Source organism: Methanobacterium alcaliphilum, from assembly GCF_023227715.1.
In the GTDB taxonomy this organism is placed as follows: Archaea; Methanobacteriota; Methanobacteria; order Methanobacteriales; family Methanobacteriaceae; genus Methanobacterium_E; species Methanobacterium_E alcaliphilum.
Window position 1 is genome coordinate 1 of the sequence record NZ_JALKIF010000003.1, and the last position, 115,343, is coordinate 115,343.

The window sequence follows — 115,343 nt, forward strand, 5'->3', positions numbered from 1 at the left end:
AAATGAGGCAGCTATTCTGCAATCTTTATTTTTTTAATAAAATACAGGATTTTATCATAAATACAATAATATTAATAATCTTTGATTGAATAGATTTAAAAAATCTAGTAATTATGACTAAACCAAACCACTAATTAAATTTTAGTATGTAAAACAAAAGATTTAAAACCAATTAATTGAATTATTAAAAAAGCTGATACTTAAAAATAATATCATTCAAATATGGATAAAAATTGATTATAAAGTTTCAATTTTAGGGTGTAACCTTATTGTGAGGATTTATTAATGAAAGGAAAAACCATACTCTTATTAATACTATTATTATTTGGTTCTTATTTAGTTTTAGTTAATGGGATGAGCCAATACGATCCTGCAGGAAGAGCAGGCTTTGTAAAACTAAAAAATCCAGATATGTATAAAGGTAACCCACATTCAGAACTCGTAGCAAGCTATACAAAAAAACAGGGTTCTAATACAGCGCTTGTCGTGCACACTGCAGGACATACTTCAGGATATCCCTGTTATCATGAAGGTGATGTTTACATTCTGGAACTTGGATTTATCGATAAAGAAAGAGGGTATCAACCGTACTTAGACATTGGGGATATTGTCAATGGATTCCTATTTGGTTTGTCAGAGGATAGATACAATTATGTGTCCGATGGCATTGTTTTTAACAACCTGGATGATGCTTTAAATTATCTAGACAAAAAAGCAAAACAAAATGGTCAAGTCGGAAAAAGAGTTCTATTTTATCACGGCACAGTAAGAGGTGGAACCCCTATCATAAATCAGGGCTGCGGATTTCCATTATATTATCTACTTTTAAGCCACGAATATGGTAGAATTGGTGCTTATTATTATTTAATCACAGGAGCTATCTTCCCTTATCTTAACAACCCTTATAAAAATTTCGAGTTAATGCATGCATCTGATCTTCAGTACTACTACAACAACAATTTGCTTAATTACAATACCAATGGAAATGATTAATGAGTTACTAATGTTATTCAAAAATCCAGTTGAGTTTTAAATAACTCCATTAACTTTTCAATACTATTTTTTACTTCTTTTGAAATATCTGCAACCATATTCATTTCTTTAGGTTGAATACCAATTAATATGATTTTCATATCACTTTCAATAGTAGATTGTAAATATTTAATTAAAAATGAAAGTGGCATGGCATGAGTAGATATATTGTAATTAGCAATTTCATCAGTCCCAATAATCCGAATATATCCTGGAAATTCGCTCATTTCTACAGCATCAATTAGTATTAAATGAGTAGGATCTTTTTTACGAATAGTCCCTGTGAAATTTTCAGGCACAACACCGCCGTCAATTATAGATACTTTGTTGTTCCCTTGAAAAATAACAGATAATTTTTTTGCCAAAAAAGGGCCTAAACCATCATCACCCCTTAACTCATTGCCAATTGTTAAGATAACTACTTTTTTTCTATTTTTAAGAAAATCTTTTAATTTTTGTTCTAATGGTATCTAAACCACCACCCATAGTATAAGAAAGATTAATTTTAATTTCATCTCCTTCATCCAGATATAATTCACCTATAGGTATAAAAAGAGGAGGGTTAAGCATGGGTGTAGGTCCACAAATAATATCTGGAGTAAGAAGCGTGAAGGTAGTAATTTTTATAGCATTCACCATCCCCTGGATATTTACAGTCAATTCTAAGTCTATGTTTACCTTTTCATTTATCTCCCTATTAAAATTAATTTTATTGTAAACAATCAAGGGGCCCTTCACTTGATAATCTAGAAATTCAGGTGTGTCCACATCTTGATAAGAAAGTCTAGGTGATTTCATAAATACCAGTTCTGCTCCATTTATAACACCACAGGGAATAATATCCCCATTATCTTTAAGGTATTTTAAAGCTTTATTTAAAACCGGGACCTGTTCTTCGTCAATTAAAGCCGTATCTAGCATTTCACAAATTATTAAATCGGCTTTTTCTGTGAATTTATACTCTAAAACATCAGTATTTATTACTTGAATATGAGGAAATTGTTCAAGATTTTTTTGGGCGCAGGTTGATGATTTAAAATTTTTTTCAAATGCAAAAATAAAATTAGAATGGGGTGCTGCAAAAAAAGAAAGTATTCCACTCCCAGCACCTATATCATATACTAAACCCCTGCTTTTTGAAATTATTGCTTCATGAAAAGCAGATAATCTATCATAATCTTTTAATAAGTGATTATGATAGGGGGTAACTATGAATTTCATTTATAAATTTTTAAAAAATTATTGATAGTTGAACATGAATCAACTTTTTAATCGTGGTCAAGGTGTTGTCCTGTAGCAGTACTGGTTAATCGAACGTGTTCTACACCTTTTAACCGCATCATTTTCTCAGTTAAATTTCTGATGTGTCCTACATCTCCTTTTACTACAACAACTTCTAAACAGTATTTATCAGTCATATGAACATGCATTACTGCATTGATAAAGTCCCGATATTCGTGTTGAATATCAGCCAGATCTTCCATAACTCCGGTGTAGTGATGGTCGTATATTACTGCAATAATACCAATCCTTTCACCTTCCATTTCATTCATCCATTGATATCTGACTATATAATCTTTAAGTGCATCTCGTATACCTTTTGATCGGGATTGATAACCTCTATCTTTTAATACTTCATCAAACTCGTTTAGCAGCTTTTTGGGTAGTGACATACTAATTCTCATCATAATGTTCCTCCATAGATTATTATAATATTAATCTTTCATAATATTTATAGTTTTTTTCTAGGACAATATTGTTCTCCGAAAACAACTAATTAATATTAATGAGACTATTTAATCACAATATAAATAATTTACTATCAAAAAATAGGATATTTCAAATCACTAGATATCCATCCATCAATAAAAAATATGAGATATGCCTGTGAAATAATTATTTAAATAAATAATCATCCAATATGTCTATTCCACAGTAAATAGATTATTAAAAAGCATAACAAGCGTACTAAAACAAATTCATCATATTATTAATTAATTTTAATAATTAAAATGTGGCTGGCATGAAAAAAGCTAAAATATAAAAGGTTCATTAAATACTAATTAAATTATAGAGGGGATAAAATGAAGGTTAAAGAAGCTATGAACCACGAAGTTATTACTATAAGTCCTTACACCCTACCATTAGAAGCATTTGAAAAGATGTATAAACATGGAGTCAGAAGACTTTTTGTCCTGGATGAAGATGAAAATCCCCTGGGCGTAGTATCTTATACTGACCTTATAGGAGTTTTAGGAACTATAAAACCCGGCCCACAAGAAACTGAAGGAGTTACCATAGCAGATATTATGGTAGAAGATGTTATTTCAATATCTGCAGATGACTCTATTGAGGACGCTGCTAATCTAATGCTCCGTGCAGACATATCAGGGCTTTTAGTGCTTGAAAATGAAGAACCCCGTGGCGTTATAACTAAAACTGACATTTGCAGATTAGTTGCAGCTGAGTTGTTAGTGCCTACAGACTAAATAATCTTTTTCAATCCATTATATTTTTTTATTTTGAATTTATAAAAATAATATTTATAGTATTTAATATTTTTTTAAAACATCTAAATACGGTGCCAAGATGATTACCATCACTAAAAAGGAAAATAAGGTTTATAAACAAATCAAATATTTACAATTAGAATATGATGAAGGAATATCTGAAAATATTCTAAAAATGGATCTGGACTTAACCGAACACGACTTCAAAGAAGTATTAGAAGATTTAGAGAGAAAAAAACTTATTATCAAAATCAGTGGTAAACTCAAAGCTTTAACCTCTAAAAAAGAAATTTCAGTGGTAGGCACCAGAAAAGAAGTGAAAACAGCAGAACTCGACCAGATGGAAGTTGAAGCTCTTAATATTATTAAAACTCTTCAAGACGAAAATAATCTAGTATCTCGATATCAATTAGAAGGTAATCTTCTCTATGGAACTCTTAAAGTAAGTACTTTCAGAATGTACCATATTCTGGTATCATTAGAAAATAAAGGACTTTTAAAAAAAATATCTCATAATAATGGAGAATATTTTGAAGTTTTAAATCAGATTTAATCTTATATCTGCCTATTTTTATTAATTATATAATTAAAAAGAAAAAAGAATTTTTTGTGATTAATCAATCAGTTAAATCGACACCTTGAGTTATTGGCAGCTTTCTTAACCATCCAATATCACTCTTATATAACATACGAATATCTTTTATTCCCAATCGAATCATAGCAAGTCTTTCAATACCTAAACCAAAAGCTGCGACAGGAGTTTCAACACCAAGAGGTTCTAAAACTTCTGGACGGAACATTCCAGCGCCACCAAGCTCGATCCAACTTTCCTTTTCTGGAAGATATATTTCACACTCAGTAGATAGATAAGTATAAGGGAAGTATGCCGGTCTAAATCTTACCTCGAAGCCTAATTTTTTGTAAAATTCTTTTAAAATTCCCAGTAAGTTTCTAAAATTGACTTCATCACCAGCAACAATACCCTCCACTTGATGGAATTCAGGTAAGTGTTTATAAGTAATGGTTTCTCTTCTAAATACTCTTCCCACAGAAAACATTTTCAGTGGTGGCTGGTTTTCAGATAAAAATCTAGCTGATACACCAGTAGTGTGAGTTCTAAGCACGGATTGGCGAGCGACATCTTCATCCCATATATAGCCCCATCCTTCAGAGCCTGTTTTACCACCATTTTCATGGGCTTGACCTACCTTAGTTACTAAGTCAGTTTCGGGAAGTTTTGTGTGTTGTGGATTTTTGATATAGAAAGTATCTTGCATTTCACGAGCAGCATGATCTTGAGGTTGAAACAAGCAATCGAAGTTCCAAAAAGCAGACTCTAAAATTGGCCCTCTTGATTCTGTAAATCCTAAATTAAGAAAAATATCCCTGATTTCTTCGACTATACGTCTTAATGGATGCATTTTACCGGGATAAAATTCAGGGTATTCTGCCTGAATATCGTATCCTCTATATTGAAGACTTTTCCATTCCCCTGTTTTTAATTGGGAATGAGTTAATTGAGTTGCAGCATCTACAAGATCTATCCCTACTTCTAATATTTCCATACCTTTTTCAGTTATCACCAGAGTATGTTGGGTGGTTTTTTTAACATCAATTAATCCTTTTCTTTTTACTAAAAGATCATAGCCTCTTTGAACTAGTTTAGATGGGTTAAAAAGCATCATTTTTTGAGTTTCAAGGAGCTTATCCAGTAAAAGCTCATCATCCTCGCCTTTTCCAATAGCTTTTTTACCATCTTCAGTAATTTTTACAGTACCTTTATCAATAACAGCCCATCTTTTTTTCATCAACCATCCAATGGCAATTTTAGATTCAGATTTATCTAGGCTGGCTTTTTTGGTTATTTCACCCATTGGCAGCGCATCATTTTCACTTAATACTTTAAGCATCCTTCGCTCAGGTAGTCCTTGCTCAGCATATAATTTACCAACACTGCTTAAGCTGATAACTTCATCCACTTTTTTATCAACGGTTATCAGGCCCTTAGATTCCAGTGAGCCCGCAGCACTCATTACTGCTTTAATATCCATTTTTTGAGATTCAACAACCTCCTCTGGAGATAACCTAGACCCCAATTGTTCAAAGGCATTTAGGACTTTTTTTTCGTAAATGTGTAACTCGTCAATGATTCTGTTAATATCTTTTGTCATTGTTCCACTCCAATGATTTTGTGATTAATTAAATGTAATCAGTATCAATATCATTCTATTTTAGATATTCATCAAGCAACGACACCATTATGGAAGAAGCAGTTAAATCTGCCGTGGTTCCAGGATTCAATTTATTTTTCATCATTATCTGATCAAAGTTTTCCAGTGCCAATTGCCCCTCTTCACTTAATATTCCACCTTTATCTAATATATTATTGGCTTTTCTTGAAACTTCCTGTGCTTTCTCAAGCCCATATTTTCGAGAAATTAAAGTATCTGGAAAATTGGACAATATTGTTAAAAAAACACTTACTGTGGCTGAATTAATCCCATGGTCAATTTTAGTTTTTTTAAATAGGGGAAATCCAGTTTCAAAGGTTACTGGCATTTTAGTGGTTAATTCTTTCGCCAATAAGTCCCATTCAGCAGATATTTCTAATATTTTAAACATGTTTATATCTTTTTCAAGAATATCCTTGTGAGAATCATCATTGGTAACATCTAAATCATCTCGCTCACCCATACCCCCTGCATCAGCTAGAGCAATAGCTTTATAAAGATCAACTGTGTCTTGAGATGTAGTGTTGAGCATTATTTGATGAACATTTTCCCTGACTTCTGTTATATTACTGCTCATACCTGCAGCAGCACACAAAGGAGTAAGAAGCATTATAATTCCCAGATTAGTGTTGTTGGCCACCCATTTGTTAGTTTCTTCTACTGCTATTAATATTAATTTGCCTATTTTTATTTTATGAAAATCTTCTTCTAAATTATATTTTTTACCCATTTTAGCAGTTTTGCGCATGGTATCTCCAATAACAACCCCACTTAGCAGAAAGTCTTCAAAAACCATGTCATCAAAATCCTGAGTACGGTGCACATTTCCGGGTTTTGGGTGCCCACTTACTTCTAAAACTGAGGCAATTTGCGCTGCTTTGGCTATATATTTAGGATCCATGTAAATCATACCTGATTATTTTATATTTATAATTATAATTCTTGAAAATGATTGAATAGAAATATTATACAACATAGAGTATATTTCATGATTTGAATTAATAGTCTATGAATTAGAAAATATGAAATTATTTAAAGATTATTTTTAAAACATTTCCAAAAAATCTGGAGCAAAATGGGAAATAATTAAATCAGCCCCTGCTCTTTTAATAGAAAGTAAAGATTCAAAAATAGCATCTTCTGTCAAATAACCCGCATCTATACCTGCCTTAAGCATGGAATATTCTCCACTAACATTGTATGCAGCTGTAGGAACTTTAAATTCTTCTTTAATGGCTTTGATAATATCTAAATAAGCAAGAGCTGGTTTTACCATTAATATATCTGCGCCTTCCATTAAATCAAGTTCTGCTTCCCTTAGTGCTTCTACTGCATTAGCTGGATCCATTTGGTATGTTTTTCTATCTCCAAATGAGGGAGCAGAACATGCTGCATCTCTAAATGGGGCATAAAATGCAGACGCATATTTAGCTGCATAAGATAAAATAATAGTATCATCAAACCCATTCAAATCCAACATTTCCCGTATAGCTTCAACTCTACCATCCATCATATCAGAGGGAGCCACTACATCTGCTCCTGCCTCAGCATGACTTACTGCTGTAAGGGCCAGATGTTCCAAAGTTTCATCATTTAAAATTTCCCCATTTTCTACAATTCCACAATGGCCATGTTGTGTATATTGACAAAGACATACATCAGTCATTACAACCAGGTCCGTTTCGTCTTTAAGGCGTGTTACTGCTTGCTGGACAATCCCTCTACTATCATAGGCAGATGATCCTATGTCATCTTTTTTATCCGGTAATCCAAATAATAGAATCGATTTTAAACCTTTTTCTTCTAAGGTTTTTGCCGCATTTACGGCATCTTCCAAGGAATATCTATTCTGGCCAGGCATAGTAGAAATAGCTTCAATTTTACCTGCTTTTAATTCTTCTTTAACAAACATGGGATAAATGAAGTTTTCTTGTGTGAGGCGTGTTTCTCTTAGAATATTTCTAATTTGAGGATTTTTTCTCATCCTGCGCATTCTAGTAATAGGAAATTCCATTTTAGATCACCTGTAATTTGATAGTGGTAATGTTCTTTTTTTGGTTTTTTTATGTATTTAGTATTATGGTGTCTTTTGAATTTTTGAATTAAATATGAATCAAGATAACATATCTTATCTTAGAGCGAGGATTTGTGATGAAATTTGAATTAAATAGTTAATTTTGATATTATAAAGAATATTTTAGTTTATTGCAAATAATATAAAGTTTAAGGTATTAATTAAGTACATTTAAAAAAAATAGTGGCAATCTGTACTTTAATAATAGTAATAAGTATCATTGGATCTTATTTGGCCATATAATCAAATAATAAAAGCAAATAATTTATTCCCGGAAAAATGAACCAACTATTAAATAAATCAGATTTAGATACAAAATCTAATGAAGCACGATTAACTACGACCAATGCCTATACAAAGGGCCCAAATGTCAAGTTGGAGTAAACATCCCTCATAGAGAAATACGATGAATCTTGTTGGTTTCCATAATAATTAATATTCATTTTTTATTTTAATATTATGGATTTTAAATTATCATTCACACCATAAGGTTTTTTTTGATAGTGTCTTTTTGCATGTTCAACAATGAGAGCATGGTATTCCTGAAAAATTGAGATATCAAATGGCAAATTAGATTCAAAGAGTTCTTTAACATCCCCATATTTAGCATTTGATTCAATCAACCCCAAATAATGAAATATTCTCTTAGTATAAGCGTCTACAACAAATTCTGGTTGTTTATATGCATAAAGTAAAATTGAGTCGGCAGTTTCATTACCTACTCCTTTAACCTGTAAAATTTCTTTTCTATTGGGGATATCTCCCTCCAATGACAAGAAAAACTTGGAGATTTCCTTGATATAAGATGCTTTTTGATTTAAAAAACCTGCACAACGAATAGATTTCTTTAGGATTACTTCATCCATACTGAGTATTTTTTGAGGGTCAATAGCATTTAAGGCATCTAAATTTAAAATTGCTTGTTCCGCAGATGTCCAGGCTGTGTTTTGAGTTAAAATAGCCCCTAAAATTATCTCAAATATTTGATTTTCATTTTCGGGTAAATCATAATTTCCAGGGTGATATCCTCTGATTGAACCCTTTTTTGTAGGGTTTTCACCATCATGTTTTATAAGAGGCCACCAACCCTGTGGGCCGTAAAGAGAAAATAATCGTTGGTATATTCCAAATATATGTTCTTTTTTTTTAGATTGTGACATTTTATCAGCAAATTATAATTTTTAATTATCATACCTTTAAAGACTAATCAATTATATATTATTCAATCAAATATTAATTACTGTATATAACATTATTTAATCTGATTTAAAATTATGAAAAGGAATAATATGATAAGGAAATGCAGGAACTGTACTTTGAAAAGTTGGAACCCTATATTTTTAGAAAGTATGGTTAAAAATGCTAATAATCCGCTCATTGCCCTCAATTTAAGAGATATCTTTCCTAACCCTTACACTATTCAAGATGGAATACAGTGGATCCAAATTGCGCAAAAAGAAAAACCAAAACTTAATTTTGCCATAACAATTGATAATGAAGCCATTGGAGGAATAGGTTTTATTTTAGGTCAGGATATTGAAAAAATATCTGCAGAGATTGGATACTGGTTAGGGGAAAAGTATTGGGGAAAAGGAATCACCTCTTCTGCAGTAAAAAGTATGGTCGAATATGGTTTTAATGAGTTAAAACTTAAAAGAATATTCGCCAAGCCTTTTGAAAATAATATTGCATCAAGAAAAGTTCTTGAAAAAAATAGATTTCAATTAGAGGGTATATTGAAAAATAGCGTGATTAAAAAAGATAAACTATGTAACCAGGCATTATATGCAATAACACGGGATTGAGAACGATTCAGTTTCTCAACTTTTTATATGAATATATTAATAAAATCAAGTTTTAATATTAAAATTAGATTAGATAATTAACTTGCATCATAATAATTAGTAAAAAATATAATAAAATTTTTAAATGGATGTGAACTCATGGCAGGAAATACCACCGGCAAAATGTTCGCTGTCACTACCTTTGGTTCAAGCCACGGGCGAGCCCTAGGGGCTGTGGTAGATGGATGTCCAGCAGGACTGGAACTAAGTCAAGAAGATATTCAAATAGAACTAAACAAACGAAAACCTGGAACCAGTGAACTTACTACTGCCCGGGGAGAATCAGACCAAGTCGAAATATTGTCTGGAATCTTTGAAGGAAAAACTGATGGTACACCAATTGCAGCTATAGTTTATAATAAAGATGCAGATTCTTCAGCTTATGATAATATAAAGAACAAACCTCGACCCGGCCATGGCGATTACTGCTGGATAAGTCGTTATGGGCATTACGATCACCGGGGAGGTGGGCGTGGAAGTGGTAGAAACACTATAGGGCATGTTATTGGTGGTGCGGTTGCTAAAAAACTTTTAAATCAATTAAATATTAAAATAATGGCCCATGTAACCAAAGTGGGTAAAATAAAAGCCAATAAAGTTAATATTAATTTAATTGAAGAATATTCACAAAAAAATGCCGTTAAATGTGCTGATCCCGATGCTGCTAAAAAAATGGAAGAGAGAATACTGGAAGCAAAATCTAAAGGTGATTCTGTGGGAGGTATTGTGGAAACCATAGTTCTTGGGGCACCTGCCGGACTGGGAGAACCTGTATTTGATAAACTTGATGGGGACCTATCTAGAGCTTTAATGAATATTGGTTCAGTTAAAGGTGTAGAAATAGGATTTGGATTTGAAGTTGCTGAATCAACAGGTTATGGTATAAATGATGAATTTTATATGGAAAAAGACCAAATAAAGACCACTACCAATACTTCAGGAGGTATTCTTGGCGGTATGTCCAATGGTATGCCAATAATGATACGCATGGCCGTAAAACCAACTCCATCGATTTCGATGGTTCAAAAGACTGTTGATTTAACCAAGATGGAAGATGCCAAAATCCAGATAAAAGGTCGCCACGACCCATGCATATGTCCAAGAGTGGTTCCTGTTGCTGAATCTGCTGTTGCCATGGTAATAGTAGATCATTTAATTAGAAGTGGGTTTATTAATCCGCTTAAATTATAAAATTTATTTTTAAAACAAGACCATGATTAATACTGCAAGGAATAATGAAATTCCACCCAAGATGCTTAAATTCTTAAAAGAATTAAGTAAATCCCTCATTGCTGCAGGAAGCTCAGTTACCGATACTGAAGATATATTGGAAAACATTGCTAATGCCCATGGTGTACCCGTTGAGGTTTCAGTGTTTCCCACCATGCTTCTTTTGAAATTAGGGGATGAAGATTCTTCAACCATCACCATAGCAGTGCAATCACCAGGAATACTGCCCCTTAATCAGGTTTCGGAGATTTACAGATTAATCCATCAGGTTGAAAATCACGAAGTTTCTTTTGAAGAAGCTCTGCTTAAGTTACAGCAAATAAGAGCAAGTAAACATCATTTTGGGAAAGTGGGAATTATATTTGGTTATTTTCTGCTATCTTTAGGATTAGGCCTATTAATACAACCCAGTTATCAGCAATTAATGGTTTGTAGTATTTTTAGCATAATTGTAGGACTTTTAATTTTAGTCAGTCAGAACAATCCTCGCTTATCCATGGTTATGCCCGTGATTGCTGCTTTTATTGTTTCTTCACTTTTATTTTTCATGATAAAACAAGGAATTATAACGGGAAATTTCAGCCTTTTAATTCCATCTTTAATTTATTTCCTTCCAGGAGTCACCCTTACCACCGGGATATATGAACTAGCCCGAGGAGAACTGGTATCTGGATCCAGTAGAGTAATTTATGGAACTATAATCCTTTTTCTTTTAATATTTGGATTAATTATGGGGGTTCAAATAAATGGGTTTCCTCAGCAAGAATTCTTATTAGCCCAAAGTACTTCAGCCTTAGAATACACTGCACCATATTTAGGAGTTTTAATATTTGGCATTGGTATGTACTTGTTCCTTTCAGTCTATAAAAAAGATTTTTTATGGATTTTACTTGTATTGTACGTGGCTTTAATTGGGCAGCAACTAGGAAACATGCTGGCAGGAGGACTTCTAGGGGGATTTTTAGGAGCATTATTCATGACCATTTCCGCAAAAACTATAGAATCCCATGACCATACTCCTCATTTTGTGACATTATATCCTGCATTTTGGTTTTTAGCTCCGGGCTCAATTGGTTTTATTGGTTTAGCAGATTTTATTGGGCAAAATTATCTAACTTCTGTTGCCGAGATATCATTATTTGTAATGACCATTATTGCTATTGCTTTGGGACTATTAGTCGGTGCAATTATGACAGAACCCCTCCAAAAAAGAATGAAAAAAATTCCAGTGTAACCATTAAAAAAAAAAAATGGTTAATCAATACGGGAAATAACTAAAATCAAACCAACTCAGTTTTAACATTATTTGTACAGAGTAGTGTTCACATTTATAGGAATGCAAAATAATTAAAAAAGCTTTTTTTGAAAATAATCTCATTAAACGCCATTATTATCTAATAAGATCAAAAAATATTTTAAGCCTCGAGCGGGAATTGAACCCGCGACCTCGGGATTACGAATCCCGCGCTCTACCTACTAAGCTATCGAGGCAAAGAAATCATGGAAAATATACAATACGATAATACTTAATTTACAATTACTAGTATTTAAGTTGTGATAGGGATGATTACTTTTTTAGTAGTCATCTAACCTCTGCTGTTGACCCATCACCTGATCTAAGTTTATATGCATACCGTCCCTAGCAGCTAAAACCTTAACTCCAGTTTCTTCTTGAATACGTTCTGCTTCTCTTTCAGGATTGTTGATAATCATTTTCATCCCCAAGTGAGTCATAATAGCTAATTTTGGGGAAACTTCTGCAATTAGTTTGCTGAAATCATCACTACACATATGTCCTGGAATTCTTTCATCCCTTGGTCTAATGACACTTGCTACCAATATATCAGCAGACCTATGATATTTGTGCAACTTTTCAAAGTATTCGGTATCTGCAGTGTAAGAAATAGTGATATCTTTTAACTGGAACTGAAACCCTACTGCTGTAGGATCCCCATGAATTGTTTTAGTTCCTTTAACCTTCATATCACCGAACTTTTTAATTTTATTAGCCCCTAAAGTAGTAACCTCCGGTTTGCTCTTGTGATAATCCGAGATACACGGACCCCACTGTTTAAATCCTTCAATAACACTGAGACTGCCTACGACTATTCCTTTTCTGCGAGTCATACCTTTAGTCATTGCTTCAATAAGTACTTCAGCATCTGTATAATGATCCGTATGAGAATGAGATACAAAAACTCCACTTAATTTTCGTGGGTCTCGTCCAAACTGGTATGATCGAATTAAAGCCCCAGGCCCAGGGTCAATATGCAAATTTTTACCATCGATATCATCGATTCTAAATCCGCCCGTCATCCTCTTCTGGGTAATGGTAGCGAAAGCGTCCACCACCACTTCCTAAGAAAGTTAAATCCATTTATTCACCTTAGTTATTTTCTAAATAAATATTGTAATGAATATATATAATATCGTTATCCTAAATTAATTAATCAGTTTTGCATAAAATAACATCACATCTTAATGCCGATTTATTGCGTTTTAAGCCTAGAGTTTCATTTTCTATTGTTACTTTATCTCCAATTTCAACATCATCAGGAGTATCCGTGAACATTAAAACTTTTTCCCCAGGTTTTGCAAGAGGTTTCCATTTTGTATCATAAGCCTGAACACCACTTTTAAGAACTATTTCCAGATGATTACCATCTATTTCAACTACTCTACCCACTTCCCCCTCATTGAGGATTTTAGAAGCTAATTTGATAGTGTGTGCCTTTTCAAGTAGATCATTTTGGAGTTTTTCTCTCCATTTTTGGAGGAGTTTTACGTCACGTACTACAGTTTCTCTCAATAATTCCTGAGCTTCTCTTTTGTCCAATTTTGGGTGTTTAATAAACATATCATGATCCGAGCTTACTGATGGAGTTTCCTCAGCAACTTCTGCAAGGACCTCCTCAAAAATTTCCCCTATGGCCTTTAAACTTGTTTTAGTTTTCCAGTGTTTTTTTATGATCTTATTTGCTATATCTTTGGTGATCTTATTTCCAAAAACAACGATTGAACTTTCTCCTTTTTCCATTTTAGATATATTAGACCCAGTGATCTCTATTATTTGATAACCATTAGTTGTACCATAAATACGTCTTCTTTTGGTTTCAAAAGGGCTTTTAAAGCTGACTTCCCCCACCACAACATCACCTAAACTGCGAACTTTACAAGCATTATCCGTGATTTTAAGAGTTATGCCTAATTCAGATGCTCGTTTTTTAAGTTCCTCGTCTGATTTAATTGTTCCGGAATAAAGTTCACTTTCAAGTTCCTCTCTTTTAGTTTTATCCCCAAAGTAACCAATTCTTCGTTTATCTCCTGCAACAACACAACCTTTCTGACCAATATAAGACATTATTAAACTCATGTAAACACCCATATTATTGTGACAATGCAATCATTTTTTTGACTAAAACCGTATTAAAGATATAATATTCAGATTTATACTATGTTCTCTAAAAGTTCAAACAACTATAAAATAATTTACTACTTTTTCTGTAAATTCTAACTCAAATAAATTTTTTCTGATTTTATTCGAATTATGATTGAAAGATACAGACTTAATAAATAAACTTTAAATTATTTTTAATAATTATTTAAAAATAATCACATAAATTTTACAATAATGATAAACAAATTAATATTAGAATAAAAATTATTTTCTGAAAATTTCAGCTCAATACGAATAAATAAAATATCACGGTTGTAGAGTAAAATGTCTTCAACAGATAAGCCAAAAAAAGAAAAATATTCAAATGAGTTAATCTATGAGAAAAGTCCTTATCTATTACAGCATGCGCATAACCCTGTGGATTGGAACCCCTGGGGTGACAAAGCTTTTGTAAAAGCTGAAAAACAAAATAAACCTATTTTTTTATCCATTGGTTATTCTACTTGCCATTGGTGCCATGTAATGGCCCATGAATCATTTGAAGACCCGGAAATAGGTGCCAAAATCAATGAAGTGTTTATTCCTGTGAAAGTGGATCGTGAAGAACGTCCCGACATTGATAATATCTACATGAATGTTTGTCAGATGATGACCGGCGGAGGCGGATGGCCATTAACCATATTATTAACACCAAAGGGTAAACCATTCTTTGCAGGGACTTATTTTCCCCCAGAAGGACAATATGGGAGTGTGGGGCTTAAAGAAATCGTCACAAAAGTAAAAGAATTATGGGAAAAAAATCCGCAGGAAGCCCTAGAATCTGCAGATAAAATTGTAAATGTTTTAGAAAATATTTCCCAACCCGCTCCTAGAGAAGAATTAAATAAAAATATTTTTAAAGAGACTTATAACTCTTTAAAAGAAGGTTTCGATATTAAATATGGTGGATTTGGAATGATACAAAAATTCCCCTCACCACATAACCTTCTTTTTTTAATGAGATATTGGAAAAGAGAATCTGAAGAAAATGCACTGGAAATGGCTCTGAAAACTCTAGACAATATGAGATATGGAGGCATATACGACCACATAGGATTTGGATTTCATCGATATGCAGTTGATCCACAATGGTTGGTTCCACATTTTGAAAAAATGTTGTATGATCAAGCCATGATATCCATAGCATATTTAGAAGCATACCAAATAACAGGAAACACTATTTATAAAGAAAGCGCAGAGGAAATATTTGAATATGTTTTAAGAGATATGCAATCTCCAGAAGGTGGTTTTTATTCAGCTGAAGATGCAGATAGTGAAGGTGAAGAAGGAAAATTTTACCTCTGGAGTGAAGATGAAATAAAAAGTGTTTTAGACCAACAAGCAGATTTGATAATTGAATTATTTAATATAAAACACGATGGAAACTTTAAAGAAGAATCGACGGGCATGAAGATGGGAAAAAATATTTTTCATTTGAAACCGGACAATGATTTTTTAGTAAATTTTTCCAAAAAAGTCGGATCCGATGATGAATTACATCAGAAAATAAAAAAATCTAGGGAAAAACTATTTAATGCTCGGAAAAAAAGAATACATCCCCATAAAGACGATAAAATTCTAACTGATTGGAACGGGCTTATGATCGCGGCATTAGCTAAGGGCAGCAGAACTTTGTGGAATAAAAAATATGTTCTGGCTGCTGAAAAAGCTGCAGATTTTATTATAAAAAAACTTTATAATGGTAATAAATTGCTTCACCGCTATCGGGACCATGATGCCGCATTTGATGGTAATTTAGATGATTATTCTTTTTTTATATGGGGATTATTAGAACTTTATCAGACTACATTTAAAAATAAATATTTAAATCTAGCTTTTAAACTGAATAATATTTTACTAAAAGAATTTTTAGATAAAAAAAAGGGAGGTTTATTTTTTACTCCCTATGAATCAGAAAGAATCCTTATTAGAAAAAAAGAAAGTTATGATAGTGCCCTGCCTTCGGGAAATTCAGTTCATATGTTAAATCTCCTCAAAATGGCTCAAATTTCTAAAAATAAAGAAATTAAAAATATTGCCACTAATATAGTCCCCCATTTCTCCCCTAAGATAAAAAGATCCCCATTGGCCCATGTAAATTTAATGAATGCTCTTGATTTTGAATGGGGGCCATCATATGAATTAGTCATTGTTCCTTCTAATTTAGATGAAGATATAAACTCATCATATCTATTTGAATCTAATAATGAATTAAGTAAATTGCTTAAAAAAATAGGGGAGAAATTTATTCCAAATATTACCATACTCATTAATAATCAAAAAACTGAGGATTGGCCTTTTGCTATTTCAGATACTTTTAAAAACAAGACTGTGATCAACGAAAAGACAACATATTATCTTTGCTCTTTAAAAGAATGCAAAGCACCAACCAACGATATCAATGATATTATCAATTATTTGGATTAGTTTAATAAACAATTAAAATCTGCGATTAAAAAAATATTACTCAGAACTAATCTGAGGAGTTTATATGGTGAAAAAGAAACATGATCCAATAAATAGGTTAAAATTGGCTAAAAATAAAGAAAAAAATTATAAAAAACATAGCAATCATCATAATGGACATTCACCACCATTAATTAAAACTAAGTCAGTATCTTCTAAAATTAATCCAGAACATACGGTACAAACAGAAACACAAAACAATACCGAAAATAAAAAAGGCCATCTAAAATCAAATCATACAACACATGAACATTCTTCAAGTCATGGAAATCATCACGATGAAATGTTAGCTGATTTTAAAAAACGTTTCATTGTGTGTATAATTTTAACCATACCCATATTTTTTTTAACACACATGGTGCAGGATTTTCTGGGTTTAACTTCATTTAAATTTTATGGGGACGAATTTGTTTTATTTTTATTATCATCCATTATATTCTTTTATGGAGGTTATCCATTTTTTAAAGGTTTTTTTAATGAAATGAAAAATTTCAATCCGGGAATGATGACATTAATAACAGTAGCAATTACTACCGCCTACATATACAGTTTAGCGGTGATTTCAGGACTTATGGGGATGATTTTCTTTTTAGAACTAGTAACCCTTATTGATATTATGCTTTTTGGTCATTGGATCGAAATGAGATCAATTAGAGGTGCTTCCAAGTCTCTCGAAAAATTAGTGAAACTTTTACCAGCTAAAGCTCATCTGATTAGTAAGCAAGGCAAAATTAATGATGTGAGTTTATCTGCTTTAAAAAAGCATGACCATGTACTTATTAAACCTGGAGAAAAGATACCATCTGATGGTGAAGTAATGAATGGATCAAGTGCAGTTAATGAATCGTTGCTTACTGGAGAATCCAAATTTATAAAAAAAACTGTAGGTGACGAAGTTATTGGAGGTTCAATTAATGGGCATGGTTCTTTAACAGTCGAAGTGAAAAAAATGGGTGATGAATCATTTTTAGCCCAAGTAATCAATTTAGTGAATCAAGCACAGGAAGGAAAAACTAAAACCCAAGATTTAGCAAATCGGGCCGCCATGTGGCTTACTATTATTGCGCTTTTAGGAGGGGCAATAACTGTTATATTCTGGTTTGTTATAGCTAAAATGGACTTTGCATTCTCTTTAGAACGTAGCGTGACAGTGATGGTGACTACCTGCCCCCATGCATTGGGTTTAGCCATACCATTAGTAATAGCTGTTTCAACAGTTATTTCCGCCAGAAATGGGTTGTTAATACGCAGCAGAAATGCCTTCGAGGGTGCTAAAGACATAAATGCCGCGGTATTAGATAAAACCGGGACTCTTACTCATGGAGAATTGGGAGTAAGTGAAGTAATTTCTCTAGATGACAGCATCAGTGAAGAAGATATTTTAAGGTATGCAGCATCTGTTGAAGTTGAATCGGAGCATCCAATTTCTAAAGGTATAATATCTGCTGCGAAATATACTATGCCTCTTAAAAATTTTCACTCAATTCCAGGGAAAGGTATTTCTGGTTTGGTAAATGGGCATGAAATTAAGGTGATGAGCTACAGATATTTAGAAGAAGCGGAGATTAATCTTGAAAATAATATTATGTCTAAATTATTCCTACAGGGTAAAACCGTCGTATTTGTTCTTTTTAACGATGAATTAAAAGGTTGCATTGCTCTGGCAGATATAATACGAAAAGAATCAAAACAACTCATAAAAGAACTCAAAAAAAGAAAAATTAAATGTATGATGATAACTGGAGATAACGAATCTGTTGCAAAATGGGTTGCTGGTGAAATAGACCTCGATGAATATTTTGCTGAAATACTACCTCATGAAAAAGTCGAAAAAATAAAAAGAATTCAATCCAGAGGCCTAAATGTGGCTATGGTTGGTGATGGTGTAAATGATGCACCTGCATTGGCCCAGGCAGATGTGGGGATCGCTATTGGGGCGGGCACAGATGTGGCTATGGAAACTGCAGATATAGTCCTAATTAGAAGTAATCCTCTTGATGTGATCACCATACTGGATCTGGCATCTGCAACTTACCGAAAAATGTATGAAAATTTAATATGGGCTACAGCATACAATATTTTTGCTATTCCACTTGCAGCGGGAGTATTTTACAGCCAAGGGATTTTATTAAGCCCCGCCTTAGGTGCAATATTAATGTCCCTGAGTACTGTTATTGTTGCTTTAAATGCCCAAATCTTCCGATTTAAAACATTTAAGATATCAAATTCATTTAAGAATTAGGAATATGTAAAATTAAAATTATTGATATTCTATTTAGATGTTAATGAAAGTTATATTATCTATGACGACAATATAATATTTGTAAAAATATGCTTAGGTGTATTTACAATGAAAAAAACAATAGAAAATTTAACCAAGGCATTTATTGGAGAAAGCCAAGCTCGTAACCGATATACTTTTTATGCTAAAGCAGCAAAGAAAGAAGGTTTTGAGCAGATATCAGAGATATTCCTTTTGACTGCAGATAACGAAAGGGAACATGCCAAGTGGCTATTCCGAATGATCCAAGAGCTAAAAGCAGAAACTGATGAAAAATTAGAAGATCTCACTGTTGAAGCAGAAGCTCCTCTGATTTTAGGTACCACTGACGAAAATCTGATTGCTGCTATAGGGGGAGAGCATTTTGAATACAGCGAAATGTATCCTGAATTTGCAAAAACTGCTGAAGAAGAAGGTTATCCTAAAATCGCGGAGCGTTTAATGGCCATTGCTAAGGCAGAAGAACATCACGAAGCCAGATACATGCAGCTACTTAAATTAGTTGAAACAGACACTGTATTCCAGAAAACTAAGGATATATCTTGGATTTGTCGAAAATGCGGTTATGTTCATGAAGGAAAAACTCCTCCAGAAGAGTGCCCTGCTTGTGATCATCCCACAGCTTACTACCAAGTATTATGTGATGACTATTAATTAAAGTAGAATACATCACATACAATTTTAATTTTTTTAAGGCAAAATGGAGAAAGGAATATGACCAAACTCAACCAGATTTATCGGTGCAATATCTGTGGAAATATAGTGGAAATCATTAATGTGGGAGTAGGAGAGTTGGTTTGCTGTAATCAGCCTATGGAACTATTAGTTGAAAGGCAGACAGATGTTGGTCCTGAAAAACATATACCTCTTATTGAAAAAACTGATAAAGGAATTATAGTAAAAGTAGGAGATGTTCCACACCCCATGGAAGAAGAACATTACATTCATTTAATAGAGGTTTTAATAGATGGAAAAGTTTACCGACAATTTTTAAACCCCGGTGATGTTCCAGAAGCCGAGTTTGAAATAGATAGCAGCACAATATCTAATTTAAAAGCTAGAGAATACTGTAATATCCACGGATTGTGGCATTCTTAATTAAATCTTTTTTTTAATTTAGAAAATTTATCTTTTTTGCCAATTCAAATTATAATAATTTCAAATCATTGTTTATCTTTTATTAACATGGAATTAAAATATCCAATATTTATTAATTAAAAGAGTAAATATTTAAAATGGTTAGAGATTCAAAACTAATTATTAAATTTTTAAATTAATTAAGAATTAATTTAACTTATTAAGAATATTAAATTTAAAATTAATCACTTACAGCACATAAGAAGTGGAATTATGAAAACTAAGTTCGCAGTTCTAACAACACTACTACTAATTACATTTGTCTGTGGTTGTACTCAATCTGATGTGAGCAATATTGAAAAATTAACTCCTCAAATTAATGATCATCTTACAGAAGGAGATAAATATTTCAATCAATCCGCGAGAGCGCTTAATGATTTTAAAATGAATTCCACTATTGAAAAATGTGATAGAGCATCTTCAGAATATAATTCAGCACGATCACTGACATCTGAAGCATTATCATATGCGCAAAGTTCTAAAGAAAATGTTTATATTCAGTATTTGCAGTTAGTGATTTCAGAAATAGACGCTAAATTAAATGGCACATCTGAACTAAGAACAGCAGCCCAATTATTTAATGATGGTGAAAATGAAACCGCTAATGAAAAAGTAAGTAATGCAAATCAAATAATGTTGGATGCAAAAAACTTTGAAACCCAACGACAAACATTAGTAAAACAGAACCCAGATAAATTTAAATAAATGTATTATTTTTACTTAATTATTGGTTATATCCGCAATTATACAATATAATCGATTATCAAGGAAATTAAAAGATATTTTACAATAACGAGGAATAAAATGAATAAAGCATGCATAAAATGTAAAGGAAAAGGTTACAAGATTCAAAGTTATAAAGAATGTGATTCTTGTCACGGTTCTGGCTATCAATCGACAGCCGATGTAAAAACCCATTTCAAGGGAGTTTCTAATAATGCCCGGCAAAGATTTGACCTTGAAGAAGATCACGATGTACCCTGTGAGATTTGTAAAGGTAAAGGAGAAGTTGAAGTAAGAGATACTTGTTCTGTTTGTGATGGTAAAGGAGAGATAAATGTTTGTAAAGAATGTGGTACCATGATCCCAGGGAACGCCGATTACTGTGAAAAATGTCAAAATAAAAAGGAAATTGTATATATATTACATCCTGCCTGTGAAATGGATGATTTAGAAGTGGGTTCCACATATAAAGGTAGAATCACCCGTGTTGAAAAATATGGTGTTTTTGTAAGTTTAAATAGTCAGGTTTGGGGATTAATGCGTACTGGATCTCCAGATCATAATGTTGGAGACGACATATTTGTTAGAGTAACTGAAATAAAACCACAACGTGGTGAAGTTGATTTGGGTCCTGCTAATATAAAAGGAGCATACGATCTGATTAAACTGAAAAAGAATCTGGCCCGTACTAAAATTGGGGATATAACCAATAAAACTATTGGAAATACTGTGCGAATCGTAGGAGAAGTTATTCAAATACAGCAAACTTCTGGTCCAACTATATTTACAATCTCAGATGAAACCAGCACTACCTGGGCAGCAGCATTTGATGAACCAGGTGTAAGAGTATATCCGGATATTCAAGTGGGTCACATTGTAGAAGTAATGGGTGAAGTGAACCAGCATAGTGGTAAAATACAGATTGAATCTGAATCTGTTGAAAGACTTATTGGAAATGAAGCCACTGAAGCTCGAAAATTAATTGATGATGCTATAAATGAAAGAGCCGAACCAGAGAATACGGATTTACTGATTGAAAGTGAAACCCTTAAAAAATTAAGACCAAAAATGAAAGAAGCCGCTCATGCTATTAGACGAGCTGTTTTTGATGGCCGATCAATTTTGGTAAGGCACCACGCAGATGCAGATGGTATTTGTGCGGGAGTTGCTATGGAAAAAGCAGTTATCCCCCTGTTAAAAGAGCTTAATCATAATACTGATGCAGAATGGCATTATTTTAAAAGAGCCCCAAGTAAAGCTCCGTTTTATGAATTAGAAGATGTGGTAAAAGATTTATCTTTCGCTCTCGAGGATTTAGAAAGACATGGACAAAAACTACCATTAATTGTCCTTTTAGATAATGGATCTACTGAAGAAGATATTCTGGCATTGATGAAAGCTAAAATCTATGATATTGAAATAGTGGTTATTGACCACCACTTCCCTGGAGAAGTCATTGACGGTGAGGTAAAAGTAGATGAATACGTTGATGTTCATGTTAACCCGTATTTAGTGGGAGGAGACTCCCAAATTACTGCAGGAGCATTATCTGTTGAAGTTGCTAAAATGGTAAACCCTGAAGTAAAAGATAAAGTTATTCATTTCCCAGGAATTGCAGCCGTTGGTGATCATGCCCGTTCACATGAAGTGGAACAATATATTGAACTGGCAAAGACCAAAGGGTATGGAAGAGATGATCTGGATAAAGTTGCAGCATGTATTGACTTTGAAGCTTTTTTCCTCAGATTCATGAATGGTAGAGGTATAATTGACACCATATTAGGTTTAGGTAGTCGTGATAAGCATACCAAGCTGATTGATGCTCTCTATAAAGAACTACAAAAAAGAGTTGATACACAACTTAGGGCTGCACTGCCCAATCTAAAATCACAGGATTTAGCAAATGGTGTTCTCTTTAATGTACTGGATGTGGAAAAATATGCTCACAAATTCACCTTCCCTGCTCCTGGAAAAACATGTGGGTATGTACATGATGCCATGGTACAAAAACATGGCGAAGATCGTCCCATTATAACCTTATCTTATGGGCCTGATTTTGGAGTTATTAGGGCTACAGATGCCGTTAATGAGATGTTTGGATTTAATTTAAATGAAATTGTATGGAAGTTGGCAAATGCTATTCCTGAAGCAGGAATAGATGGTGGAGGCCACGAATGTGCAGGTTCTTTAAAATTTATTGAAGGATTATCCAAAGAAGTTTTAGAAGCCTTTGCTCAAGAAGTAGCTGATTTAAAAGAGTAAATATTTTACTCTTCTAAACTTAATTTTCTATTTTTAAAATATTTATTTAAATTCTACATTTTTTGCAGATTTTCTATTCTTCAACTTTTAAAGCTTTTTCACCATATAAACTAACTGCAAATGACCCCAGAGGTGCTGTAAACAGTATGGCAATTACAGCTATAGCTAAAATCAGCTGCCCTGATGCAACCCCTACAGAAAGTGGAATGGCACCAATAGCTGCTTGTACTGTGGCCTTTGGAATATAGGCCATTATACAAAATAATTTTTCCTGATTATTTAGATTGGTACCCATCAATGAAACATAAACTCCTACACTACGGGCCATCAAGCCAATGCAAATAATGGTTAACCCCACCACCACAAATGAAGCTGCTAAATAAATATTAACCTGAGCTCCTACTAATACAAAGAGCAATATTTCAGCGAATATCCAGATTTTACTGAATTTTTCAGAGAGTTGATTACCTACTTTAGGCATTTTTTCAAGAATAATAAAACCAATTACCATTACACCCACTAAAGCAGCCACAGGAATATAACTATTTAAATAGTCACCTATGTTCTTTAATAAAATGGCAGAGGCTAAAACAATTAATGTCTTCTCACTTGCACGTATTTCAAAGCGTTTGAATAAATAGATTAATACAAATGCCAGGACCAACCCCATTGCAATTCCCAAAGCTATAGAAACAGGAATTCCCAGGATTTCCTTAAAATAATTTATTTGCTGACCACCATAAAGCCCTAAAAATATAGAGAATATGGTAATAGAAACCACATCATCTACAGAAGCGCCAGTTAAAATTATAAGAGGAATTCCCTTAGCGGCACCCATTCTCCGTTGGATAAATGAGAGCATTTGAGGCACAATAACTGCGGGTGAAACTGCAGCAATAATAAAGCCCAGCATACCTGCTTCAATAATAGGTAGGCCCAGAAGATAATGGGCCGCTACCATTACAGTTAGTCCTTCCATAACATCTGGAATGAAGCTCATTTTAATGGCAGATGTTCCCACTTTTTTCAAACTCTCCATGTGTATACCAAATCCTGCCCTTAAAAGAATTATGATTAACGCAATTACTCTTAAATCGCCAGATATCCCCAATATTGCTTTATCAATAAGATTTAAACAATAAGGGCCTAAAATTATCCCTAAAATCAACATCCCCAATAAACCAGGTAGTTTAATCCGAGTAAATAGTTTATTGAATAACAAACCGAATAATATGATTATTGCTATAGAAAATGCCACATATTCCATTTAAATCACCCCAATAGTGATTATTTTTAAAAATAAATAATTACAAAAGATTTCTGAAAACAATTTAAAAATAGTGAATTGTAGTTTTTTCAAAATAATTGTTATAATAACTATAAAATGTGTAATAAAATTATATGTAAAGTTAAAAATAGAATTTACAAATAGGGTTTCTCCATTTAACATGATTATTCCTCTTTTTTAATCACAGGAGTCATCAGCTTAATTAATAAGCGGTTAAAGGTGAACCCCATCACCAGATTAATATTGAACCATTTTAATATAAATACTTTAAGAAATGCATGTTAACCTATAGATATCCATTACAATATAAAAATCATAATCTAAAATTTATTTTCTATTAAAATCAATTTTTTGATCCAGAATATCCTGATAATAGCCACATAAATCCGCAATAGGGCATTGCTCGTGTTTAGGGCTTATTGGACGGCATATGTCCTGACCAAATTGAACCATGAGGTCATTTAACTCTATCCAATATTCCATGGGAACCATTTCTTCTAAGGCAAATTCAGTTTCATCGGGAGTTTTAGTTTTTACCAGACCTATTCGATTAGATATGCGGTGTACGTGAGTATCTACCGGGATTGCTGGTTTTTGGAAAGCATACACTAAAACACAATTAGCAGTTTTTCGGCCTACACCTGGTAATTTAAGAAGTTCTTCCATTGTATCTGGAACAATACCACCAAAATCTTCTAATAATATTTGAGAGACTTCTTTAATTCTTTTTGATTTAACACGATAAAATCCTGCTTTCTTGACTAATTTTTGTAATTTCTCTTCAGGGGCAGCGGCCACATCATCAATTTCAGGATAAACTGCAAATAATTCTTCTGACGCCTGATCGGTGTTTTCATCCCTGGTTCTTTGAGATAAAATCGTGCGAATTAAAACACGATAAGGATCTCCATCTTCAAAAAGTCGAAGTTTATAGAGTCCCCTTAATTTCTCCATTATAATTGCAATTCGCTCTGGCATTTTATCCTCTTTTGATTGATAAAATAATCTAACATGAAAAAAGAAAATGCAAAATTAGAATTAAATTTGGTTCAAGAGTATTTCTAGACCCTGTCTTAAACCATCACCCTCAGTAGCTATAGTAGGTACAATTTCAGCAGCAGTGCTTATTTCAAGTTCATGGCTGGCTAAATCTTGTTTATTTGCAAAAATAATATATGGGATATTTTTTGATTCCAATTTAGACATTATGCTACTATCAATCTCAGTAACCCCTTGAGTATTGTCTACAACCACAATAGCACCATTCAATCCATTTGACAATATTTCTCTCATAAAATGAAACCTTTCCTGTCCCGGAGTGGCAAAAAGATGTATCTTTTCCCCATCCACAAAGGTATTTCCGTAATCCATCGAAACCGTGGTTCCATTATACTCTACTTTAGTTTTCTTTTCACAAAGGTTATCCAAAGTAGTAGTTTTCCCAGAGTCAAATGCTCCAAAAATGACGATTTTAGTTTCTTTCTTTTTACCGTTCATATTCCCATCCTTCTGGTTTTATGAGGAATAAAATTTAATAGCTCTTAATTAATTATAAAATTGATTTAAGACATAATAAAATTTATGATCAGATTTAGGTATTTTGATTAAACTAAATAAGATCATTCCATCTTATCAATATGCTCCAATCCACTTTTTATCTTTATTATGTTACTGTAAGCACATGTTATTAGTTTTTTGTGGTATTTTTTGTTACATTGAGAACATCAAAAGTTTTCCAATGCCTTGATTACAAGATTCGTTTGTTTTAAAAAGAAAGATTATTCATCTCAAAGTCATTGTACATCCCAGTTTATTCATCACTTCAGGGAAGTTAGGGAATGAAACACCATAAACTTCAGCATTTTGAATTTTAATACCTACCTTAAGCCCAATTAGGCTTAAAGCCATTGCCAATCTATGATCTCCATGAGATTGAACAATACCTGATTTCACTCCACCATTTATAACCATTCCATCCGGTTTCTCGTTTACATCGACACCCAATTTAGTTAATTCCTTAGCACACGTACTAATACGGTCAGTTTCCTTAAAACGAGCGTGTTTCACCCCACTAATCTCAGTAGTTCCTTCAGCAAGCGCCCCTAATACAGACATAGTGGGCAATAAATCAGGAGCATTGTGTAAATCAATATCTATCCCTTGTAATTCACCATTACCCTCAACAGTAACTTCATCATATTTAGCATTAATTTCAGCACCCATGCAAGATAATATATCAAGAATTAATTTATCACCTTGTTTAGAATCTTTAAAAAGATTTTTTATGGTAATTTCACTGCCTAAAATAGCGGCAGCTCCTGCCAAATATGATGCGGATGAATAATCCCCTTCAATAGTATAGTCCGTTGATTTATAATTCTGAGGATTGACCTTGAAAATTTTAGAAACTGAATCATAGCCAACCCGAACCCCAAATTTTGCCATGACATCCCGAGTCATATCAACATAGGGTTGTGATATGAATTCACCAGTGACTTCTAACTCAACAGGATTTTCTGCTAGAACCCCTGCAATGAGTATTGATGAAATGAATTGTGAACTAACATTACCTGGAATTGAAGTTTTACCTCCTTTAAACCCACCTTTAACAATTATGGGTGGTTTGCCATCCCCTCGACTAGAAACCGCTTCTACACCCAGAGTTTTTAGAGCATCCAAAAGGTGTTGCATGGGTCTGGTCTTAAGAGAACTGTCTCCAGTGAATATACTGTAATTAGATGCCAATCCTGCAATAGAGGTCATGATTCTAAGGGTTGTTCCAGAATTTTTCACATCAATTACATCGTGAGGAGTTTGCATTTCACCCGCTGTACCTTCCACCTCCCACTGTTCTTTAAAGTTATTAATTTCACTACCAAAAGCCCTACAAGATTCTAAAGAAGCTAAAGTATCCTCTGAATTTAAAGGGTCGTTTAATAAAGATTTTCCATCAGCCATCGAAGCAATAATGACAGCTCTATGAGTATAACTTTTAGAAGGAGGTGCTTTCACCACCCCTGATATTTGAGACGTTTTTTCCACTAGAAGTTCCATTGAATAACCCCCATACTCAATTTTAATATAAAAATTTATTTTAAAATGTTAAACAAAGAGATAATTTTATAAAATTATCTCAAGTACCAAATCCAGTTTTTCAGGATGTAAAACCTCTACTTTTTCCCCTGTTTTTCCCACTGCAACTTTTTTCATCGTCATGTAATCAGTAGTAATTTCATGCTGCTCAATCGTGATTTTACCCTCAATTTCCAACTCTTTTGCAATTTCGTGAGGTTCATTAGATTGTAGATAATCTAGAATCTTGGGTGCATCTCCTTTAAATTCAGGACCTATTTTATTCATAAGTGGAGTTATTTCCACTACTTTTTCTTGAATATCTGGTTTACCTAATTCCAAATCAATATCTAAAATCTTTAAGGTTCCTTTAACATCCTTTAAAAAGGGTTCAACTTGATTCAATAACTCAGAATCTGTAGTGTAAATATTTACTACTTTTAAAGCGGCATTAAGCGGCATTTTAGATGCGGACTTGAATCTTCTAAGTTCGCCAATTATTTCCACTGCAATTTCGCCCTGATTTTCAATTTTTAGATCAATTAAATCTTTTTGAACATCAGGCCATGCAATTTGATGAATACTTAAACCATCACTCATGTGCTGGTATACCTCATCAGTGAAGTGTGGAGTTATAGGTGATAGTAATTTTAGTGAAGTTTCAACCACAGTTTTTAAGGTGTACTGGGCTGCTTGTTTAGATTCTGGAGTGTCCTGATCACCATATAATCTGTATTTAACTGATTCGATATATTCATCGCAGAAGTCATGCCAGACAAAATTTTGAATACTGTTTACTGATTTAGCGAAGTTGTAATTTTCTATTGCGTCTGTTACATCTTGAACCAATTGATATAATTTTGATAAAATCCATTGATCCATTGGTTTCAAGTTATTTTTAACAGTTTCTTCATCGCCATCGAATTCAAATATGTGCATGCTGATGAATCGGAATGCATTCCAGAATTTTCTCAAAAATTTATAACTGTATTTGACGTCTTTCCAAGCAAATGGTACATCAGAGCCCGGAATACTATTTGAAGCCCATAAACGCAGGGCATCAGCCCCATAATCATCCAAAACTTCCTCAGGTGCAATGACATTGCCTCGGGATTTACTCATTTTATGGCCGTCTTCACCAAAAACCATACCATTTACCACAATTTGATAGAATGGTTCAAGTCCGGTTAATGCTTTACACCGTAGAGTAGTATAAAATGCCCAGGTCCGTATGATATCATGGCCCTGAGGTCTTAAATCAGAGGGGAAATAGTTTTCAAAACCTGGTTCGGGCCATCCAGCAATAGATAATGGTGAAATAGAACTATCCATCCATGTATCCAGGACATCTTCCTCTGCAATAAAATTATTTCCACCACACTCACAAGGAGAATCGGGTTTTATCTGAGTTGGGTCAATAGGAATCATTTCCTCATTGGCCAAATGAACTTTTCCACAGTCTTTACAGTACCAAACCGGTATAGGGGTGGCAAAAATTCTTTGTCGGGATATGCACCAGTCCCAGTCCATGGATCCTGTCCAGTTTAATAATCTGGTTTTCATATGTTCTGGAACCCACCTCATAACATCAGTGGCTTCTTTTACCTGATCTACTAATTCTTTAACTGCTACAAACCACTGCTTTTTTACCAATATTTCAATAGGGGTTTTACATCTCCAGCACTGACCGACATTTTGATCAACTTTTTCTTTTTTGACCAAAATTCCTTTACTTTCTAAATCTTCAATGGTTCTTTCTTTACATACAGATAATGGCAATCCCTCGTATGGACCTGCTGCTGCAGTCATAACACCCTTTTCATCAATGGCTTCGATGATATCTAAATCGTAACGGTTTACCCATGAAACATCTGTTTTATCCCCAAAAGTACAGATCATAACAGCACCAGTACCAAATTCAGGGTCAACTTCTTCATCAGTTATGATTTCAACTTTTTGCCCAAATATAGGGACTTCAACTTTCTTGCCATTGAGCTTAATATATCTCTCATCTTCTGGATGGACGACTACAGCTACACATGCAGAAAGCAGTTCTGGACGTGTAGTAGCAATCATTACCCCCTTCCCATCATCTGAGGGAAATTCCAGGTAATTGAGGTAAGTTTCATTTTCAGAGTATTCCACCTCAGCAAATGCTATGGCCGTTTCACATCTAGGGCACCAGTTTACTGGATGGATTCCCTGATAGATAAGGCCCTGTTCGTGCATTTTTAAAAACGAAAGCTGGGTTTTGTACATATACTCTGGAGTCATGGTGACAAATTCTCTATCCCAATCCTGACTGAATCCCATGGCCTGCATTTGAGACTTCATCATGGCAATGTTTTCCCTGGTGAGATCAACACACATTTTCCTGAATTTTTCCCGGGGCACGTCACTTTTTTTAATATTGTGAGTTTCTTCAACCTTGACTTCTGTAGGAAGACCATGACAGTCCCATCCTTGAGGGAATAGCACATCAAATCCTTTCATTCGTTTGAATCTGGCAATCATGTCAATATAGGCCCAATTTAAAACATGCCCCATGTGAATAGAACCAGTAGGATATGGGGGCGGGGTATCAATTATATATCGAGGTTTGGTTCCATCACCAATAAATCTGTGAAGTTGATTTTTCTGCCACTTTTTCTGCCATTCGCCTTCTTTTTTGTGATCGTAGTCTTTTGGAATGTTATTCTCTGTCATTTCCGCTTCTCTCCAGAAGTAATCTATTTAGGGAATAATTAACTTTTTTTCATTTATTTATAAATTTTAGCTTCATTACAAACTTAAAATATTTAATTTGAAGTATTAATTTATAAAATATAATTTAAATAGTAATTTATTTATACATCAATTAAAGTAATATATGGGTTTTATAATTAAGTAATTGATATATTTACTTATATTAAAATAGTATAAAATAACAGAAGTATTGGTAATTAAATTGTACAAAACAATCCAAGGATTAAAGAAATAATATATATAAAATCCTGAAAACTCAAAGCTTGTTTTAGATGAATATCCTCCCGGTGAATATAAATGGAATTAATGTGGTTTAAAATAGCCTTAGTCCTGGCAATAAGTGATGAAATTCATAGCAAGGTACTTTGGGGCGTATTTTTTGATTTTTACGTCTTATTGGCCGGCCTTATCCGTAAAACCGTGGCTTCCAATATTCAGCTGTGGTTAGTTCATGAAGGTATGGAAGCAGTATTCCACTTCTTTGTATTGTCCATAGTATTTCTTTCATGGGAGATAGGTTTATTGGCTGCCCTTATTCACATGGTAGTAGATATTTACCATGAAATTGCCGGAACTGAGCATGGCTGGTTGTATCACCGGGCGCTGCACTTCACTGTTGAATCCATATTCTTTATAATGGTATTTGCAGGTCTTTAATATTCACATTAACCCATATTTTTATTTATTTACATTCCTAATAATTAATTAAAAATAAAATATAAACAAATATAATAATTAAAATTGATTTAAAAAGCGTACCTTATTTGAATTTAAATGATTAATCTAATCAACATTTTACTAATGGAGAGATTTAATGCCAGTTATAACCTTTGAATATCAAGATTTGCAAGAATTAGGGATCGATATAAGCAAAGAAAAACTAATTGATATCCTCCCCATGATGGGAAGTGATATTGAAGATTTTGATGACGAAACCATTAAGGTAGAGTTTTTCCCTAACCGCCCAGATCAACTCTCTGTAGAAGGTGTTGCACGAAGCCTTAAAGGATTTCTGGGAATTGAAACCGGAATGCCCTACTATCCTAGTGAAAGTTCTAATATGGAAGTATTTGTCCATGAAGGATTAAAAGAAATAAGACCTTATATCAGCTTTGCAGTGATTGAAAATATTAAAATGGATGAAAAAAAGCTGAAACAAATAATGGAGTTTCAAGAAGATCTACATTGGGTTATTGGAAGAGATAGAAAAAAAGTAGCTATTGGGATCCATAACCTGGATGTTATTAATGGTCCTTTTTATTATAAAGCTATTGGAAAGGACGAAATCACATTTATCCCCCTTGATTCAATTAGTGAAATGACTCCTCTGGAAATACTTCAAGAACATGATAAAGGAGTAAAATACGCCCATTTACTGGAAATACATGATAAATATCCTTTAATTATGGATAAGGACGATAATGTTTTATCCATGCCCCCCATAATAAATGGGGAACTTACCAAACTTACGGAAGAAACACAAAATTTACTGGTGGATGTTACTGGAACTGATCAAAAAGCAGTCAATCAAGCACTTAATATCATTTGTGCCTCTTTTGGTGAAATTGGAGGTAAAATAAAAACATTAAAAGTTGTTTATCCCGATAAAACTGTGGTCACTCCGGATCTTACACCGAAAAAAAAAGAGGTTTCTGTTAAAAATTCAAATAAAATTAGTGGGCTTGATCTTAAAGCTGAAGATATAAAAAAACTAATAATGAAAGCACGTATGGACGCTGATATAATTTCTGATGATAAGCTAGAGGTAACTATACCTGCTTATCGGGTGGATATCCTCCATGAAGTAGATATAATTGAAAATATCGCCGTTGAATATTGTTTCAACAAAATTGAATCATATTTGCCAGATATAGCAAGTATTGCCCATACTAATAAATGGTACACCTCAGATAAGCTACTGCGAGAGGTTATGGTAGGCTTAGGTTTTCAGGAAATAATGAGTCTAATGCTTACCAATGAAGAAAATCATTATCACAATATGCTCCTTGACGAAGATGAACGAGTGGAAGTATCTCAGCCAATTTCCAAAGATCGAACCATGATTAGGAAAAGTCTCTTGAATGGACTCATGGAATTTTTAGAGGACAATACCCACGAAGATCTTCCTCAAAAAATATTTGAGGTGGGTGATGTGATGTATATTGATATTGCAGCAGAAACTCACACTAAAGTAGTTAAAAAAATGGCTGGAGCTATAATCCATTCCAATGCCAATTTCACTGAAATAAAATCAACTATGGCTACAGTGATGGGAAATTTAGGATATGAAATGAAATTAGAAGTGTTAGAACATCCCTCATTTATTAAGGGCAGATGCGCTAAGTTTTCAGATATATCTGATAATGGGAAAGTTGAAGGGTTTTTTGGAGAAATAAATCCAGAAGTTATCACTAACTTCAATTTAGAATACCCTACAGTGGCTTTTGAATTAGAATTTAGTTAATAAAGAAATAGATAAAGATTAAATATTCTATTTTTTAAATCTTCATCTTTTAGCTACACATAAAATCCAGCCCCAACTAGATAAGTCTGGTTTTGATATTCTGCACGTTTAATGTATGTTATTTTTTTAGAAGGTTCTGTTTGATTAGGTTTTGGCCAGTAATATTCTACCCAACCTTCCCCATTTTCTGCAGTTTGAATGAATAGTTTTCCAATGGCTTTTCCATTGCTATCCACCAGGTCCGTCATATTCTTTCCTTCACCAGTTACATCTGGAGGATAAACTACTCTGATACCATCTAAGCGCCATACAAAAACATAAAGATCCCCAGTAACCCAAGAATCACTTTTAAGTTCTGAAAAAGCAGTACTCCCTTTTTTCTCTATTAGTTGAACGGCATCATCCACCAATGTTTTAACTTCTTTCTTTTGCTTAGTTTCTATTTGTTGTTCAGTGAAAATTCCAACAAAAGCAACTAAAACCATTAAAATAATCAGCAATATTGTTGTTTTAGACATCGAAAATCACTCCGTAATAATGTTGTTATTGACCCATGAGTGTAATTTTAACCTTCCTATTTCTTGGTCCATCCAATTCTACAAAAAATATGCTTTGCCATGTGCCCAAATCCATTTGATTATTTTCAATGGGGATAGTCTGGCTTCCACCTAAAAAAACAGCTTTTAAGTGAGAATCGGCATTATTATCAATTGAATTGTGACCATAGACTTCAATTTCTGGTATTAACCTTTCCAAAGTATTTTCGATATCCCCCAGTAATCTCGGTTCATTTTCATTTATGATAATTCCTGAGGTGGAATGTCGAGTAAATACAGATATGATGCCTTCTTTGATTCCAGACGATTTTACTGCTCTCTCCAGTTGAGAACTAATATTTAATAACTGGAGTCTTTGAATGGTTTTGAGTTCAATTGAATCCTTTATAATCTTCATAAAATCACCCCCAAGCAAATTTAAAAATATACTGTATTTAATATTATGTTTAATTAAATAAATAAATAATATTTTAAATATGTTCTAAAATTTTCATTAGGAAGCGAGGCGTGATTCTATGAAAAACAGTATAATTTTAGTTTTAATAATTTGTATAGCGATAACTGTGTCAGGATGTATTGGAACAGGTGGAACCGGGTCGGGGAATGTAATCAACGAGACAAAAACCGTTAATGGTTTTGATCAGGTTTCTCTAAATGGTATCGGAACATTAATTATTACTCAGGGTTCTGAAGAATCATTAACTATCGAAGCAGAGGATAATATTATCCCCCATATTCAAACAAAGGTTGATGACAACAAACTGGAAATATACTATGACAACATCACTCCCAGCCCAACAAAATCAGTTCTTTTCCATATTACTTTACGAGATTTAGGTTCCGTGGAAATGTCAGGCGCAGGAAAATTAAATTCCACCAATATAAAAACTAAAGATCTAACTTTAAGAATTGAAGGTGCTGGTGAAGGCGAAATTACCAATTTAAATGCAGATAATATTAAAATAAATATAATAGGAGCCGGAAACCTTAAATTATCTGGAAACGTGGACAATCAAACCATAAACATTAATGGTGCAGGAGAATATAATGCCCCTGCTTTGACAAGCAAAATTACTTCCATCACTATCAATGGATTTGGTAAAGGAACTGTGAATGTGTCTACCATTTTAAATGCAGTGATTAATGGAGGGGGTAGTATAAATTACTTTGGAAATCCAAAAGTTAATCAGGAAATAAATGGTGCAGGGACTGTAAATAAGGCATTTTAGCCTTATTTAAATTTATTTTTAAAAATATTATAAACCAGAAAAAAATATTTATTTTGTTATTTAAAAATGAAAAAATAAGATTTATATTTAAATTATAAACCAAATGATTTCTTCAAGAGATCAACATTGACATATCCTGCACGGAATAGTTCTCCAGTCCGGAGATCATTGATAACAACTTCTGCAGGTGCAAACATACCTTTGTCGATTTTGTAGAAGTCATATTCTGCTTCTTTGAATATATCATAGAATGGTTTCCCATATCCTTCAGATGCAGATGAAGGCAATTTTTCAGCTAATTCTTTTAAATCGTCACCTTCTTCCGATTGAATGTAGTAGTAAGTCCTACCACCAAATAATACTGCATCATTGGTTTTACCCATTGCTTTAAGACCATCTGCGTCTACTGGGGCGATTGGGGCGATACCTGCTGCAGTTTTAACTTTATTAACATCAAAATGAAGTGCTTCTAGCATTTTGTAAGTTCCGTTTTCCACAACTCTTCCTGCAATTTGAATAGACCCAACAAGAGAAGATGTAGGGGCTACTAAAATATATACATTTTCAGAGGATATGCCACAGTCTTCAGCAATTTTATCAGTTACATCAGTACCGGGAATGGTATCTGCTTCTAATGTTAAAATACCTATATCTGCATCATCTTCATATCCTATTTCTTTATACGTTTCAGCAGGTTTTTTTGCCAACGCTCTAGCAGGGCCAGAACCTAATGCAAAGAAGTCACCTACACTTACAGACCATCCTGCTTTTTGAGCTCCTAGAGTTGAAATTGCAGGGAAATCAGTTTTAATTTTAACAGATGGTAGAGCGAAACTTTCAGATAAGTCACCAGGAATAGATATTCCTACTTCAGCCAGTCCACCCAGACATACTTTAGTGTATAACTCTCCGGCCTTTAGACTACCATTAACATTTACTCCGCAGTCCAGTACTGTTGCACCGTTGGTTTGTTTTTCTACTTTAATGTTGAGCGCGTCAGCTTTTGCTATCATTTCGTCTACTGTTTTTTTTGCTTCTAAATTGACACTTACCATCTTAATTCACCTCAATATTGTTTAGCTTCATTGAAATTAACCTCATATATATGAGCACTAATGGAATGAATAGTAATTGAACCTAAACTCAGTCCGACTTTTCCTGCCACATACTGAGCTAAATAGGTTAGGCCGACTGCATTAGGGAACCATGCCCCATATATGTCATGAGAACGCCATAGTGCAGTGGTATAAAGTTTATTATCCCTGATTTTAAAGTCTACTAAAATCATGCAGGGCACTTCATCTGTTTTAGTATCCACAGTAGGGTCCCATGTTACAGAAATAGCTCTTCTTGATTCAGTACAATTTTTTAAACGATCAATAGCTTCCTGTATCTGATCAATACCTTCAAAGTGAGCTCTCAAGCGATTACCATAGGTATAAACAAACCCTTGTTTATCATCACTGATAAACTGTTCAGAATATTTTTCAAGTTTTTCGCCACTCCAAAAATACCCTTCAGGCACGCGGATATCTTTTATGCCTGCTAATTTATCACCTATATTACTTAAATAAAAGTTGCAGGATTGTCCTTTTCCAAGGGGTTTTTCAATGCAAACCATAACATTTAGGATTTCTTTTGTAAGAGAACCCCTTTCGTCTTTTATTTCTGCGCCTTCTTTCATTATTTTTCTAACCAGGTCTTCCCAACCCTCGGCAATCTCTGAAACTTTGATTAATTCCGGCATATTGAACCCCAATAATTTACTTCTTTTATTTAATCTAAGACCTTTGAGGCCTCCACCATATTTTTGAGTTTTGAAAATGCAGCATCTCGTGGTAGCATTCGCATTCCACAATCTGGGTCAATTAACATATTTTCAACACCAATAATATCTGCACCTTTTTTAAGTAAAGTCAATATAGATCCGATAGTTTCAACTGACTCTTTTTTAGTGTCCAGACAACCAAAACCGATTTTCTTATTATTAAAACTACTTTGACTTTCAAGTAAGTCAATATTATGAGGGATTCCTGCAAATTCACAGTCCACTATATCAACATTGAATTTCAATATTTTAGAGAAAACCTGCTCAACATCCCCACATACATGTAAAGCTACAGGAATGGATAAATCTTTGGAAATAATTTCAACGGCCTTTTTGGCAGTTCCCATATTAACCAGACCTGTGGATATAAATGGCTCATCCAACTGAATCACGGATGCACCAGATGTTTCTAAAAATTGAGCTTCTTTTTTAAGTGCACTGGCCATGTCAAGCACGGCTTTATCCTTTTTAGAAGGATCATAAAATCCTTCAATACGTGAAGAGTAGACCATAGTGGTTGGACCCGTAATTATTCCTTTTACACCTTTTTTATTTATTAAGTCATTATTTAAATTAGGATCAATATTTAATTGATTTAAAGTATTTTTAAGGATTTTTAAAGCAAATTTGAGATCATCAGATCCGATAGATTGAACTGGGGGATTTATTTTACCCTTAATTTTACAAGTACCCTCTTCAACTATCATTCCAGGGATATGCCTTGCAAAAATTTCTACCATATCACCTCTTACTTGACCATCAGATACCAAATCAATACCTGCTTTAAGTTGATCAGACACTGCAAGAGATATAGATGGTTTATATTGATCATAGCTCCCTATGAACTTTAATAATTTATCACCGAAAGATTTAGGTGCTTGAGGATGTGCAGGGTAACTTCCCACGACTGTTGTTAGCATAATTGGCCTCGATATTACATAATGATTTTAAATTTTTGTATAATATATCAAATATGAGTTAGAAGATATATAAAAAAAGTGCGATTTATATTTAGATAAAAATATTGGTTTAATTGTACATTAAAAAGAAAATAAGAAAATTCTATTATTCAAATTACTGCATGTGCCAATGATAAAAGACTGCAAACATCTCTGTTTTGATTTTTATCATTGAAATATTCATTTTTATAATCTTCACTACTTATATTTCGGACTTGAGAAAAACCTCTATTTTTAAGAAATTCTTCAATGCGTCCTTCAGCTATCCCAAATTGGAGCGGTTCTCCCATCTGAAATAGATAATTTCGAATATTATTTCCTATTTCCATGTTACATGTCCCATCAATTACAGATTCAGGATAATAATCAAAAATAAGTGAACTATCATTATATGAATTTTTAACAATGAAAGATAGAGTTTTTTCTACTGCATCTTCTGGAATGTACATTATAAGACCTTCCATAATAAATAGTGTCTTTTTAAAAGGATCATAATCTTCTTTTAATAATCTTTCGCCCAATTCTTCACTCTCAAAATCAACAGGAACATAAGTTACATTTTTAGGAGTTGAACCAAATATTTCTTTAATTTTTTTGATTTTAAAGCTTTGAGTATTGGGATGATCCACTTCAAATACATTAATTTTCTCTTTTAATCCATCAATACGATACGCTCTAGTATCGTATCCGGCTCCTAAAATTACCAACTGTTCCAGACCATCTTTAATTGATTTTTCAACAAAATCATCAAAGTATCTAACTCTTGCAATAATGGAACTACTCAATCCTGGTAGAAATTGTTCCATTTGTTCTACTTTCAACTTGGCCTCTTCAGGGTGTTCTTTACCAAATTTAATAATTTCAGGGCTAATAAAATGAATTGCATATGGGTCATAACAGATTCTTTCATTTTCACTCTTGGAAGACTCTGCAAACCTTTGCATTGCTATTCCTTCTGCCATTTTACTAGGAGACTCTCGATTTACTATTATTTCATTTTCCATGTATTCACCTCGAAAAATTATACTGACACTATGTCATTTAATGACATTATGTCATTAAATATTTATAGTTTTCCAGAGTAGAAAATCATTACAAAAATAAAGACATCTGTTGAAAAAAAGAAAAAATAGTATTTATTTCTTTCTATTACTTACCATATATCCAATAAACTGTCCTACATCCATTAAAAATTGTTCATGCCCTATTTGCTGCTTTTCTAGTAAAAGTTTAAGATCCGGAGGTAAATTATCAATACTATTAGCAATTAATGTAAGTAAAACTGTAGCTTCAGCAGAGTTTACGTCAGAACGAACAGTCCCCTCAGATTTACCCTGTTCGAGAGCATTACATAAAATATTAAGCAATTCACTACGTAAAATAACAATTTTATCCAAATATTCTCCTGCCGAAAATTTTGGAATAGGGAAATTAGGGCCCAAATTGCCTTCTAAAAGTTTTTTATATTCTTCGTAATACTTACTTTGAGCTATGGATTCAATTTTGTATTCAGTTTGATTAATACTATCCAGATCAAATCTTCCAGAAAATAAATAATTATAATATTTAAGATAATCAGGATATTCTTGAGCAAAATCATAATAAGCTTTTCTAAATGAATCAAGTTTTTCAAAAGCAGTACCTGCATTTTTAACTTCATCATGAACCATTTTATGTAAGATCAATGCCCCTCGAAGAACAATAGCAAAAAGAAGTTCTTCTTTATTTTCAAAATACAAATAAAGTGTAGATCTGCCCAAATGCAGTTCTTTAGCAATATCATTTAAAGAAACAGTTTCATAACCTTTGGTGAAAAAGAGTTTTTCAGCAGCAGCAATAATTGATTGTCTTCTCTGATTTTTTTCTCTTTTCTTTCTATCTGAAATTGCCATTATTCCACCATGCATTGCTAATTAATGAAAAATCACTACAATATAACAATTAGCAATTTTAATATAAAAATTTAGTTAAAAAAATAAAGATAAGAAAATCTGAGTTATTTCTTGATAATCGTTGCTCTTTCACTTAATTGAGCGTTTTGATCAGTTAAACCTACCATTTCATCAGGTAGTGAGTCCAAATCATCACCATATTTAATTTTATCAGTTACTGTCTTTTCATGACGAATGAATTTTCCAACATAAACATGAAAACCAAAAGGGAGATGAGGTTCACATACTGCTTTGATCTTATCAATAACCGATTCATCCTCAATTTCCATGAGAATTCGACCTGTTTTAACTTGTAAATCAATTTCTTGACCTTTTACAGTAATTGTTCTACGATCTGGATGTCCCATTTCTGCAGGTGGAAGTCTTTGGCCTTGCAAAACTGTTCTTTTAATCCCTTCAATTTTATCTAAATCTCTTAAAATTTTCTCAGTTGTATCTGCACCTAAAATCCTATTTGGAAATACTTCAATATCCATTTTATCACCTCATTAATAATCTTAAGTAACCCCTAAACGCCTGTAAAACTTCGAACAAATATTTGGAAACTTTTTTTTCGATTCTAATTCCATTTTTTCAATGATTTCATCTTCAAGCTCCTTTGACCGCGAAGTAGATATATAGAAAAAATCTTTATGAATTGATGTTTTTATATCTTCTTTACCGATCCTAATTTCAAATTCGACTGCTTCCTGATTCTCAACACATGTTAAAAGATCTTTCATTATATGATATGATAATTTTAACCGTCTTTTATCATCTGATAAGTAAATTGTATGAGGTGTGGTGATTTTTTTTATCATAAAAGAATCACAACCTTCTCTTACCGCTGTTTTTTTATTGGTCCAGTATAAACCTAAGATAACCTTCCTTTTTGGATCAATATTGTCATTAATCATAACAGACTTCATATTAATCATCTAATCCCTTCTCTTTAGATAATTCCAGCGAAATATCAGTTTCTTGTTTTTGAATATTTAGTTCATCAACAGAGCCAGTATTTCTAAGTGCGGAAGTTAAAGTGGTTATTAATCCCAAAAATCCAGATACAACCATTATTACAGCAATTGAATTTGTTAATGCCAAACTACTTGTAAATATAATCGATCCATTGAAATTTGTGGTGTTTAAACCTATTACTAATAGAACTGTGGCTAGGGATACACCTAATGCTCCCCCTAAACTTCTAGCAGTGGTAGCGACACTTGAGGCTATTGCCGTTTTTTCCCTAGGAAGAGCGATCATTGCTTCTGTGGTATTTGGACTTGAAAAAAGACCATAACCTAAACCCCAAAGTAAAAAAGAAACAGCTATTAAACTCAAGTTTTCAATCCAATAGGCATATGCTAACAATGCGAAAGCTATTGCTGCTATAAAAGCCCCTACACTGGCAGCATATTTCCAGTGATATTTATCATATAATTTTCCACCTAATGGTGCAGCAAACATCATGGATAATGGTACAAACATGAATAACAAACCCACCTTCAAAGGATTGTACCCCATAACACCCTGGAAATAAAATGGACCTATGAAAATAGCCATATTCACAGAAATTGCTAAAAATAGTGCACTTAGTATAGGCAATGTAAATTTCTTATTCTTAAATATTTTAATATCCAACATAGGATTTTTTGATCTTTTTTCTTGAAATATAAAAGCCAAAATTCCTATTGCAAAAATTAGACCGTACAATACCCATAGACCATTAAAAGTTATGTTTTGAGCTATTTCACCACATAACAACATCAATGAAACAATACTAACTACAAATAAACCAGCGCCTAACCAATCAATTTCTACATGTTTTTCTATTATCTCTGGAATTTTCATGAATTTAATAGCGCTTATTAAAAGGAAAATACCAATTGGAACATTTATTAGAAATATATATTCCCATCCGAAGGAGCTTGTAATAAATCCACCTAATCCCGGACCAATCAAGGATCCTAATGCAACAACTGCTCCAAAATACCCCATTGCCCTTCCAATTTCATTTGGAGGGAATGTATGAAATAATATAGCCCCTGAAACACCAGCAACCATAGAAGCACCTAATGCTTGAATAAGCCTAAAGAGTATTAATTCAGTGATTCCAGTAGAAACACCACAAGCTAATGAACTTATTGTGAAAATCAACCATCCTATGAAAAATAATTTGGTTTTTCCAATGAATTCACTGATTTTTCCGAAGAAAATGAATAATCCAGTCATTACTACAAGATACCCACTTACAATCCATTGAGACTCCGTTACATTAACATGGAGCTGTGATGTTATTGTAGGAAGAGCTATACTCACCATGTAACCATCTAGAACAGACATCAATATACCCATAAGAACAATGCCCAAAATGATAAACCTATTATCATATGCAGTTTGTTGCAAATTTTGATTACTTTCAGACATCAATATCACCAATATACAAGTTACAAGTCGTTTTCACTTCTTTATTTATTACTCGCATTTTTTCACTTTACTAAATAACTCATGGTCATTAAATGACCAGTGGTTAGTAAATAACCGTCGGTTATCAAATATATATTTTTTGGTTTGTAAAAAATTTGTAAAAAAAGAGATAGAATATTATTAATAAAATTTAAAAGATCTAAACCTGAAAAAAATAAGTTTTAATTAGTTAACATGCGTTTAATAAATTCTTCAGAGTCCTCATTAAATTTACTCTGATTAATACCATAAAATTCAAGAGATTTTAAAATATCCGGACGTATTTTTATCATACTATCAATAAAAAGGGTTAGTAATGCAGCAGCTTCAACTGAATTAACATCCGATCTAATCGATTCATCAGCAATACCGATTTCAATAGATAATTTAAGTATTTCAAATAATTTTTGACTTCTTTGAATAATTTCAGTTGCAAATTCACTATGCATTCCTTGAGAAATATCACTAGAAACAGGAAAAGCACCAGGTGCTACCGTGGAATAACCCACTTGTTCAACAAAATCATTTAAATATTGTTTATTTATTATTTCTCTTAAATTGAATCTGCCTGAGTGAAAATAATTATATATTCTTAAATAATCAGGATAGTCAACCATAAATTCATGATAAGCCGTCAAATAAGCCATTATTTTTTCAATTCCAGTAGAAACATTATCAACAGCCGCATGGACCATAGAATTCAAAATTTTTACGCCACGTAAAACAATTACAAAAAAAAGAGATTCTTTACTATCAAAGTAAAGGTAAAGAGTTGCTTTACTTAGTTCAACATCTTCAGCAATGTCATTCATTGAAACATTATCATAATTATTTGAGAAAAAAAGCTTTTCTGCAGCATCAATAATATCTTTTCGCCTCTCAGCTTTTTCTCTTTCTCTTCTCTTTGAAATAGCCATAATTACTCTTCCAATAAAACCTGAAAAAATAATATATCGAAGAAAGAATTTTAAATAGAAACTGCTCTAATCTTTTCCACTTCTTCTTTTTCAACAGGAAATTCCACAACAGCCGTCCCATAACACGGTTTTGTATAAGGCATCATAACTGTTCCTTTTTCTTTGTTTACCCCAATGGGGATTGGTGGAACTCCAATTATTCGAGCACCCATAATTTTTTCCCCCGGTTTGATATGAATTACTTCCGGGCTTTTTTTTTCTATGAACTGGGCGCAGTCTTTAAAACCAGCCATTTTCATATGAATATCATAATCATCAGACTGCTGGAGATAAGTTTCTAAACAAAAAGACATATTATGCCTCCAAATTACTCAGAGCTTTATCAAATCTAACTTTAAGGGGAGTGGGATTATGATAAGCTCTAGCAGACACAAGTTGAGCATCTGTATTATCTTTAACCTGTTTTTCAAAATCATCTAAAAGAATGGGGTCTTTTTCAAATATCAAAGCTATTGATTTAGTGTTAAGAATGTGGTAAAATGTTACAAAAAATGCAACAGCTGCATCTCTATGTACAAATCCTAATAAAAGATCAAAATCTCCTTCAGATAAATTTTCCAAACATGATTCCAGATCCACTTTACTTTTCACATATTTTTCTTCTGGATCTGAAACATCCAGGAGTCTCATTGCCGCGGGGTTGCTGGCAATAGTGACATCATAATCCATATTTGAAAGTTTATATGCTGCATATACGGCCATAGGTGTTTGAGCAGGAGATTCAGGACATCCCAATAATATTAAGGCTTTTTTCATCGTTTCCACTCCAGTTAAATAAATTCTTGTTATTTAATATACTTCTCATCCTTTTTTACTGTTATAATATTGGATACAATTAAAGCACTTAAGAAAATAAAGGTTACCAAAGCCATTCCATTAATGGTACGGTTTATAATGAAAAGACCCACTAATGCCTGGGCAATGAATGCAGTTAATGAACCAATTAATAATGCTTCTTTTCCCAGATAACTTCGATTACCATTTTCTCGTTTTTCCCTATATATGCTTAATATCTTGAACCCTATTAAGATTACTCCAATGCACCAAATTAATAGGAAGAATAATGTAACATAGCCAAAGTCATATGCATAGCCAAATGTCCCCGGCAGGAAGTAATCTACTACATCCTTCTTGTTCACCAATAATCCATAGAAAACAGGGAATGGTAAAGCAAACATCAACACCATAGATATGGGTAACGAGATATAACCATCACCAAAACCTGTGGATGACGGCCAATAAGAAGATGTTGGCAAATGACCAAAGAGCGTGGTATTTTTAAGTACCATTTTTAAACTAGGTACGGCGTTTTCTTCTAAACGTGCTATTCTTAAAAGAGGGCTGAAAACAGGCATTTTTAATAATTCAGATAACCATTCCAACGCTCCGAATCCTGCAAGTGTAACTGCAGCAAAAATTAAGATCCTCTTAAGAGTTAAAACGGATTTTTGTCGGAAAGATTTAGAGATTATGAAATATCCGATTAGTAGGCCTAATAACCATAAAAACAAAAATGATCGGTGCACTAAACCTCCAAATATAGTAATAAGTACTATAAAAATGTAAACAAATGTTTTAAGTCCTCTGACATTAATTCCAACTTTTTCCATCATTGGAAAAGCAGCTAGCGCTGTTACAAATCCTAAAAGAGCAATAGGGCCTAGCGGATGGCTAAATTCACTTTGGCTGAATGATAGAAATAACATGCCGACATCAAGGCCGAATAATAGTGTTAAACCTACCCCCAGTACCATGGAACCGAACAGAACAGCGCTTAAAGAAATTGGGACAAAATTTATAACAAAAATTACTCCGGTATAAATTATAATCGCCACTTCTATTATAAATTGAAGATGATTTTGAGCAATTAAAGCCAAATTATTCCTCCACTGAATAAATTAAATATTGAATTAGTTTAATAAATTTGAAATATAAAATTTTGTTAATAACAAAAATAGATATATCTGTTATTAAAAATTATTTTTAGTATTGTGATTAATATCTATAATTTCTAAACTTTTATTTTTGTAGATTAGATTAGTATTTAATTAATTAGTATTTGACCTTTTATTATTTAAGTGAAATGTTCTTCTCAAAAACAACCATGTGATTACCAAATCCATTATAATCTTTTATAGCCAAAATACCGCCCAAATTAACGGTTTTAATATTATTAGACCGTTTAAATCCTAATTTTTCATAAAATTCTATCGCATTCTGGTTTATTGGTTTAGTAATTAAAGAAACTCTTTTACATCCCTTATCCCCCACCACATTAAAAAATTTATTAAGAAGATCCATTGCTAGGCCTTTTTTTCTGTAAAAAGGGTCAACACATAATAAATGAATATATGCTTCTTCAGAATCTACCTGTGATATAAATCCTAACAAAAAACCAATCATTTTTTTGTCATTTCTTTCTATGACAAAAACAGTATTTTGAAAGAATTTAGTGAAAATATGATATATAGAATCACGTTCTGTGGCCATGGGGCTACATTTTTTTGCTAATTTAGAAATATCGATGAAATCACTTTCTTTTGCAGTTCTAATAATCAGATTACTCATTAAATACACCGAAAATTGTTCTTAATTTTTTATATTTTTTATTTTTTAAAAACATTAACTTTAAATAGAAAGAAGTCATAGTTGATATGTGATTGGGGTGGTAGCTCAGATGGTAGAGCGTCGCCTTGGCATGGCGGAGGCCCCGGGTTCAAATCCCGGCCATTCCACTTTATTTTAAACTATAATAATTAAATTTAATAGCTTGTTTTTTAAATCATGATTAATATACAATTTAATGAACAGATTAATTATTTATATCAATATTAGATACTAAATAAAAAGATACTTAATTTGAATTTTTTAAATTTATCATTCTACTTTTCCTGAGCTGCTTGATAAACATTGTCAATTATAATCTCAAAAAGATCATCTGTTTTAATTGGGCCAGTTTCATCATTATTGACAAGCAGTTTTAAAGCAGTGTTAATAATCTCCTCATTATTAGTAGATCTTAACATTAATCCCTGATCAATATAAAACTTATCTACTGAGAGAGGTTTTCCAGGGTAACATGAAATTACTGGAGTTCCTAAAATAGCAGCTTCCCGATTCATGGTACCTCCAGCACCTATCATTAAATCACAGCACTTCATTAAGCTGGATGTGTCCACCGGTGGCTTAATAATTGTGACATTTTTATAATCCTTAAAAATATCTGCTTGTTCCTTGAAACGAGGTAAAATTAATATATTAGCATACTCTTTCAAAGTTTCAACTATGGGGGTTAAAACCGATTCCCTGCAGTCAGCATCCAGATATGAAGCTAGAGAAGGTTCTGGCCTCATTAAAATTGTTTTTTGCTTTTTAAGCTTTAGCCCTAAATCCTTAAATATGTCATAATTAAATTCAAAATTCTTAAAATGAATAATCTCTGAAGTTCCATTATACGGAATGATCTTATTTGGATCTGCCCCCATCTTTAGTAAATCCCACATATCAATAACTTTAGGCATTACAATTCGATCACATAAAGGTAGTGTGAGTTTATTAGCAGCTAATGCATGTTCATTATCTAAAACATAAACACTGGGTATTCCTAATCCAAAAGTAACCCTCGGAAGTTCAATTGAATGTTTGGATAACGCCACATCCACTTTTTCTTTAATTATTAATTTTGAAAGTTCATGAGCCCTCAAAGTACTTTCTTCTAATTTTTGATCTAAAGTTACTCCGTGTTTTCCAATAGAAATAAAATCGAAACCAAAAACATCCATAAGATTATGGATATCCCCAAATTTTCGGGCGGTGACTATTAAATCCTCACCCTGATCTTGAAAATATTCTATTATATTTTTAAAGAACCTCACATGAGGAGCATTGGTTATATCAATCCAAATTTTCAAGTGATCACCTATGAATTTCAATTTTTTTCCTTTATAAAGAAATATTCTTATTTTATAAAAATAAAAATACAATGAAAAATTTTATTCATTGCGGGCCTTTTCTAGAGCATTAATTATCTCTTTAAATCCTTTTCCAGTTTTTAAGCTGGTTTTTATTACCTGAACATCAGGATTTAATTTTAAAACATCCGCCACCATTTTATCTTGATCCGCACCTACAGCATCAGCAATATCCACCTTATTAATTACTACTAAATCTGCTTCTTTAAAGATTAAGGGGTGTTTTTCGACTGTGTCATCTCCTTCGCTGACACTGATAACAACCATTCTCATATGGGCACCTAAATCAAAGTCCACTGGGCATATAAGGTTTCCCACATTTTCAATAAATAAAACATCAACCTCATCTAGAGGCATGTCATGGAATGCATGTTCTACCAGGTGCGCATCGAGATGGCACTCTTTTCCAGTGTTTAGGCCAACAACAGGCACATTGTACTTTTCAAATCTTCCAGCGTCGAATTTACTAATAACATCACCTGCGATTACTGCCACAGGATAATCTAATTTCTGGATTAAATTTTCAATTAAGGATGTCTTTCCTGATCCAATTGCCCCTAATACATCTACAGCGAAAACATTGGATTTGTCGAGTATTTTCTGATTCTTTTTGGCTAGTTTTCGATTAGCCACCATAATATCGTGCTGTATTTCTACTTCAGCTATTTTATGCATCTTCGTCCCTCTTCTCGATTTTTATGTTCTTAACATTGCATTCTCTTCCAGCAATAATATCAAAATTTCTTTCATCACATTCAGGGCAGTTTAGAACAGGAGTATAGTGGTCAAGATCATCTGCCCCTATTTTTCCTTTATATCCACATTCACAATCTATTTCAATTGGAACTTCTTCCATGTGAAATTTTGCCCCTTCTAAAATAGTATCTTCACTTAAAACCCCTACCATGAACTTTATTTGTTCCGGGTTTAGTAAAGTCATTTGCCCAACTTCAATTGTTACTTCCAGTACTTCAATGGCATCATTTTTTTCTGCTGCCTCTATAACTGTTTTTACAATGGCATCGGCCATGGATAGTTCATGCATGAATTCACCTCTTAAATAAAGTAAATTTAATATTTAGAATTTAAATAAACCTCAAGTTCAAAATATATCAAGATAATATATCTAATAAGATTTTTAAAGTGATGGATAAATTTTTAATTAACATCTAACAATAATCATCTAACTATTATTAGAAGCTTATTAATAAAGTTAACAAATAATTAAATGTTAAACAATACATAAATTTTGATAGTGATATTGCATTTATATATTTTAAAAAATATTTTTGAATGATTATAAATTAGTTTATCGTTTATTTGGTGATTATTTTGATAATTGGTGGTTCAGCATCTCAAAAATTAGCAGCAAAAGTTGCAAATCAACTTGATGATTATCTTTGCCCTATAGAAACTCGAAAATTTCCTGATGGAGAAAGATATGTTCGAATTAAAGGAGAACTAGAAGATGAAATAGTGGTGGTTCAGTCAACCGGTTATCCTCAAGACGAAAACATCATGGAACTTTTTTTTATACTTAAGACTCTCAAAAGTTTAGGTGCAGATAATATTAAAGTAGTTATACCCTACTTTGGCTATGGTCGTCAAGAAAAACGTTTTAATAGTGGAGAATCAATTTCTGCAGAAATTATGGCAAACATGCTTGAGTTTGCTGGAGCAAGTGAATTGTACTGTGTTAATTTACATGAAAAAAGTATGGCTGACTTTTTTAATATTCCAGTTACTAACTTATCTGCTATGGGAAGTATAGCAGAATACGTTGGTGTTATGCTGGATGATCCAGTAATTATTGCTCCAGATAAAGGTGCCTTAGGTCATGCCCAGGAAGTTGCAGATATATTAAAATGTCCCTGTGATCATATGGAAAAAACCCGTCTCTCACCAGATACCGTGGAAACCAGGGTTAAAAATCTGGATGTTGACGGAAGACAAGCAGTTATTATCGATGATATAATAAGTACCGGTGGGACAATTGTTAATGCATCTAATATCTTACAGGACTATGGTGCAGAAAGCGTGACTGTAACTTGTGTCCATCCTGTACTTGTTGATGATGCAATTTTAAAGATTTTTGCCACAGGGGTTAGTGATGTTCTCTCTACAGATACCTTAACTTCACAAGTTAGTTCTATTTCAGTGGCACCACTAATTGCTAAAGCCCTTAAATAGATAATAACTTATTTTAAATTTATTTATTTAAAAAAAAAGATCCTACTACTTTTAAAAGCAAAGAATCAGAAAAAAATAAAATATTTGGAATTAATATTAATTCCTTTTTTAGAAAAATACAATGTTTAGTGAGTTGTAGGGTTCTTTAAAATGTTTTTGGGAACCATTTCACTAATTTTTTGCATTTTATCAACCAGGCTGTTTTTTCCTTTGCCAACAAGTGCATGTTTAATGACATCACCCAAGTTTTCCACAGGAATAACTTCTATTTTATCCTCATAATGTTTTTCAATCATTACATCATTCATATTGGATTTTGGAATCAGCACTTTTTTAATCCCCGCTTCTGCAGCTGCTTCAATTTTACCAGTTACTCCTCCAACAGGTAAAACATCACCACGAATACTTAGTGAACCAGTTAATGCAACTGATTGATCAATTGGAATTTCTTCTAATGCGGAGATTACTGCAGTGGCCACAGATACGCTGGCACTGTCACCTTCCACTCCATCATAAGCCTGTAAGAACTGTATATGTATATCATAGCTAGATATATCAGTTCCTGTGTACTTTTTAATGAGGGCACTTACATTTTGAACTGCTTCTTTAGCAATTTCTCCTAATTTACCTGTAGCAATTATCCTACCTTCTTCTTTACTTTGAGCAGGTGCTGCTTCAGCAGCGATAGGTAGTATAATTCCACTACGATCACCAATTATTGCTAATCCATTTACACGACCAATTTCACCGCCTTCGGATTTGAATACACTATATTTTTTCCTTTGAACAATGTATCTATCAGCGATTTGTTGTTCTAAAGTTCTTGCAAGTTTTTTAGCATTAACCACGTGATCCATAGTAACCAATTCTGCAGCTTCACCTTTAGCGATGTCTCCAGCAGCTCGCACCAGGCCACCCAGATCCCTCAATTTTAAAGTCAATGATTCTTTCTTACCGGATCTTCTCTGTGCTTCTCGGATGATTTCATCTACCGCTTCTTTGCTGAAGTGAGGTATTCTACCATCTTTTTCAACTTCCTGAGCAACAAATTGAACGAGTTTTTCTCGATTTTTAGGTGTATCCTGCATGGAATCCTTCATGAATACTTCATAACCATAACCTCTAATCCTGGACCGAAGTGCTATGTGCATTCCTTTAAGTACCTGGATATTACCAGAAGCTACCAAAACGAAGTCACATGGAACTGCTTGTGAACGGACCATAGCTCCACTGCTGGTCTCACTTTGACCAGTAATGGAATACATTTTCTCCTGCATGGCTGTGAGTAACTCCTGCTGAGTTCTCATTTTCATGGTTCCTATCTCGTCAATGTAAAGAACACCATTGTGAGATCTGTGAATCATTCCAGATTCTACTCGCTCATGGGCAGGAGTTCCAAGACCACCGGATTGATAAGGATCGTGCCTTACATCTCCCAGTAATGCACCGGCATGAGCTCCTGTAGCATCTACAAATGGGGCAAATTTATTACTTTCATTATTGACCAGTAATTTTGGAACCATTATTGATGTTCTAGGCCTCATTTGTTGTAATGCCAGGAATACTATTCCTGCAGCAATAATTGCTGCTAAATATTGTGCGAGCATGAATCCTATTATGAGGATAAATGAAATAATGAGCATCATAAACAAGTTCTTCTTCTCTTCTTGACCCTTAGACTTATTTTTATGATTCGTTACTATTTTTTTACCTTCTCCAGATGGAACAACTCCAATTAAAGGATTATTGGAATCTTCCATATTGGGATAAACTAGAATGTCTTGTAATTCTTCGGGAGGGAGTAATTCGGCCATAGCCCGGGCTAACATAGATTTACCCACACCAGGTTCTCCGATTAATAGAATGTTCCGGCGCTGTTTAGCTGCCTTCTTAACTGTTTCTACAGCTTCTTCTTGACCAATAAGTTGGTCAATTAGCATTTTAGGTACCTCAATATCTTTTGAGGTTTCATAAGCAACTGATTTTTTTGGTTTAGCTGCTTCAATGGTGGTTGTCATAAATTTTCGAGAGCCTCCATTTTTATTTGAGATATAAACTATATTATTATCTTCTTAGGATTTATTTTTTTAGTTAAAATATTTTTCTAACCTTTATTTATTTTAATAGGTTAAATATTTTTCTAACCAAAATTAATTTTAATATTTTTTTTATACTTAATTATAAATGTCAACATTAAAACTTTCTAAATTAAAAATTTTTCTATTGAAGCAAATAATCTGACCTTAATGTTAACTAAATTAGTAATAAAAGAATGTGTAAAAAAGTGAAAAATGAATTAATAGCCAATTTATTCTTTGTTAATCTCAGAGATTAAACCTAAGGCATTCTGGATGAATTTTTCAACTATTTTTCTATATTTTTCCTCACTAATCCTCAAATCTTCTTCTGCCTTTTTACGTTGAGTGATATCCTGGTTAGCCCCATAAGCACCAATAATATTGTTTTCATCATCATAAACTATTTTTATGGTGACAACAATATAACGTGTTTCTCCGTCTTTTCTAACGATTCTGTGTTCGAATTGTTCATCATCAGGAGATGTTTCACCAGCACCTTGTATGGTTTCTGCCACCAAACCCCTATCATCAGGGTGTACGAATTTTTCAATATAATATTCAACCGGTACCTCATACCCCCCTTCTTCATCTGCAGTAGTGCCATACAATGAATAAAACCGGTCATTAACAATAAAATTTCCTGTTTTCGGATCCATTTCCCAATAAACAAGCTGCGCCAATCCCATGGCATTTTCAAGTTGAATTTGAGCGTATTCTAATGCTTTTTCAGACTTTTTCCGCTCAGTAATATCTCGAGCAATGCCGGCTATCCCTACAATTTCCCCATCCAAATTCCTAACAGGAGATAATGTAATAGAAACATCAAATTCATATCCGCCCTTTTTTATCCGTGTTGTTTCAAAATGGGAAACAACGTTTCCTCTTTTAATTTTCTCGATATTTTGAAGATTTTCCTGCCATTTTTCATCTTCCATTAAAACCGAAACATTTTTACCCATCATCTCTTGAGCAGAATAACCATATATCATTTCAGCAGCAGGGTTCCAATTTAGAACAATACCATCTAAATCATAAACTATAATAGCATCAACAGAAGATTCTACAATACTGGCCAATCTATTAATCTCAACTTCAGCTTTTTTTCGCTCAGTTATATCCCTAGCAACAGATAAAGCTACTTTTTGCCCCTTAAACTTAAACATATGTGAATTTATTTCCACAGGGATGCTTTGGCCATCTTTAGTATTATAAACTCGTTCAAAAGTAACTTTTCCTTTAGAAATAAGTTGATCTATTTTTTCTTTATTCTTTAAAGGTTTTGATCCAATATCTCTCGGGCTCATATTGGTAAGTTCTTCTCTAGAATATCCTAATGTTTCCACCGCCATATCATTAACATGCACAAAATTCCCAGCACTACCATCCTCTTTAATCTCAATGATAGTAATAATATCATTTACTTGATTAAATACTTGTTTAAACAATTCTGCATCATTTATTTCATCCATATTAACACCGTGACCCCTGAAATCCATCAAAAATATAATTTAGAATTATCCATTAGATGACACAACCTATTTATTAATATTAATATCTCTTTAATTTTATTAAAATATATTTCCAATGGATATAGCATAAATAAAATTAGAACCAATATATCTTAAAAAAAAAAAATATTGAAATATAATAATCGTATTATGCTATTCAAAATAAGAATACTAAGCTCAATAAGAGGTTTGCCATGTTTAAGTCATCTTCAAAATGTATAATGATTCAAGGAACATCATCTAATGCAGGAAAAAGTGTTATGGTGGCGGCATTGTGTAGGATTTTCTCAAAGATGGGCTACAAAGTAGCACCATTTAAATCCCAGAACATGTCACTTAATTCATTCACTACCAACGAAAATGCAGAGATAGCTATAGCGCAAGTATTACAAGCAGAGGCCGCAGGAATAGATCCTTCACACCATATGAATCCTATTTTACTAAAACCTAAAGAAGATTTCATTTCTCAAGTAATTGTGCATGGAAAACCTGCTGGAGATATGAACTTTTATGATTATCAGCAAAATTTTAGAGGAAAAGCTTTAAAAGCCATAAAAGAATCTCTTGAATCTTTAAAAAATGAATATGATATTGTTGTGATTGAAGGTGCCGGATCCCCAGCTGAGATAAATATGAGAGATCGTGACCTGGCAAATATGGAAATTGCTCATCTGGCAGACGCCGATGTAATTTTGGTTGCAGATATAGATCGTGGAGGAGTCTTTGCATCTATTGCTGGAACTTTTTCTTTATTAGATGAAAAAGACCGCAGCAGAATAAAAGGAGTTGTAATTAATAAATTTAGGGGTAACTTGGATATTTTAATGCCCGGCATAAAACAAATCGAAGAAATTATAGGCGTTCCTGTTTTAGGAGTGATGCCCTACGACCCACAGCTCAAATTACCCGAAGAAGATTCTGCTTCATTATCAGAAAGGAAATACAGAGGTAGTGGCCAAATCCAGATTGGTGTAATGCGCCTCCCCAGGATATCTAATTTTACAGATATTGATCCACTGGAATATGAAAAAGATGTTGGGTTGAAATTAATTGAGTTAAATGAACCGCTGGATAATTTAGATGCTATTATCATCCCTGGAACCAGAAATACTATAAACGATCTGGTTTCGCTTAAAGAATATGGAATTCATGAAGAAATAATGAGTTTGTCTAAAGAGATTATGGTGTTTGGAATTTGTGGTGGATATCAAATGTTAGGTCAAAAAATCATAGATGAAAACCAAAAAGAATCTCACCATGGGAGTGTTGAAGGGATAGGTATACTAGATTGTTATAGTGAGTTTAAAGATATTCCCAAAATAATTACACAAAGTCGTGGTGAAGTCATAGGTAATGGCCTATTTCATGATTTAAAAGGAGAATGTGTTAAAGGATATGAGTTACATGAGGGCACTACTATTTTAGGTGAATCCAAACCACTGACCAAAATAACTTATGGCTGTGGTAATTCTCCACAAAGCAACCTTGATGGAGCCGTGGACGGAAATGTCGCTGGTACATATCTCCATGGAATGTTTCATAATTTCAATTTCCGCAGATATTTTACCAATATCTTAAGAGAACGAAAAGGTTTAGAAAGCTTAGATTTTATTGATGATCACTATGAAAATTCTAAAAGATTTTCAATTGATCGGCTAGCCCAGATTGTTGAAGAAAATATAGATATGGTTTTTGTAGAGAAAATGGTCTCAGAATTTTAATACAATCATTAAAAACCAGTTTTCTCTTTTTGAGTTTAAGGTAAACCAAATACCTAAACTTCTTTTCATTATAGTATTAAAACACTATTTTTATAAAAATTGACTTCATTTATTTTAAAAAAAAGAAGGAAATAATTTTTTAGGCATTGATAAACATTGGAGCCCAAAATATCATTACCAATGCAGTTAATATAATCCCAATAACAACCATTGGCAATCCTGCTTTAAATATTTCTTTTACATTCACAAAGCCAGATCCATAAGCCATAGCCACAGTTGGGTCAGCCATTGGGAACATGAAAGATAATGAACAGGCAATGGCAACTGGTACTGCATAAGTTCCAACAGCAAGCCCCTGAGTCTGTGCTAAAGTTACTGATAATGGAACCATTATGGCAGAAAGTGCGATATTAGACATAACCTGAGTAATACAGACCGCTATAACCATCAAAACCAACATTATGGCAATTGTAGAAGGATCATTGCCCATTAATGCAACTAGATCTTTTATTAACCAGTCTGCTGCACCCGTATTTAGAAGTGCGGCTCCTAAAGATAAGGCTCCTCCAAAGAAGACGATTAATCCCCAATCAACATTTGTTTGAGCATCTCGCCAGGAAATAACTCCCGTTAGAAGGAATAACACTGCTCCGATTAATGCAACAGAATAGCTATCAATTCCAGTATATCCTGCAGATATCCATAAGAAAATGGCGAATAATAATATAGCTGCACTTATTTTTTCATCACGACTGATTTTACCCAGATTGTTGATTTTTTCTTTTAAAGTAGAATCTCCACCAACAATGCCTTTAACCTCAGAAGGGAATATTCTTCCTAAAATAAACCAGATCACAAACATCATGACTATAGCTAGTGGGAATCCAAATGCCATCCAACTCACAAAAGGAATGCCCGTATATGCTGCAGCCATAAGGTTTGGTGCTGTACCAATTTCTGTTCCAAATCCACCTGCTAGAGAACCAAAGGATGCACCTAATATCATAGCTTTGGCATAATTACTCTTTCCTTTTTCTGCACCAGTACAACCCATTAAAAGAACTATTTCTTTAATAATCGGCAAAAGCATAGCAAAAGCAACCACATTTTCTATCCACGCCGATAAAATACCCGTGGAAAAAATACTTACAAAAAGACCCTTTCCTGGTGAAGTTCCTAATTTTGATAATAGCGCATAAGTCAATCTCTGAGCTAGACCACTCTTTCGGATAGCTTCAGCCATGATAAATCCACCAATCATCAAAAAGAGAATAGGATTCGCAAATCCAATAACCGCCTTATCAAAACTTTCAATTCCAATTATGGGTTGTATAAAAAGAATTATAAGCGAAGTTACAGCTAAGTGAGCAGCTTCAGTGGCCCACATAATAATTGCAAAAATAAGTAATGCAATGGCAGCATGTCCCGAAGAACTCAAACCAGGTAGGGGAATCAACATTACGATAACCGCGGCAATAATTGCCAGAGGAAGTCCTATTTTTTTTAAATTCGTTTTATTGCCCCCATTGTATTTATTTTTTATATTTATTGAATTTTCATTTATTAAGTAATTGATTTAATAAAATGGTTTCATATTATATATAAATTTAATATTTTATCCTCAATAATAAGCCCGTCAGGATTTTCTTAATTTTACATACAAGTAATGTCTTTGTATTCATTTAATCCAATAATAATCCCCATTTCCAAAAATATTTATAAAAACCTTTCAATTTGTATTGGAAATCCATCAAATTTTAAGAAAAAACCTAAAACTTTATATGTGATGAACTCAAATGTTGGTATACGTGACATGCGGCGTTAGTCCAGCCTGGTTAAGACACTGGCCTGCCACGCCAGCGACCCGGGTTCAAATCCCGGACGCCGCATTGCGGCTGTAGTATAGTCTGGTTAGTACTTGGGCCTTCCAAGCCTACAGCCCGGGTTCAAATCCCGGCAGCCGCATTATACTTTTAATTTAAGCTATAAACTATTTACAACAGTTAATTTTAGATTTTGATCATCTAAAAGAAATATTTTTCTCTCATGATTTTTTTCTATTAAATAAATAAAATGAACTTTTATTATAATGAATGTCGATTTTAAAGAGTAATAATCTTTATTTTTTTGTAAAATACCTTGAAATATCACATAATTATATATAATAAAAGTTATAATTTTTTGATAGCAAATATTCTTTATAACATAAAATAAAAATTAATGCAAGAACTAATTAGAAATAATATTTTTGAAAAATCAAAAATTTAAATTCTACAAGAAAATTTGTCCTTAATTAACTAATAACAAAAGAAATTGATTAAGGAAATTAATTATTATATGGTTGTGATGCTAATGGCAGGAATCGTTGGATATGGAGTTTATGTACCTTCATATAGAATAAAAGTGGAAGAAATAGCAAGAGTATGGGGAGACGACCCAAATGCTATTTCTAGAGGACTGGTAGTTACAGAAAAATCTGTACCTGCTGCTGATGAAGACACTGCTACAATATCAGTAGAAGCTGCTCGACATGCCATGACACGAGCAAAAGTGAATCCTGAAAAAGTTGGGGCAGTATATGTGGGATCCGAATCTCACCCGTATGCAGTAAAACCTACTGCAACCATAGTTGCAGAATCTATAGATGCAGCACCAGATTTAACTGCAGCAGACTTAGAATTTGCTTGTAAAGCTGGAACCGCTGGTATTCAAGCATGTATGGGTTTAGTCGATTCAGGTATGGTAGAATATGGTGTGGCCGTTGGAGCAGACACTGCTCAAGGAGCTCCAGGAGATGCTCTGGAATATACTGCTTCTGCAGGCGGAGCAGCTTATGTTATTGGTAACAAAAATACCTTGGCAGATATTGAATCAACTTACAGTTTTACCACAGACACCCCTGACTTTTATCGTAGGGAAGGAATGCCTTACCCCCGACACGGAGGAAGATTTACAGGAGAACCAGCTTATTTCAAACATGTGTTATCTGCTGCCAAAGGAATGTTTGAAAAAATGGGAACTGATGCTTCAGATTATGATTACGCAGTATTCCACCAGCCCAATGGTAAATTTTACTTAAAGGCAGCGAAAAAATTAGGTTTCAGTAAAGAACAGGTCCAATACGGTCTTTTAACTCCAGTAATTGGAAACACATACTCTGGAGCAACCCCCTTAGGACTGGCAGCTATTTTAGATGAAGCAAACCCCGGAGACAAAATACTGGCTGTTTCTTATGGTTCAGGTGCTGGAAGCGACGCATTCAGTATAACTGTTAACGATAATATTGAAGAAAAGCAAGATTTAGCCCCTAAGGTTCAGGACATGATAAAAGACAAATGTTATGTCGATTATGCCGTGTATGCTAAATTCAAAGAAAAAATAAAAATGGCTTAAGGGGGATCAAAATATGAGAGACGTTGCAATTATTGGAGTATCACAAACTAAATTTGGAGAATTATGGGATGATTCATTTCGGGACCTAATTACTGAAGCCGGAATAGGTGCTGCGAATGACGCAGGTATTGAAGGAGCAGATTTAGAGGCCATGTATGTAGGTAACATGTCTGCAGGACTCTTTGTTCAACAAGAACATATTGCTTCACTTATTGCAGATCATGCAGGTTTAACACCCATTCCCTGTGCTAGAATAGAAGCGGCATGTGCTTCTGGAGGACTGGCACTTCGAAATGGTATAATGGCTGTAGCTTCAGGTTACCACGATATAGTAATTTCTGCAGGTGTGGAAAAAATGACGGACGTTGTTGATCCCACTCCAGCTATTGCCACTGCTTCAGATCAAGAATGGGAAGCTCAACAAGGAGTTACTTTCCCATCATTGTATGCTATGATGGCTCGCAGACATATGCATGAATTCGGGACCACCAGAGAACAATTAGCCATGGTATCTGTAATTAACCACAAAAATGCTTCAAAAAATCCCCGGGCACAGTACCCTATGGAAATAAGTGTTGAACAAGTTATGAATTCTACCATGGTTGCCGATCCATTAAGATTATTAGATTGTTCCCCTATATCTGATGGGGCTGCAGCAGCAATATTATGCCCTGCAGAAGATGCTAAAAAATACACTGACACTCCTATTTATGTAAAGGCTTCAGCTCAGTCTTCTGGATCTATTGCATTACATGATAGGAAAAGTTTAACCACCATCGATGCCACAGTTAATGCCGCGAAAAAAGCTTTCCAGATGGCAAATATGACCCCTAAAGATATTAATATGGTAGAAGTCCACGATTGTTTTAGTATCAACGGAATTTTAGCCCTAGAAGATATTGGATTTGTTGAAAAAGGAAAAGGCGGTCAAGCTGTTGAAGAAGGTATGACCCAAATTGACGGAAAAATTCCAGTTAATCCATCTGGTGGATTAAAAGCCCGTGGACATCCATTAGGTGCTACTGGTATTGCTCAAGCTGCAGAATTAGTATGGCAATTACGTGGTGAAGCAGGTAAAAGGCAAATTGAAGGTGCCGAAGTTGGTATGGCCCATAACATTGGAGGTACCGGTGGAACAGCTGCAGTACACATTTTATCCAGATAAAAATTAAAATAAAATTTTTATTTTTTACTTTTTTAATTTATTTTTTAAAGGATTATATATCAAATTCATAGAATAATCTAGTTTAGAATAGATAATTATAAACTAAAAGCAGGTTCTTTATAAACGGAATTTATCCATTCTTCAGCAGATTCTAATTGTTTTTCATCTCCATCAATACCCAGCCATACACTTCCTTCAGCTCCAGCAACTCCTCCTGCCGCCACCAATTCTGCATCAGCACCACTCAAGATTTTAACGGCATTAATTTCAGTGAATACTTCACCAGGAACAGTTAACATCCGGGAGCCCTTGATTCCCGGCTTATTCATCTTATTTGCAAGATCATTGAGATTACCTGTTATTCTTTTTTCAAGACCCACCGGTAGTATTAATTCAACTCTGCGACCTACATGGGCCTGTAATGCTACCCCAATAGTACCTCCTTGAGGATGGCCAATATAAATTCCAGCTTGATTATGAAATATATCTAATGCATTAGCCCCTTTTAAAACGACATCTCCTTCTTTCAAATAATCGATTATATCAAAAATGGTTTTTCCCTTTAACCATTCTCCATTTTTTATAATTACATCTCCAGGAAATCCTTTTTCATTTGGAAGTCTGCCTTCTCCAGTTCGGGGTTTATTTGGAGGAATTACAATACCTCGAAAAAATTTTTTCCTTGAAAACCCTTCAATCTGACCAATATTGTATAAAATCTCCTCTGCAATGTACCCATTAGTAGTTCCAGCGACAATGACCAGAGTACCATACTTTAATGATTTTTGAATTGATGGATGTTTTACTAATGCTTTGGCTATCAAACGCTTACCTGCCGCAGGCGTGATCAAAAATTGTTTCACCTAATCCTCCCCTCATAAAAATAAAATTTCGTTAATTATCTAACTAATGGAAACCCCTCATCAGCCCAGAGAGTTATGCCCCCCAACATATTATAAATTTTATTAAATCCCGCAGAGCGCATTAAATTAAAAACATTAGCACTTCTAACTCCTGATCGGCAGTACAAAAGATATTTCTTGTTTTTATCCAGTTTATTTAGTTCATTATTAAAATTAATACCATGATAGTCCAAATTTTTCGAACCCTCAATATGAGCACTAAAAAATTCGTCTGGAGTTCTAACATCCAACAAAAGAAAATTAGGATTATTCAGATTTTCATTTATTAATTTTCTGGCCTCTTGAGGAGTTATATCATTGAATATTTGTTTTTCTGATTCCATTCAACCACCTGAAATAAATTATTATCAATTATATTATAGATAATTAAATATTATTAGTGATCTCTATTTCGATATTTTTTTAGTTTCTTTTTCAAGGATTTTTTAGGCAGTGGTTTAAAAATCATTTTAGATATATCCAAAAACACCTCCTTAAATAAGATAATTTCAGATTTTTTTATCCCTTTTAAAGCCCATAATATTAATATATACAAAATAAAAGAGATTAAAATGGTTAAAAGTATAGTTAATGGTTGAGTTGGGCGAATAACTAGTATAAGTAATGAAATTAAAGCCGAAGAAATAAAAGTTTTGATCAAAAAACCAAAATAAAAATTGCACCTGATAAATTTAAAAGAATAATAAATAGTTAAAAGCATTGCAAATAGATAAACAAGAAATGTGGTAATTGCAATACCCATAATTCCCCAATAGTATCCAAATGTTAGATCCATTATCATATTCAAGAAGATTGCGAACAACCATATATTACCCGTTATTTTTGTTTTTCTCTCTAAAACAATGACTTGACTAATAATACCATAAACTCCAAAGAATAATCCTCCACATGCGAGAATTGGCGTAATTATGTAAGCATTCTCTGCAATGGTAGGAGTTGAAAGAATTGTTAAAATTGGTTTGGCTAGTATAGTTAACATAAAAACAGAAGGAATTGCCAGTACCAAAAAAAATTTAATAGAGTGGTTTAAAAGAGATTTGATTTTAAAAATTTCATTTTCAGCATGATACTGAGAAAGGATAGGGAGAAGAATAGTGTAAAACGGAGAAAGTAAGATTGATATTAAGTTTCCCAGAAGGTATCCTGCAGAATAATATCCAACAAATGACAATCCCAAAAAGATACCAACTAAATAACGATCAGTGATATCCAGAATCCAAAAAGAAATATTACTGGGTATGGTAGGTAAACCAAAATTTAAATATTCTTTTACATTATGAAATTTGGGGAATTTGAATCCTATTTGTTTGAATATCAAAATATACATGGCTAAAACTACACTTATTTGCGTGATCATCATTCCAAAAACAGCGCCAGATATTTCATAGCCGGATATAACAAAAACAGCCACAATAATTACCGATAAATACGCCTGAAGAAATGAAAAAATCGAAAATTTTCTCATTTGATCAAATGTGCGAAAATAATCAAAAAATAGTAAAATGAACCCAGATATGAAAAGAGTTACCGCTAAAATTAATGCTACAAAAACATTCCCTCTAAAAAGTGCATCAGCTACCGTATCTGCAAAAATAAAAAATAGAATGGCAATGAAGCCACATCCTACCATGACCATGGCGGCGATAGTATAAAATGCTTCTTTTATTTCATCTAAATTTCGGGATGCGGATAAAAACCTCACCAAAGTATAGGGGAGGCCTAAAGCAGCAATAGCAGGCAATAATGTTAGTGTGACAGTGAATTGGTTCCATATACCATATCCTTCAGCTCCCAGAGTTTTAGAGAGAATAGGTAGTAAAATTAACGGACTCAGATTAACCAGAATAGTGGTTATACCCACTAAAATTATTTTTTGTACAAAATATTTGTATTCCTTGATAATTACACAACCAATGTGTAATTGGTTTAGTAATTAATTTGTTTTTTAGATTAAATATTATTAATTGAATATTGAAAAATGAGCATATTATTAAAGATTTTAATTAAAAATTATCAATATTGCCTAATAATTGAGAATACTATAAAATTCCAACCAAAATTAACAATCCAAATAAAAAAAAAGATTTAAAGGTTTTAACCTTTAAATTACATCATTGGAGGCATGCCGCCAGGCATTCCACCCATACCTTCCATTCCTTCCATATCTGGTTTTCCTGCTCCGGATGATGCTATTACATCGTCGATTCTTAGAATCATTTCCGCAGCTTCAGCAGCAGATTGGAGAGCTTGTTTTTTGACCCGGTGAGGTTCAATTACACCAGCTTCATTCATGTCTGCAACTTCACCTTCAAAAACATTTAATCCCATGTAGAATGAGTCTTCATGTGCAGCTCTTAAATCTACTAAACAGTCAATGCTGTCCAGACCTGCGTTTTCAGCAAGAGTTTTAGGAACGATTTCTAAAGCTTCAGCAAATGCAGCTACAGCTAGTTGTTCTCTTCCACTGATAGAATCAGCGTAGTCTCGGAGTTTCTTAGATAATTCTATCTCAGGTGCTCCTCCACCAGCAACAACTTTACCATCTTCAACTGTTGCAGCTACTACTCCAATAGCGTCGTCAACGGCTCTTTCGATTTCGTCAACTACGTGTTTAGTGGATCCTCTGACCATTAAAGTCACAGCTTTAGCTTCTTTACACTCTTCAACAAAGATCATATCGTCGCCTGAAACTTTTTTCTCAGATACTAGTCCAGCTTCTCCTAAATCAGCTGCAGTTAAATCTTCGATGTTGGTTACAACTTGAGCTCCGGTAGCTTTGGCTAATTTTTCGATATCGGATTTTTTGACTCTTCTAACAGCCATTATGTCAGCTTTTGCTAAGTAATGTTGTGCAAGGTCATCTATTCCTTTTTGAGCGAATACAACTTGAGCTCCGGTGTCTACGATAGAGTTTACCATGTCCTTGATCATTTGCTCTTCTTGTTCAATGAAAGCTTGCATTTGAGTAGGATCAGTGATTCTTATTTCTGCGTCTACTTCAGTTTCTTTAACTTCAATTGGGCAGTTTAAAAGAGCGATTTTAGCATCTTCTATCTTTTTAGGCATACCCGGGTGAACTCTTTCTTTGTCAATGATGACGCCTTGTACTAAAGTAGACTCGTCTACAATAGCTCCGTCTTTCTTCTCGATTTTGATGTGGTCTATTTCGACTTCACCATCTTCTTCCACCTGTTTAACTGCGTCAACAATTAACTCAGCTAGTGGTTTTCGAGCTTTTTCAGTTCCTTTACCAGTCATGGCAGTCATAGCAACTTTTAAGAGAGTTTCTCTGTCATCTGCACCAATAGCAATTTCATTTAATATTTCTTGAGCTTTCTCAGCAGCTTGTCTGTAACCCATAGCAACAATGGTTGGGTGAATATCCATGTCTAATAGGTTTTCTGCTTTTTTGAGTAGTTCTCCTGCGATAATCACAGCAGTAGTAGTTCCGTCTCCCACTTCATCTTCTTGGGTTTTGGCTACTTCTACAAGCATTTTAGCAGCAGGGTGCTCAATATCCATCTCTTTTAGGATTGTTACACCGTCGTTAGTAACTACAATATCCCCTAAAGAGTCTACTAACATTTTATCCATACCCTTTGGTCCAAGGGTTGTTCTTACAGTCTCAGCTAATACTTTTCCAGCTAAAATATTCATTCTTTGAGCGTCTCTTCCAATAAACCTGTTAGTGCCTTCAGGAAGCACTAAAATTGGTTGTCCTGCGCCACTGTATTGTGCCACAATAATCACCTCTAATCCTTAAATTTTTATGCAATTATCACTGGGTTAGAGGTTCTATAAATAGTTTTCGAGAATTAATCAATGTAATAAATTTAGAAGTAGAAAAATAATAACAATTCACCTTACTAAATAATATTATACTGGTTTAAATAATATATATTTAAGATTAATTATATCGGATAATATAAAATAAGTATATAAAATTCATCAATTAGTAATATCTTTTTTTCATCAATAGAAAAAAAGTAAAAAGTGATTATAATGGGTAATCTAAATCATTCACTGAATTCAAAAGAAAAAGAAATTTTAACCATATTTAAAAAATATGATGTCCGTTCCAAGTTATTTATTTTAATGATCTGTATAATATCTTTCTTTTGTATTTTAACTGTGAATAACTGTCAAGCCACAGAATTAAGCCCTGAAAGTTCATTAGCTAATTCTTCAGATAATGACAATATAACTCTTAATAAAACTCAAATCATTAATTCCGGAGCAAAAGTTTCTAAATATATTAAAAAAAATAAAAAATTGCCAGAATACGTGATGGCCGGTAAAAACAATCTTACTATGGCCCAATATCTATATGCCATAAGTTCAATTATCTCTGGAAAGAACAATACGACTCTTTTTAAAACCAAAGAGAAATTTTATACTGTTTCTCGAATATCAAAATACTTCAATTCTAAAGAGTACAAAGCCATGGCCACAAAAACTTCCAATTATATATCCTACAATAAAAAAACATCAGCATATACGAACTCTGCTCAAGGAAAAATTGATTATTATAATACTATATATTTATTCTCTAAAATAGCAGAGTATTACAAGGCACATGGAAAAATGCCCAGCAAAGTATATTTAAAAACTCCTTTGCCTTCGACAGCCAGGAAATTTAGTTCTTTGTATGTGGATAAAAGATTAAAATATCTCTCAACAGAACTTAAAGAAATCAAAAAAAGCATGAGATTAGTTTCTAAAAAAATAAAAAATACTAAAAATAAATCAATTTTAGCCAAACTTCAGCGAAAGTACAATCGGTTGCAGGAAAAATATGAATATGTAGCATCTAATCGAGCGAAAGTCCAAAAATTGAAAAATTCCAGATGGTATGTTCCATCCAGTTTAAGGAAATATGTTAAATCCACAGCATATAGTGATATTAAAAATCCCAGCATAGTATACATGGCACGTAAACTAGCAACCGTTGATGCATATACCACCGGAGAAAGCATATACAATTGGGTAAGAGATGAAGTGGCCTATGCTTTTTATTATCGTACTAAATACGGGGCAACTAAAACTCTAAAATACAGAAAAGGGAACTGTGTTGATGAAGCACATCTAATTGTGGCTATGGCGCGAAGTGCTGGTCTTCCTGCCCGTTATGTACGCGGAAACTGTAAATTCATTAAAAGTGGAAATTATTACACCCATGTATGGGCCCAGATATGGATTAGAGGGTATGGGTGGATAACTGCGGACCCTACCAGTTATTCTAACACATTCGGTGGGATAAAAAACTGGAATAAATCCAAATCGACAATTTATGGAACTTTGAAAGAATATTCATTATAATTTCATTAAAGTTTCAGATAATTTATTTTTTTATTTAAGGCTCATGGAGAAGTTTTATTGAAAATTATTGATTTAAGTCAACCATTATCCAATAATATGACCGTATTCCCAAATGATCCGGCTTTTTATCAAGAAGAAATAATGAATCATGAAACAGATGATTTCTCACTATCTCTTATAAAAACAGGCCTGCATGCTGGAACTCACATCGATGCTCCTTATCATTTCCACCGTGATGGTAAAAAAGTTGATGAAATAGCACTTAAAGAATTAATAGGCCCCAGCCAAATAGTCGATATAAATGAACAGGAAATTAACATGGAGCAGTTATCTGCTATTAAATCCTTTGGAGTGGTTTTACTTAGAACAGGTTGGGATAAAAAATGGGGCTTTCCCGAATATTTTCAAAACAATCCATATTTAACACACGAAGCATCGGAATTTTTAGTCGAAAAAAAGATTAAAGGATTGGGAATTGATGGTCCCAGTGTAGATATGATGGGGAAAACTCTAGTGCATAAAAAACTGCTTTCAAATAACATATGGATTGTGGAAAATCTGGCAAACTTGGGAAAAATCAATACAACGCCATTTGAAATAAATTTCATCCCCCTTTCTATTAAAGCAGAAGCATCACCCATCAGAGCTTTTGCAAGATTATAAAAAGAGTTTTAAGATTTTTCAATTTTCTCCCAGATTATATCACTGCCACTTTTATACGACTTAAAATATCCCTTTCTTTCAAGATTTTTTAAAATATGGAACATGTTATCATAGGATAATTCATTAAAAGCAATGGCTTTTATTAAACCATGCATTTTTTTAGTATTTCCTTTTTCACTGGGAAGTAATTGATAAACCTGAAACTGGAATGAAGTTAAATCTCTTTTTGGTTTAGCAGTTACTGCTTGGAAATAAGTTTTAACTTCCTCAAGCTCACATATGTAATTTTCTTTCTCATTTATAATATTTTCAAGTTTATTTATAGATTCGTTTTTAGTTTTCAAGGCATTTTCTAATTCCTGAATCTTTAAATCTCTAGATTTAAGATCATGTTCTAAATTTTGAGAGTTTTCAGTATCTTTATTCATTTCTCGAGATTTTTTTAAGTCCATTTTTAACTTGCTAATCTCTAACATGCACGCCTTAACTAAACTCTTTAATTGATCCTTTTCTGTGTCTTTCATGAACCGCATGCTATCACTTGAAATTTTAATGAGTAAATTTATTTAATATTTTATTTTTAGTGTTTAAAAAGTTTTCTTCATACTTTAAAACTACAAGAGTACATATTATTCCTAAAATAGCACCAACCAATACATCAGAAGGATAATGAACTCCCATGTATATACGGGAAATAGACACCAAACAAGCCAGAGCCAAACCAAGAATAACCTGCCCATATTTGATTCCGATCATAGAAAACCCAATGAAAGAAGCCGTAGCATGGCCAGAGGGAAATGCGAAACTATCAATATCCATTAAAGGCAACGCTTCAGTTAACATCACATATGGCCTTGGGCGGGCAATTAAATCCTTTAATAATTCACTGGCAAAGAAACCAATTATTAATGCCATTAAACATAAAAAAGCAGCATTTTTTCCTTTTTCTCCACCAAAAACATAAAAACAGATACAAACTATTAACCAGAAATATTGTGATCCTGCATAAGTAATTAATGGCATAATTATATCAAAAACTGGGTTTTGGAGATATAAGTTAAAGAAATAATATATGCTTATATCTACATTCGAAAATACAGGAATCAAATTTTCAAACATATAATTCTCCCGATTTATTGATATCTAAAAAACTCATAAATATAATTTAAAACCAAAAAAGAGATGAAATTATAAGATTTAAAAAATCTTACATTATTTCATTTATTAATTCTGCATTCAATATAGAAGCTCCAGCAGCGCCACGAATAGTATTATGGCCAACCAAGACGTATCTAAAACTATTTTCAAAAGCAACGTCTTTTCTTAATCTTCCAACAGTTACTCCCATCCCACCATCAGCATTACGATCCATACGTGGTTGAGGCCTATTATCCTCAGATCGGATAATGATTGGTTTTTCAGGAGCAGAATTGAGATTTAATTTTTGAGGAAGACCTCTAAAATCAGCCATGGCCTTATGAATATCATCAAGGTCGCATTGATCTTCCATTTCAATGAAAACCGCTTCTGTGTGACCATCAACAACAGATACTCTGTGACAGGAGGCACTAACCCCAAATGATGCAGGGGTTACATTACCCTCTTCTAATTCTCCTAAAAGGTGAAGAGTTTCAGTTTCCATTTTCTCTTCTTCTCCACCAATAAAAGGCACCAGATTATCAACTATGGCCATTGAAGGAACACCATTATATCCCGCACCAGAAACGGCCTGCATAGTTGATACATAAACTCTTTTAATATCAAACTGATCGTAGATTGGTTTTAAAGTAATAGTAAGCGCAATAGTGGAACAATTAGGATTTGTTACAATGAATCCATCCCATCCCCTATTTTTTTTCTGGATATCAACTAAATCCAAATATTCCGGGTTAACTTCAGGTATTACCAGAGGCACATCATCCTCCATTCTCATAGCGCTTGCATTTGATGCTACAATATATTTTTTTGCGAATTTTGGTTCGACGATTGCTGCAGTTTCTGTAGGGAGTGCCGAAAACACGATGTCCACATCACCTACTTGAGAAGGATCCGTATCCACTACTTCTATATCTTTCACAGAATCTGGCATTCCACTATCCAAGTACCAAGTAGCGGCATCTTCATATTTTTTTCCAGCAGAACGTTGCGATGCAGTCAATGATGTAATTTCAAAATCCGGATGATCAGTCAATAGTTCTATAAATCTTTGACCAACCATTCCAGTTGCGCCGAGAATACCTACATTCACCATAATATCACCTCATACCCCTTAAATAATACATTATTATATTTTCATTAGCTATTTTATTATAGATTATACCTAATATTTTTTATTTATAGGCTCTTAAAAACCGTGCCATCTAAATTCCTAATACATCAGTCATATCACAAATTTTACCCTTATCTGCTGAAGGAATAAATCTTAAGGCTTTAATAACACCGCTAACAAAAGCCTGACGACTGTGTGCCCTATGAACAATTTCTAATCGTTCTCCATCCCCCGCAAAAAGCACTAGGTGGTCACCTACAATATCTCCACCCCTAACTGCGTGGACCCCTATTTCATTTTTAGTGCGTTCTCCAACGAGGCCGTTTCTACCGTAAACTCCTGCTTCTTGAGGATTCCGCTCAGTTTCTTGTGCAATTATTTCAAACGCTCTAACCGCTGTTCCAGACGGGGCGTCCTTTTTGTGTTTGTGATGGGCTTCAATGATTTCCACATCATAGTCTGCCAATACTGGTGCTAAATCTTTTAAAATCTTAAAAAAAACATTAACACCAACAGCCATGTTAGGAGAAATAACCGCTTTAACATTATTTTTGGAAATAGAATCTTTGATTTCCATCATCTGTTCATCAGATAAGCCAGTTGTTCCCACTACAAGATTAACTCCACATTTTGCAGTAGTTTTTATAGTTTCAACTGCAGCATTAGCAATAGTAAAATCTACTAATACATCAGCTTTACTCTTTTCTAATGCCTCTACCAAATTTTCAGCTCCAAATATCTCCACACCAATAGGACCTAAGCCTATTACCTCACCCACATCTTTTCCTGCTAATGGTGAATTAGGAGCTTCAATAGCGGTTACAACTTCCATATCTTCTTGTTGGAGAACTGTCTTTATTATTCCTGACCCCATTCTTCCACATGCACCAGTTACTGCCACTTTTATCATTTTATCAAACTCCATAGATTGAAAAATAAATAGGAAATAAATAAATCAACTTGTTCTACAGTTAATCTAAGAAAAAAATTGTTTAGTCCTTATTTAATTAACCTGCTAAACTGAGTTAGATTAAGGAAAGATCTTCCAAAACTATTTTTAACTTAGCTTTACTCTCTTCTTTTAAAGGAGCAAGAGGCATTCTAACATGACCTGAAGGCCTGCCAATCATATTTAATGCTTCTTTGGTAGGAACTGGGTTACTTTCAACAAATAAAACTTTCATAAGATCATATAGTTCATAATGAGTTTCAAATGCCCCTCCAAAATCACCAGAAAGTGCTTCATTTACCATTCGACTCATTCTGGCAGGATCAACATTTCCAACTACTGAAATTACTCCTTTTGCCCCTAAAGATATCATAGGGAGAGTTAGATTGTCATTTCCAGAGATTATGGTGAATTTATCATCTAAACCAAATTCTATTAGTTTACTCATGCACATGGAAACTTTATCCATATCCGGGTTGGCTTCTTTAATTCCCACTATATTATCCATTTCCGCCACTCGAACAATTGTTTCCACATCAATATCTGTTCCAGTTCTGGAAGGTACATTATAAACAATAATAGGAATATCAGATGAATCATTCATCATCCGGTAATGTTCCAAAAGACCATGTGATTGTGGTTTGTTATAATAAGGAGTTATGACCAGTGCTGCATCAGCTCCAACGCTTTCAGCATATTGAACTAAACTTAAAGCTTCCTTAGAAGAATTGCTACCTGCACCTGCAATGGTGTTAATCCGGCCATTGACTTCGTCAATCAAAATGTCAATCATCTTTCTTTGTTCTTCATGAGTAATTGTGGCTGATTCTCCAGTAGTTCCAGCTGCAAGAATCCCATCTACACCGTTTTCTATCAGATAGTTTATGTTTTCCCGCATGCCTGGTTCATCTACCTCATCATCAGAGGTAAATGGAGTTATCATAGCTACGGTAGTACCTTCAAATTTCATTCTAAGACACTCCTTACAAGTTCATAAGCTTTTTTTCCATCCTTACACTCTACAAAAATCACAACTGAAGTCTGTGAAGATGATATTTCAACAATATTTAAATTGTTCTCTCTTAAAGGTTCAGTTATATCAGATATAATCCCCGGCGTATCTATAAAATCGGGACTAGCAATACTAATCATAGCAATTTCAGTTCCTAATGAAAGAGAGCTTAAATTATCATTTTTTACAACAACATCATGCAGTATTCGATGCGCCTCATCAGCATCTTTTTTGTTAATGAACAGCGTTACCGAATTTTGACCCGTAGAAATACCAAAGATATTAATCTTATTTTCTGCCAGTATATCTGTTAATTCTGCTAAAATACCTGACTTGTTTAATATTTCCTCTCCTACAACAGCCAGTACAGAGATATGTTCTCCAATTAATGATGTGGTTTTGAGCATTTCATCTTTTGAAGGACCTATTATCTCAGTTCCAGGAGAAGAAAGGTCTCCATTTTCAAATCCGATGATTTTAGCATTGATTTTAGGATCTTTATATTTGAGAGCATGAGGGTGTAATACTTGAGCACCATGAGTGGCCAGATCTCTCATTTCTTCTACTGAAATTTTATCCAGTTTTTGAGCATCCTGTAATTTATTAGGATCCGTGGACATTACCCCGCTAACATCAGTTACTATAATCACATTATCTGCATTTAAACAGTGCCCTAATAAGAAAGCAGTTATATCACTCCCACCTCGTCCAAGAGTGGTAATATAACCTTGATTATCCCGACCTAAAAATCCACAGACCACTGGAATTATTCCTTGATCCAGCATTTTTATGAGTTCTTGAGATTTTTCTTCAGTATCTTTGAAATCAACTTTAGCATTTAATAGGTTGCTGTCGGTTACTATTGGCCAATTATCCATAAAAGGATCAACATATTCAGATTTAACACCCAGAGCTTCAATAGCTGAAGAGAATATTCTAACACTGGTCATTTCTCCCATAGAAACAATTTCTGCCAGTTGTTTTTCTGTTACTGCTTCTTCCATAGCATCATCAACAATGTGAAGAAGTTCATCAGTAGTCTTGTTTATGGCTGAAACCACAACAACAACTTTATTGCCCTTCATATATTCATCAACAACTGATTGAGCAGCTTTTTTTATCCTATTCCCATTTCCTATCGAAGTTCCTCCAAATTTGGCCACAATTAATTCCATTAACCTTCACAACCTTTAATGAATAAAATTATAATAAATATGATTTATTAATATTGTAATTTTAATATTGCAATTAAAAAAATTTAAAGAGTGAATCATAACAAGCATTTAAGCTTGAGATGATTGTTGTCTCACTAACCGGGTAACGTATCCGGCAATTTTGTTTCGTAAGTGTTTAGTGCTTACAGTTGAAAATTCTTCCACTAATTTTTTGTTTTCATCAAAGTCAGTAGTGAATTTTCCTTGGTGAGTTTCTATTAATTCTTTAGACATTCTTTTAACAAATGAAGTTCTAATATTACCCATTATTTTTCCTCCTTTAATATTTGTTCTTGTTCTTTTTTATTTATATCTGTCAATATTCTCATTATCTGAGAGAGTTTTTCTTCATCAATCTTATTCTCTCTGGCAATCCTTCGGGTTTTTTCATGGATATGTGCTTCCCTTTCTTTATCCTGGATTTCCATACCTAATATTATTTTCGATTTAATAATCTCCCGAGCCAGAGAGGTTCTTTTACTGATTAGATTAAGTATCTCCTCATCTATGATATCTATTTGTTCTCTGGATTCATGAAGAAGTTTCAGTGCATGGGATTTATCCATTTAAACCACCATAGTGCCCTTATTATCAACTTCTGTTGAGATAACTTTTCCAGAATATGCATTCCAGGCTTCCTGGACTTTATCCTGACTTTTATCATCAACAACCGCTACAAAAGACGGACCTGTTCCAGACAATCCAGATGCAATTGCACCAGAATCTAATGCATCTAATGCAATTTGGGAATTAAATCCTAATGCAGCACAATACAAAATACCATTTAAAGTAAGAGCTTTGTATATATCCCCATGAAGAGCCTCCTGAAAGGCCATATTTACCCATGGTGATAAAAGCTTCATTCTATTAACATCTGATTGTGCGGTCAGTGATTTTCTGTCAGGCATATATATTAATATGTTTTGTTTTTCCATCTTATCTTTTTTGAGAATTTCTCGCTGCAAATTATTGGTTACTGTAAGTCCGCCAAAATATGATGCACTTGCATCATCAAAAGCACCCGTTATTGTCACACCCGCATCCAATGATGCATCTATAGCCATGTTCAAAATTTCAGCATCATTCATAGGCTCTAAATGAAATTCATCTGATATTAACTTTGATACAGCCATTACTACGGCATTAGATGTAGCACTACTACTTGAAAGCCCAGACGCAACTGGAAGAGTTGATGACGTTTTAATACGAATACCTATATCTAAATCAAAGTGATTTAAAACTTTTTCAACACACAGATTCATTAATTTTGGATTTACTCTTCTATCTGATGTACATTTGATATCACTAGACTTTAATTTAGCTTCAGCCGTAACATAAAGCTGAATTCCAAATGCTGACCCACTACCTGTAGATATAGCATTTATTACTGTCGCTGATCCAGGTGCTCGTACTGTTTTTTTCAATTTACCACCAAAATGTATCTAAACTTTTGAAAGACAAGTTATGGAATTATTATATCAGAACATTATACTTTATATAATATTATCACTATATCAATTCATCCAATATTAAAAATTGAATATTAAATATTAAAAATATTTGATGTGTGAAAAAACATCATGTATTCTTAATTTTAATTAACAAAAAAAATTAGGAAAAAAATCATTTTAAAGAAATCATATAGATTATGTGATAAAATGGACAAAAATGTCAAAATCCTTTTTGGAGTATTAGGAGGCCTTTTATTTATTTTTATTTGTTTAGTGGCCTTTTTTGGATTAACGTCTACCAGCACTATATTAGGAGGTACCGTAGCGGTTATTCCTATTTATGGTGAAATTGGATATGGTTCTACATCAGAATACGTCAATCCAGATCAAGTTAAAGAATTAATAAGGGAAGCTAATGATGATTCATCAATCAGTGCTATTGTTCTAGATATTAACAGCCCTGGTGGTACACCAGTGGCTAGTGAAGAAATAATGGAGTCTATCCAAAATTCAAAAAAACCAGTGGTTAGCTGGATTAGTGATACTGGAACGTCCGGTGCCTATTTAGTAGCTTCAGCCTCTGATAAAATCGTCGCCAGCCCCTCGTCATGGGTAGGAAGTATAGGAGTTATCCTCGACCTTACAGACCTTTCTGAAATGTACCGCCAAATGGGTGTTAATAAATATGCTATTAAAGCAGGTAAGTACAAGGACATGGGTGCCGATTACAGAAATTTAACTACTGAAGAGAGAAAAATGCTGCAAACCATGATTAATGAAGAATATGAAAATTTTATCAATATTACAGCTAAAAATAGAAATCTGAGTACTGCTTATGTGAAAACTATTGCTGAAGGAAAAATATACACTGGAAGACAAGCCAAAAACATCAAATTAGTCGATTATTTGGGTAGTAAAGACAATGCAATTGAAACCGCAGCCAAACTTGCGGGAATAGGTGATTCCTACAGCATAATAAGTATGAGACCTTCCAGTACTTTAGATCAAATATTGAGTAGTTTATCTTCTAAAATTGGTTATGCCATAGGAAGTGGGATTGGAGAAAATTCAGGAAATAGTTCCATAAAGAGCAGTTATTAATAAACACACTCTTTAGCACTTTTTTCCTGTTTAAATTTTTTTACAAGTTATTTTTTTAAAATAAGAAAGTAGCCAAGAATTTTCAATACCCAAAAAAAAAATCGTTTAGTTTCAACTTTAACTCAAATAAAAAAATAAACAAATATTGGAATATCAAAAACAGCCAAAACCTATTATCCAATATGAACAAATAACTATTTATTAAAAAACATTAGATAAAAACTGTTATAAATATAGTTCATATTATAATATAAATGTAAAATTTAGATAAGTGTAATGCTCATCGGAGGTTAAAACATGGTTGTAAAAATAGAAGTATTTACATCCCCTACATGCCCATACTGTCCTATGGCCATTGAAGTGGTTGAAGAGGCTAAAAAAGATTTAGGAGATATCCTTGAGATAGAAAAAGTGGACATCATGGAAGATAGAGAAAGAGCTGTGAATTATGGACTTATGGCCGTTCCAGCGATTGCCATGAATGGAGTAGTTAAATTTGTAGGTGCTCCTGGTAAAGAAGAGTTAATGCAGGCCATAAAAGAACTTTTAGATGAATAACAACTTATTTTTTTTATAACTAACTAAGGATTTTTTTAATGAGCCTCAAAGACAAAGGGGAATCATTTGGAATAACTACAGGTAGTGCAGCTACTGCCGCTGCCCTAGCTTCTCTTTTTTGTATCAAAAATAATGATCCGAATATTTCTATTGTAGAAATAAAAACTCCTTTTGACAAACTTAAAATAGAAATTGAAGAACTAAAAAAATTATCCTCCTCTAAAGCTCAAGCAATAGTTGTTAAAAAACCTTATTCCGATCCTGATGTTACTATTAACCAGGGAATTGGTGCAAAAGTGGAGTTGTTTAAGGGAAATGGAATAATAATTGAAGGTGGAGATGGTGTGGGCATCATCACTAAACCCGGATTGCAGATTGGAGTGGGAAAAGCAGCAATAAATCCAGTCCCTCGCCAAATGATCAAAGAAAACCTGGGGAATTATTTAAACGAAAACGAAGGCGCTTTAGTGACCATATTTGTGCCCCAAGGTAAAAAAATTGCTTCCAGGACAATGAACCCCCGTCTTGGAATTGAAAATGGAATTTCTATTCTGGGAACCACGGGGATTGCAAGATCCATGTCCATGGCCTCATATAAAAAAGCACTCACCTGTCAAATCGATGTTGCTCAAGGATTGGGATATGAAAAACTGATTTTTGTTCCAGGAAATATTGGTGAAAAGCTGGCTTTAAAATTATTAAAAGCAGAAAAAGATCAAATTATACAGATGAGTAACTGTGTAGGTCATATGTTAAAAACTGCGGTTGATAGGAATGTGAAAAAGATAATTTTGTTTGGCCATGCTGGGAAACTTGTTAAAATTGCTGGAGGAATATTTAATACAAAACATTCTGTAGCGGATGGTCGAAAAGAAATAATTGCGGCCCATACGGCCCTTTCAGGTGGTTCAAAAGATTTAATAAAAAGAATTTTTGATTCTAAAACTACAGAAGACATGATTGACATTTTAAGTGAATACGGGCTCCAAGATAAAGTATTTAAAAGTATTGCCCACAGCATAAAAGAACAATGCCAGGTTAAATATCCGCTGGACATTGATGTGATTATAGTGCGTATGGATGGAACTGTGCTTGCTGAATTACTACAGAAATTTAAATAAGCCTAAATTTAAAATAAATAATCTTATCCTAATACATTAATTAATTATATTTTAATCAATTATTCATTCATTTTAAAGGTGATTTAATGAAAGTATGTATGATAGGGCATTTTCCTCCTCATTTAGGCGGTATTGCATCTTATGTTTATTTACTATCCAAATCTCTGCAGGAAAATGGAGATAAAGTATACGTAGTTACTTATCCCCATGAAAATATCCAAGATCTTGAAAACATAAGGGTAGAATCAGCACCTGCCCCCAATATTAAAGGACTTAGAGGGCTATTTTTTGCTATCAATGGAGCTAGAAAAGTAATTCAACTTGTTAAAGAAGAAGACATAGACATAATACATGCACATTATCTTTTCCCTCCGGGTCTTGCAGGGTTGATGGCATCCATGTTCACTGGGCGGAAATTTTACGTTACATTGCACGGGTCAGATGTATTTTTACTATCTTCAAATAAATTTCTGAAACCTATTTTAAAATTGATTCTCCAGGATGCAACAGGTGTTTTTGCTGTAAGTGAATCTGTAAAAAAAGAAGTTCTTAAATTAGGAATACCGGGATTAGAAGATAAACTCAAAGTCACGTGGAATGGAATTGACACAGAAAAATTTCATCCCAAAAAAACAAGCACGCTTAGAGAAGAATTAAATATTGCTAGTGATGAATCCATGATATTATTTGTGGGCAATCTTGTTAAGCAAAAAGGATTGAAATATCTCTTAAGGGCTAAAAAAATAATGAAAGAAGACTCCAAACTAGTTATAGTTGGTGGTGGGCCTCTTTTAAATGATTTAAAAGGCATGGTGGAATATGAAAAGATTGAAAATGTGATCTTTACAGGCCCTCGATATGACGTAGATGAAATTTTACCCGCCGCAGATATTGTAACTTTACCTTCAATCTCTGAAAGTTTTGGTATTGCTCTTTTGGAAGCTATGGCTTCAGGTAAACCAGTGGTAGGTACTAAAGTAGGAGGGATACCAGAATTGATAAATAATGATGCGGGGATACTTGTAGAAGCTGGAGATTCAATTGGTCTATCAGAGGCACTTGATAAATTACTAGCTAATGCAGATTTAAGAGAAAAAATGGGAGAAGAAGGTAGAAAAATCGCTTTAAAATTTGCTAAAATGGAAATACCTTACTAAATCTCTAAAAAATATCATCTTTTATTTTTAACCAGTTTTAATATAATTAAAATGCATTTAAGATTTAGTCTAATATTTGCACTAAATTAAATAATTCATTTTACAAATAGAATTTAAAAGCATTTACTGCTATATATGATTATAAAAAGAAGGGATTCTATGAGTGGAAACGACTTTACACACTTAACTAAAGAAGGGGTACACATGGTAGAAGTTGGAAATAAGCCAACTATCAAAAGACGCGCCATAGCCTCTGGAAAGATCAACTTAAAAAATGAAACCATTGCTCTCATTCAAAGCCAAAAAATAAAAAAAGGCAATGTATTAACAACTGCCCAAATTGCCGCAATAAATGCAGTAAAAAATACATCAAATTTAATACCATTATGCCATCCATTACCAGTTACAGGTATAGAAGTTGATTTTTTAGTGGAAAAAACCAGCATAGTGGTCACAGTTAGTGTAAATTGTGTCAGTAAGACCGGTGTTGAGATGGAAGCAATTACGGGTGTTAGTGTAGCTCTTTTGACCATATGGGATATGACAAAAAGCGTAGAAAAAGATGACCATGGTCAGTACCCCCAAACAAAGATTTCAGATATCGTGGTTTTAAAGAAAGAGAAAAAAGTTTAAATGTCCCATAACTTTTAAAATTAAATATTCTAAAAAGACCAGGTTAAATTATGAATGATATAGATCCTGCTATTCGCCAGATTATAAATGAGTGTTACCCATTTGTAGAAGAATTAAATCCCGCCCAAAGAGCCGTTGTAGATTCGGGATATCTTGATGATGATCATAATTACATAATAGCTATTCCTACAGCAAGCGGAAAAACTTTATTAGGAGTACTAGCTGCATTAAAAACGTTACTAAATGGGGGAAAAGTAGTATATGCCGTCCCATTATTATCTATTCAAAATGAAAAGTTAAATGAATTTAAATTATTTGAAGAATACGGAATAAAAGTAGGCAGAAATCCACGTTCATCAGATCTTGCAGTGATGGTTTTTGAATCATTTGACGCCATAACCCGATTTTCATGGAATACATTGCGTGAAGTGGATTTACTGATTGTAGATGAATTCCACATGATTGGAGAATACAGCAGAGGACCTACAATTGAATGCGCTATAACTCGCTCTAAAATAATTAATCCAGGTATGCGTACCATTGCTCTTTCTGCAACTTTGCAAAATATGGGGGAAATTTCTGGCTGGTTAGAAGCTACAGTAGTAGAACACGACTATCGCCCAGTACCATTACATAAGGAAGTTCTGAATACAGAGATGTTCAATACCAAAAACAAAAATGACGTTATTGTGAAGATTTTGGAAAAATCATTAGAAGATGATGCTCAAGCCCTAGCTTTTGTATCCACCCGAAGATTTACTGAATCCCTGGCTAATTATGTAGCCAATAAAATAAAAAGAAAAATTCCTAGAAATAAAAATAAAGAATTTAAAAAGGTGGCAGAGAGTATTCTAGATGTTCCAAACCGTAAAGGTTCAAGACCCACCACAACCTGCCTTAAATTAGCAGAATGTGTCGATAACGGCGTTGCTTTCCACCATGCGGGGCTTTTCAATGAACAAAAAGAAATTATTGAAAATGAATTCAAAAAAGGGAACTTATTAATGATTACTGCAACCCCCAGTTTAATGTATGGGGTTAATTTACCATCAAGAAGTGTTGTAATTCGAGATTATACCCGTTGGACATCACAAGGACCCCAAAATATTCCAGTTTTTGATTATGAACAAATGTCCGGGCGTGCAGGTAGACCACAATACGATGATGTAGGATACTCTTACCTTGTAGCCAAAACATTAGATGAAGCTTTTAATCTGCAAGAACGTTATGTAAATGGAGATGTTGAGCCCACCAATTCCAAGTTAATTGAAAATAAAGACGCAGTTTATAAACAGATTATTGCACAGGTAGCATCAACTCTGGCTAAAAACCCTGTTGAAATACAGGAATTTTTCACCAAAACATTTTACGGATATCAAATGGAAAACAGCCCATATATGAGTGCATTTGCCTCAGAGAGTATGGAATATGAAATAAACACCGCTATAAATTTCTTAATGCAAAATGGGATACTCCAAGCTACTCCTGAAGGACTTAAAGCAACTGCTCTTGGTTTGATTATTGCTAAATCTAATTACACTGTAGAAACCTCCGTTAAGCTCAAGGAATATGCTTCCCAATTAGAAAATCTGGACGAATATCAACTACTTTATCAACTATGTAGAACACCAGACATGCCCCTTATATCATTTAAAGGACGTAAAAGTAAGGATCCCGTGCGAGAGAAACTTTCCAGTAAAGGAATTTTTGCAGTGGATATGGGTCCTGCTGAAGCCACAACAGCATCACTTATTGAGTGGATTGAAGAACGCAACGAATATGAAATTGAAAATGCATTCCACGTATATGCGGCAAGCACTCGAAGAGCTGCTTATGAAGCTTCACTCCTTGTGAGATTCTTTAAAGATATTTCAGAAGTTTTAGGCATCTATGGACCATCACAGGAGCTGGAAAAACTGTCGGCTAGGCTTTACTATGGTGTGGGTGAAGATTTAATTCCACTGGTATTGGGAGTTAAAAGATTAGGAAGAAAAAGAGCCCGTGCACTGGTTAAAGCATTTGGTGAAGATTTAAGACCCGTGAGTGAAAGAGAATTGCAAAAAGTGGAGGGTATCGGGCCTAAACTTGCAGCAGCCATACGTAGATTTAGTGATGGGTCTTAAATATGATTTGTGATGATGATGTTTGAGAATATTGATTTCAGTAAGTTAACTAAAATTTCGATTTTAGAAACATTGAAATTGAAAGCAAAAGAGGTTAATTTAGAAGAAATTATTTCAGCCAGTTTATTCATTATTGAAGATGCTAAATATGTACAAAGAGAATATCGCGAAAAATTCATTGAATCTTATACACATGCATTTATTACTCGCATTACTATCCTTAAAAATGATAGAGTAAAATATATTGGCGAAATTAATAGTGAAAAATTTAAAGAAGCTATCCTCTTACTAAATAAACAAAAAAGAGAGAATGATATGAATAAAAATTTCAATCAATCTTTTTTTAAAATTTACATGATTATATCTATTTACACTACATTTGTACTGGATGAACCCATTCATCCTATTGGAACCCCATTTCCAGGTGGTTTTGAAGTGATCCATGACGGTGAAAATTATTTATGTCCCGTTAAAGAAAGTCAGAAAGATAATCCCGGCGCTGTGTGTGGTTTTTGCATTGCTGAACAAGACCCCAGTATATAGTTCCATATGAACCTCATTAAATCATTGAAAATAATTTCTTATTAATATTTCTTAAGGGAGGATATATGATCAGTTATCTTGATAAAATTGATTTTTCGCATGAAATTTCTAAAAATAATCTTCTAAAGATTCTAAAAAAAGAAGCATCAAATATCCATATTAAAGAAATAATGGATGCCAGTATTTACCTTAAAGAAGATGCCAAATTTATGCCATCTAAAGAAAGAGATGAATTCATTGAAAGGTTTACCCGTGCATTTTTCATCAGAATAAAAGATCTTAAAGAAGACAAAGAAACTTACCATGGTCAGGTCAATCTAGTAAAGCTAAAAGAATTTTTCAAGATTCTTGATAAACAAAGGAAAAATTCGAAGTGTCATGAAGAACTATGTTTTCAAAAAATTGCTAAAATAGTGGCCACTTATACTGCTTTCGTCAAAAAAGAATCAATACACCCTGTAGGAACTAAATTTCCAGGGGGATTTATTTTAAGGTATGAAAACGGAGTTTATTACTGCCCAGTTAAAGAAAAGCAGTTGAATACTCCAGGAGCACTCTGCAGGTTCTGTGTAAGTGTCCAAGATGAAATGATTTAATTTAATATACTTTTTTGATTCACTTTCAAACTTTTTAGTATAATATTGAAATCTTTTTTAGCATCATCAATATCCGGACTCATGGCCGAGCACATAATAACATAGCAATTTACTTGGCTTCCGTTCTTAATTTCAAATGATATAACCTTACAATATTCGCCATGTTTAGTATATGTGTTCACTGCACCCATAGTAAATTTTGTGGAATTTATTTTATTTGTTGAAGAATCTTGGGCAGAATAGTCCATTTGATGATAACCAGTATAATTGTTAAAAAATTGTCCTAAAAAAGCATCAGTGACACGAGAAGGGTCTAAAAGTTCACTGAAATCGTCTGATAATGGGACTATTAGTTTTGTTGCATCAAAATTCAATGGTTTTAGATTTATAATTAATTCTTTGAGAGAATCCAGATAATTATCATATGGTGTAGTTGCATAGGATTCCAGTGATTGCATAGTATCTACATCTTCATTGATTATTCTCTGAGAATAATAGTTCTCAGAATAAGAATTATTGACATCAGCAGACATTACATTCTTATTAATTACCACCATAGTAGTAGGAAGATTCATATCCTCATATCCTTCAGTTTTAGGGTTTCCAACTACGGCGAATGATTCTGGTTCCATTTTAGATGTATAAATCTTCCAGTTGCTAGGATATTTAAAAGAAACTGACTCCTTTTGAAAGGTTTTATATTCATCAGGCTGTGATCCATAAATTTCGTGACCAGAAAATAAAGAAACGCATACAAAAATCAAAACCAATACAAAAATTAAAAGTAATTTATAAATATTCATAATAAAATAATCACTTAAATTATAATTAAATGTTATTATTTGAATTTGTCATATTAAACAAATATCTGACCCAAAATAAATCCAATTAACCCTAATGTGGCTCCTAAATATATTATACGTAAAAATTTCCTTTTTTCATCTGAATTGCTGGTTTTTAGAAATTTTACTGTGGAAATTATAATTATAACATCCATTATACTAATCATTAACAAATAAGAAAATCCTAACCATCCTCCAATGAGTGGAATCAAACTTATAACAACTACCATAGCAAATAAAATTGCTGAAAATTTTAGTGCATTGTCGCGGCCTGTTTTAATGGCAATTGATTGAGAATTTATCAATTTATCTCCTTCCATGTCCATAGCATCTGCTGCAATCTCCTCACCCAGATCAATTAAAAATGCTATGGCGCTGAAAATCCATACAGCAATATTCCATGGATTTCCAATAACAAGTCCGCCAAAAATAAAGGTCATTGCAACTGACGAACTTACCAACAAATTACCCAGAAACCCAGTTCTTTTTAGTTTCCAGTTATATGAAAAGCCAATAATCCATAATATCATGGCGACTGAAAAAGCAATGCCACTAATCAATCCAGCGAAAATTAGACCAATTATAACGGTAACAGTAGATAATAAAATAACTGTATGTGTTTGAATCAAACCAGATGGTAGTGGTCTATTTGGCGCATTTATTTTATCAGTTTCCAGATCAAAATAGTCATTTAAAATTAGAACAGATGTTGAAATAAAAAATCCAACTCCAAAGCCCAGTATTGCTTCATAAACTTGAGGTATGTGACCAAGAGCAACTATTTCCCCTACAATAACACATATTCCTGCAGCTAAAGATAAATCTAATCGAAAAAGTTGAATAATTGCCTTTAATTGATCGAATGAAGCCATACTATCTCGTTTAGAATTTTTAAAGAAATAATTATAATTATTCAGTACCTGGAAGCCATAGGAACGTGAGCGTGTGCAGCTAAATAGGGCACAGGCCCCCAGGATTTACCTGAGATAGATGATTGTTTTTTAAATTATAAATAGTTAATTCATTTATTGAAAAGAAATTATTGAAATTGGAATTTAATTCTATAATTTGAAAGTATTTATTTCTTCAAGGAGTATTTCATTGATAACTCCTCAAAAATAGTGAATTGTTAAAATTTGGCATGAAGATTTTTTATTATTGATATTCTTCTTCAATTAAATTTATCTCTAACTAAGAATAGATATTAATAAAGAAACATTAAAACTTAATTATTATACATTTACAATGATAATAAAATTATATCATACTTATGTTTTATATAGGATGATTTATCAAAATAAGTATTCTATATTGAAAAGAGATGGATTAACCCGATGTTATTATTTCTGCATTTAGCAGATTGGGAAGGGAGGCCCACGGATGGTTATGCAAATTTTGGAAGGTGAAAATAATGACTAACAATCTGAAGACTGCCCTTATTCGATTAGAAGATAGAAGAAGAGATGCTTGGTTCGATAAAAATAGGGAAAAATTATTGGACTTACTGGCAGATGACTTTCATGAAATTAATTACTTTGGGAGACTAAATAGAGATTATATCATCAATAAACTTTTTGAAGAGTTAGATCTGCTTGAATTTGATATGTCTGAATTTGAAGTAATTACCTCCTCAGATAATACGGCTATATTAACTTATTACTGTGATGAGAAAATAAAATTCAGGGGAGATGAAATTTCCGGTAAATACCACGTTTCCGCAGTTTACACTAAAGAAGGAATTTATTGGAAACTACTTTTATGGCAAATAACCCCTTTTGAAGATGATGAACAAATACAATAATATTAAGACAGACAAACTAGCAGAATTTTAATAAATTATTTCCATTTAAAATCTAATTTATCTCCAAAAGCACTTAAAACTTATAAAAAAGATTTAGGCTACTTTTTTGTGAAAAAGCTATTTTATTATAATTACTCATTTTATTATTTTATGATAGAAATCAACTCTTCTATCTGCCATAAAATCAACATATTCATTTTCACGCACCATTATTTTCTTTTCATCTGCTAAATCAAGATCGAGACTTGCAAATATTATCTCTTCCTGGAATTCCCCTGCTTGAGCTACCAAAGTCCCATATTGATTAGTTATGTGGCTTAAACCAATGAAACGATTTCCTCTTTCCATCCCAATTCTATCAGCGCACGCTATGAAAACATTATTTTCAAAAGCTCTCACCTTGCTTAGAGCCAGAGCAATGTGTTTTGCCTGTTCATTCCAGTTAGTAGAAATACATATTAATTGAACGCCATCTAGTGCTAGTGATCTGGCGGTTTCTGGGAAATTATGATCATAACAAATATAAAATCCTATTTTACCAAAAGGAAGTTCGTATACTTTTAATGGAATGTTTCCCTCATCAACAAACCTATCAATACCTACAAATGATGTGTGAATTTTACGATGAATTGCTTGAAAATTATTTGGACCTAACATCACAACAGAATTATATAATTTAGCCCCATCACGTTCTATAAACCCTATAACTGCATATATCTGGAATTCATGACAAATTTTCGCAAAATTTTTGATATGATCACTATCAACGGTTATTGAGAGGAGTTCTGCTTCTTCACGAGACCGGACAGAGTAACCAGTTAAGGCACATTCTGGGAAAACGACTATATCTGCACCTTTTTTTGCTGCAATCTTTAAAAATCGTTCTACTTCGTGGATGTTTTCTTCCAGATCCCCCATTAAGATTTCCATCTGGCAAGCAGCCACCATACATTTTCCCATATTAATCACCTTCTGATTAAATTTAGAATTTATAAAAACCTGGGAAAATAAAGAGGGACTATACTTTAAAATTATTCCACAGGTTCTGCTATTTCAATAGGATTTACAAATAATAAAGCAATTCCATCTATTACTAAGCTTATTCCAATAATTATAGCTAGATAAAGTGGGTTTAATGCGTAAGTTCCTAGAATTATGTACAAAATCCCCATTATGACTAGTAAGGCATTGGATCCCTTGTGTATTGTAGCGTCTCTTGCAATGAATCCCATGATTCCCCCTATAATCAAGAAGAATCCTCCGAAGTATAACCACAGGCTGGCTAAGAAACTTAATGCCAATACATTTCCAAATAGACCTAAACCAATAATTATAGCAATGATACCTAAAATTAAATAAGCTACCCCTAAACCCTTGTTTTGAGCCCAAGCCCCAAATCCAAGAGAAAGTAACCATATACCTAAAAATAGCACTCCTAATCCAGCTAAAACACTGACTGTGAATACTGAAAACAAAGGAAATACCATCACTAAAATACCTAAAATAATGGTTAAAACACCTAGAAGCGTATGATTGCTCATTATATTTCACCTCCAAAAATGCCCCTCTTTATTATATTATTTATTAATTGAAGAATTATTTATAATATTTCCTTGCTATGCTAATTATAATTAGAAATCCTGAAAAAAATAAGGAGTATTAAAACTTAAAATTCAAAAATAAAGAATATATAATAGTTTAAATTTATAATGGAACATCATGTATTTAAATAATTTTTTGATTGAACTTTAAAAATTCTTCCGTCTTAACGGCACGATAAGTTTTCCCCTTAAAATTAAATGGGGCGGAAATAGCTTTTTTTGGGCAAAAAGAAGTGCATCTTAAGCAATAACAACAATTTCTCAAATTAACAGGAAACCTATCTTTTCCTATTTGAATATTTTTTATAGGGCATAGCTCCACACACCAGCCACATTTATTACATTTCTCTTTATCTACATCCAAGCAGAAGTATTTCTGACTTAAATTTGAATGAGTTAACTTTAAAGCAGTTCTAGATATATAATAAACCCCGTCAGACAATAAAGGCACTCTGCCCCAATTAGATTCGCCTTTAATTATAGAATTAGCATATCTTTCAGCTTCTATAAGTCCTTTTGCGATTTTCTTTTTTGTAGTGGATTTATCAGGGATATAAAATATGTTAGATGGCATAATTATTTCTTTTGCGCCAATAGGATGGTAACCTTTCTTTTTAACAATTTCCCTTACTGGTCCAACAATGCCACCAGAAAATCCCCCCAAAGTATCCACCATAAATATATCAGTATTATCAGTTTGAGGGAGATCCTTAATAAAATTCCAGACAAAATCATAGGTAGATAATTCTGCTATAGGAAATCCTAAACCAATTGTGTGGTTTAAGTTAATTTCATTGGAATTGGAATCTTCTATTTTAAATAAATTTACTTTGATCCCATATTTTTCAAAAATTTCAACCATCTTTTTAACTATCAATAATGTATTCCCTGTTCCTGAAAAGTAGTAAAAGTCCAAATTTTCAATTTTCATCTTTTAACACCTTTTTTGGGAATGCCAAATTAATTTTTATTGCTCCTTTAGAACACAATGCAGCGCATTCCCCGCATAAAATACACTCTACATCAACCATATCCCCATTCAATACATTTTTCTGACATCAATTCATATTAGGGCTTTCTTGGCAGATATAATATTCAATGCATAAATCATTATCTGATTCAATATTGAGAGATGGAAACCCTAAAAAATTCTTTATTTTAGTTCCAATAATCATAAAAGGCACTATAAAGCATAAATAATGGCAATTAGCTCTTTTTCCATCCAAAATAGCAATTAATATAGTAAATAATATACATTAATGGTTCTGAAATAGAAACTCCACATTTAGTCATAAAAATGGATCAAATCTAAAGTATTTTAATGAATTATTGCTGCCTTTTTAACTAATTAACAATTTCAATAGGTTTAATAAATTTTTCTTCAAAGTGTGCTAGAACATCTTCCAGTTGTAGGCTCTCATCAAGAATCAGAAAACTTAAAACTCCATCCATGGCCGCTGCAAGGGTTACTGCACTTGTTTTAGTATTATGCGAGATGAATTCCCCATTTTGAATTCCTAAATTGAAGACTTTCTCAAAGTAATTAATGTAGTCAGTCATGAATTCTTTATAAAATTTTAAAAGTTCTTTATTGTCCATGATTTTAGCTATTGAAAGAAAAAGGAAACTTGTCTCTTTAGGGTGTTGTATCCAGTAACTGATATACTGTTCCACATAATTCAAAATCCCCTCTTTGATAGTAGAACATTCACCCGCATCCATCATCATTTTTTCAATGTTTTCGCTGATTTTTCGATTAACCATCATCAAAATCATGTCTTTGCTTTGGAAATAATGATACAGTCCGCCTTTGCTGACTCCTGCTTTTTGAGCGATTGTCTCCATAGTAGTGTTTTCATAGCCTTTTTCTAAAAAAACATCTATTGCCGCATTAATGATTTCATTGATACGTTTTTCTTTTGATTTTCTTTTAACCATAAACATCCCTACAAACCGACCGTCGGTATGTAGTTAATAAATTTTGTACCATATAAACATTTGTTAAAATCAACAAGAAAAAATAAATAATTATATATTATCATGGAATTGAATAATGAATTTTGTTCCTCGGTGTTTAACAAGGACAATATTACCCTCAATTTGATCAATTAAACCATTAATCAAAGTCATACCCATATTTCCCTGAGTTCTAAAATCAAAATCTTCTGGAATTCCTATACCATTATCCGAAATAGTTAACTCAAAAAGATCCCCTGTTTTTGAAAGGGTGATGTTTATCTCACCACCATCATCAACAAAAGCATGTTTAAAACTGTTTACCATAATTTCAGTAATGATTAAACCTAAGGGAATTGCTTTATCAACATCGAGCGTTCCCTTTTGAATATCAAGTTTTAAGTCAACTTTATTTCTAATATTACAACTGTGCATGATCTCAGTAGCTAAAGATCTTAAATATTCAGAAAAATCAATTCTTTTTACATTTCCTGTCTGATATAGTTTGTTATGAATAAGCGCCATAGATTTTGCCCTAATCTGGCTTTCCAAAAAAATATCTTTTATTTCCTGGTCCTGAATATAAGTAGATTGTATATTTAACAAACTGGAAATCATCATTAAATTATTTTTCACTCTGTGATGGACCTCACTTATAAGCATTTCTTTATCTTCTAAAGCTTTTTTTAGTTTTTCTTCCATTTGCCTGCGATCCGTAATATCCCTTGCAATGTGAACACAGCCTAATAAATTCCCGTCTGAATCAAAAATTGGCGATGCTGTGACTAAAAAATAACCCCCTAAATTATCTTCCTGAACCTCACCTGTATGTTCTAAACCATCTTTTAGTAATTTAGAATGAGGGCAAGCATCAATAGGAGCATTGGTATGATGAACTACTTGATAACATTGCAATCCCACACCTTCATCAGGCGAAACACCTAACCGTTCTGCCATAGCTTTATTTATTCTTATTACATTATGATTAGTGTCTAAAATAGCAATAAGATCCGGCAAAGAATTAAAAACATACTCCCATATGTCGGAAGACTCTAAAATTTTTTTATCATACACCACTAATACCAAACACCTAATTAAAAATATGCGTTTTATATATAATATATTTATTTTAACTTAAAAAAGTGGAAACCTTGAAGAACAAAGGGAAAGTTGTGCTCATTGGAGCTGAAGATGAAGAGAATTTGGCAATTAGATATTTAGGGGCAGCCTTAAAATCAGAAAATCATGAAGTTAAGATAATTTCCTATTCCTCAAGAAGAGATTTAAAAAAGGTATTAAATGTAATTAAAAGATTTTATCCAGACATAGTTGGAATCTCCATATGTTTTCAGTCTTTAGCCTTGATGTTTTTGGAATTAGTAAAAAAACTGAAAAAAATCCTGCCAAATACCCATATAACTGTAGGGGGTCATTTCCCCACTTTCGAATATCAAGAATTAATAATGCACGATATTGATTCTGTAATCCGTTTTGAAGGGGAAGCTTCAATTTGTATGCTTACCGATGCTTTAGTTAATGGAAAAAATCTCGAAAATATCCCAAATCTGGTTTATAAAAGCCCCCACCATGATAAAATTATTGAAAATGACATTATAAGAACTTTTCCTGACTTGGATGAAATTCATTTTCCCTTAAGAAAGAAAAAAGCTCAAATTCGACTTGGAGAAAGATTTGCGACTTTAGTTGCCAGCAGAGGGTGTTTTCATTCTCACTGCATTTACTGTTGTATTGGTGCATTTCACAATGCAAAAAATGGAAAAAAATATGCGATTAGAACACCGCAAAATGTTGCCCTGGAGATGAAAGAACTTTATTCCAACAAGGTTAGACTATTTCAATTTCATGACGATAATTTTTTATTGCCTTCTGTCGAGTCAAATTTAACTCGTTTAAATGAGTTAAAATTAATATTAAAAGATTACGGCATCGATTTAAATAAGATATGTATTTTAATAAAATTAAGGCCAGATAAATTAAATGGCGACATTATGGATGTTTTAATTGATTTAGGAGTTATAGGTATATTTTTAGGAGTTGAAAATGCTAGTGCTACTGGTTTAAACTCTCTTAGTCGGGGATCAAGTGTTGATGATATAAATAAATCTTTAGAATTAATAGATCAATATGGTATTTCCACAACATTCAACCTATTGATGTTTCATCCTAAAGCCACATTATCTGAAATAAATGAAAATATTAAGTTTATGAATGAAAATTTAGACAAATCATATGATTTTGGTCGAGTTGAGATAGTTGCAGGTTCACCCTTAGAATCATTGGTTAAGCGCAAAAATTTAATTCATGGCAAGTGGCCTCATTGGGATTACCGGATTAAAGATAATGCAGTGGAAAAAATGTTTAGGATCAACCAAAAAACATTTTACCATGAAAAGTCACAATATTCCGAATTATCCCATAAAATGATTTCGTTATCCTACAGAAGTCAGTTAATTAAACGTTTATATCCTGGAAAGTACTCTGAAAAAATTATAAAAAAGAATAAAGAAAACTTAAAAAAATTCAATGCATTTAATCTCCAGAATCTTCTAAAAATATATGAGTTAACTGGTGAAGATGACTGGCAGGATAGTATAAATAATATTAACTTAAATCTTCAAAAAAATTATTTAATATTCCTTGAAAAAAGCAATGAAATCCTTAATGACATGACAAAAATTCAATTACTGGAGAAAGAGTTCCAAAAACAATCCTTAAACAATTATCTTCAAAAATCGGGATTAATGAAAAGATTGTTCAAACTATGAATTTTTATGATCTCCTTCATTATCGTTAACATCTAAAATAAAATTTAAATAATTATTTTAATAAAATAATAATTAATGTGGCCGGTTAATGAAATTCTAAAACCTAATAAATTCAAAATTATTTTAGCGGCTTTAGTTTTAATACCTATTTTTACCATTATATTAGCAATTTTAGATTTTTATTCAGGGGCAGAAATAATAAATTACCGGTTTTATATTTCTTTAAACCACACCCTGCTACCCTTAATTGTTGGGATAAGTTTAATCATTAGTTATTTATGTGGCTGTTTTATTGATCAATATATTCCAAATAAAAATGTGAAACTATTCATTGCCATAGTATCTGCTTTAATAACCCTGATTATAATTTATATTTTTTATAAAATGATATCTGAACCAGTTATCTGTGACCCCGTCCACAAACCATCACAGGGCGTAGATTATGATTCTAAATTACTAAATAATATTTCTGTAGATAAAAAAACAGTCCACGAATCATTTAAAAAATGCCTGGAAAATATTAGAAAATGAAACTAAATCTAGATTAATAAAATATAATAAAATTTGGTGTTTTTAACCTCCACCATCACAAAGTTCAGATCCCATATTAATCTCTTCAAGATCTTTCTTCATTTTTTTAGCTTTTTCTAAAGCCTTTGCAGTTTTATCTTCCTTAGAAGATCCTATCTTCTTATGGGTTTTATCTAATAGTTCCATGTATTCGCTGTTATACCAAACATCAGACTCATCTAGTTTTACCCAACCTTCATTATTTTCGAGTTTTACAGCAGATACTTCACCAGTAGTCCCGGTACCAGTATATCGAATTGAAGCTCCAACATTTACTGTTTTTCCCCGAATATCGAGTATTTCCATCTAAACACCACATATTTAATCTGATTTACTCAGAGAAATTGTTACTGAGTCCTCCTTTTCAGAACTTTCATTATTTAGTTCTGCTTCATCACTCTCTACCGAAATTATAACATAATCCCCCACTTTAGTTACTTCATCGATAGTGACCATGAATGTTTTTTGTTTTAATGACAATTCCCCTTTAGTAATAGTTATCGTTTTAATAGCCCCTTCCAAAGGTTCAATTTCCATATCTGATACTTTGCCAATCTCTAAAGCATTTTTATCCAGTACTTTTTTCCCTAAAAATTCTGTTACTTTCATGGAAACACCAATTATTTAATCTGTTTTTAAAACATATATTTTTACCGGAAATTAACAGTAGATGAGATTTCTAGAGAAAAAAATTTATGTTTTATTTAAGATAAGTTATACTGGTAAATATGAAAACTTCTATTAAAATAATTACCATATTTGGGATTCCAATTGAATTAGATATCTCTTTTTTGATATTGATCCTATTCATTTATTCATTAGTATTTTTACAGTTTATTCCAATTCAACTGGCAATTTTAATAACGTTAGTATTTATAACAGTAATTATACACGAATTATCCCATTCCTACATGGCCCAGCGATATGGGGTAAATATTGAAAAAATTGTGTTATTACCTATTGGAGGTGTGGCTCAGATGGGAGAAATTCCACACAACCCCCGCCAAGAATTGATTATATCTGCAGTGGGGCCATTAACTAATGTAATAATCGCAATTGTATCTTACATCATATATCTCGGAATAAAAAGTTATATTTATCCATTAATAAGTACATTCATTCTTGATTTTACTATAGTGAATATATTTTTAGCAATATTCAACATGATACCTGCATTTCCCATGGATGGCGGGCGTATATTGCGCGCAATCCTTGCAGAAAAAATGGATTATATTAGGGCCACGGAAATATCCGCATCTATCGGGAAAATATTGGCTATTTTCATGGCTGCAGCAGGTATTTTTGTCAATGTATTTTTAATAGTAATTGGACTTTTTATTTACATCGGTGCCGAACAAGAGTATCGTGCCACAGTAATATCTTCTACACTAAGTGGCATTAAAGTTTCAGATATCATGACAAAAGAAGTAAAAACACTGCATCCCAATATAACTGTAGATGAAGCCCTGGAAAAAATGTTCCAGTATAAACATATGGGTTATCCCATAGCCAATGAAGGAAAGTTATTAGGAATAATTACTTTTCATGACCTATCAAATGTAGAAAAAGGCAACAGGAATATTTTAATAAAAGATATTATGAGCACGGATTTAATTACTTGCAAAGAAGATGATGAGGTTATTTCAGCCTTAGAATCAATAACTAAAAATGATCTGGGAAGATTACCAGTTATTTCCCAAGGAAAATTAGTGGGAATAATCTCTAAAACAGATATAGTAAATATTTTAAATTTACTTAGGAAAAAAAATAAATAAATAAACTAATTGCTATTCTCTTAAAAATTGGATTTTCAGTGATGAAATATCCCATCAGCGTAACATAATCTTAATTAAAAATTAAAGGGAGAAGAATCTCAATGGAAGATGCTTGCAGACTAATAATTGATCAAATTCTCCAAGGTAAAATCCAATCTAAAGATCAGCTGGAGAAAGTTAAACATAAGGCTTGCCGCGATTTTAAGTTGGAAAAATTCATGAGCAATTCAATGATATTGAATTATGCCTCAATGAAAGAAAAGAAAGAAATATCTGATATTTTGAAAAAAAAACCAACCCGAACCATTTCCGGGGTTGCAATAGTTGCGGTTATGTGTCAGCCGCAAGATTGTCCCCATGGAAGATGTTTATATTGTCCTGAAAGTGAAAAAGCGCCCCCTAGCTACACTGGTGAAGAACCCGCAGCACTTAGAGCTAGAATGTATAAATTTGACCCATATGAACAGGTTTACAACCGCCTTCATCAGCTGCATAGTATAGGGCATTCATTAGATAAAGTAGAATTAATTGTAATGGGTGGAACGTTTCCAGCGCATATTTTATGTTATCAAGAATGGTTTGTATCAAAATGTTTACAAGCTATGGTAGATTTTGGTATTGATTCATCTTCTGTTGAAGTAAAACATGAAAATGTAGATATTAAACACCAAAAATTAAAAAATTCCTTAATTCCCAAATACGAACCCACAGATTACATTTTAATGGAAGATGCTCAAAAAGCAAATGAATCAGCTAATATACGATGCGTGGGTATAACCTTTGAAACCCGCCCGGATTACTGTAGAATTGAAGATGTTGATCGTATGCTTTCTATGGGAGTTACAAGGGTTGAATTAGGAGTTCAAACATTATATAATTTTATTTATCAGCGAATAAAAAGAGGTCACAGCATAGAAGATGTGGTAAACTCTAACCAGGTTCTCAGAGACTCTGGGATTAAAGTTGCCATGCATTTAATGCCAGGATTATTTTCTGATTTTGAAAGGGATCTGCGTATCTTTAAGAAACTATTTTCTGATTCTCGTTTCAAGCCAGACATGCTTAAAATATATCCCTGTCTAGTGACCAAAGGCAGTAAAATGCATGAGATGTGGGAAAATGGAGAATACGAACCATATAATAGCAAAGAAGCCGTAGACCTGATTGTTGAAATAAAGAAAATGCTGCCAAAATGGGTTCGTACCATGCGAATCCAGCGCGATATACCTTCACCTCTAATTGAAGCAGGAGTTAAAAAATCTAATTTGGGAGAACTTGTTTACAACAAATTAAGTGAAGAAGGGGTTCAGTGTCAGTGCATTCGCTGTAGGGAAGTAGGTCATCAATTAGCACAGGGAAAAACTCCGAACAACACAAAAATAAAGCTGTTAGATGAACGTTACGATGCAGTGGGCGGTCGAGAAATCTTTTTATCACAAGAAGATATTTCTTCTGACATTTTAGCTGGTTTTTTACGCCTTAGAATACCATCCATTCACGCCCATCGCAAAGAAGTTGATTCAAAAACTGCTTTAATTAGGGAATTACACGTATATGGATCCCTAGTTCCTATTGGTGAGAAAAAAGAAGGAGTTGGCCAGCACATAGGGTATGGTGAAGAACTTCTTGAAGAAGCTGAAAAAATTGCGCTTGAAGAGTTTGATAAAAATAAAATAATTATTACCAGCGGTATTGGAGTAAGGAATTACTATCGTAAATTTGGATACGAACGAGAAGGACCCTACATGGCTAAAAAATTAAATTAAATGTTAAATTTGAATTAAATATGATTAATTAAAAGGGGATGATTTTATATCAAAGAAAGTGAAAAAAGTGGAAGATTTAGCAAAAATGATTGACCATACCAATGTTAAAGGAGATGTAACTGAAGAAGACGTGAGGCAACTTTGCCGTGAAGCAGTACAATATGGATTCGGCTGCGCCGTAGTAACTCCTACAAATGTTTCTTTAGCCCATGAAATACTGCAAGATACCCCAGTTAAAGTTTGTTCTGTGATTGGATTTCCTTTAGGTATTAATACTCCTGCCACGAAGGCTTTTGAAACCAAAGAAGCTATAAAAAATGGTGCGGAGGAAATTGATATGGTGATGAATATCGGTGCACTTAAATCAAAAAACGAAGAAAAATTCCGGGACGATATTGAATCTGTTGTTTCTTCATCAGAGAACGCAAATGTAAAGGTTATTCTGGAAACTGCTCTTTTGACAGACAAAGAAAAAGTTAAATCATGTCAAATTGCCAAACAAATTGGCGTAGATTATGTAAAAACATCAACTGCTTATGGTGGATTATCTGGCGCCACTGTAGAAGATGTAATTTTAATGAAACAGACAGTAGGAGACAATATAGGTGTGAAAGCTGCTGGGGGAATAAGAGATTTGAAAACTACACTGAGTATGATTGAAGCGGGAGCAGATAAAATTGGAACTTCTACCGGTGTGAATATAATCCAAGAAATGATAAAGCAGCTGAAATAATTCTTCATGTATTTGGTGTTTAAATGAAGATTGGAATCGAAGTAGAAAACAAAGGAATGGCTATTGCAGAGTTAGACCATAGAAACCCAAAAACTGCTCAAGAAATATATAAAAATCTTCCTATTGAAGGGAGAGGATTATTATGGTTAGAAGAAGTTTATTTTGACATACCCCTAACTTTAGAGTATGAAAACCCTTCTAAATCTGCAGAAATGGCTGATATTTCATATTGGCCTCCAGGTTATGCTTTTTGTATTTTCTTTGGTTCAACACCACCCTATTCTGAAGTTAACCATATCGGAAAAATAGTGGAAAATATAGAAGTTTTTAGGAATCTATCTGAAGGCGACCGCATAATCATTAAAAAAATCGAAGAATAGCTTAATGCACATTTAAAGCCCATTTAATAAAAATAATAGCATTATAAAGGTTTTATGTTTTTATAAAGCGTATCCCTAATGGCAGGAGTTCTACCCAAATCCATAATAATCCGTTCTAATTCTTCAGGCTCAGTTTGAGTACCATATGATGCGCCTGCAGAACGAGATATGTTTTCTTCACCTAATGTTCCTCCCAGATCATTAGCTCCAGCGAGAAGGCAAACCTGAGAAAATTTAAATCCTAATTTTACCCAGGAAGATTGAATATTTTCCAAAGAATCATGGAACATTAATCTAGCTACTGCATACAATTTCAAATCTTGAGCACCAGTTGATCCCGGCATTGAAATGCCTTCTTTATAAATAGGGGCTTTGGAATGCATAAAAGTTAATGGAACAAATTCAGTGAAACCCCCAGTACGTGATTGTATATTCCTTAATATTTCCAGATGTTCAACTCTTTGTTTTAAAGTTTCTATATGCCCATACATCATAGTACATGTTGTTGGAACTCCTACCCCATGAGCAGTTTCAATAACATTAATCCATTCTTTTGTAGTTAATTTACCAGGGCATATAACATTTCGAACATCATCATTCAATATTTCAGCAGCAGTACCCGGCATGGAACCAAGACCTGCCTTTTTTAACATTTTTAATGTTTCTTCAATTGTTAATCCTGCCTTTTTTGACCCGTAGTAAATTTCCATAGGAGAAAATGCATGAATATGGACGTGAGGTATCTCTGCTTTTACTTCTTTTAAAAGATCTTCATAAAAATAAGCATCAACTTCAGGGTGCAAACCGCCCTGAACACAAATTTCAGTTGCTCCGGCACTAGTTACTATTTTTGCTCTCTCTACAAGATCCGATATTTCCAAAAAATAAGCATCATTGTCGTTTGCTTCTTTCTTAAATGCGCAGAAACCACAATTACTTGAACAAATATTGGTAAAGTTTATATTCCAATTTTTAATAAATGTCACTTCGTCTCCCACTATTTTTTCTCTTAAGAGGTCTGCTGTGACATATAATGCACTAATATCATTACCCTTGACATTCATGAGATATAATGCTTCTTCAGCAGAAATTGGTTCATTTAAAGCCTTTTCCAAAATTTGCTCGGTACGGGGTTTAATGTTCAACTTACCAAACATGCGATTTGATATCTGATTCTATAAGTTTAAAAGTTTTGGTTTAATGAAGATATCAACACCCAATACAGTATGCTTCAACTGGTGGTTCCAGACACCACGAAAACCAATAAATTTATATATAACAGAGTCCTAGTTTAATCTGGAGGTGAAATTATGGCCGAATTACCAATTGCACCAGTAGGCAGAATCATCAAAAATGCCGGTGCACAAAGAATAAGCGACGATGCAAAGGAGGCTTTAGCCAAAGCTCTAGAAGAGAAAGGTGAGGAGATTTCCCGAAAAGCCGTCGAACTTGCTAAACACGCTGGTAGAAAAACCGTCAAGGCTAATGATATTGAAATGGCAGCAAAACAATAAGTTTTTGCTTCTATTTTAAGTTTTTTTCTTATTTACTTTTTATTTTTTTATAAAAAGCCTTGAAATGTTTTTTCTATTTACAATTAATATTATTTTTGAAGGTTTGTTTAATTTTTTTTAAATAAATAAATGGATTTTAATCTTATCTGATTATATTCTCATTATTATCAATTTAATCAAAAACAATCCCTATTTTTGAATTTGCAATATTAATATAAAATAAATATTTTTGAGATAGTTTAAGATTTTTTGAATGATATAGTTTAAGATCAAAATTAAAACTAAAACTTATAATACATATCTTATAAACATAATAACTGTATTAAATTAGATAGAAACTTTTGAAAAATGGAGAGGTAATTATGAGTACAATGGATAATTTAAAAGAGGCTTTTGCTGGAGAATCCCAAGCTAACAGAAAATACCTGGCTTTCGCTAAAAAAGCTGATGATGAAGGTTTCCCCCAAATAGCTAAATTATTCCGAGCTGCTGCAGAAGCAGAAACCGTGCACGCCCACAATCATTTAAATGCCATGGAAGCTGTTAAAAGTACCGAGCAAAACTTAAAAACTGCTATTGAAGGAGAAACTGCGGAATTTGAAGAAATGTATCCTGGTTTCATTGAAGAAGCTAAGGAAGAAGGACATACCCAAGCCGCATGGAGTTTTGATGTCGCCAACAAAGTAGAACAAATTCATGCTATACTCTACCAAAAAGCATTAGATAATATTGGAAACAATGAAGAAGTAGATTATTATATATGCAACTGGTGTGGAAACACAGTTGAAAATGAAGCCCCTGAAAAATGTCCTATCTGTGGCGCTCCAAAGGAAGAATTCACTAAAATTGACTAAGTTAATTTTAAAATTCTTTAAACTATTTTTTTTATATTCCTGATTAATTAGTATTAGTGATATTTTTCTTCTTTGAATGTTATTTTAAATTTGGTTCCATCTTTTGATGTTAATTCCATTTCTGCATCGATTTGACCGCTTAAACTGGTAACCAGTTGTAATCCAAGAGAAGAAGTGTTTTTATAGTTGATATTTCCTGGAAATCCTATTCCATTATCACTTACTTCTAAAATTAAATTGTCATGGATTTTATGGAAAGAAATATTAATTTCCCCCTGCATATTTCCCGGAAATGCATGTTTCATAGCATTGGTTACTAATTCATTAATTATAAGGCCCAAAGGTATTGAGGTATTGATATCAATCATAACATCTTCCAAATCCATCTTCAACTCAATTTTGCTAGGATCTGTAACATAAGTATGGAATAATTCTGAGGATAAAGTTCGGATATAATCAGCAATATCTATTCTTTTTAAGTCTGTTGACTTGTAAAGACGTTCATGAATTAATGCCATTGATTTTGCTCTGTTTTGACTTTCTTTAAAAATATCCAGCGCTTCTTTGTCTTTAATGTATCGGGATTGTATACTTAAGAGACTTGAAATTACCATCAAATTATTTTTAACGCGGTGATGTATTTCTTTTAGTAACATCTCTTTTTCAGATAAAGAATGTTTTAACTGATCTTCAGCCAGCTTACGCTCGGTTACATCATTAGCTATGACTAATATCGCATAAACTTCCCCATTCTTCTTTAAAGAAGTATTAAATAATTCCACCCAACGCTTATTTCCATTTTTATCAATTAAAGCTGTTTCATAAGGTTTGACTTTTTTATTTTGATTTAAAAGCGCTAATTTTTCTTGATAAATGGGAATATCCTCAGGAAGCATAATATTTAATTCTAAGAATGATTTGCCAATTACATCTTCTTTATCTGAATCAATTAAAATTTGAGCAGTGTCATTAAATTCTATCAAATTACCATTTAAATCTATTAATGCAATGTAATCTGGAGAAAGCTGAAATAGAGTCCTGTATTTTTCCTCACTTTCTTTCAATAATTGTTCTTTTTCAATTCGTTCGGTAATATCCCTGGTGACCCCCAAAACTTTATCAGGATTTCCTTCTGCATCAGTTAATACTTTTATCACGACCTCAGTATGTACAATTGATCCATCTTTGTGAATTTGATCCACCCTACTGGTAGTGATCTTAGAAAATTCATCACCCTGTCTGAATGCATCTATTTTTTCCGTTAACTTATGTATAATATCAGTATAAGACTCTTCAGTCATGATTTCTTCCATGGATTGGGATAAAACTTCATTATATGTAAAACCTCTTAAATTAAAAACAGAAGGACTCACATAATCAAATTTCAATGATTTGATATCCAATAACCATATTACATCAGCAGTATTTTCAGAGATAAACCTATAACGTTTTTCACTTTCTCTGAGTGCTTTTTCAGCTTTTTTTCGTTCAGTAATATCTCGTGCAACTGATAAAGCAACTTTTTTGCCTTTAAAATTGAATATATGTGAATTAATCTCCACAGGTATTTCTTTGCCATCTTTTGTATAATAAATCCTCTCAAAAGTACTGGAACCTGTTTTAAATAATTCATTTACTTGATCTTTTACGCTTTTTGTAGAATATCCAATATCTTTAGGAGTTAATTGATAAAATTCTTCTTTAGAATAACCTAATTTATCTATAGCAACTTCATTCACTTCCATATACTTTCCTGCTACACCCCCATTTGTGATTTCAATTAAAGTCATCATATCATTTACTTTATTAAATACCTCTCTGAACTTTTCTTCACTATCTTTGAGTTGATTTTCAATTGCTTTTCTGGCAGTTATGTCTGAAGCAACGCCTACTACGCGCTCTATCTCACCAGAATCATTTTTTATTGGAAAAGAACGTGACCATATCCATCTTATTGACTCGTCAGGCCATATTATCCTATATTCAAATCCTTCAAGAATCTGATTTTCTGATTCATTCATATTAGAGAGAGTATCCTCGCCAATTTTTTCTATATCCTCTGGATGTATGGATTTAACCCAAAAATACGGGTCATTATACAGTTTTTCACGTGAATGCCCCCAAATTTTCTCATATGCTGGGCTTACATAAATCATTTTATTGGTTATAGTATCAGTTATCCAGAAAACTTCTTCAATATTTTCCGCTATTTCCCTGAATTTTCGTTCACTTTCGATTAATGCATCTTCTGCTTTTTTCCTAGCTGTTATATCCCTAATTATAGCTGTGAAAAATAGTTCGCCATCTGTTTCCCAACTTACTACTGAAATATCAAAGGGGAATTCTTCACCATTCTTTCGAAGAGCGTTGGCCTTATCCATATCCTTAGAAATTATAGATGGGTGTTTAAATACCTTGAATGCAGTTTTAAATTTTTCACGGTAAGATACTGGCATTATCTCAGTTATAGGTTTATTTAACATCTCCTGGTCATTGTACCCAAATATTTCCTCAGCACCCCTGTTCCATGAAACTATATGGCCCTCTTTAGAAACAGTGATAATCGCTTCTTTTGCAGATTCTATTACAGAACGATATTTTTTCTCACTTTTCTCAAGGATTTTCCGGGATTTATCCATTTGTTCACTTAAAATAACCACTACCGTTGTTACGAAAAAAAACATAAACACCCTAATTAAATCTTCAAAAGGGATTATGAACGAAACAAAGAGGTGGGTTAAAATTAAAAAAACTGATAAAACCCCTGTAAAAATAAATGCTTTCCGTTTCCACCATATTGCCGTGAGTATTATCGGTATATAAAAGAAATGGGTAAAAACAACTTCAGTATTCAATATTACATGAAAATAGTAAGTTAATGCAAAACAAGCTCCCATTAAAAAGGATATAAGTGTAATTTTATAATACTCATTTATTGGGGGCATTCCAATTCGCATACATCTCACCAAATAAACTATAGTAAATTTATGTTAATCATAACATAAATAACTTAATTTATATTCATCAAAAAATACAATTAAAGAACATTTACAATTATTAATAAAAATCATTAGATTTTAGAGCATCTAAGAATTAAAAAAATCAATAAAAAAGGAAAAGGTTATATAGGAATACAACTATATTGAAGATGGACGCCCTTTAGGGCCGGTGGTCTAGGGGTATGATACCTCCCTGACACGGAGGTGATCACGAGTTCGAATCTCGTCCGGCCCATTTGCCGTGGTAGTTCAGTTGGGAGAACGCCAGACTGAAGATCTGGATGTCGCTGGTTCAAGTCCGGCCCACGGCACTTAATTTTATTTATTCTATAAAATTTAATTTTTATAATACTTTAATTACTACCAATCTAGTTTTTTAGATAAATTCTAAATAAGTTTTTTAAAATCAATAATTGTATTTAATGAACCAAACCTACCATTAAATATCACCAGATTAATATCATATAAAAGTTAATTATTATTGTTGGTGAAAATATGGTTAAAATCAATTCATGCCCAAAATGTGGATCCAATAAAATAAAATGGGAAAATCCCCAATTAGGAACATGGAAATGCTTAAAATGCGGTTACCATGGCAAAATAGTTATTGAAAAAGATAATCTGGATAAACAAGCCAAAGAAGCTAAAAAAATGGAAAAACTTCAAAAGAAAATTATGAGAGGTAGACTCTGAATAAATTTTTTTAAAAAATGAGTTCCAGTTATATAAAAAATTGACCCAATATTTATTTTTAATAAAATTCAACATACTTTTTATATTTTATTGCCCACTATCCTATTTTTCAAATATAAGTTCCAACAGTCACAGCTATAACAAAAACAGTCGTAGGAATATAAAAAAAATTAGAATTACTCATTCTAACCCCCTAATTGAATCAGATTATAAAAAAGGAAAGTTCGAAATTAATTAATAATTAAGCTTGGGAAAAATGCATTCAAAAAGCCACCCAAATAATTAATACTTCGAGTGATATATGCAACTAAAGTGGCTGAAGTTGCCAATAATATTGCACCCCAAAGCAATATCATAGCAGCAATAGAAACTATTGTAACAATTAGATCAGTAGATGGATAAGATGAACTATAATTTTAGCAGATAATGGATTTTATCAAAAGTTCATTTATAAATAAATTAAAAAATTATTTTTTAATCCCGAACAAACCAAGCACTCCCTTATTGAAGTTCTTTATTGGCTTGTTTTAACTTGTTGTTAGAGCTTGATAAATAAGAAATTCCTTTGTTAATTGTGTTAAGATCATTGGTTTTAATTCCGGCTATTAACTGATCAATTCCTTGAGAATAATCTTTATAAGCTGACACCATTAATGTCCTGTGGTTTTTATATTTGGAAGGGATTTTAATTGATGCCATATCCGAACTTATATCCTCTAATTTATTTTTATCTGATTCTAAACGATTAATTACATTAGTATGATCAGTCGAATCAGGATTATAATCATTTAAGGCATCGCTTGCATCATCCAATATTTTATCTGCCTCAGTTGTCTTAGCATTTACATATTCAATATAACCCCCTGAAGTTTCAGTATTATAACTGGTAGGTGCTAAAACTCCCATAATTAATGAAAAAACTAATATGACCCCAAATATTAATAAAATTGCTTTAGATTTTCCTTTAACTAAGCTTAAAATAGAATAATCAGAAGTATGAGCCCTAATGTCTTGAAATGAATTAGTATAGTAAAGTTTACCCCCACATTGACAATAATCAAAATCATCAGGAAACTCATATTCCCCTAACTCATAATACCCTTTACATCTCTTGCAAAATAAATACCCCATTATCCCACCAATAATATTGTTTTAATATAGTATTTAGATAATGCTTAATTTATTACTTACGTTTTTAGTAATCACTCATCCCTGCATAGTTAGTGTAACAAAAATTAATATTCCGTATAGTCAATCAAAGAAGAACATGTAACTAATCCAATTAAATACAAAAAAATGTAATCCAAAGGATATAAAAAAAAATATAAAAATTAAGACTTTAAGTAAGTACTGGTTGCTTCTTTAATTAGAGTATTTGAAAAAGAACCCACTATCCCTTTTTGAACAACAACAGGCATGTATGAATTAGTTCTGCCAATGAAGCCTCCTTTTTTGCCTTTTTCTACTATCAATATTTCCTGAGTTGTTCCCACTAACTTTAGGTTATCTTTTTGTGTAATCTCTGATTTAATTGATTCTATAAGTTTAGACCTTCTTTTAAGCTCTTTATGGGGTATTTCATCCATTGATGATGATTCTGCCCCATATCGATGTTTATATTTAGATAGGTGGATAAAATTAGGTTTAACGTCTTTTAAAAGAGCACATGTGTCATCGAATGCAATTTCATTTTCAGTGGGATAGCCAACAATTATATCCGTTGCAATTGATATTTCAGGAATATGTTTTCGAAACACATTAATTATTTCTTTAAACTCATCAACTGTATGTCCTCTGCGCATATCATCTAATACTTGGTCATTTCCACTTTGAATTGGAATATGCAAGAATTTATAGACTTTTTCAGATTTAAAAGCTTCAACAAGACCCAGAATATCATTCAACATATTTTTAGGGTGCATCATGCCCACCCTAATCCTAAAATCCCCATCTAAAGAAGAAATTTCTCTTATTAAATGAGAAAGACTTTCGCCAATTTCATTACCATAAGCTGCGGTATCTTGAGCCGTTAACTGAATTTCCACACATCCATCCTTAAGTGCTTGGCGAGCTTCTTCTTTTATCAAATCCAAAGGATAACTCTGTAATCCCCCACGGGCAAACCGTGTACAGCAGTATGTACAAGCACCCATACACCCCTCACATATTTGGATAATATGAATATGGGGATTAAATCGCATTTTTGGAAGGCCTACCTTCTCTTCTCTTGAAAATCCAGATATTCGTGAAATCTTTCCTTCTGACATTGATTTAACTACTTCAAATGTTTTTTTTACTTGATGAGGCCCAATCCATCCCGCACCTGGAGCAATTTGTTCTAATTTAGAAGGCTCAATTTCCACCATACACCCCGAAATAATCAGTTTTTTATCTGGAAAATCCTGCTGAATTTTTTTGATTCGGTTGATCACCTTATGTTCAGTAGGGTGTTTAACATAGCATGTATTAACAATAACTAGGTCTGATTCTTCAATAGAATTTACAATATTTGCATTTTTTTCCAGCAGCATGCCTGCCATAATCTGTGAGTCTGCTTGATTAAATGTGCATCCAAATGTTTCAATATAAACTTTCATTTTATCCTCTGATAATATTCAGTAAATTTATAAAACGCTGATTAAATTTTGACGCGTTTAAAACAATTAACGATTAATTTAAGATTAAGCTATAAAAAATTTATAAAAATATGATATTTTAAATTAACAATTGTTTAATTTAATTATTAATAAAATTAATTGATTTGATTGGTGAAAGATATTTAATTATATTACCAACCATATTCTCCAATTAATGGTACAAATGCCACACTACCCAGATTAGTGGTTTTAAAGTCATTTTTTGATAGTTTTTCCATCAAAATAAGTTCTTGATAAAAACCTTCTTCACCTACTGGAACTAAAAGCATTCCGCCAACTTTAAGTTGATCCTTGATGGTTTGAGGTACTTCTGGTGCAGCTGCAGTTACATATATACGATCATAAGGTGCGTATTGACTGATGCCTAAGCTACCGTCACCATGGACGACTGTAACGCGTTCACTGTAACCTGTACTCTTTAGATTCTTCTTAGCAGAATTTAACAAAGATCTAATTCGCTCAATAGTATACACATGACCCGCTTTGCCTATGATTTCAGCAACCACAGCAGCATTATAACCAAACCCAGTCCCTATCTCCAAAACATTCATTCCCTCTTTTAAAGATAGTTCCTCGCATATAATAGCCACCATATGCGGAGCAGATATAGTTTGGCCTTCACCAATAGATAGTGGTTGATCTAAATAAGCATAGGGCCTTTTATCATCAGGTAAAAATTCTTCTCTGGGAACTGATCCCATAGCCTTTTCAACACTGTCTGTTCGGATATAACCCTGCAGATGTAATTTCCGCACTAAATTTTTCCTTTCTTTTTCCATATCTAAATCCATTAAATCACTAACATTCAATTAGATAATTAACCCCTGATAATTTTTAAGTGAAATGATTTAGAATTAAGGCATATGCACCTACTTAATAGGTTTATCCCTATCAACAATGTCATCTGTAAGATCGTAATTAAATCTAACAAAAGAGTCAACAGGTTTACCATAAATTCTTTTAACAACAGATGCCTTGGCAAAACCTTTTCTCATCTTCCTTTCTCTTGTTTTGATAGACCTTATTTTGAAAATGTATTCTTCCAATTTTACGATGTCACCTATATTAAATTTAAATTCCCTATCCACATCCACCTTTTTAGATATAATTACACCCTTAAAATCTATAGAAATGCCAATTCTGGCAGGTATATCTCTAGAGAATGCCCATATTGTAATCACATCTGAAGCAGGACTAGTATCAACTCTTCCTTCTTTTTTATTCTCCAGAGAAGTGATTTCAACTTCACTTTCTCCAACCATAATTATATCCCCTGTTGATAACATTTCATCAGGGTATAAACTAACAAACTCTTTTCTTGAATTTTCATGTTCACTTATAATTATTCGATAATCAGATGGTTTATCTTGAGTTATTATTTCTTTATATACATTTCCGCATTCTTCACACTTTAAAAGAAGTTTGTTGATTTCTTTTGTTTTTGAAGTTTCTTCTTTAGATTTTAAAATCTCATAAGAATTTGATCCGCAATTGGGACATTTCATTTTTTATTCCTCATTATATAATATATTCAGTTAATTTCCTGATTTTTCTTTTAGATAGTGATCTACCAAACCACCATTCTTCAAAATATTCAGCATAAACTTTTTAAATGGTTCAATTTCAAAGTCAGTGCCATTATTTAGATTTTTGATTAAGCCTTTTTCCAGATTTATTCGAATAGCATCCCCCTCATCTGCTACAATATCCGCCACAATTACAGGGAGGCCGATATTAATCGCATTTCTATAAAAAATTCTGGCAAAAGACTTGGCGACTATTGCTGAAATACCAGCATGCTTTAATGCTACAGGGGCTTGTTCTCTAGATGATCCACAGCCAAAATTCCAATCAGCAACAATTATATCTCCTTTTTGAACTTTTTGTGCAAAATCGGAACTCACTCCCTCCATTACATGAGCTGATAGGTCATCTAAATTAAAAGTTCTGAGATATCTTCCAGGTATGATAACATCAGTATCAATATTATCTCCAAATTTCCAAACTTTTCCTTCAATAACTTCCAACATAATCATAACTCCCTATCTTTTTGAAATGATAAATTTATAATAAACTTATTGAATTTATATATAAATTAAAAAACTAAAACAATTTTCGATTTTAATCAACAATCCCCTGATTTATTTAATTTAATAATCAAAAAATAACCTGAAATAATTAAATATACCACTTAGCACCTTCATTTTGAGCTTTTGTAAGATGAGTCATACCTCCAAAATCAGCCATTGCATCTTTTGCTGCATTTAGTATATTTTTAGGATTATCATCAGTTACTGCAAATACTGTAGGTCCAAAAGAACTCATACCTGCACCAAAAGCACCTGCTTCGCGCATGTCCATTATGATATCTCCAATTAAATGATGTTGAAGATCATTTTCCACTTTTTTAAATCCAATATCCTGGATTTTATTCAATGCATTGCCAAATGATTCAATGTTTTTATCCAGTACTGCAGGCATCATTTGCATTAAAAGTACATGTGAAAGTTTCTCAACTTCTCTTAGAGGTATGGGGCAGAATTCCTGAAATATATTAACTTCTTTTTTTCCAGATACCTGATCATTTAATTTAGGGGTGGCTAAAATAATATTCCATTCTTCTGGGAATTCATAATGTGCAATTAATGGGGGAGGTGAAGCTTTAGATGCAGATGAAGGTAAAAAACTTGGTTTTTCAATATTGCTGTGTCCTCCATCAACAATAAATCCCCCACATTGAAAAGCAGCCACACCAATCCCGGAAGTGCCGCCCCTACCAACAATGCGTCCCAGATTTCTGGCCGATACATTAATTCCATTTAATAAAAGAACTGCTTTTGCTGCAGCCATAGATATTTGAGTCCCGGACCCTAAACCCGAATGTACAGGATAAGTTTCTTCCACGAAAAAATCAAACCCACCTTTTAAATCAAATTGATTCATTGCATTGATAGAAGCATTTTCAATCTTTTGAGAATAATCGTACATTAAATTAGCAGGTAGAGTTTTCAAATCCTTGAAAATTATGTTGATTCCACTATCGTTAGGTTCTACTTTCAAAACAAATCGGGGTTCTTGTATTGTAATCCCTACCCCACCATCAATACGCCCAATAGATCCATTCAAATCTATTAGAGTCAGATGAAGTCTGGAAGGAGTTTTGATAATCACTTGAACAACCAGAGTTATTTTTTATTTTAAAAAAGATTTTTTGAATAAAGATTAGTATTAGTAACTATTTTTATCCATTTAAACTTATTTTAGGGAAAGAGCAAATTCTTTTTCAATTTGTTCTCGATAAATAGAGTTCATAGTACAGAATGGAATTATCCTGCCATCAGGAATTGCATAATGAATAACACATCGTTTTACTCTATCTTCATCAAAATTCCAAGCATCCATAAAATGCATACAGGATATTAGTAATGTTTTGTGATGAAAATCCCCAAGTGAACTGTAAGATCTGTCCTTAAAAACAGAGGTTAGAATACTTTTTATATCAACCGAATCTGGAGATTTTTCACGATCAATCGTCTTTGGAAGTTCTAACGTAGCTCTAGCAATTGTCCTCGCTTTACCAGTGAATCCTCCTGTTTTAATATCATCAGAACTCTTATCTAAAAGTTCAAAAAATTTGTCAACATCTACAAACTTAGTAATTGGAATAATATCTCCATTTTCAACAAAAACATAGGTTGCAGTTCCACAGTGCTGATGACAAGTAAATGTTACTTGAGGTTCCCCTTCAATAGCTTCTACAAAATCAGATATCGGTCTAACTGATGATGCAGGATAAAAGTCGTCAATAGCTATTTTAGAGTCAGTTTGTTTTTCTACAAGCTGCTGGAAATCCGGAATAGTAATTCTCTGTTCTTCAACTTGATCTGCAGGAGTTCTACCTGCGAATGAAACAGGTTGGAAATTAACCCCCCGTATTATATCTAAATTATCAACAGCAAACTGAATTATATCACCAATCTGGTGGTCATTTACCCCTCGCACAATTGTAGGTACTAGAACAATTCCCAAATTTGCATTCCTACAATTTTCAATAGCTTCCATTTTTGTAGGTAATAAATTTCTTCCTCTTGAAGAAACATATGGTTCTTCACTAACACCATCAAATTGCAAATAAACTGTGTTTAAGCCAGCTTCTTTTAATTGTATCGCCAATTCTGGCCTTTTTGCTAATCTAATACCATTAGTAGCTATTTGCGTATGGCTAAAACCTTCTTCTTTTGCCAATTTTATTAAATCGACAATATCATCCCTAACAGTAGGTTCCCCACCAGCATATTGTATAGCTGGTGTTGATACTGGCTGATTAGCCCTTAAATTCTGAAGCATTTTTCTTATTTCTTCATAAGACGGCTCATAAACATATTTTGCTACTGCTGCATTAGCAAAGCAAACAGGACATTTTAAATTACAACGATTAGTTACATCAATCAGTCCCAAAATAGTATGGCTTTCATGATTTGGACATATACCACAATCCAAAGGACAGTTTTTTTCTGATGATGTTTGGGGATTTACAATCCCTTCTCCTTCATAATCACATTCTTCTGCGTCTTTATAAATATCAACGCTGCTCCAATAAACATTGTCAAAATTACCATGTTCTGGGCATACTTTTTTTATCATGACTTTGCCCTGTTCCTCATAAACTTCTGCATTTAGAGGTTTCAAACACTCAGGACACAGGCTTTTTGTCTTTTTGATAACCATGATTTCACCCATATATATTTAATAGAAAGTTATAAATCATATAAACTAATTTCTTTGTTATCATTGCAAGTGCTACAAATAATTTTGCACGTGTATGATAATCAATAATAATTATAATGATAATCCAGAGGTAAAGAATGAATCCAGATATTATCAATGTTTTAACTTTGATTGCATATGTAATATACTTTATGCTGCCAGCATATCTTGCCAATGTATCGGCTTTAACTTTCGGTGGAGGGACACCGGTGGATTTCGGCCGAGAATTTAGAGATGGACGCCGTATACTGGGAGATGGGGTTACTTGGAAAGGAACCATAATAGGAACCGCTATTGGAACCCTAATCGGACTTTTACAGGGCATAGTAATAGGTGATGTTATTCACGGCACATTATTAGGTTTTTGTTTAGGTGGAGGTGCACTATTAGGAGACGCCGCAGGGAGTTTTTTGAAAAGGCGTCTAAAAATTGATAGAGGGCGTCCTGCACCCATATTAGATCAATTAGATTTCGTTGTAGGTGCTTTAATACTAGCTTCACTGGTTATGTCCCCCAGCCCTGTTTTAATAATTACCGCATTGATCATAAGCCCCATACTACATCTTTCTGCAAATATTATATCTTATTTAATGGGAATGAAAAATGTATGGTACTGATTCCAATATTCAACCACAATATCCTCTTTAAACATTAACTTCAACCCATATCAATTTCATTTACTATTTAAATGTTCTTCCATCATTAAGGCAGTGCCTACTGCAGGGGCAACTACACATTCTTCTGTCGTTAGAAAATCATCCATACCTATTGAATCAATTCCAACCATTTCAGCAGCTTTAGCAGCTAAAACATTCATTCCAAGACCTGTAGTCACCACATTACCTATAATTTCTCTTTCTGAAACTTCCATTATAGCTTCTGATATTCGCAGTGCTTGTTTATAATAAATATAGTCACATACTGAGATTATATCCAAATGACTTAAAACATCAAGATCACCACAAAGCACTCTGGCAATTCTCCTCATAGAATCCTCTTTGGACTTACCGGCACCATCAGGAGTATCACAACTGTAATCTTCAACTTTAATATTACCTAAAATATTATGAACATCTGCAGAAATTGCAAAAAGCTCGGAAGATACCCTGAACCATGAATCATCTAAAGGTACCTTATCTACCAGAGCTGCTACATTGGTTCTCAATGTTCCAGTATATACTAATTCACCAGTTCCCAATCTTTCAAGGTCAGATCGGCCTTTTGCACATTCAGAACCATCTTTTATAGGAATTATATCCGTTGTTGTGCTGCCTACATCCACCATTATACAGTTTTCTGACATGATAGTGGCAATTTGTGAAGTGGCCATCCAATTAGCTGCTGCTGCTTGGAGGGGATCAGAATATAGTTCATCTAAATTCATCATTTTTTGGAGGCCTACAAACCCTACAGGAATATCAAAGGTATTTTTAACCCGGTTTGCAATATCCAGAACACCTTCTTTTTTGGTTTGATATGCATCAACCAATTCTGCAGTCATCGAAATACCTACTGCATCTACTTGGTCTATTTCATCACCAATAAGTTCTAAAAGAGCATTACCTAATTCTTCCTTTTTCATCCACATAGGAAGATAAGAAAAATCAACACGGATGTTGTTTATATCTCCACCTTCATCAAAATCTATGATAGCTAAGTCAGTATTTGCCCCACCAATATCAAATCCAGCGATTTTCATCATAATCACCTTTTACAATCCTAAAATTATATTTTTAAAAATTAATCAATGAAAAGTTTCAAAGTATTGTTAAATTTTATTTATTTTATAAATATTTGTCAAGTTCCGAAATAGGATAACATTATTAAAGAATATTTTAAACGTCAATTATTTTTAAACAACTATTTCCTTTTTTAAACTTCATATGCCCATTGAGTTTGATTTTATCCGGCAAATATCCCTCAGATGCATTAAATATCAATTGACCTAAATTAGAGTAGATTAATTTTCGCAGGGCCACGTAAGGAGTAGTGAGACGAGAATTTATTTCAACAACATAAATTTGGTCTGAAATAATTAAATCAACCCCAACATAACCTTTGAGGCCTTCGATTGACTCTACAACTTTTTTAGCAACATCCATGGCTTTTTGAGATAAAGGATGATTCCATGGTACTTCACCACCCATATATTCCAAGCCGTCTTCTTTAAATTCTATTTTTTGTCGATTTAAACTTAATGGATAAGCAGATTTGCCATTGGCAAGCAAACTAACACTGCAAGATTCCCCTTCGATGAAATTTTGAAGTAATAAATAAGGCAGTGATGTTTTAATGCCTTGAACAACTTTTATTATATCATCCCAAGATTCAACAACCTTAATACCTTGACAAGCAACCCCATCTGCAGGTTTTATTATCATTTTATTTTTTAATGATTTAGATTCTGAATTTGAATTAAAATCTTCTAATAAAAACTTATAATAGTCCGGAATTGTTTCAGATTGAATATCTTTTAAAAAAAGTTTATGAGTATCAATAACCGGAACCTTCCCCTGTAATGCTTCGAATGTTTTTAATTTATCAGAGCATTTTAAAACAGCGCTTGCATTGGAACCTATAATTTTTACTCCTTTTTCTTCTATCTGGCGACTAAACTCATATAATTCCATATTTTCTTCGGCAGCAACAAAAATGCAAGCATCAAAATTAGAAATATTCTCATCAATCCACTTTTTCAGATCCTGAGATAAAATTAAAGGAGTTGATTTGTCCCAGCGATTCGCATAATAAAGTTTCTGAAATTTATCTGCTATTAAATAATAGATTTTAGAATGTATTTCCAAAGATACAAAATCGTCCATTATTCCTTCAAGCATTGCACGACCTTCTAAAAGAAAATCCGGATCTTCTAAGCCTACTGCAGTTGCATACTCAAAAACCAATATATTCAAGACCTTCCAACTCCCTTAAAGATAACTCCTTTTGATCTAAAAGGTTCGGGATCTAAAACAGGGCGATTACATATAAAAACCGATTTTTTAATCATTTCGGGAGTTATTTGAAGGTATTCCTTATGATCCGTCATTAAAACAACACAATCACAATCTAATGCCTTCTCAAGAGTAACTTCTTGGGCCCCCATATGGCGAATAATTTCTCCATTAACATAAGGATCGTGTGCAAAAACATGAGCTCCTTTATTTAATAAAGTATTGATTAAGGGTTTTGCAGGTGTTTCCCTTGTATCAGCCACATTACCCTTATATGCCACTCCCAAAATACTTACTTTAGAATTTTTTATAGGTTTACCCACCTGTTTAAGTGAGTCTTCAATCAACTGAAGCACATAATAAGGCATCTGTTCATTGATATTCCGGGCAGTTTTAATTAATTTAGCATCTTTACCTTTCTTTTCTGCCATTTCAACAATAAAATAAGGATCTATAGAAAGACAATGCCCTCCTACACCAGGTCCTGGTGTGTGAATATTAACCCGAGGATGGAAATTTGCAGCATCAATAGCATCAATAGCATCAATGTCTAGAGATTCACATACTATGGCCAGTTCATTTGCTAAAGCAATATTAGTATCCCGATATGTATTTTCCATTAATTTAACCATTTCTGCAGTGATTAGATTTTTTACAGTTATTACTTTACCCGTAGTTATTTTTTCATAAAGAAACACAGCTTTTTCCGCACTTTCAGAATCTATAGCCCCAATCACCCTTGCATTATGGGTCATTTCAAATAAGGTATTATTAGGAAGTGCTCTTTCCGGAGTATATGCCAGACCAAAATCTTTAGAGGCTTTAAGTCCATTTTTTTCCAAAATAGGAATAACCACATTTTCACAAGTTCCCGGTGGAATTGTACTTTCAATAATCACCAAATCTCCTTTTTTAAGAAATTCAACAATACTCTGACAGGCCGAAATTACTGCAGAAAGATCGGACAAATTATTTTCATCAGCAGGAGTTGGTACCACAACAATCATTACATTTGAAGAATTTAATGCTTCAACTCCCTTATTAGTAGCCTTTAAATAACCTTTTTTTACTACTTCATGTACCAACTCATCCAGGCCAGGTTCTATAATTGGAGAATATCCAGAATTAACTGTATCTACAATTTTTTGATTAATATCAACCCCAATTACTTCGAAGCCTTTACTAGCAAATAAAGAAGCAGTAGGTAAACCAATATGGCCCAATCCATACAAAGCTATTTTATAATATTTATCAGTCATTTTATCGCCTTGTGTCACATATAACGCTTCAATTTATTAAATAATCATTATACTTTGAATAAATATTCTTAGAAATATTAAACAATAATAAGATTCACTTTTAATCAATAACTTATATTATAAAATGAGTTTATTATTAATGAATTTATATTTTAACTATTAATTAAAATTTATCCGTATTAACTCAATCTTATTCTATATAATTAATTAAAAAATATTATTTTAGGTTAATTTATCAAATAATACAAACTTGCCATTTAATTCTAAATTTTGATGAGGAAATTCAGCCCTTCCTTCTGAATAGACAACACGCACTAAGGCATTATTTATTTCTTCAAATTTAGAAACAGTTATTTCATCTTCCAAAAATGCCATCTCTCTGGTGAAACTGCGCATAACATCTTCTGGAGGTTTTATCTGGAGTTTATCTTCATCATGATTCTTTTGAATAGAGTCCAATATCCTTTCTGAAGATTTACCATCACCATAAGGATTAATGGCTTTTTTCATCATTTCACGGGTTGAATTATCGTCCAGTATTAATCTAACCGTTTCCAATATTTTTTCCTTATCCGAACCGACTAAAATATTTCCACCCGCAGTCACAGTTTCAGGGCGTTCAGTATTAAATCTTAAGGTAATACATGGAACATTGAGTGTTATGGCCTCTTCTTGAAGTCCTCCCGAATCAGTCATAATCAGAAAAGATTTAGATAATAAAAGAAGAAAATCAAGATATCCCACAGGCTTAATTATATTAATATGTTCCTTTTCAACAAGTTTTGCATATAATCCAAACCTTTCCAGATTTTTTAGAGTTCTCGGGTGTACCGGGAAAACAATATTAAATTCATCAAGCTCAATTAATGATTCTACAATATTAGTTAGTCTTTCCTCATTATCCACATTTTCAGCGCGGTGCATGGTTAATGTTAAAATTTTTTCATTCACATCGAATTTAGAGAGAATATCAGATGTTTTATCAGCAATTTTTAAATTTCTCAAACATGCATCCACCACAGTATTTCCAGTTATTATTATGTTTTTAGGATTAACCCCTTCAACAACTAAATTTACTGCGGATTCTTCTGTTGGAACAAAGAATAACTTGGAGCAAACATCAGCCACCATCCTATTTATCTCCTCGGGCATGGTCTTATCAAAAGAACGAAGCCCTGCTTCAACGTGTCCAACAGGTATATGTAATTTTGAGGCTACTAAAGCTCCTGCAAGTACTGCATTAGTATCTCCTTGAACAAGCACAATATCAATATTATTTTCTAATAAAACTTTTTCAATTCCCATCATCATATCTGCAGTCATTTCTGCATGGGAAGCTGACCCCACACCAATATTATAATGTGGTTTGGGAAGTTCTAAATCTAAAAAGAATTGATCAGACATTTCGTGATCATAATGCTGACCAGTATGTATCAAAATAAAATCAATGCTTCTTTTTTGAATTTCATCAATTACTGGGGCCATTTTAATAATTTCAGGGCGAGTACCAATTACAATAGCTATTTTCATAATTATCAACTAGTAAATTTTATAAAAATTGTAAGCATTTAATAGAATTATTCATCTCTAGTTTCTCTTTTTCTTTGAGCTTTATATTCTTCTATAACATTCAATAATTTCTGCTTTTCTTCTTTTTTCCTTTGGTCATTAATATTATTTTTCCATTTATCTATTTGATTATTCAAAGTCTTTGACTTTACTATTGCAAATTTATCCACTTTCTTTAAGTGCATCTCATCTGCAGATAATACTGGAATATTGTTATTTTCTAATACTTCACTGGCTTGATGAGACATGGGATCGTTAATTAAAACTGCTTTAACCTTCATTTTAACTATCAAAAGCGCAGTTTGAGAACCTCCCCCTCTCGAACTGGCTAGTAAAATTACATCGCCTTTTTTTATTTTCCAATATTCACAAGCCCTGTTTATGCCCTCTCGGGTAAATGATTTAACTATTTTTACAGGCAGGAATTGATCAGACAGTTCCATGTTTCTAATTTTACCCATAGACTGTAAATTCTCTTCAAGTTGTTTTGTACGTCTTTTTTCATGATTATACTTGGCTTTTAAAGAATTGATAGTTTTTATTTTGGATAAAATTTCTTTATTATGTAATACCCCATCAGAGTATTCTTTCTCCAGTTTACTTATCTTATTTTTGAGTTTAATATTTTCAAGTTTCTGTTTTCGAATTTTTGTTTTTAATATTTTATTTTTATCTTTAACACTTTTTATAATGGCTCTTTGAGTTTTTAAGTGTTTATCTTGAGATTTTAAACGTCTTTTGAGTTTTAATATAGACTCATCTTGAAGAAAAGGTGTTTTATATTCTTTAGAAATATTTAATTCTAAGATATCTTCTCGGGGTTTCTCTTTTGGAACAATAGATTCAGAAATATTATTAGTAACAAAAGCATCTAAAAATAGATTAATGGCCTTGGTAATAGGGGTTCCTTTAATCACGAGATTTTTAATTTCATCTTTTTGATTATTATTAAGCTTTTTTTCATCTGCACGCTTTTCTATTTGTTTGAATTTTTTTTCGTAGTGTTTATAAGTTTTAATAGCTGCGGCTAAGGCATCCCGCTGGTGAGCATTCTCTGGAGATATATTAAATTTTCGCTCATTGATAAATTCGTAGACTAACTCATTTTTTGATTCCACAGTTAAAACTTTGGGAGGGGAATAAATTTTTGAATTAAGTGTTGAAGCTAATTTTTTAACCATTTTTGGATGGGGATAAACATCTGTTGCTACCAAAGTTACTCTACCATGGTTAATAATTTCATTAATAATTTTTGATCTTTGCACTTCTTTAAAACTATTTAAATATAAAATATTACCATTAAGATCAAGTATAGCGACTGCAGAAGTCAACCCGGGATCAAACCCAACTATCAGCCAGGAATTATGATTTGAAGAGTTTTTCTCCACCTTGCTATCCATTACATTAGAATTAGTATTGTTTGAAAAAGAATATTGACCTTTAGAATTAGTTTTACACTTATTTAATTTG

At 33.0% G+C, this 115,343-nt stretch carries 111 protein-coding genes, 6 tRNA genes and 1 riboswitch; of the genes, 45 read left to right on the forward strand and 72 right to left on the reverse strand.

Annotated features, from left to right (window positions below):
- Positions 1-285: 285 nt before the first annotated feature.
- Positions 286-993: a hypothetical protein gene (locus MXE27_RS02395; RefSeq protein WP_248610807.1), complete on the forward strand. Its 708-nt coding sequence runs from the start codon at positions 286-288 to the stop codon at positions 991-993.
- A gap of 17 nt (positions 994-1,010) precedes the next feature.
- On the opposite strand, the gene hycI is transcribed toward MXE27_RS02395, so the two are convergent.
- Genes hycI through nikR form a run of 3 tightly spaced genes read right to left on the reverse strand, consistent with a single transcriptional unit; the run spans position 1,011 to position 2,720 of the window.
- Positions 1,011-1,502, reverse strand: coding sequence for a hydrogenase maturation peptidase HycI (hycI, locus tag MXE27_RS02400; protein WP_342765986.1), 492 nt, complete (start codon positions 1,500-1,502; stop codon positions 1,011-1,013).
- Entirely contained in the window at positions 1,468-2,253 is a 786-nt protein-coding gene (locus MXE27_RS02405; protein WP_248610809.1) for a methyltransferase domain-containing protein, read from the reverse strand. Before MXE27_RS02405 ends, hycI begins: the two co-directional genes overlap by 35 nt.
- Before the next feature lie 47 nt (positions 2,254-2,300).
- On the reverse strand, positions 2,301-2,720 hold the full coding sequence (gene nikR / locus MXE27_RS02410) for a nickel-responsive transcriptional regulator NikR (RefSeq protein WP_248610810.1): 420 nt from the start codon (positions 2,718-2,720) through the stop codon (positions 2,301-2,303).
- 396 nt (positions 2,721-3,116) lie between these two features.
- On the opposite strand from nikR, the gene MXE27_RS02415 reads away from it, so the two are divergent.
- Both MXE27_RS02415 and MXE27_RS02420 read left to right on the forward strand, forming a co-directional pair.
- Entirely contained in the window at positions 3,117-3,521 is a 405-nt protein-coding gene (locus MXE27_RS02415; RefSeq protein WP_248610811.1) for a CBS domain-containing protein, read from the forward strand.
- A gap of 100 nt (positions 3,522-3,621) precedes the next feature.
- Complete coding sequence (locus tag MXE27_RS02420; RefSeq protein ID WP_248610812.1) at positions 3,622-4,095, forward strand: hypothetical protein; 474 nt, start codon at positions 3,622-3,624, stop codon at positions 4,093-4,095.
- Positions 4,096-4,159: 64 nt separating this feature from the next.
- Here the strand turns inward: MXE27_RS02420 and pheS are convergent, their stop codons facing one another.
- From pheS to MXE27_RS02440, 4 genes are all read right to left on the reverse strand, one after another.
- Positions 4,160-5,713, reverse strand: a complete 1,554-nt coding sequence (pheS, locus tag MXE27_RS02425; RefSeq protein WP_248610813.1) for a phenylalanine--tRNA ligase subunit alpha — start codon at positions 5,711-5,713, stop codon at positions 4,160-4,162.
- Positions 5,714-5,768: 55 nt separating this feature from the next.
- A complete protein-coding gene (locus MXE27_RS02430; RefSeq protein ID WP_248610814.1) occupies positions 5,769-6,674 on the reverse strand; it encodes a triphosphoribosyl-dephospho-CoA synthase in 906 nt (301 codons plus the stop codon).
- Between the two features lie 144 nt (positions 6,675-6,818).
- Positions 6,819-7,787: a porphobilinogen synthase gene (gene hemB / locus MXE27_RS02435; protein WP_248610815.1), complete on the reverse strand. Its 969-nt coding sequence runs from the start codon at positions 7,785-7,787 to the stop codon at positions 6,819-6,821.
- A 506-nt stretch (positions 7,788-8,293) separates the two neighbouring features.
- Positions 8,294-9,007, reverse strand: coding sequence for an endonuclease III domain-containing protein (locus MXE27_RS02440; protein ID WP_248610816.1), 714 nt, complete (start codon positions 9,005-9,007; stop codon positions 8,294-8,296).
- 129 nt (positions 9,008-9,136) lie between these two features.
- Here MXE27_RS02440 and MXE27_RS02445 point away from each other — a divergent pair, with 129 nt between their 5' ends.
- The 3 genes from MXE27_RS02445 to MXE27_RS02455 all read left to right on the forward strand — a co-directional run bounded on the left by MXE27_RS02445 (position 9,137) and on the right by MXE27_RS02455 (position 12,155).
- On the forward strand, positions 9,137-9,652 hold the full coding sequence (locus MXE27_RS02445; protein ID WP_248610817.1) for a GNAT family N-acetyltransferase: 516 nt from the start codon (positions 9,137-9,139) through the stop codon (positions 9,650-9,652).
- 138 nt (positions 9,653-9,790) lie between these two features.
- A complete protein-coding gene (gene aroC / locus MXE27_RS02450; RefSeq protein ID WP_248610818.1) occupies positions 9,791-10,882 on the forward strand; it encodes a chorismate synthase in 1,092 nt (363 codons plus the stop codon).
- 22 nt (positions 10,883-10,904) lie between these two features.
- Positions 10,905-12,155 (forward strand): threonine/serine exporter family protein, encoded by a 1,251-nt coding sequence (locus tag MXE27_RS02455; RefSeq protein ID WP_248610819.1) that lies wholly within the window; start codon positions 10,905-10,907, stop codon positions 12,153-12,155.
- Positions 12,156-12,339: 184 nt separating this feature from the next.
- Here the strand turns inward: MXE27_RS02455 and MXE27_RS02460 are convergent.
- The 3 genes from MXE27_RS02460 to MXE27_RS02470 form a co-directional block, all read right to left on the reverse strand.
- Positions 12,340-12,412 (reverse strand) — tRNA-Thr (locus MXE27_RS02460).
- Positions 12,413-12,496: 84 nt separating this feature from the next.
- Positions 12,497-13,270, reverse strand: a complete 774-nt coding sequence (locus tag MXE27_RS02465) for an MBL fold metallo-hydrolase (RefSeq protein WP_342765983.1) — start codon at positions 13,268-13,270, stop codon at positions 12,497-12,499.
- A gap of 97 nt (positions 13,271-13,367) precedes the next feature.
- Entirely contained in the window at positions 13,368-14,294 is a 927-nt protein-coding gene (locus MXE27_RS02470; RefSeq protein WP_248610821.1) for a DUF2121 family protein, read from the reverse strand.
- Positions 14,295-14,642: 348 nt separating this feature from the next.
- Between MXE27_RS02470 and MXE27_RS02475 the strand changes: the two genes are divergently transcribed.
- The 6 genes from MXE27_RS02475 to MXE27_RS02500 all read left to right on the forward strand — a co-directional run bounded on the left by MXE27_RS02475 (position 14,643) and on the right by MXE27_RS02500 (position 23,226).
- Positions 14,643-16,784, forward strand: a complete 2,142-nt coding sequence (locus MXE27_RS02475) for a thioredoxin domain-containing protein (RefSeq protein WP_248610822.1) — start codon at positions 14,643-14,645, stop codon at positions 16,782-16,784.
- Between the two features lie 64 nt (positions 16,785-16,848).
- Positions 16,849-19,065 carry a copper-translocating P-type ATPase gene (locus MXE27_RS02480; protein WP_248610823.1) on the forward strand — a complete coding sequence of 739 codons (2,217 nt, stop codon included), beginning with the start codon at positions 16,849-16,851 and terminating at the stop codon, positions 19,063-19,065.
- Between the two features lie 108 nt (positions 19,066-19,173).
- Positions 19,174-19,758, forward strand: a complete 585-nt coding sequence (gene rbr / locus MXE27_RS02485) for a rubrerythrin (protein ID WP_248610824.1) — start codon at positions 19,174-19,176, stop codon at positions 19,756-19,758.
- A 60-nt stretch (positions 19,759-19,818) separates the two neighbouring features.
- Positions 19,819-20,202: a desulfoferrodoxin gene (locus MXE27_RS02490; RefSeq protein WP_248610825.1), complete on the forward strand. Its 384-nt coding sequence runs from the start codon at positions 19,819-19,821 to the stop codon at positions 20,200-20,202.
- A 252-nt stretch (positions 20,203-20,454) separates the two neighbouring features.
- Positions 20,455-20,946: a hypothetical protein gene (locus MXE27_RS02495; RefSeq protein ID WP_248610826.1), complete on the forward strand. Its 492-nt coding sequence runs from the start codon at positions 20,455-20,457 to the stop codon at positions 20,944-20,946.
- Between the two features lie 99 nt (positions 20,947-21,045).
- Complete coding sequence (locus MXE27_RS02500) at positions 21,046-23,226, forward strand: DHH family phosphoesterase (protein ID WP_248610827.1); 2,181 nt, start codon at positions 21,046-21,048, stop codon at positions 23,224-23,226.
- Between the two features lie 73 nt (positions 23,227-23,299).
- Here the strand turns inward: MXE27_RS02500 and MXE27_RS02505 are convergent, their stop codons facing one another.
- From MXE27_RS02505 to MXE27_RS02525, 5 genes are all read right to left on the reverse strand, one after another.
- Positions 23,300-24,493 carry a cation:proton antiporter gene (locus tag MXE27_RS02505; RefSeq protein WP_248610828.1) on the reverse strand — a complete coding sequence of 398 codons (1,194 nt, stop codon included), beginning with the start codon at positions 24,491-24,493 and terminating at the stop codon, positions 23,300-23,302.
- A 198-nt stretch (positions 24,494-24,691) separates the two neighbouring features.
- A riboswitch (Fluoride riboswitch) is annotated at positions 24,692-24,757 on the reverse strand.
- 84 nt (positions 24,758-24,841) lie between these two features.
- Complete coding sequence (locus MXE27_RS02510; RefSeq protein WP_248610829.1) at positions 24,842-25,492, reverse strand: endonuclease III domain-containing protein; 651 nt, start codon at positions 25,490-25,492, stop codon at positions 24,842-24,844.
- 60 nt (positions 25,493-25,552) lie between these two features.
- Positions 25,553-26,011: a GTP-binding protein gene (locus MXE27_RS02515; protein WP_248610830.1), complete on the reverse strand. Its 459-nt coding sequence runs from the start codon at positions 26,009-26,011 to the stop codon at positions 25,553-25,555.
- Positions 26,012-26,296: 285 nt separating this feature from the next.
- A complete protein-coding gene (gene aroA, locus MXE27_RS02520) occupies positions 26,297-27,568 on the reverse strand; it encodes a 3-phosphoshikimate 1-carboxyvinyltransferase (protein ID WP_248610831.1) in 1,272 nt (423 codons plus the stop codon).
- Positions 27,569-27,634: 66 nt separating this feature from the next.
- The gene (locus MXE27_RS02525) at positions 27,635-30,292 is read right to left on the reverse strand and encodes a valine--tRNA ligase (protein WP_248610832.1); all 2,658 of its coding nucleotides are present in this window, start codon (positions 30,290-30,292) and stop codon (positions 27,635-27,637) included.
- A 336-nt stretch (positions 30,293-30,628) separates the two neighbouring features.
- Here MXE27_RS02525 and MXE27_RS02530 point away from each other — a divergent pair, with 336 nt between their 5' ends.
- Complete coding sequence (locus MXE27_RS02530) at positions 30,629-30,988, forward strand: hypothetical protein (protein ID WP_248610833.1); 360 nt, start codon at positions 30,629-30,631, stop codon at positions 30,986-30,988.
- A gap of 157 nt (positions 30,989-31,145) precedes the next feature.
- Positions 31,146-32,795, forward strand: coding sequence for a phenylalanine--tRNA ligase subunit beta (pheT, locus tag MXE27_RS02535; protein ID WP_248610834.1), 1,650 nt, complete (start codon positions 31,146-31,148; stop codon positions 32,793-32,795).
- Between the two features lie 53 nt (positions 32,796-32,848).
- On the opposite strand, the gene MXE27_RS02540 is transcribed toward pheT, so the two are convergent.
- Together MXE27_RS02540 and MXE27_RS02545 are read right to left on the reverse strand one after the other, a co-directional pair.
- Positions 32,849-33,313 (reverse strand): cache domain-containing protein, encoded by a 465-nt coding sequence (locus tag MXE27_RS02540; protein ID WP_248610835.1) that lies wholly within the window; start codon positions 33,311-33,313, stop codon positions 32,849-32,851.
- Positions 33,314-33,338: 25 nt separating this feature from the next.
- Positions 33,339-33,749 (reverse strand): secondary thiamine-phosphate synthase enzyme YjbQ, encoded by a 411-nt coding sequence (locus tag MXE27_RS02545; protein ID WP_248610836.1) that lies wholly within the window; start codon positions 33,747-33,749, stop codon positions 33,339-33,341.
- A 118-nt stretch (positions 33,750-33,867) separates the two neighbouring features.
- On the opposite strand from MXE27_RS02545, the gene MXE27_RS02550 reads away from it, so the two are divergent.
- The gene (locus MXE27_RS02550; RefSeq protein WP_248610837.1) at positions 33,868-34,581 is read left to right on the forward strand and encodes a head GIN domain-containing protein; all 714 of its coding nucleotides are present in this window, start codon (positions 33,868-33,870) and stop codon (positions 34,579-34,581) included.
- 92 nt (positions 34,582-34,673) lie between these two features.
- Here MXE27_RS02550 and mch read toward each other — a convergent pair whose 3' ends face one another.
- From mch to MXE27_RS02615, 13 genes are all read right to left on the reverse strand, one after another.
- Complete coding sequence (mch, locus tag MXE27_RS02555; RefSeq protein WP_248610838.1) at positions 34,674-35,636, reverse strand: methenyltetrahydromethanopterin cyclohydrolase; 963 nt, start codon at positions 35,634-35,636, stop codon at positions 34,674-34,676.
- 11 nt (positions 35,637-35,647) lie between these two features.
- The gene (locus MXE27_RS02560; RefSeq protein WP_248610839.1) at positions 35,648-36,328 is read right to left on the reverse strand and encodes a thymidylate synthase; all 681 of its coding nucleotides are present in this window, start codon (positions 36,326-36,328) and stop codon (positions 35,648-35,650) included.
- Positions 36,329-36,357: 29 nt separating this feature from the next.
- Positions 36,358-37,329: a methionine synthase gene (locus MXE27_RS02565; RefSeq protein WP_248610840.1), complete on the reverse strand. Its 972-nt coding sequence runs from the start codon at positions 37,327-37,329 to the stop codon at positions 36,358-36,360.
- 149 nt (positions 37,330-37,478) lie between these two features.
- Positions 37,479-38,372: an SAM-dependent methyltransferase gene (locus MXE27_RS02570; protein ID WP_248610841.1), complete on the reverse strand. Its 894-nt coding sequence runs from the start codon at positions 38,370-38,372 to the stop codon at positions 37,479-37,481.
- A 132-nt stretch (positions 38,373-38,504) separates the two neighbouring features.
- Positions 38,505-39,260, reverse strand: a complete 756-nt coding sequence (locus tag MXE27_RS02575) for a TetR/AcrR family transcriptional regulator (RefSeq protein WP_248610842.1) — start codon at positions 39,258-39,260, stop codon at positions 38,505-38,507.
- 104 nt (positions 39,261-39,364) lie between these two features.
- Positions 39,365-39,796, reverse strand: coding sequence for a methyl-coenzyme M reductase operon protein D (gene mcrD / locus MXE27_RS02580; protein ID WP_248610843.1), 432 nt, complete (start codon positions 39,794-39,796; stop codon positions 39,365-39,367).
- Between the two features lie 21 nt (positions 39,797-39,817).
- Positions 39,818-40,237, reverse strand: coding sequence for a hypothetical protein (locus MXE27_RS02585; RefSeq protein ID WP_248610844.1), 420 nt, complete (start codon positions 40,235-40,237; stop codon positions 39,818-39,820).
- On the reverse strand, positions 40,230-41,726 hold the full coding sequence (locus tag MXE27_RS02590; RefSeq protein WP_248610845.1) for a DHA2 family efflux MFS transporter permease subunit: 1,497 nt from the start codon (positions 41,724-41,726) through the stop codon (positions 40,230-40,232). The genes MXE27_RS02585 and MXE27_RS02590 overlap by 8 nt, the downstream gene beginning before the upstream one ends.
- Positions 41,727-41,947: 221 nt before the next feature.
- Positions 41,948-42,682 carry a TetR/AcrR family transcriptional regulator gene (locus tag MXE27_RS02595; protein WP_248610846.1) on the reverse strand — a complete coding sequence of 245 codons (735 nt, stop codon included), beginning with the start codon at positions 42,680-42,682 and terminating at the stop codon, positions 41,948-41,950.
- 50 nt (positions 42,683-42,732) lie between these two features.
- Positions 42,733-43,035 carry a DUF1894 domain-containing protein gene (locus MXE27_RS02600; protein WP_248610847.1) on the reverse strand — a complete coding sequence of 101 codons (303 nt, stop codon included), beginning with the start codon at positions 43,033-43,035 and terminating at the stop codon, positions 42,733-42,735.
- Position 43,036: 1 nt separating this feature from the next.
- On the reverse strand, positions 43,037-43,498 hold the full coding sequence (locus tag MXE27_RS02605) for a DUF1890 domain-containing protein (RefSeq protein WP_248610848.1): 462 nt from the start codon (positions 43,496-43,498) through the stop codon (positions 43,037-43,039).
- Positions 43,499-43,527: 29 nt separating this feature from the next.
- Positions 43,528-44,619 carry a hypothetical protein gene (locus tag MXE27_RS02610; protein WP_248610849.1) on the reverse strand — a complete coding sequence of 364 codons (1,092 nt, stop codon included), beginning with the start codon at positions 44,617-44,619 and terminating at the stop codon, positions 43,528-43,530.
- 193 nt (positions 44,620-44,812) lie between these two features.
- The gene (locus MXE27_RS02615) at positions 44,813-45,310 is read right to left on the reverse strand and encodes a GNAT family N-acetyltransferase (protein WP_248610850.1); all 498 of its coding nucleotides are present in this window, start codon (positions 45,308-45,310) and stop codon (positions 44,813-44,815) included.
- A 94-nt stretch (positions 45,311-45,404) separates the two neighbouring features.
- Between MXE27_RS02615 and MXE27_RS02620 the strand changes: the two genes are divergently transcribed.
- Positions 45,405-45,477, forward strand: a tRNA-Ala gene (locus MXE27_RS02620).
- Positions 45,478-45,624: 147 nt separating this feature from the next.
- On the opposite strand, the gene MXE27_RS02625 is transcribed toward MXE27_RS02620, so the two are convergent.
- The 3 genes from MXE27_RS02625 to hypA form a co-directional block, all read right to left on the reverse strand.
- Complete coding sequence (locus tag MXE27_RS02625; RefSeq protein WP_248610851.1) at positions 45,625-46,653, reverse strand: DUF354 domain-containing protein; 1,029 nt, start codon at positions 46,651-46,653, stop codon at positions 45,625-45,627.
- An 81-nt stretch (positions 46,654-46,734) separates the two neighbouring features.
- Positions 46,735-47,388 carry a hydrogenase nickel incorporation protein HypB gene (hypB, locus tag MXE27_RS02630; RefSeq protein ID WP_248610852.1) on the reverse strand — a complete coding sequence of 218 codons (654 nt, stop codon included), beginning with the start codon at positions 47,386-47,388 and terminating at the stop codon, positions 46,735-46,737.
- A complete protein-coding gene (gene hypA, locus MXE27_RS02635; RefSeq protein ID WP_248610853.1) occupies positions 47,381-47,758 on the reverse strand; it encodes a hydrogenase maturation nickel metallochaperone HypA in 378 nt (125 codons plus the stop codon). The genes hypB and hypA overlap by 8 nt, the downstream gene beginning before the upstream one ends.
- Positions 47,759-48,045: 287 nt before the next feature.
- On the opposite strand from hypA, the gene MXE27_RS02640 reads away from it, so the two are divergent.
- Positions 48,046-48,903, forward strand: a complete 858-nt coding sequence (locus MXE27_RS02640; protein WP_248610854.1) for a ribose-phosphate diphosphokinase — start codon at positions 48,046-48,048, stop codon at positions 48,901-48,903.
- Between the two features lie 125 nt (positions 48,904-49,028).
- Here the strand turns inward: MXE27_RS02640 and lonB are convergent, their stop codons facing one another.
- Both lonB and MXE27_RS02650 read right to left on the reverse strand, forming a co-directional pair.
- Positions 49,029-50,921: an ATP-dependent protease LonB gene (lonB, locus tag MXE27_RS02645; protein WP_248610855.1), complete on the reverse strand. Its 1,893-nt coding sequence runs from the start codon at positions 50,919-50,921 to the stop codon at positions 49,029-49,031.
- Positions 50,922-51,211: 290 nt separating this feature from the next.
- Positions 51,212-52,450 (reverse strand): PAS domain-containing protein, encoded by a 1,239-nt coding sequence (locus MXE27_RS02650; RefSeq protein WP_248610856.1) that lies wholly within the window; start codon positions 52,448-52,450, stop codon positions 51,212-51,214.
- Positions 52,451-52,683: 233 nt separating this feature from the next.
- Between MXE27_RS02650 and cobQ the strand changes: the two genes are divergently transcribed.
- Complete coding sequence (gene cobQ / locus MXE27_RS02655) at positions 52,684-54,210, forward strand: cobyric acid synthase CobQ (RefSeq protein ID WP_248610857.1); 1,527 nt, start codon at positions 52,684-52,686, stop codon at positions 54,208-54,210.
- A 139-nt stretch (positions 54,211-54,349) separates the two neighbouring features.
- Here the strand turns inward: cobQ and MXE27_RS02660 are convergent, their stop codons facing one another.
- Positions 54,350-55,774, reverse strand: coding sequence for a DASS family sodium-coupled anion symporter (locus MXE27_RS02660; RefSeq protein ID WP_425438262.1), 1,425 nt, complete (start codon positions 55,772-55,774; stop codon positions 54,350-54,352).
- Between the two features lie 251 nt (positions 55,775-56,025).
- Here MXE27_RS02660 and MXE27_RS02665 point away from each other — a divergent pair.
- The 4 genes from MXE27_RS02665 to MXE27_RS02680 all read left to right on the forward strand — a co-directional run bounded on the left by MXE27_RS02665 (position 56,026) and on the right by MXE27_RS02680 (position 58,768).
- Positions 56,026-56,099, forward strand: a tRNA-Gly gene (locus tag MXE27_RS02665).
- Between the two features lie 2 nt (positions 56,100-56,101).
- A tRNA-Gly gene (locus tag MXE27_RS02670) sits at positions 56,102-56,175 on the forward strand.
- 387 nt (positions 56,176-56,562) lie between these two features.
- Positions 56,563-57,603: a hydroxymethylglutaryl-CoA synthase gene (locus MXE27_RS02675; RefSeq protein ID WP_248610859.1), complete on the forward strand. Its 1,041-nt coding sequence runs from the start codon at positions 56,563-56,565 to the stop codon at positions 57,601-57,603.
- A 13-nt stretch (positions 57,604-57,616) separates the two neighbouring features.
- Positions 57,617-58,768, forward strand: coding sequence for an acetyl-CoA acetyltransferase (locus MXE27_RS02680; protein WP_248610860.1), 1,152 nt, complete (start codon positions 57,617-57,619; stop codon positions 58,766-58,768).
- A 95-nt stretch (positions 58,769-58,863) separates the two neighbouring features.
- On the opposite strand, the gene MXE27_RS02685 is transcribed toward MXE27_RS02680, so the two are convergent.
- The 4 genes from MXE27_RS02685 to thsA all read right to left on the reverse strand — a co-directional run bounded on the left by MXE27_RS02685 (position 58,864) and on the right by thsA (position 63,432).
- Positions 58,864-59,631 (reverse strand): hypothetical protein, encoded by a 768-nt coding sequence (locus MXE27_RS02685; RefSeq protein ID WP_248610861.1) that lies wholly within the window; start codon positions 59,629-59,631, stop codon positions 58,864-58,866.
- 35 nt (positions 59,632-59,666) lie between these two features.
- Positions 59,667-60,014 (reverse strand): rhodanese-like domain-containing protein, encoded by a 348-nt coding sequence (locus MXE27_RS02690; RefSeq protein ID WP_248610862.1) that lies wholly within the window; start codon positions 60,012-60,014, stop codon positions 59,667-59,669.
- A gap of 53 nt (positions 60,015-60,067) precedes the next feature.
- Entirely contained in the window at positions 60,068-61,606 is a 1,539-nt protein-coding gene (locus MXE27_RS02695) for an oligosaccharide flippase family protein (RefSeq protein WP_342765987.1), read from the reverse strand.
- A 191-nt stretch (positions 61,607-61,797) separates the two neighbouring features.
- Complete coding sequence (gene thsA / locus MXE27_RS02700) at positions 61,798-63,432, reverse strand: thermosome subunit alpha (protein ID WP_248610864.1); 1,635 nt, start codon at positions 63,430-63,432, stop codon at positions 61,798-61,800.
- A 261-nt stretch (positions 63,433-63,693) separates the two neighbouring features.
- Here thsA and MXE27_RS02705 point away from each other — a divergent pair, with 261 nt between their 5' ends.
- The gene (locus MXE27_RS02705) at positions 63,694-65,010 is read left to right on the forward strand and encodes a transglutaminase-like domain-containing protein (RefSeq protein WP_248610865.1); all 1,317 of its coding nucleotides are present in this window, start codon (positions 63,694-63,696) and stop codon (positions 65,008-65,010) included.
- Positions 65,011-65,067: 57 nt separating this feature from the next.
- A complete protein-coding gene (locus MXE27_RS02710; protein ID WP_248610866.1) occupies positions 65,068-65,673 on the forward strand; it encodes a cyclase family protein in 606 nt (201 codons plus the stop codon).
- Between the two features lie 8 nt (positions 65,674-65,681).
- Here the strand turns inward: MXE27_RS02710 and MXE27_RS02715 are convergent, their stop codons facing one another.
- From MXE27_RS02715 to MXE27_RS02755, 9 genes are all read right to left on the reverse strand, one after another.
- A complete protein-coding gene (locus tag MXE27_RS02715; protein WP_248610867.1) occupies positions 65,682-66,206 on the reverse strand; it encodes a hypothetical protein in 525 nt (174 codons plus the stop codon).
- A 16-nt stretch (positions 66,207-66,222) separates the two neighbouring features.
- On the reverse strand, positions 66,223-66,792 hold the full coding sequence (locus MXE27_RS02720; RefSeq protein ID WP_248610868.1) for a phosphatase PAP2 family protein: 570 nt from the start codon (positions 66,790-66,792) through the stop codon (positions 66,223-66,225).
- Positions 66,793-66,880: 88 nt separating this feature from the next.
- Positions 66,881-67,924 carry an aspartate-semialdehyde dehydrogenase gene (asd, locus tag MXE27_RS02725; RefSeq protein ID WP_248610869.1) on the reverse strand — a complete coding sequence of 348 codons (1,044 nt, stop codon included), beginning with the start codon at positions 67,922-67,924 and terminating at the stop codon, positions 66,881-66,883.
- A gap of 109 nt (positions 67,925-68,033) precedes the next feature.
- Complete coding sequence (dapB, locus tag MXE27_RS02730; protein ID WP_248610870.1) at positions 68,034-68,852, reverse strand: 4-hydroxy-tetrahydrodipicolinate reductase; 819 nt, start codon at positions 68,850-68,852, stop codon at positions 68,034-68,036.
- Positions 68,853-68,967: 115 nt separating this feature from the next.
- A complete protein-coding gene (gene dapA / locus MXE27_RS02735; protein WP_248610871.1) occupies positions 68,968-69,861 on the reverse strand; it encodes a 4-hydroxy-tetrahydrodipicolinate synthase in 894 nt (297 codons plus the stop codon).
- Positions 69,858-71,078, reverse strand: coding sequence for an aspartate kinase (locus tag MXE27_RS02740; RefSeq protein ID WP_248610872.1), 1,221 nt, complete (start codon positions 71,076-71,078; stop codon positions 69,858-69,860). Before MXE27_RS02740 ends, dapA begins: the two co-directional genes overlap by 4 nt.
- 108 nt (positions 71,079-71,186) lie before the next feature.
- Positions 71,187-71,384, reverse strand: a complete 198-nt coding sequence (locus MXE27_RS02745) for a 30S ribosomal protein S17e (protein WP_248610873.1) — start codon at positions 71,382-71,384, stop codon at positions 71,187-71,189.
- Positions 71,384-71,683 carry a chorismate mutase gene (locus tag MXE27_RS02750; RefSeq protein ID WP_248610874.1) on the reverse strand — a complete coding sequence of 100 codons (300 nt, stop codon included), beginning with the start codon at positions 71,681-71,683 and terminating at the stop codon, positions 71,384-71,386. Before MXE27_RS02750 ends, MXE27_RS02745 begins: the two co-directional genes overlap by 1 nt.
- Positions 71,684-72,541 (reverse strand): shikimate kinase, encoded by an 858-nt coding sequence (locus MXE27_RS02755; protein WP_248610875.1) that lies wholly within the window; start codon positions 72,539-72,541, stop codon positions 71,684-71,686.
- A 234-nt stretch (positions 72,542-72,775) separates the two neighbouring features.
- Here MXE27_RS02755 and sppA point away from each other — a divergent pair, with 234 nt between their 5' ends.
- The 8 genes from sppA (at position 72,776) to MXE27_RS02795 (ending at position 80,400) form a co-directional block, all read left to right on the forward strand.
- Positions 72,776-73,669 carry a signal peptide peptidase SppA gene (gene sppA, locus MXE27_RS02760; protein WP_248610876.1) on the forward strand — a complete coding sequence of 298 codons (894 nt, stop codon included), beginning with the start codon at positions 72,776-72,778 and terminating at the stop codon, positions 73,667-73,669.
- 297 nt (positions 73,670-73,966) lie between these two features.
- Positions 73,967-74,227 (forward strand): MJ0307 family thioredoxin, encoded by a 261-nt coding sequence (locus MXE27_RS02765; RefSeq protein WP_248610877.1) that lies wholly within the window; start codon positions 73,967-73,969, stop codon positions 74,225-74,227.
- 38 nt (positions 74,228-74,265) lie between these two features.
- A complete protein-coding gene (gene cbiD, locus MXE27_RS02770; RefSeq protein WP_248610878.1) occupies positions 74,266-75,348 on the forward strand; it encodes a cobalt-precorrin-5B (C(1))-methyltransferase CbiD in 1,083 nt (360 codons plus the stop codon).
- Positions 75,349-75,434: 86 nt separating this feature from the next.
- The gene (locus MXE27_RS02775; protein ID WP_248610879.1) at positions 75,435-76,505 is read left to right on the forward strand and encodes a glycosyltransferase family 4 protein; all 1,071 of its coding nucleotides are present in this window, start codon (positions 75,435-75,437) and stop codon (positions 76,503-76,505) included.
- A 159-nt stretch (positions 76,506-76,664) separates the two neighbouring features.
- Complete coding sequence (gene moaC / locus MXE27_RS02780) at positions 76,665-77,138, forward strand: cyclic pyranopterin monophosphate synthase MoaC (RefSeq protein ID WP_248610880.1); 474 nt, start codon at positions 76,665-76,667, stop codon at positions 77,136-77,138.
- Between the two features lie 50 nt (positions 77,139-77,188).
- Positions 77,189-79,261: a DEAD/DEAH box helicase gene (locus MXE27_RS02785; RefSeq protein ID WP_248610881.1), complete on the forward strand. Its 2,073-nt coding sequence runs from the start codon at positions 77,189-77,191 to the stop codon at positions 79,259-79,261.
- 18 nt (positions 79,262-79,279) lie between these two features.
- The gene (locus tag MXE27_RS02790) at positions 79,280-79,804 is read left to right on the forward strand and encodes a DUF2115 family protein (protein WP_248610882.1); all 525 of its coding nucleotides are present in this window, start codon (positions 79,280-79,282) and stop codon (positions 79,802-79,804) included.
- Between the two features lie 65 nt (positions 79,805-79,869).
- Positions 79,870-80,400, forward strand: coding sequence for a DUF2115 domain-containing protein (locus MXE27_RS02795; protein WP_248610883.1), 531 nt, complete (start codon positions 79,870-79,872; stop codon positions 80,398-80,400).
- On the opposite strand, the gene MXE27_RS02800 is transcribed toward MXE27_RS02795, so the two are convergent.
- Together MXE27_RS02800 and MXE27_RS02805 are read right to left on the reverse strand one after the other, a co-directional pair.
- The gene (locus MXE27_RS02800) at positions 80,397-81,203 is read right to left on the reverse strand and encodes a hypothetical protein (protein ID WP_248610884.1); all 807 of its coding nucleotides are present in this window, start codon (positions 81,201-81,203) and stop codon (positions 80,397-80,399) included. The two genes, MXE27_RS02795 and MXE27_RS02800, sit on opposite strands and share 4 nt — an antisense overlap.
- Positions 81,204-81,256: 53 nt before the next feature.
- Complete coding sequence (locus MXE27_RS02805; RefSeq protein WP_248610885.1) at positions 81,257-82,114, reverse strand: UbiA family prenyltransferase; 858 nt, start codon at positions 82,112-82,114, stop codon at positions 81,257-81,259.
- A 539-nt stretch (positions 82,115-82,653) separates the two neighbouring features.
- On the opposite strand from MXE27_RS02805, the gene MXE27_RS02810 reads away from it, so the two are divergent.
- Positions 82,654-83,043, forward strand: coding sequence for a nuclear transport factor 2 family protein (locus tag MXE27_RS02810; protein WP_248610886.1), 390 nt, complete (start codon positions 82,654-82,656; stop codon positions 83,041-83,043).
- 135 nt (positions 83,044-83,178) lie between these two features.
- On the opposite strand, the gene MXE27_RS02815 is transcribed toward MXE27_RS02810, so the two are convergent.
- The 5 genes from MXE27_RS02815 to MXE27_RS02835 form a co-directional block, all read right to left on the reverse strand.
- Positions 83,179-84,003 (reverse strand): carbon-nitrogen hydrolase family protein, encoded by an 825-nt coding sequence (locus tag MXE27_RS02815; protein ID WP_248610887.1) that lies wholly within the window; start codon positions 84,001-84,003, stop codon positions 83,179-83,181.
- Between the two features lie 71 nt (positions 84,004-84,074).
- Complete coding sequence (locus MXE27_RS02820; RefSeq protein ID WP_248610888.1) at positions 84,075-84,584, reverse strand: DUF308 domain-containing protein; 510 nt, start codon at positions 84,582-84,584, stop codon at positions 84,075-84,077.
- Positions 84,585-84,768: 184 nt separating this feature from the next.
- Complete coding sequence (locus tag MXE27_RS02825) at positions 84,769-85,575, reverse strand: EFR1 family ferrodoxin (RefSeq protein WP_248610889.1); 807 nt, start codon at positions 85,573-85,575, stop codon at positions 84,769-84,771.
- A 413-nt stretch (positions 85,576-85,988) separates the two neighbouring features.
- Positions 85,989-86,582 (reverse strand): TetR/AcrR family transcriptional regulator, encoded by a 594-nt coding sequence (locus MXE27_RS02830; protein ID WP_248610890.1) that lies wholly within the window; start codon positions 86,580-86,582, stop codon positions 85,989-85,991.
- A gap of 90 nt (positions 86,583-86,672) precedes the next feature.
- Positions 86,673-87,677 carry a histidine kinase dimerization/phosphoacceptor domain -containing protein gene (locus tag MXE27_RS02835; RefSeq protein WP_248610891.1) on the reverse strand — a complete coding sequence of 335 codons (1,005 nt, stop codon included), beginning with the start codon at positions 87,675-87,677 and terminating at the stop codon, positions 86,673-86,675.
- 74 nt (positions 87,678-87,751) lie between these two features.
- Between MXE27_RS02835 and MXE27_RS02840 the strand changes: the two genes are divergently transcribed.
- The gene (locus tag MXE27_RS02840) at positions 87,752-89,386 is read left to right on the forward strand and encodes a B12-binding domain-containing radical SAM protein (RefSeq protein ID WP_248610892.1); all 1,635 of its coding nucleotides are present in this window, start codon (positions 87,752-87,754) and stop codon (positions 89,384-89,386) included.
- Between the two features lie 75 nt (positions 89,387-89,461).
- On the forward strand, positions 89,462-89,917 hold the full coding sequence (locus tag MXE27_RS02845) for a hypothetical protein (protein WP_248610893.1): 456 nt from the start codon (positions 89,462-89,464) through the stop codon (positions 89,915-89,917).
- A gap of 42 nt (positions 89,918-89,959) precedes the next feature.
- Here MXE27_RS02845 and MXE27_RS02850 read toward each other — a convergent pair whose 3' ends face one another.
- Both MXE27_RS02850 and MXE27_RS02855 read right to left on the reverse strand, forming a co-directional pair.
- Positions 89,960-90,262, reverse strand: coding sequence for a DUF2098 domain-containing protein (locus tag MXE27_RS02850; protein ID WP_248610894.1), 303 nt, complete (start codon positions 90,260-90,262; stop codon positions 89,960-89,962).
- A gap of 15 nt (positions 90,263-90,277) precedes the next feature.
- Positions 90,278-90,565 (reverse strand): PRC-barrel domain-containing protein, encoded by a 288-nt coding sequence (locus MXE27_RS02855; RefSeq protein WP_248610895.1) that lies wholly within the window; start codon positions 90,563-90,565, stop codon positions 90,278-90,280.
- A 119-nt stretch (positions 90,566-90,684) separates the two neighbouring features.
- On the opposite strand from MXE27_RS02855, the gene MXE27_RS02860 reads away from it, so the two are divergent.
- The 4 genes from MXE27_RS02860 to MXE27_RS02875 all read left to right on the forward strand — a co-directional run bounded on the left by MXE27_RS02860 (position 90,685) and on the right by MXE27_RS02875 (position 94,610).
- A complete protein-coding gene (locus tag MXE27_RS02860) occupies positions 90,685-91,731 on the forward strand; it encodes a CBS domain-containing protein (RefSeq protein WP_248610896.1) in 1,047 nt (348 codons plus the stop codon).
- Between the two features lie 101 nt (positions 91,732-91,832).
- Positions 91,833-93,497, forward strand: a complete 1,665-nt coding sequence (locus MXE27_RS02865; protein WP_248610897.1) for a tRNA uridine(34) 5-carboxymethylaminomethyl modification radical SAM/GNAT enzyme Elp3 — start codon at positions 91,833-91,835, stop codon at positions 93,495-93,497.
- 67 nt (positions 93,498-93,564) lie between these two features.
- Entirely contained in the window at positions 93,565-94,230 is a 666-nt protein-coding gene (deoC, locus tag MXE27_RS02870; protein WP_342765984.1) for a deoxyribose-phosphate aldolase, read from the forward strand.
- A 23-nt stretch (positions 94,231-94,253) separates the two neighbouring features.
- Positions 94,254-94,610 (forward strand): cyclophilin-like fold protein, encoded by a 357-nt coding sequence (locus tag MXE27_RS02875; RefSeq protein WP_248610899.1) that lies wholly within the window; start codon positions 94,254-94,256, stop codon positions 94,608-94,610.
- Positions 94,611-94,651: 41 nt separating this feature from the next.
- Here the strand turns inward: MXE27_RS02875 and cofH are convergent, their stop codons facing one another.
- A complete protein-coding gene (gene cofH / locus MXE27_RS02880) occupies positions 94,652-95,767 on the reverse strand; it encodes a 5-amino-6-(D-ribitylamino)uracil--L-tyrosine 4-hydroxyphenyl transferase CofH (protein WP_248610900.1) in 1,116 nt (371 codons plus the stop codon).
- Positions 95,768-95,920: 153 nt separating this feature from the next.
- Between cofH and hmtA1 the strand changes: the two genes are divergently transcribed.
- A complete protein-coding gene (hmtA1, locus tag MXE27_RS02885; protein ID WP_248610901.1) occupies positions 95,921-96,124 on the forward strand; it encodes a histone HmtA1 in 204 nt (67 codons plus the stop codon).
- A 362-nt stretch (positions 96,125-96,486) separates the two neighbouring features.
- The gene (locus MXE27_RS02890) at positions 96,487-96,978 is read left to right on the forward strand and encodes a rubrerythrin family protein (RefSeq protein ID WP_248610902.1); all 492 of its coding nucleotides are present in this window, start codon (positions 96,487-96,489) and stop codon (positions 96,976-96,978) included.
- A gap of 53 nt (positions 96,979-97,031) precedes the next feature.
- On the opposite strand, the gene MXE27_RS02895 is transcribed toward MXE27_RS02890, so the two are convergent.
- Positions 97,032-99,935 (reverse strand): PAS domain S-box protein, encoded by a 2,904-nt coding sequence (locus tag MXE27_RS02895; protein ID WP_248610903.1) that lies wholly within the window; start codon positions 99,933-99,935, stop codon positions 97,032-97,034.
- Between the two features lie 205 nt (positions 99,936-100,140).
- Here MXE27_RS02895 and MXE27_RS02900 point away from each other — a divergent pair.
- From MXE27_RS02900 to MXE27_RS02910, 3 genes are all read left to right on the forward strand, one after another.
- A tRNA-Val gene (locus MXE27_RS02900) sits at positions 100,141-100,212 on the forward strand.
- Positions 100,213-100,215: 3 nt separating this feature from the next.
- Positions 100,216-100,288: transfer RNA gene (locus MXE27_RS02905), tRNA-Phe, on the forward strand.
- Positions 100,289-100,472: 184 nt separating this feature from the next.
- On the forward strand, positions 100,473-100,670 hold the full coding sequence (locus tag MXE27_RS02910; protein WP_248610904.1) for a hypothetical protein: 198 nt from the start codon (positions 100,473-100,475) through the stop codon (positions 100,668-100,670).
- Between the two features lie 501 nt (positions 100,671-101,171).
- Here MXE27_RS02910 and MXE27_RS02915 read toward each other — a convergent pair.
- From MXE27_RS02915 to tes, 7 genes are all read right to left on the reverse strand, one after another.
- Positions 101,172-101,801, reverse strand: a complete 630-nt coding sequence (locus MXE27_RS02915; RefSeq protein WP_248610905.1) for an FYVE zinc finger domain-containing protein — start codon at positions 101,799-101,801, stop codon at positions 101,172-101,174.
- A gap of 200 nt (positions 101,802-102,001) precedes the next feature.
- A complete protein-coding gene (locus MXE27_RS02920) occupies positions 102,002-103,267 on the reverse strand; it encodes a tRNA (N(6)-L-threonylcarbamoyladenosine(37)-C(2))-methylthiotransferase (RefSeq protein WP_248610906.1) in 1,266 nt (421 codons plus the stop codon).
- 191 nt (positions 103,268-103,458) lie between these two features.
- On the reverse strand, positions 103,459-104,118 hold the full coding sequence (locus MXE27_RS02925) for a protein-L-isoaspartate O-methyltransferase (protein ID WP_342765985.1): 660 nt from the start codon (positions 104,116-104,118) through the stop codon (positions 103,459-103,461).
- A gap of 78 nt (positions 104,119-104,196) precedes the next feature.
- The gene (locus tag MXE27_RS02930) at positions 104,197-104,832 is read right to left on the reverse strand and encodes an HVO_0476 family zinc finger protein (protein WP_248610907.1); all 636 of its coding nucleotides are present in this window, start codon (positions 104,830-104,832) and stop codon (positions 104,197-104,199) included.
- 30 nt (positions 104,833-104,862) lie between these two features.
- Complete coding sequence (gene hacB, locus MXE27_RS02935; protein ID WP_282730672.1) at positions 104,863-105,354, reverse strand: homoaconitase small subunit; 492 nt, start codon at positions 105,352-105,354, stop codon at positions 104,863-104,865.
- Between the two features lie 151 nt (positions 105,355-105,505).
- Positions 105,506-106,498, reverse strand: coding sequence for a beta-ribofuranosylaminobenzene 5'-phosphate synthase (locus MXE27_RS02940; RefSeq protein ID WP_248610909.1), 993 nt, complete (start codon positions 106,496-106,498; stop codon positions 105,506-105,508).
- Positions 106,499-106,582: 84 nt separating this feature from the next.
- Positions 106,583-108,055, reverse strand: a complete 1,473-nt coding sequence (tes, locus tag MXE27_RS02945; RefSeq protein WP_248610910.1) for a tetraether lipid synthase Tes — start codon at positions 108,053-108,055, stop codon at positions 106,583-106,585.
- Between the two features lie 137 nt (positions 108,056-108,192).
- Between tes and MXE27_RS02950 the strand changes: the two genes are divergently transcribed.
- Positions 108,193-108,711, forward strand: a complete 519-nt coding sequence (locus MXE27_RS02950) for a CDP-2,3-bis-(O-geranylgeranyl)-sn-glycerol synthase (protein ID WP_248610911.1) — start codon at positions 108,193-108,195, stop codon at positions 108,709-108,711.
- Positions 108,712-108,767: 56 nt separating this feature from the next.
- Here MXE27_RS02950 and MXE27_RS02955 read toward each other — a convergent pair whose 3' ends face one another.
- The 5 genes from MXE27_RS02955 to MXE27_RS02975 form a co-directional block, all read right to left on the reverse strand.
- Positions 108,768-109,793: a hydantoinase/oxoprolinase family protein gene (locus MXE27_RS02955; RefSeq protein ID WP_248610912.1), complete on the reverse strand. Its 1,026-nt coding sequence runs from the start codon at positions 109,791-109,793 to the stop codon at positions 108,768-108,770.
- Between the two features lie 136 nt (positions 109,794-109,929).
- Positions 109,930-111,006, reverse strand: coding sequence for an ATP-grasp domain-containing protein (locus MXE27_RS02960; protein ID WP_248610913.1), 1,077 nt, complete (start codon positions 111,004-111,006; stop codon positions 109,930-109,932).
- Positions 111,003-112,304, reverse strand: coding sequence for a nucleotide sugar dehydrogenase (locus tag MXE27_RS02965; protein ID WP_248610914.1), 1,302 nt, complete (start codon positions 112,302-112,304; stop codon positions 111,003-111,005). Before MXE27_RS02965 ends, MXE27_RS02960 begins: the two co-directional genes overlap by 4 nt.
- A gap of 222 nt (positions 112,305-112,526) precedes the next feature.
- Positions 112,527-113,834 carry a non-hydrolyzing UDP-N-acetylglucosamine 2-epimerase gene (wecB, locus tag MXE27_RS02970; RefSeq protein WP_248610915.1) on the reverse strand — a complete coding sequence of 436 codons (1,308 nt, stop codon included), beginning with the start codon at positions 113,832-113,834 and terminating at the stop codon, positions 112,527-112,529.
- 47 nt (positions 113,835-113,881) lie between these two features.
- The gene (locus tag MXE27_RS02975) at positions 113,882-115,273 is read right to left on the reverse strand and encodes a DUF460 domain-containing protein (protein WP_248610916.1); all 1,392 of its coding nucleotides are present in this window, start codon (positions 115,271-115,273) and stop codon (positions 113,882-113,884) included.
- Positions 115,274-115,343: the final 70 nt, after the last annotated feature.

Excerpts from the sequence above, each read along its gene's own strand:
- MXE27_RS02430 (WP_248610814.1), bottom strand. The coding sequence starts at position 6,674 with ATGGATCCTAAATATATAGCCAAAGCAGCGCAAATTGCCTCAGTTTTA.
- MXE27_RS02470 (WP_248610821.1), bottom strand. The coding sequence starts at position 14,294 with ATGAGTTTAATAATGTCTTATATTGGTCAGAAAGGTTGTGTTGTTGCA.
- MXE27_RS02405 (WP_248610809.1), bottom strand. The coding sequence starts at position 2,253 with ATGAAATTCATAGTTACCCCCTATCATAATCACTTATTAAAAGATTAT.
- MXE27_RS02830 (WP_248610890.1), bottom strand. The coding sequence starts at position 86,582 with ATGGTTAAAAGAAAATCAAAAGAAAAACGTATCAATGAAATCATTAAT.
- MXE27_RS02560 (WP_248610839.1), bottom strand. The coding sequence starts at position 36,328 with ATGCCGGAATTAATCAAAGTTTCAGAGATTGCCGAGGGTTGGGAAGAC.
- MXE27_RS02540 (WP_248610835.1), bottom strand. The coding sequence starts at position 33,313 with ATGTCTAAAACAACAATATTGCTGATTATTTTAATGGTTTTAGTTGCT.
- MXE27_RS02825 (WP_248610889.1), bottom strand. The coding sequence starts at position 85,575 with ATGAAAATTGAAAATTTGGACTTTTACTACTTTTCAGGAACAGGGAAT.
- nikR (WP_248610810.1), bottom strand. The coding sequence starts at position 2,720 with ATGATGAGAATTAGTATGTCACTACCCAAAAAGCTGCTAAACGAGTTT.
- MXE27_RS02445 (WP_248610817.1), top strand. The coding sequence starts at position 9,137 with ATGATAAGGAAATGCAGGAACTGTACTTTGAAAAGTTGGAACCCTATA.
- MXE27_RS02915 (WP_248610905.1), bottom strand. The coding sequence starts at position 101,801 with ATGGGGTATTTATTTTGCAAGAGATGTAAAGGGTATTATGAGTTAGGG.
- MXE27_RS02705 (WP_248610865.1), top strand. The coding sequence starts at position 63,694 with ATGGGTAATCTAAATCATTCACTGAATTCAAAAGAAAAAGAAATTTTA.
- sppA (WP_248610876.1), top strand. The coding sequence starts at position 72,776 with ATGGACAAAAATGTCAAAATCCTTTTTGGAGTATTAGGAGGCCTTTTA.
- MXE27_RS02775 (WP_248610879.1), top strand. The coding sequence starts at position 75,435 with ATGAAAGTATGTATGATAGGGCATTTTCCTCCTCATTTAGGCGGTATT.
- moaC (WP_248610880.1), top strand. The coding sequence starts at position 76,665 with ATGAGTGGAAACGACTTTACACACTTAACTAAAGAAGGGGTACACATG.
- MXE27_RS02415 (WP_248610811.1), top strand. The coding sequence starts at position 3,117 with ATGAAGGTTAAAGAAGCTATGAACCACGAAGTTATTACTATAAGTCCT.
- MXE27_RS02475 (WP_248610822.1), top strand. The coding sequence starts at position 14,643 with ATGTCTTCAACAGATAAGCCAAAAAAAGAAAAATATTCAAATGAGTTA.
- MXE27_RS02615 (WP_248610850.1), bottom strand. The coding sequence starts at position 45,310 with ATGAGTAATCTGATTATTAGAACTGCAAAAGAAAGTGATTTCATCGAT.
- MXE27_RS02595 (WP_248610846.1), bottom strand. The coding sequence starts at position 42,682 with ATGGCTATTTCAAAGAGAAGAGAAAGAGAAAAAGCTGAGAGGCGAAAA.
- MXE27_RS02525 (WP_248610832.1), bottom strand. The coding sequence starts at position 30,292 with ATGACAGAGAATAACATTCCAAAAGACTACGATCACAAAAAAGAAGGC.
- MXE27_RS02930 (WP_248610907.1), bottom strand. The coding sequence starts at position 104,832 with ATGAAATGTCCCAATTGCGGATCAAATTCTTATGAGATTTTAAAATCT.
- MXE27_RS02455 (WP_248610819.1), top strand. The coding sequence starts at position 10,905 with ATGATTAATACTGCAAGGAATAATGAAATTCCACCCAAGATGCTTAAA.
- MXE27_RS02570 (WP_248610841.1), bottom strand. The coding sequence starts at position 38,372 with ATGGAAAATGAAATAATAGTAAATCGAGAGTCTCCTAGTAAAATGGCA.
- MXE27_RS02680 (WP_248610860.1), top strand. The coding sequence starts at position 57,617 with ATGAGAGACGTTGCAATTATTGGAGTATCACAAACTAAATTTGGAGAA.
- pheS (WP_248610813.1), bottom strand. The coding sequence starts at position 5,713 with ATGACAAAAGATATTAACAGAATCATTGACGAGTTACACATTTACGAA.
- MXE27_RS02890 (WP_248610902.1), top strand. The coding sequence starts at position 96,487 with ATGAGTACAATGGATAATTTAAAAGAGGCTTTTGCTGGAGAATCCCAA.
- pheT (WP_248610834.1), top strand. The coding sequence starts at position 31,146 with ATGCCAGTTATAACCTTTGAATATCAAGATTTGCAAGAATTAGGGATC.
- MXE27_RS02865 (WP_248610897.1), top strand. The coding sequence starts at position 91,833 with ATGGAAGATGCTTGCAGACTAATAATTGATCAAATTCTCCAAGGTAAA.
- MXE27_RS02440 (WP_248610816.1), bottom strand. The coding sequence starts at position 9,007 with ATGTCACAATCTAAAAAAAAAGAACATATATTTGGAATATACCAACGA.
- wecB (WP_248610915.1), bottom strand. The coding sequence starts at position 113,834 with ATGAAAATAGCTATTGTAATTGGTACTCGCCCTGAAATTATTAAAATG.
- tes (WP_248610910.1), bottom strand. The coding sequence starts at position 108,055 with ATGGTTATCAAAAAGACAAAAAGCCTGTGTCCTGAGTGTTTGAAACCT.
- MXE27_RS02860 (WP_248610896.1), top strand. The coding sequence starts at position 90,685 with ATGAAAACTTCTATTAAAATAATTACCATATTTGGGATTCCAATTGAA.
- MXE27_RS02545 (WP_248610836.1), bottom strand. The coding sequence starts at position 33,749 with ATGAAGATTATAAAGGATTCAATTGAACTCAAAACCATTCAAAGACTC.
- MXE27_RS02845 (WP_248610893.1), top strand. The coding sequence starts at position 89,462 with ATGTGGCCGGTTAATGAAATTCTAAAACCTAATAAATTCAAAATTATT.
- rbr (WP_248610824.1), top strand. The coding sequence starts at position 19,174 with ATGAAAAAAACAATAGAAAATTTAACCAAGGCATTTATTGGAGAAAGC.
- MXE27_RS02715 (WP_248610867.1), bottom strand. The coding sequence starts at position 66,206 with ATGCGGTTCATGAAAGACACAGAAAAGGATCAATTAAAGAGTTTAGTT.
- MXE27_RS02515 (WP_248610830.1), bottom strand. The coding sequence starts at position 26,011 with ATGAACGGTAAAAAGAAAGAAACTAAAATCGTCATTTTTGGAGCATTT.
- MXE27_RS02795 (WP_248610883.1), top strand. The coding sequence starts at position 79,870 with ATGATCAGTTATCTTGATAAAATTGATTTTTCGCATGAAATTTCTAAA.
- MXE27_RS02785 (WP_248610881.1), top strand. The coding sequence starts at position 77,189 with ATGAATGATATAGATCCTGCTATTCGCCAGATTATAAATGAGTGTTAC.
- MXE27_RS02395 (WP_248610807.1), top strand. The coding sequence starts at position 286 with ATGAAAGGAAAAACCATACTCTTATTAATACTATTATTATTTGGTTCT.
- MXE27_RS02920 (WP_248610906.1), bottom strand. The coding sequence starts at position 103,267 with ATGAAAGTTTATATTGAAACATTTGGATGCACATTTAATCAAGCAGAC.
- hmtA1 (WP_248610901.1), top strand. The coding sequence starts at position 95,921 with ATGGCCGAATTACCAATTGCACCAGTAGGCAGAATCATCAAAAATGCC.
- MXE27_RS02895 (WP_248610903.1), bottom strand. The coding sequence starts at position 99,935 with ATGCGAATTGGAATGCCCCCAATAAATGAGTATTATAAAATTACACTT.
- MXE27_RS02790 (WP_248610882.1), top strand. The coding sequence starts at position 79,280 with ATGTTTGAGAATATTGATTTCAGTAAGTTAACTAAAATTTCGATTTTA.
- MXE27_RS02565 (WP_248610840.1), bottom strand. The coding sequence starts at position 37,329 with ATGCTAACAACAGTCGTGGGAAGTTACCCTGCACATCCTCAAGCACCT.
- MXE27_RS02765 (WP_248610877.1), top strand. The coding sequence starts at position 73,967 with ATGGTTGTAAAAATAGAAGTATTTACATCCCCTACATGCCCATACTGT.
- MXE27_RS02975 (WP_248610916.1), bottom strand. The coding sequence starts at position 115,273 with ATGGATAGCAAGGTGGAGAAAAACTCTTCAAATCATAATTCCTGGCTG.
- MXE27_RS02850 (WP_248610894.1), bottom strand. The coding sequence starts at position 90,262 with ATGGAAATACTCGATATTCGGGGAAAAACAGTAAATGTTGGAGCTTCA.
- MXE27_RS02690 (WP_248610862.1), bottom strand. The coding sequence starts at position 60,014 with ATGGAATCAGAAAAACAAATATTCAATGATATAACTCCTCAAGAGGCC.
- cobQ (WP_248610857.1), top strand. The coding sequence starts at position 52,684 with ATGTTTAAGTCATCTTCAAAATGTATAATGATTCAAGGAACATCATCT.
- cofH (WP_248610900.1), bottom strand. The coding sequence starts at position 95,767 with ATGTTTGGTAAGTTGAACATTAAACCCCGTACCGAGCAAATTTTGGAA.
- MXE27_RS02745 (WP_248610873.1), bottom strand. The coding sequence starts at position 71,384 with ATGGGTAATATTAGAACTTCATTTGTTAAAAGAATGTCTAAAGAATTA.
- lonB (WP_248610855.1), bottom strand. The coding sequence starts at position 50,921 with ATGACAACCACCATTGAAGCAGCTAAACCAAAAAAATCAGTTGCTTAT.
- MXE27_RS02815 (WP_248610887.1), bottom strand. The coding sequence starts at position 84,003 with ATGGGAAAATGTATGGTGGCTGCTTGCCAGATGGAAATCTTAATGGGG.
- MXE27_RS02510 (WP_248610829.1), bottom strand. The coding sequence starts at position 25,492 with ATGCCAGAGCGAATTGCAATTATAATGGAGAAATTAAGGGGACTCTAT.
- dapA (WP_248610871.1), bottom strand. The coding sequence starts at position 69,861 with ATGAAATTTGAAGGTACTACCGTAGCTATGATAACTCCATTTACCTCT.
- MXE27_RS02585 (WP_248610844.1), bottom strand. The coding sequence starts at position 40,237 with ATGATTAATATGAAGTCTGTTATGATTAATGACAATATTGATCCAAAA.
- MXE27_RS02575 (WP_248610842.1), bottom strand. The coding sequence starts at position 39,260 with ATGGCAATTTCAGATAGAAAGAAAAGAGAAAAAAATCAGAGAAGACAA.
- MXE27_RS02650 (WP_248610856.1), bottom strand. The coding sequence starts at position 52,450 with ATGGATGAAATAAATGATGCAGAATTGTTTAAACAAGTATTTAATCAA.
- MXE27_RS02805 (WP_248610885.1), bottom strand. The coding sequence starts at position 82,114 with ATGGCTTCATTCGATCAATTAAAGGCAATTATTCAACTTTTTCGATTA.
- aroA (WP_248610831.1), bottom strand. The coding sequence starts at position 27,568 with ATGGAACTTCTAGTGGAAAAAACGTCTCAAATATCAGGGGTGGTGAAA.
- MXE27_RS02955 (WP_248610912.1), bottom strand. The coding sequence starts at position 109,793 with ATGAAAATCGCTGGATTTGATATTGGTGGGGCAAATACTGACTTAGCT.
- MXE27_RS02925 (WP_342765985.1), bottom strand. The coding sequence starts at position 104,118 with ATGGATTTAGATATGGAAAAAGAAAGGAAAAATTTAGTGCGGAAATTA.
- hemB (WP_248610815.1), bottom strand. The coding sequence starts at position 7,787 with ATGGAATTTCCTATTACTAGAATGCGCAGGATGAGAAAAAATCCTCAA.
- hypA (WP_248610853.1), bottom strand. The coding sequence starts at position 47,758 with ATGCATGAACTATCCATGGCCGATGCCATTGTAAAAACAGTTATAGAG.
- MXE27_RS02480 (WP_248610823.1), top strand. The coding sequence starts at position 16,849 with ATGGTGAAAAAGAAACATGATCCAATAAATAGGTTAAAATTGGCTAAA.
- asd (WP_248610869.1), bottom strand. The coding sequence starts at position 67,924 with ATGGTGAATGTAGGTATTCTCGGCGCAACTGGAATGGTTGGTCAAAGA.
- MXE27_RS02800 (WP_248610884.1), bottom strand. The coding sequence starts at position 81,203 with ATGAATATTTATAAATTACTTTTAATTTTTGTATTGGTTTTGATTTTT.
- aroC (WP_248610818.1), top strand. The coding sequence starts at position 9,791 with ATGGCAGGAAATACCACCGGCAAAATGTTCGCTGTCACTACCTTTGGT.
- MXE27_RS02500 (WP_248610827.1), top strand. The coding sequence starts at position 21,046 with ATGAATAAAGCATGCATAAAATGTAAAGGAAAAGGTTACAAGATTCAA.
- MXE27_RS02740 (WP_248610872.1), bottom strand. The coding sequence starts at position 71,078 with ATGGAATTAATTGTGGCCAAATTTGGAGGAACTTCGATAGGAAATGGG.
- MXE27_RS02675 (WP_248610859.1), top strand. The coding sequence starts at position 56,563 with ATGGCAGGAATCGTTGGATATGGAGTTTATGTACCTTCATATAGAATA.
- MXE27_RS02495 (WP_248610826.1), top strand. The coding sequence starts at position 20,455 with ATGAAAACTAAGTTCGCAGTTCTAACAACACTACTACTAATTACATTT.
- MXE27_RS02820 (WP_248610888.1), bottom strand. The coding sequence starts at position 84,584 with ATGAGCAATCATACGCTTCTAGGTGTTTTAACCATTATTTTAGGTATT.
- hypB (WP_248610852.1), bottom strand. The coding sequence starts at position 47,388 with ATGCATAAAATAGCTGAAGTAGAAATACAGCACGATATTATGGTGGCT.
- MXE27_RS02875 (WP_248610899.1), top strand. The coding sequence starts at position 94,254 with ATGAAGATTGGAATCGAAGTAGAAAACAAAGGAATGGCTATTGCAGAG.
- MXE27_RS02530 (WP_248610833.1), top strand. The coding sequence starts at position 30,629 with ATGGAATTAATGTGGTTTAAAATAGCCTTAGTCCTGGCAATAAGTGAT.
- mcrD (WP_248610843.1), bottom strand. The coding sequence starts at position 39,796 with ATGGATATTGAAGTATTTCCAAATAGGATTTTAGGTGCAGATACAACT.
- MXE27_RS02605 (WP_248610848.1), bottom strand. The coding sequence starts at position 43,498 with ATGAAAAAAGCCTTAATATTATTGGGATGTCCTGAATCTCCTGCTCAA.
- MXE27_RS02965 (WP_248610914.1), bottom strand. The coding sequence starts at position 112,304 with ATGACTGATAAATATTATAAAATAGCTTTGTATGGATTGGGCCATATT.
- MXE27_RS02505 (WP_248610828.1), bottom strand. The coding sequence starts at position 24,493 with ATGGAATATGTGGCATTTTCTATAGCAATAATCATATTATTCGGTTTG.
- MXE27_RS02720 (WP_248610868.1), bottom strand. The coding sequence starts at position 66,792 with ATGTTTGAAAATTTGATTCCTGTATTTTCGAATGTAGATATAAGCATA.
- MXE27_RS02910 (WP_248610904.1), top strand. The coding sequence starts at position 100,473 with ATGGTTAAAATCAATTCATGCCCAAAATGTGGATCCAATAAAATAAAA.
- MXE27_RS02750 (WP_248610874.1), bottom strand. The coding sequence starts at position 71,683 with ATGGATAAATCCCATGCACTGAAACTTCTTCATGAATCCAGAGAACAA.
- dapB (WP_248610870.1), bottom strand. The coding sequence starts at position 68,852 with ATGATAAAAGTGGCAGTAACTGGTGCATGTGGAAGAATGGGGTCAGGA.
- MXE27_RS02420 (WP_248610812.1), top strand. The coding sequence starts at position 3,622 with ATGATTACCATCACTAAAAAGGAAAATAAGGTTTATAAACAAATCAAA.
- cbiD (WP_248610878.1), top strand. The coding sequence starts at position 74,266 with ATGAGCCTCAAAGACAAAGGGGAATCATTTGGAATAACTACAGGTAGT.
- MXE27_RS02950 (WP_248610911.1), top strand. The coding sequence starts at position 108,193 with ATGAATCCAGATATTATCAATGTTTTAACTTTGATTGCATATGTAATA.
- MXE27_RS02490 (WP_248610825.1), top strand. The coding sequence starts at position 19,819 with ATGACCAAACTCAACCAGATTTATCGGTGCAATATCTGTGGAAATATA.
- MXE27_RS02810 (WP_248610886.1), top strand. The coding sequence starts at position 82,654 with ATGACTAACAATCTGAAGACTGCCCTTATTCGATTAGAAGATAGAAGA.
- MXE27_RS02600 (WP_248610847.1), bottom strand. The coding sequence starts at position 43,035 with ATGTCTTTTTGTTTAGAAACTTATCTCCAGCAGTCTGATGATTATGAT.
- MXE27_RS02550 (WP_248610837.1), top strand. The coding sequence starts at position 33,868 with ATGAAAAACAGTATAATTTTAGTTTTAATAATTTGTATAGCGATAACT.
- MXE27_RS02590 (WP_248610845.1), bottom strand. The coding sequence starts at position 41,726 with ATGTCTGAAAGTAATCAAAATTTGCAACAAACTGCATATGATAATAGG.
- mch (WP_248610838.1), bottom strand. The coding sequence starts at position 35,636 with ATGGTAAGTGTCAATTTAGAAGCAAAAAAAACAGTAGACGAAATGATA.
- MXE27_RS02855 (WP_248610895.1), bottom strand. The coding sequence starts at position 90,565 with ATGAAAGTAACAGAATTTTTAGGGAAAAAAGTACTGGATAAAAATGCT.